General features: G+C 72.2%; 108 protein-coding genes, 3 tRNA genes, 1 other RNA gene, 1 pseudogene and 1 riboswitch (2 of these 114 running past the window's edge). Of the genes and pseudogenes, 40 read left to right on the forward strand and 73 right to left on the reverse strand.

Annotation, left to right across the window (positions count from 1 at the left end):
* The 3 genes from AC0QU1_RS24420 to AC0QU1_RS24430 all read right to left on the reverse strand — a co-directional run.
* Positions 1–227, reverse strand: partial view of a hypothetical protein gene (locus AC0QU1_RS24420; protein WP_483573123.1) — the 5' end (the start) only. 625 nt of this gene lie to the left of the window's left edge; only the first 227 of its 852 coding nucleotides appear in the window; it begins with the start codon at positions 225–227; the stop codon falls past the left edge of the window.
* A 55-nt stretch (positions 228–282) separates the two neighbouring features.
* Positions 283–822 (reverse strand): RNA polymerase sigma factor, encoded by a 540-nt coding sequence (locus AC0QU1_RS24425; protein ID WP_483573125.1) that lies wholly within the window; start codon positions 820–822, stop codon positions 283–285.
* 141 nt (positions 823–963) lie between these two features.
* Positions 964–2,640 carry a glycosyl hydrolase family 18 protein gene (locus tag AC0QU1_RS24430; protein ID WP_483573127.1) on the reverse strand — a complete coding sequence of 559 codons (1,677 nt, stop codon included), beginning with the start codon at positions 2,638–2,640 and terminating at the stop codon, positions 964–966.
* A gap of 450 nt (positions 2,641–3,090) precedes the next feature.
* Here AC0QU1_RS24430 and AC0QU1_RS24435 point away from each other — a divergent pair, with 450 nt between their 5' ends.
* On the forward strand, positions 3,091–5,157 hold the full coding sequence (locus tag AC0QU1_RS24435) for a helix-turn-helix transcriptional regulator (RefSeq protein ID WP_483573129.1): 2,067 nt from the start codon (positions 3,091–3,093) through the stop codon (positions 5,155–5,157).
* A gap of 3 nt (positions 5,158–5,160) precedes the next feature.
* On the opposite strand, the gene dtd is transcribed toward AC0QU1_RS24435, so the two are convergent.
* The 6 genes from dtd to AC0QU1_RS24465 form a co-directional block, all read right to left on the reverse strand.
* Positions 5,161–5,586 carry a D-aminoacyl-tRNA deacylase gene (gene dtd / locus AC0QU1_RS24440; protein WP_483573131.1) on the reverse strand — a complete coding sequence of 142 codons (426 nt, stop codon included), beginning with the start codon at positions 5,584–5,586 and terminating at the stop codon, positions 5,161–5,163.
* On the reverse strand, positions 5,583–6,602 hold the full coding sequence (locus AC0QU1_RS24445; protein WP_483573133.1) for an asparaginase: 1,020 nt from the start codon (positions 6,600–6,602) through the stop codon (positions 5,583–5,585). The genes dtd and AC0QU1_RS24445 overlap by 4 nt, the downstream gene beginning before the upstream one ends.
* A complete protein-coding gene (locus AC0QU1_RS24450) occupies positions 6,599–6,934 on the reverse strand; it encodes a DUF2516 family protein (protein ID WP_483573135.1) in 336 nt (111 codons plus the stop codon). The genes AC0QU1_RS24445 and AC0QU1_RS24450 overlap by 4 nt, the downstream gene beginning before the upstream one ends.
* Positions 6,935–6,997: 63 nt before the next feature.
* Positions 6,998–8,113, reverse strand: coding sequence for an FUSC family protein (locus tag AC0QU1_RS24455; RefSeq protein WP_483573137.1), 1,116 nt, complete (start codon positions 8,111–8,113; stop codon positions 6,998–7,000).
* Positions 8,114–8,174: 61 nt separating this feature from the next.
* Complete coding sequence (gene ygfZ / locus AC0QU1_RS24460) at positions 8,175–9,326, reverse strand: CAF17-like 4Fe-4S cluster assembly/insertion protein YgfZ (RefSeq protein ID WP_483573139.1); 1,152 nt, start codon at positions 9,324–9,326, stop codon at positions 8,175–8,177.
* A gap of 118 nt (positions 9,327–9,444) precedes the next feature.
* The gene (locus tag AC0QU1_RS24465; RefSeq protein ID WP_483573141.1) at positions 9,445–10,068 is read right to left on the reverse strand and encodes a heme-binding beta-barrel domain-containing protein; all 624 of its coding nucleotides are present in this window, start codon (positions 10,066–10,068) and stop codon (positions 9,445–9,447) included.
* A 152-nt stretch (positions 10,069–10,220) separates the two neighbouring features.
* Here AC0QU1_RS24465 and AC0QU1_RS24470 point away from each other — a divergent pair, with 152 nt between their 5' ends.
* Positions 10,221–10,580, forward strand: coding sequence for a DsrE family protein (locus tag AC0QU1_RS24470; protein WP_483573143.1), 360 nt, complete (start codon positions 10,221–10,223; stop codon positions 10,578–10,580).
* 117 nt (positions 10,581–10,697) lie between these two features.
* On the opposite strand, the gene AC0QU1_RS24475 is transcribed toward AC0QU1_RS24470, so the two are convergent.
* The 3 genes from AC0QU1_RS24475 to AC0QU1_RS24485 form a co-directional block, all read right to left on the reverse strand.
* Entirely contained in the window at positions 10,698–11,138 is a 441-nt protein-coding gene (locus tag AC0QU1_RS24475; RefSeq protein WP_483573145.1) for a DUF4395 domain-containing protein, read from the reverse strand.
* On the reverse strand, positions 11,135–11,584 hold the full coding sequence (locus AC0QU1_RS24480; protein WP_483573147.1) for a thioredoxin family protein: 450 nt from the start codon (positions 11,582–11,584) through the stop codon (positions 11,135–11,137). The genes AC0QU1_RS24475 and AC0QU1_RS24480 overlap by 4 nt, the downstream gene beginning before the upstream one ends.
* A 65-nt stretch (positions 11,585–11,649) precedes the next feature.
* The gene (locus AC0QU1_RS24485) at positions 11,650–12,390 is read right to left on the reverse strand and encodes a hypothetical protein (RefSeq protein WP_483573149.1); all 741 of its coding nucleotides are present in this window, start codon (positions 12,388–12,390) and stop codon (positions 11,650–11,652) included.
* A 298-nt stretch (positions 12,391–12,688) separates the two neighbouring features.
* On the opposite strand from AC0QU1_RS24485, the pseudogene AC0QU1_RS24490 reads away from it, so the two are divergent.
* Positions 12,689–13,378: pseudogene (locus AC0QU1_RS24490) on the forward strand (winged helix-turn-helix transcriptional regulator); the annotation flags it as partial.
* Positions 13,379–13,678: 300 nt separating this feature from the next.
* Positions 13,679–14,626, forward strand: coding sequence for an alpha/beta fold hydrolase (locus AC0QU1_RS24495; RefSeq protein WP_483573151.1), 948 nt, complete (start codon positions 13,679–13,681; stop codon positions 14,624–14,626).
* A 105-nt stretch (positions 14,627–14,731) separates the two neighbouring features.
* On the opposite strand, the gene nth is transcribed toward AC0QU1_RS24495, so the two are convergent.
* Complete coding sequence (nth, locus tag AC0QU1_RS24500) at positions 14,732–15,442, reverse strand: endonuclease III (RefSeq protein WP_483576804.1); 711 nt, start codon at positions 15,440–15,442, stop codon at positions 14,732–14,734.
* 326 nt (positions 15,443–15,768) lie between these two features.
* Here nth and AC0QU1_RS24505 point away from each other — a divergent pair, with 326 nt between their 5' ends.
* From AC0QU1_RS24505 to AC0QU1_RS24520, 4 genes are all read left to right on the forward strand, one after another.
* A complete protein-coding gene (locus AC0QU1_RS24505; protein WP_483573153.1) occupies positions 15,769–17,322 on the forward strand; it encodes an MmgE/PrpD family protein in 1,554 nt (517 codons plus the stop codon).
* A complete protein-coding gene (gene prpB / locus AC0QU1_RS24510) occupies positions 17,322–18,227 on the forward strand; it encodes a methylisocitrate lyase (RefSeq protein ID WP_483573155.1) in 906 nt (301 codons plus the stop codon). Before AC0QU1_RS24505 ends, prpB begins: the two co-directional genes overlap by 1 nt.
* A 29-nt stretch (positions 18,228–18,256) precedes the next feature.
* The gene (locus AC0QU1_RS24515) at positions 18,257–19,372 is read left to right on the forward strand and encodes a bifunctional 2-methylcitrate synthase/citrate synthase (RefSeq protein ID WP_483573157.1); all 1,116 of its coding nucleotides are present in this window, start codon (positions 18,257–18,259) and stop codon (positions 19,370–19,372) included.
* A 254-nt stretch (positions 19,373–19,626) separates the two neighbouring features.
* On the forward strand, positions 19,627–20,304 hold the full coding sequence (locus tag AC0QU1_RS24520) for a Crp/Fnr family transcriptional regulator (protein WP_483573159.1): 678 nt from the start codon (positions 19,627–19,629) through the stop codon (positions 20,302–20,304).
* Between the two features lie 112 nt (positions 20,305–20,416).
* Here AC0QU1_RS24520 and AC0QU1_RS24525 read toward each other — a convergent pair whose 3' ends face one another.
* Together AC0QU1_RS24525 and AC0QU1_RS24530 are read right to left on the reverse strand one after the other, a co-directional pair.
* A complete protein-coding gene (locus AC0QU1_RS24525; RefSeq protein WP_483573161.1) occupies positions 20,417–21,355 on the reverse strand; it encodes a metallophosphoesterase in 939 nt (312 codons plus the stop codon).
* A 5-nt stretch (positions 21,356–21,360) separates the two neighbouring features.
* Positions 21,361–23,796 (reverse strand): transglycosylase domain-containing protein, encoded by a 2,436-nt coding sequence (locus AC0QU1_RS24530; protein WP_483573163.1) that lies wholly within the window; start codon positions 23,794–23,796, stop codon positions 21,361–21,363.
* A gap of 109 nt (positions 23,797–23,905) precedes the next feature.
* Between AC0QU1_RS24530 and sp36 the strand changes: the two genes are divergently transcribed.
* From sp36 to AC0QU1_RS24550, 4 genes are all read left to right on the forward strand, one after another.
* Positions 23,906–24,073: a Sp36 family protein gene (sp36, locus tag AC0QU1_RS24535; protein ID WP_020017885.1), complete on the forward strand. Its 168-nt coding sequence runs from the start codon at positions 23,906–23,908 to the stop codon at positions 24,071–24,073.
* Positions 24,070–24,537, forward strand: coding sequence for a RidA family protein (locus AC0QU1_RS24540; RefSeq protein WP_483573165.1), 468 nt, complete (start codon positions 24,070–24,072; stop codon positions 24,535–24,537). The genes sp36 and AC0QU1_RS24540 overlap by 4 nt, the downstream gene beginning before the upstream one ends.
* A 133-nt stretch (positions 24,538–24,670) precedes the next feature.
* Positions 24,671–24,747: transfer RNA gene (locus tag AC0QU1_RS24545), tRNA-Pro, on the forward strand.
* Positions 24,748–24,994: 247 nt separating this feature from the next.
* Positions 24,995–26,230, forward strand: a complete 1,236-nt coding sequence (locus tag AC0QU1_RS24550; protein WP_483573167.1) for an NAD(P)/FAD-dependent oxidoreductase — start codon at positions 24,995–24,997, stop codon at positions 26,228–26,230.
* A gap of 31 nt (positions 26,231–26,261) precedes the next feature.
* On the opposite strand, the gene AC0QU1_RS24555 is transcribed toward AC0QU1_RS24550, so the two are convergent.
* The 12 genes from AC0QU1_RS24555 to AC0QU1_RS24610 form a co-directional block, all read right to left on the reverse strand.
* On the reverse strand, positions 26,262–26,825 hold the full coding sequence (locus AC0QU1_RS24555) for a hypothetical protein (protein ID WP_483573169.1): 564 nt from the start codon (positions 26,823–26,825) through the stop codon (positions 26,262–26,264).
* A gap of 255 nt (positions 26,826–27,080) precedes the next feature.
* Entirely contained in the window at positions 27,081–28,196 is a 1,116-nt protein-coding gene (locus AC0QU1_RS24560; protein ID WP_483573171.1) for a 3-deoxy-7-phosphoheptulonate synthase, read from the reverse strand.
* Between the two features lie 310 nt (positions 28,197–28,506).
* On the reverse strand, positions 28,507–29,238 hold the full coding sequence (locus tag AC0QU1_RS24565; protein ID WP_483573173.1) for a glutamine amidotransferase: 732 nt from the start codon (positions 29,236–29,238) through the stop codon (positions 28,507–28,509).
* Positions 29,239–29,286: 48 nt separating this feature from the next.
* Positions 29,287–30,039, reverse strand: a complete 753-nt coding sequence (locus AC0QU1_RS24570; protein WP_483573175.1) for an ABC transporter permease — start codon at positions 30,037–30,039, stop codon at positions 29,287–29,289.
* Positions 30,036–31,040, reverse strand: a complete 1,005-nt coding sequence (locus tag AC0QU1_RS24575; protein WP_483573177.1) for an ABC transporter ATP-binding protein — start codon at positions 31,038–31,040, stop codon at positions 30,036–30,038. The genes AC0QU1_RS24570 and AC0QU1_RS24575 overlap by 4 nt, the downstream gene beginning before the upstream one ends.
* 55 nt (positions 31,041–31,095) lie before the next feature.
* Positions 31,096–31,848: a hypothetical protein gene (locus tag AC0QU1_RS24580; RefSeq protein ID WP_483573179.1), complete on the reverse strand. Its 753-nt coding sequence runs from the start codon at positions 31,846–31,848 to the stop codon at positions 31,096–31,098.
* The gene (locus tag AC0QU1_RS24585; RefSeq protein WP_483573181.1) at positions 31,845–32,801 is read right to left on the reverse strand and encodes an ATP-binding cassette domain-containing protein; all 957 of its coding nucleotides are present in this window, start codon (positions 32,799–32,801) and stop codon (positions 31,845–31,847) included. The genes AC0QU1_RS24580 and AC0QU1_RS24585 overlap by 4 nt, the downstream gene beginning before the upstream one ends.
* Positions 32,801–33,190 (reverse strand): GntR family transcriptional regulator, encoded by a 390-nt coding sequence (locus AC0QU1_RS24590; RefSeq protein WP_483573183.1) that lies wholly within the window; start codon positions 33,188–33,190, stop codon positions 32,801–32,803. Before AC0QU1_RS24590 ends, AC0QU1_RS24585 begins: the two co-directional genes overlap by 1 nt.
* A gap of 202 nt (positions 33,191–33,392) precedes the next feature.
* Positions 33,393–34,508 carry an aspartate-semialdehyde dehydrogenase gene (locus tag AC0QU1_RS24595; protein ID WP_483573185.1) on the reverse strand — a complete coding sequence of 372 codons (1,116 nt, stop codon included), beginning with the start codon at positions 34,506–34,508 and terminating at the stop codon, positions 33,393–33,395.
* 1 nt (position 34,509) lies between these two features.
* Positions 34,510–35,787 carry an aspartate kinase gene (locus AC0QU1_RS24600; protein WP_483573187.1) on the reverse strand — a complete coding sequence of 426 codons (1,278 nt, stop codon included), beginning with the start codon at positions 35,785–35,787 and terminating at the stop codon, positions 34,510–34,512.
* 143 nt (positions 35,788–35,930) lie between these two features.
* Complete coding sequence (locus AC0QU1_RS24605; RefSeq protein ID WP_483573189.1) at positions 35,931–36,701, reverse strand: TSUP family transporter; 771 nt, start codon at positions 36,699–36,701, stop codon at positions 35,931–35,933.
* Positions 36,702–36,764: 63 nt separating this feature from the next.
* Positions 36,765–37,517, reverse strand: a complete 753-nt coding sequence (locus AC0QU1_RS24610; protein ID WP_483573191.1) for a YqjF family protein — start codon at positions 37,515–37,517, stop codon at positions 36,765–36,767.
* Positions 37,518–37,578: 61 nt separating this feature from the next.
* On the opposite strand from AC0QU1_RS24610, the gene recR reads away from it, so the two are divergent.
* A complete protein-coding gene (gene recR, locus AC0QU1_RS24615) occupies positions 37,579–38,184 on the forward strand; it encodes a recombination mediator RecR (RefSeq protein ID WP_483573192.1) in 606 nt (201 codons plus the stop codon).
* 12 nt (positions 38,185–38,196) lie between these two features.
* Positions 38,197–38,766, forward strand: a complete 570-nt coding sequence (locus AC0QU1_RS24620; RefSeq protein WP_483573193.1) for a DUF5063 domain-containing protein — start codon at positions 38,197–38,199, stop codon at positions 38,764–38,766.
* A 2-nt stretch (positions 38,767–38,768) separates the two neighbouring features.
* Here the strand turns inward: AC0QU1_RS24620 and AC0QU1_RS24625 are convergent, their stop codons facing one another.
* The 3 genes from AC0QU1_RS24625 to AC0QU1_RS24635 form a co-directional block, all read right to left on the reverse strand.
* Positions 38,769–39,917 carry an ABC transporter permease gene (locus AC0QU1_RS24625; RefSeq protein ID WP_483573194.1) on the reverse strand — a complete coding sequence of 383 codons (1,149 nt, stop codon included), beginning with the start codon at positions 39,915–39,917 and terminating at the stop codon, positions 38,769–38,771.
* Positions 39,914–40,834 carry an ABC transporter ATP-binding protein gene (locus AC0QU1_RS24630; RefSeq protein ID WP_483573196.1) on the reverse strand — a complete coding sequence of 307 codons (921 nt, stop codon included), beginning with the start codon at positions 40,832–40,834 and terminating at the stop codon, positions 39,914–39,916. Before AC0QU1_RS24630 ends, AC0QU1_RS24625 begins: the two co-directional genes overlap by 4 nt.
* An 85-nt stretch (positions 40,835–40,919) precedes the next feature.
* On the reverse strand, positions 40,920–42,434 hold the full coding sequence (locus AC0QU1_RS24635) for a serine hydrolase domain-containing protein (protein WP_483573198.1): 1,515 nt from the start codon (positions 42,432–42,434) through the stop codon (positions 40,920–40,922).
* A 103-nt stretch (positions 42,435–42,537) separates the two neighbouring features.
* Between AC0QU1_RS24635 and add the strand changes: the two genes are divergently transcribed.
* Positions 42,538–43,506, forward strand: a complete 969-nt coding sequence (gene add / locus AC0QU1_RS24640; protein ID WP_483573199.1) for an adenosine deaminase — start codon at positions 42,538–42,540, stop codon at positions 43,504–43,506.
* A 25-nt stretch (positions 43,507–43,531) separates the two neighbouring features.
* Here add and AC0QU1_RS24645 read toward each other — a convergent pair whose 3' ends face one another.
* The 3 genes from AC0QU1_RS24645 to AC0QU1_RS24655 are packed head-to-tail and all read right to left on the reverse strand — an operon-like array spanning position 43,532 to position 47,376.
* Positions 43,532–43,951, reverse strand: a complete 420-nt coding sequence (locus AC0QU1_RS24645; RefSeq protein ID WP_483573200.1) for a VOC family protein — start codon at positions 43,949–43,951, stop codon at positions 43,532–43,534.
* Positions 43,952–43,993: 42 nt separating this feature from the next.
* The gene (locus tag AC0QU1_RS24650) at positions 43,994–44,395 is read right to left on the reverse strand and encodes an NUDIX hydrolase (protein ID WP_483573201.1); all 402 of its coding nucleotides are present in this window, start codon (positions 44,393–44,395) and stop codon (positions 43,994–43,996) included.
* On the reverse strand, positions 44,392–47,376 hold the full coding sequence (locus tag AC0QU1_RS24655) for a DNA polymerase III subunit gamma and tau (protein WP_483573203.1): 2,985 nt from the start codon (positions 47,374–47,376) through the stop codon (positions 44,392–44,394). Before AC0QU1_RS24655 ends, AC0QU1_RS24650 begins: the two co-directional genes overlap by 4 nt.
* Before the next feature lie 254 nt (positions 47,377–47,630).
* Between AC0QU1_RS24655 and AC0QU1_RS24660 the strand changes: the two genes are divergently transcribed.
* The gene (locus AC0QU1_RS24660; protein ID WP_483573205.1) at positions 47,631–49,085 is read left to right on the forward strand and encodes an HNH endonuclease; all 1,455 of its coding nucleotides are present in this window, start codon (positions 47,631–47,633) and stop codon (positions 49,083–49,085) included.
* Positions 49,086–49,235: 150 nt separating this feature from the next.
* Here AC0QU1_RS24660 and AC0QU1_RS24665 read toward each other — a convergent pair whose 3' ends face one another.
* From AC0QU1_RS24665 to ffs, 4 genes are all read right to left on the reverse strand, one after another.
* Entirely contained in the window at positions 49,236–49,892 is a 657-nt protein-coding gene (locus AC0QU1_RS24665; RefSeq protein ID WP_483573207.1) for a methionine ABC transporter permease, read from the reverse strand.
* A complete protein-coding gene (locus AC0QU1_RS24670) occupies positions 49,889–50,944 on the reverse strand; it encodes a methionine ABC transporter ATP-binding protein (RefSeq protein WP_483573209.1) in 1,056 nt (351 codons plus the stop codon). Before AC0QU1_RS24670 ends, AC0QU1_RS24665 begins: the two co-directional genes overlap by 4 nt.
* The gene (locus AC0QU1_RS24675; RefSeq protein WP_483573211.1) at positions 50,944–51,831 is read right to left on the reverse strand and encodes a MetQ/NlpA family ABC transporter substrate-binding protein; all 888 of its coding nucleotides are present in this window, start codon (positions 51,829–51,831) and stop codon (positions 50,944–50,946) included. The genes AC0QU1_RS24670 and AC0QU1_RS24675 overlap by 1 nt, the downstream gene beginning before the upstream one ends.
* Before the next feature lie 380 nt (positions 51,832–52,211).
* Positions 52,212–52,308, reverse strand: an RNA gene (gene ffs / locus AC0QU1_RS24680) — signal recognition particle sRNA small type.
* 241 nt (positions 52,309–52,549) lie between these two features.
* On the opposite strand from ffs, the gene AC0QU1_RS24685 reads away from it, so the two are divergent.
* Positions 52,550–52,634, forward strand: a tRNA-Ser gene (locus tag AC0QU1_RS24685).
* A 245-nt stretch (positions 52,635–52,879) separates the two neighbouring features.
* A complete protein-coding gene (locus tag AC0QU1_RS24690) occupies positions 52,880–53,833 on the forward strand; it encodes an endonuclease/exonuclease/phosphatase family protein (RefSeq protein WP_483573212.1) in 954 nt (317 codons plus the stop codon).
* A 109-nt stretch (positions 53,834–53,942) separates the two neighbouring features.
* On the opposite strand, the gene AC0QU1_RS24695 is transcribed toward AC0QU1_RS24690, so the two are convergent.
* The 10 genes from AC0QU1_RS24695 to AC0QU1_RS24740 all read right to left on the reverse strand — a co-directional run bounded on the left by AC0QU1_RS24695 (position 53,943) and on the right by AC0QU1_RS24740 (position 63,432).
* Entirely contained in the window at positions 53,943–54,683 is a 741-nt protein-coding gene (locus AC0QU1_RS24695; RefSeq protein WP_483573213.1) for a YcnI family copper-binding membrane protein, read from the reverse strand.
* Between the two features lie 67 nt (positions 54,684–54,750).
* A complete protein-coding gene (locus tag AC0QU1_RS24700; protein WP_483573214.1) occupies positions 54,751–55,380 on the reverse strand; it encodes a hypothetical protein in 630 nt (209 codons plus the stop codon).
* Between the two features lie 58 nt (positions 55,381–55,438).
* Positions 55,439–56,086 carry a LytR C-terminal domain-containing protein gene (locus tag AC0QU1_RS24705; RefSeq protein ID WP_483573215.1) on the reverse strand — a complete coding sequence of 216 codons (648 nt, stop codon included), beginning with the start codon at positions 56,084–56,086 and terminating at the stop codon, positions 55,439–55,441.
* Positions 56,087–56,105: 19 nt separating this feature from the next.
* Positions 56,106–56,402, reverse strand: a complete 297-nt coding sequence (locus AC0QU1_RS24710) for a type II toxin-antitoxin system VapB family antitoxin (protein WP_108493446.1) — start codon at positions 56,400–56,402, stop codon at positions 56,106–56,108.
* A gap of 230 nt (positions 56,403–56,632) precedes the next feature.
* Positions 56,633–58,288 carry an ABC transporter permease gene (locus AC0QU1_RS24715; protein ID WP_483573217.1) on the reverse strand — a complete coding sequence of 552 codons (1,656 nt, stop codon included), beginning with the start codon at positions 58,286–58,288 and terminating at the stop codon, positions 56,633–56,635.
* Complete coding sequence (locus AC0QU1_RS24720; RefSeq protein ID WP_483573218.1) at positions 58,285–59,274, reverse strand: ABC transporter ATP-binding protein; 990 nt, start codon at positions 59,272–59,274, stop codon at positions 58,285–58,287. The genes AC0QU1_RS24715 and AC0QU1_RS24720 overlap by 4 nt, the downstream gene beginning before the upstream one ends.
* Before the next feature lie 69 nt (positions 59,275–59,343).
* Positions 59,344–60,060 (reverse strand): TetR/AcrR family transcriptional regulator, encoded by a 717-nt coding sequence (locus AC0QU1_RS24725; protein WP_483573220.1) that lies wholly within the window; start codon positions 60,058–60,060, stop codon positions 59,344–59,346.
* A 97-nt stretch (positions 60,061–60,157) separates the two neighbouring features.
* On the reverse strand, positions 60,158–61,420 hold the full coding sequence (locus AC0QU1_RS24730; RefSeq protein ID WP_483573221.1) for a uracil-xanthine permease family protein: 1,263 nt from the start codon (positions 61,418–61,420) through the stop codon (positions 60,158–60,160).
* A 41-nt stretch (positions 61,421–61,461) separates the two neighbouring features.
* The gene (locus AC0QU1_RS24735) at positions 61,462–62,328 is read right to left on the reverse strand and encodes a poly(ethylene terephthalate) hydrolase family protein (RefSeq protein ID WP_483573223.1); all 867 of its coding nucleotides are present in this window, start codon (positions 62,326–62,328) and stop codon (positions 61,462–61,464) included.
* A 174-nt stretch (positions 62,329–62,502) separates the two neighbouring features.
* The gene (locus AC0QU1_RS24740; RefSeq protein ID WP_483573224.1) at positions 62,503–63,432 is read right to left on the reverse strand and encodes an LLM class F420-dependent oxidoreductase; all 930 of its coding nucleotides are present in this window, start codon (positions 63,430–63,432) and stop codon (positions 62,503–62,505) included.
* 24 nt (positions 63,433–63,456) lie between these two features.
* On the opposite strand from AC0QU1_RS24740, the gene AC0QU1_RS24745 reads away from it, so the two are divergent.
* From AC0QU1_RS24745 to AC0QU1_RS24795, 11 genes are all read left to right on the forward strand, one after another.
* Positions 63,457–63,714, forward strand: a complete 258-nt coding sequence (locus tag AC0QU1_RS24745; RefSeq protein WP_483573225.1) for a hypothetical protein — start codon at positions 63,457–63,459, stop codon at positions 63,712–63,714.
* Positions 63,715–63,724: 10 nt separating this feature from the next.
* Positions 63,725–64,474, forward strand: coding sequence for a TetR/AcrR family transcriptional regulator (locus tag AC0QU1_RS24750; RefSeq protein WP_483573227.1), 750 nt, complete (start codon positions 63,725–63,727; stop codon positions 64,472–64,474).
* Between the two features lie 80 nt (positions 64,475–64,554).
* Positions 64,555–64,691, forward strand: a riboswitch (FMN riboswitch).
* 115 nt (positions 64,692–64,806) lie between these two features.
* Positions 64,807–65,490: a nicotinamide riboside transporter PnuC gene (pnuC, locus tag AC0QU1_RS24755; protein ID WP_483573228.1), complete on the forward strand. Its 684-nt coding sequence runs from the start codon at positions 64,807–64,809 to the stop codon at positions 65,488–65,490.
* 89 nt (positions 65,491–65,579) lie between these two features.
* Entirely contained in the window at positions 65,580–66,812 is a 1,233-nt protein-coding gene (locus AC0QU1_RS24760) for an acyl-CoA dehydrogenase family protein (RefSeq protein ID WP_483573230.1), read from the forward strand.
* A 93-nt stretch (positions 66,813–66,905) separates the two neighbouring features.
* Positions 66,906–68,336 (forward strand): sensor histidine kinase, encoded by a 1,431-nt coding sequence (locus AC0QU1_RS24765; RefSeq protein WP_483573232.1) that lies wholly within the window; start codon positions 66,906–66,908, stop codon positions 68,334–68,336.
* Positions 68,324–68,986, forward strand: coding sequence for a response regulator (locus AC0QU1_RS24770; protein ID WP_483573233.1), 663 nt, complete (start codon positions 68,324–68,326; stop codon positions 68,984–68,986). The genes AC0QU1_RS24765 and AC0QU1_RS24770 overlap by 13 nt, the downstream gene beginning before the upstream one ends.
* On the forward strand, positions 68,983–69,909 hold the full coding sequence (locus AC0QU1_RS24775) for a DUF4097 family beta strand repeat-containing protein (RefSeq protein ID WP_483573235.1): 927 nt from the start codon (positions 68,983–68,985) through the stop codon (positions 69,907–69,909). The genes AC0QU1_RS24770 and AC0QU1_RS24775 overlap by 4 nt, the downstream gene beginning before the upstream one ends.
* Positions 69,910–69,985: 76 nt before the next feature.
* Positions 69,986–71,302, forward strand: coding sequence for a glycosyltransferase 87 family protein (locus tag AC0QU1_RS24780; RefSeq protein WP_483573237.1), 1,317 nt, complete (start codon positions 69,986–69,988; stop codon positions 71,300–71,302).
* Positions 71,303–71,462: 160 nt separating this feature from the next.
* Entirely contained in the window at positions 71,463–72,608 is a 1,146-nt protein-coding gene (locus AC0QU1_RS24785) for a glycosyltransferase family 4 protein (protein WP_483573238.1), read from the forward strand.
* 61 nt (positions 72,609–72,669) lie between these two features.
* Positions 72,670–73,896 carry a glycosyltransferase gene (locus AC0QU1_RS24790; protein WP_483616333.1) on the forward strand — a complete coding sequence of 409 codons (1,227 nt, stop codon included), beginning with the start codon at positions 72,670–72,672 and terminating at the stop codon, positions 73,894–73,896.
* A 1-nt stretch (position 73,897) separates the two neighbouring features.
* Complete coding sequence (locus AC0QU1_RS24795) at positions 73,898–75,409, forward strand: GDSL-type esterase/lipase family protein (RefSeq protein WP_483573240.1); 1,512 nt, start codon at positions 73,898–73,900, stop codon at positions 75,407–75,409.
* A 32-nt stretch (positions 75,410–75,441) separates the two neighbouring features.
* On the opposite strand, the gene AC0QU1_RS24800 is transcribed toward AC0QU1_RS24795, so the two are convergent.
* Together AC0QU1_RS24800 and AC0QU1_RS24805 are read right to left on the reverse strand one after the other, a co-directional pair.
* Complete coding sequence (locus AC0QU1_RS24800; protein ID WP_483573241.1) at positions 75,442–76,341, reverse strand: NAD(P)-dependent oxidoreductase; 900 nt, start codon at positions 76,339–76,341, stop codon at positions 75,442–75,444.
* Entirely contained in the window at positions 76,338–77,270 is a 933-nt protein-coding gene (locus AC0QU1_RS24805; RefSeq protein ID WP_483573243.1) for an NAD(P)-dependent oxidoreductase, read from the reverse strand. Before AC0QU1_RS24805 ends, AC0QU1_RS24800 begins: the two co-directional genes overlap by 4 nt.
* A gap of 122 nt (positions 77,271–77,392) precedes the next feature.
* Here AC0QU1_RS24805 and AC0QU1_RS24810 point away from each other — a divergent pair, with 122 nt between their 5' ends.
* Complete coding sequence (locus AC0QU1_RS24810) at positions 77,393–77,773, forward strand: winged helix-turn-helix transcriptional regulator (protein ID WP_483573245.1); 381 nt, start codon at positions 77,393–77,395, stop codon at positions 77,771–77,773.
* Between the two features lie 29 nt (positions 77,774–77,802).
* Here AC0QU1_RS24810 and AC0QU1_RS24815 read toward each other — a convergent pair whose 3' ends face one another.
* The 3 genes from AC0QU1_RS24815 to AC0QU1_RS24825 all read right to left on the reverse strand — a co-directional run bounded on the left by AC0QU1_RS24815 (position 77,803) and on the right by AC0QU1_RS24825 (position 79,630).
* Complete coding sequence (locus AC0QU1_RS24815; protein ID WP_483573247.1) at positions 77,803–78,210, reverse strand: carboxymuconolactone decarboxylase family protein; 408 nt, start codon at positions 78,208–78,210, stop codon at positions 77,803–77,805.
* A gap of 154 nt (positions 78,211–78,364) precedes the next feature.
* Complete coding sequence (locus AC0QU1_RS24820; protein WP_483573248.1) at positions 78,365–78,781, reverse strand: hypothetical protein; 417 nt, start codon at positions 78,779–78,781, stop codon at positions 78,365–78,367.
* A 396-nt stretch (positions 78,782–79,177) separates the two neighbouring features.
* A complete protein-coding gene (locus AC0QU1_RS24825) occupies positions 79,178–79,630 on the reverse strand; it encodes an NUDIX hydrolase (RefSeq protein ID WP_483573250.1) in 453 nt (150 codons plus the stop codon).
* Positions 79,631–79,692: 62 nt separating this feature from the next.
* Between AC0QU1_RS24825 and AC0QU1_RS24830 the strand changes: the two genes are divergently transcribed.
* Positions 79,693–80,088, forward strand: coding sequence for an alpha/beta hydrolase (locus AC0QU1_RS24830; RefSeq protein WP_483573251.1), 396 nt, complete (start codon positions 79,693–79,695; stop codon positions 80,086–80,088).
* A 15-nt stretch (positions 80,089–80,103) separates the two neighbouring features.
* Here the strand turns inward: AC0QU1_RS24830 and AC0QU1_RS24835 are convergent, their stop codons facing one another.
* The 4 genes from AC0QU1_RS24835 to AC0QU1_RS24850 all read right to left on the reverse strand — a co-directional run bounded on the left by AC0QU1_RS24835 (position 80,104) and on the right by AC0QU1_RS24850 (position 82,353).
* A complete protein-coding gene (locus AC0QU1_RS24835; RefSeq protein ID WP_483573252.1) occupies positions 80,104–80,415 on the reverse strand; it encodes a type II toxin-antitoxin system PemK/MazF family toxin in 312 nt (103 codons plus the stop codon).
* On the reverse strand, positions 80,412–80,678 hold the full coding sequence (locus tag AC0QU1_RS24840; protein ID WP_483573254.1) for a hypothetical protein: 267 nt from the start codon (positions 80,676–80,678) through the stop codon (positions 80,412–80,414). The genes AC0QU1_RS24835 and AC0QU1_RS24840 overlap by 4 nt, the downstream gene beginning before the upstream one ends.
* Before the next feature lie 138 nt (positions 80,679–80,816).
* Positions 80,817–80,903, reverse strand: a tRNA-Ser gene (locus AC0QU1_RS24845).
* 247 nt (positions 80,904–81,150) lie between these two features.
* Positions 81,151–82,353 (reverse strand): arabinan endo-1,5-alpha-L-arabinosidase, encoded by a 1,203-nt coding sequence (locus tag AC0QU1_RS24850; RefSeq protein WP_483573256.1) that lies wholly within the window; start codon positions 82,351–82,353, stop codon positions 81,151–81,153.
* Between the two features lie 259 nt (positions 82,354–82,612).
* On the opposite strand from AC0QU1_RS24850, the gene AC0QU1_RS24855 reads away from it, so the two are divergent.
* Entirely contained in the window at positions 82,613–83,569 is a 957-nt protein-coding gene (locus AC0QU1_RS24855; protein ID WP_483573258.1) for a transglutaminase-like domain-containing protein, read from the forward strand.
* Between the two features lie 76 nt (positions 83,570–83,645).
* On the opposite strand, the gene AC0QU1_RS24860 is transcribed toward AC0QU1_RS24855, so the two are convergent.
* Positions 83,646–84,455: an NAD-dependent protein deacetylase gene (locus tag AC0QU1_RS24860; protein WP_483576805.1), complete on the reverse strand. Its 810-nt coding sequence runs from the start codon at positions 84,453–84,455 to the stop codon at positions 83,646–83,648.
* A gap of 175 nt (positions 84,456–84,630) precedes the next feature.
* On the opposite strand from AC0QU1_RS24860, the gene AC0QU1_RS24865 reads away from it, so the two are divergent.
* Both AC0QU1_RS24865 and AC0QU1_RS24870 read left to right on the forward strand, forming a co-directional pair.
* Positions 84,631–85,767: an L-histidine N(alpha)-methyltransferase gene (locus AC0QU1_RS24865; protein WP_483573259.1), complete on the forward strand. Its 1,137-nt coding sequence runs from the start codon at positions 84,631–84,633 to the stop codon at positions 85,765–85,767.
* Positions 85,767–86,402 (forward strand): hypothetical protein, encoded by a 636-nt coding sequence (locus AC0QU1_RS24870; protein ID WP_483573261.1) that lies wholly within the window; start codon positions 85,767–85,769, stop codon positions 86,400–86,402. The genes AC0QU1_RS24865 and AC0QU1_RS24870 overlap by 1 nt, the downstream gene beginning before the upstream one ends.
* A 9-nt stretch (positions 86,403–86,411) precedes the next feature.
* Here AC0QU1_RS24870 and AC0QU1_RS24875 read toward each other — a convergent pair whose 3' ends face one another.
* Positions 86,412–86,846, reverse strand: a complete 435-nt coding sequence (locus AC0QU1_RS24875; protein ID WP_483576806.1) for a nucleoside deaminase — start codon at positions 86,844–86,846, stop codon at positions 86,412–86,414.
* Positions 86,847–86,972: 126 nt separating this feature from the next.
* On the opposite strand from AC0QU1_RS24875, the gene upp reads away from it, so the two are divergent.
* Positions 86,973–87,608 carry a uracil phosphoribosyltransferase gene (gene upp, locus AC0QU1_RS24880; RefSeq protein WP_483573263.1) on the forward strand — a complete coding sequence of 212 codons (636 nt, stop codon included), beginning with the start codon at positions 86,973–86,975 and terminating at the stop codon, positions 87,606–87,608.
* A gap of 68 nt (positions 87,609–87,676) precedes the next feature.
* On the opposite strand, the gene AC0QU1_RS24885 is transcribed toward upp, so the two are convergent.
* The gene (locus tag AC0QU1_RS24885; protein ID WP_483573265.1) at positions 87,677–91,144 is read right to left on the reverse strand and encodes a sigma-70 family RNA polymerase sigma factor; all 3,468 of its coding nucleotides are present in this window, start codon (positions 91,142–91,144) and stop codon (positions 87,677–87,679) included.
* 273 nt (positions 91,145–91,417) lie between these two features.
* Here AC0QU1_RS24885 and AC0QU1_RS24890 point away from each other — a divergent pair, with 273 nt between their 5' ends.
* Positions 91,418–92,185, forward strand: a complete 768-nt coding sequence (locus AC0QU1_RS24890) for a hypothetical protein (protein WP_483573267.1) — start codon at positions 91,418–91,420, stop codon at positions 92,183–92,185.
* Between the two features lie 82 nt (positions 92,186–92,267).
* Here AC0QU1_RS24890 and AC0QU1_RS24895 read toward each other — a convergent pair whose 3' ends face one another.
* The 5 genes from AC0QU1_RS24895 to dnaK all read right to left on the reverse strand — a co-directional run bounded on the left by AC0QU1_RS24895 (position 92,268) and on the right by dnaK (position 96,947).
* On the reverse strand, positions 92,268–92,576 hold the full coding sequence (locus AC0QU1_RS24895) for a DUF1540 domain-containing protein (protein ID WP_483573269.1): 309 nt from the start codon (positions 92,574–92,576) through the stop codon (positions 92,268–92,270).
* Between the two features lie 162 nt (positions 92,577–92,738).
* Positions 92,739–93,191: a heat shock protein transcriptional repressor HspR gene (locus AC0QU1_RS24900; RefSeq protein WP_483573271.1), complete on the reverse strand. Its 453-nt coding sequence runs from the start codon at positions 93,189–93,191 to the stop codon at positions 92,739–92,741.
* Positions 93,192–93,282: 91 nt separating this feature from the next.
* Positions 93,283–94,281: a DnaJ C-terminal domain-containing protein gene (locus AC0QU1_RS24905; protein ID WP_483573273.1), complete on the reverse strand. Its 999-nt coding sequence runs from the start codon at positions 94,279–94,281 to the stop codon at positions 93,283–93,285.
* Positions 94,282–94,356: 75 nt separating this feature from the next.
* On the reverse strand, positions 94,357–95,082 hold the full coding sequence (grpE, locus tag AC0QU1_RS24910; protein WP_483573275.1) for a nucleotide exchange factor GrpE: 726 nt from the start codon (positions 95,080–95,082) through the stop codon (positions 94,357–94,359).
* Positions 95,079–96,947: a molecular chaperone DnaK gene (gene dnaK / locus AC0QU1_RS24915; RefSeq protein ID WP_483573277.1), complete on the reverse strand. Its 1,869-nt coding sequence runs from the start codon at positions 96,945–96,947 to the stop codon at positions 95,079–95,081. The genes grpE and dnaK overlap by 4 nt, the downstream gene beginning before the upstream one ends.
* Positions 96,948–97,155: 208 nt before the next feature.
* Between dnaK and AC0QU1_RS24920 the strand changes: the two genes are divergently transcribed.
* Together AC0QU1_RS24920 and AC0QU1_RS24925 are read left to right on the forward strand one after the other, a co-directional pair.
* The gene (locus AC0QU1_RS24920; protein WP_483573278.1) at positions 97,156–97,698 is read left to right on the forward strand and encodes a GNAT family N-acetyltransferase; all 543 of its coding nucleotides are present in this window, start codon (positions 97,156–97,158) and stop codon (positions 97,696–97,698) included.
* Positions 97,699–97,858: 160 nt separating this feature from the next.
* A complete protein-coding gene (locus tag AC0QU1_RS24925) occupies positions 97,859–98,131 on the forward strand; it encodes a hypothetical protein (RefSeq protein WP_454860451.1) in 273 nt (90 codons plus the stop codon).
* A gap of 1 nt (position 98,132) precedes the next feature.
* Here AC0QU1_RS24925 and AC0QU1_RS24930 read toward each other — a convergent pair whose 3' ends face one another.
* From AC0QU1_RS24930 to AC0QU1_RS24965, 8 genes are all read right to left on the reverse strand, one after another.
* Positions 98,133–99,260, reverse strand: a complete 1,128-nt coding sequence (locus tag AC0QU1_RS24930; protein WP_483573279.1) for a dipeptidase — start codon at positions 99,258–99,260, stop codon at positions 98,133–98,135.
* Between the two features lie 10 nt (positions 99,261–99,270).
* On the reverse strand, positions 99,271–99,666 hold the full coding sequence (locus AC0QU1_RS24935; protein WP_483573280.1) for a hypothetical protein: 396 nt from the start codon (positions 99,664–99,666) through the stop codon (positions 99,271–99,273).
* Positions 99,667–99,775: 109 nt separating this feature from the next.
* Positions 99,776–102,805, reverse strand: coding sequence for a S8 family serine peptidase (locus AC0QU1_RS24940; protein WP_483573282.1), 3,030 nt, complete (start codon positions 102,803–102,805; stop codon positions 99,776–99,778).
* Positions 102,806–102,985: 180 nt separating this feature from the next.
* Complete coding sequence (locus AC0QU1_RS24945; protein ID WP_483573284.1) at positions 102,986–103,342, reverse strand: RNA-binding S4 domain-containing protein; 357 nt, start codon at positions 103,340–103,342, stop codon at positions 102,986–102,988.
* 103 nt (positions 103,343–103,445) lie between these two features.
* Positions 103,446–105,872: a beta-xylosidase/alpha-l-arabinosidase gene (locus AC0QU1_RS24950; protein WP_483573286.1), complete on the reverse strand. Its 2,427-nt coding sequence runs from the start codon at positions 105,870–105,872 to the stop codon at positions 103,446–103,448.
* Positions 105,873–105,921: 49 nt separating this feature from the next.
* Positions 105,922–106,797: a carbohydrate ABC transporter permease gene (locus AC0QU1_RS24955; RefSeq protein ID WP_483573288.1), complete on the reverse strand. Its 876-nt coding sequence runs from the start codon at positions 106,795–106,797 to the stop codon at positions 105,922–105,924.
* Positions 106,797–107,819 carry a carbohydrate ABC transporter permease gene (locus AC0QU1_RS24960; protein ID WP_483573290.1) on the reverse strand — a complete coding sequence of 341 codons (1,023 nt, stop codon included), beginning with the start codon at positions 107,817–107,819 and terminating at the stop codon, positions 106,797–106,799. The genes AC0QU1_RS24955 and AC0QU1_RS24960 overlap by 1 nt, the downstream gene beginning before the upstream one ends.
* Before the next feature lie 8 nt (positions 107,820–107,827).
* Positions 107,828–109,114: an extracellular solute-binding protein gene (locus AC0QU1_RS24965; protein ID WP_483576808.1), complete on the reverse strand. Its 1,287-nt coding sequence runs from the start codon at positions 109,112–109,114 to the stop codon at positions 107,828–107,830.
* A 182-nt stretch (positions 109,115–109,296) separates the two neighbouring features.
* On the opposite strand from AC0QU1_RS24965, the gene AC0QU1_RS24970 reads away from it, so the two are divergent.
* Both AC0QU1_RS24970 and AC0QU1_RS24975 read left to right on the forward strand, forming a co-directional pair.
* Entirely contained in the window at positions 109,297–110,406 is a 1,110-nt protein-coding gene (locus AC0QU1_RS24970) for a LacI family DNA-binding transcriptional regulator (RefSeq protein WP_483573292.1), read from the forward strand.
* Between the two features lie 41 nt (positions 110,407–110,447).
* A complete protein-coding gene (locus tag AC0QU1_RS24975) occupies positions 110,448–111,572 on the forward strand; it encodes a GNAT family N-acetyltransferase (RefSeq protein ID WP_483573294.1) in 1,125 nt (374 codons plus the stop codon).
* Here AC0QU1_RS24975 and AC0QU1_RS24980 read toward each other — a convergent pair whose 3' ends face one another.
* On the reverse strand, positions 111,573–112,379 hold the 3' portion of the coding sequence (locus tag AC0QU1_RS24980) for a glycoside hydrolase family 3 C-terminal domain-containing protein (RefSeq protein ID WP_483573295.1). Its footprint extends 1,788 nt past the window's final position; the window shows 807 of its 2,595 coding nt (coding positions 1,789–2,595); its start codon lies off the right edge, out of view; it ends in the stop codon at positions 111,573–111,575.

The raw sequence follows: 112,379 nt of genomic DNA on the forward strand, positions 1-112,379 counted from the left end.
GGCGTCCGACGCCGGTGCCTACGGGCCGCCAGCTCGTCCGCCTGCCCGGACCCGGCAGGCTCCGCCGGCGCCCGTACCTCCGCGAGCGGCCCCGACCCCGACCCGGCGACCAGCGCGTCGACCTTGGCCCGCAGCACGCTCTCGACCGGGTCGGGCGCACGCTTGGCCGGATCCGCCGCCACCAGGCGGTCGAACGCCGGGTCCCCCTGTCGTTCGTGCTCGTTCATCGCTGTTCCTCCGTACCGTGCCCGGCCGCGCGCCGCACCCACCCTGTACATGTGCTCATGCGTCCACCGCTTGCTCGTTGGCGTCCCACGCCTCGCGGAGCCGGGCGCGCGCCCGGGACAGGGCCGCGTCGGCCCCGCCGCGGGAGACGCCGAGCACCTGGGCGAGGTCTTCGCCCGACAGCCCGTCCCAGGCGACGAGCAGGAGGATGCGCCGGTCCCGCGGGGACAGCCGGGACAGGACCTGGCGCACGGTGTCGTCGGCGGCGGCGAGCGTCGCGGGATCCACGTCGTCCGGCTCGTCGGGGACGGCGGCGACGGGCAGCGCCCGCAGCTTGCGCCGGTGGTTGGCCAGCACGAAGCCGGCGGTGCGGTACATCCAGGGCAGCTCGGCGCCGTCCGGCACGTCGCCGCGCCGGCGCCACGCGGTGGCGAGCACCTCGGCGGCGAGGTCCTCCGCGTCGGAGGCGCGGCCGCCGTCGGGCAGCCGGCGCACGAAGTAGGAGTAGAGCGCGCGCGAGTGTGCGTCGAAGAGCGCGCTGAACCAGGCTTCGTCGTGCGGGGGCCGTTCGTGCGGGGCGCCGGGTCCGTCATCCACTCCCCCACTCTGTCGCGACCCCCCACCCCCTTGCACGCGAAACAGGGTGATCGGCAAAACGTCAGGTGATCGGCATTCGAAGCTGCCGATCACCTGACGTTTTGCCGATCACACGGGCTTTCTCAGCTCACACGGGCCTTCTCAGCAGGGGCCGAGGTCCTGCCAGACGCCCCACTCGCCCGTGGTGCCGGGCGTCTCGCCCTGGGTCCACCACTTGGCGCGCCACTCGTGGCCGCCGTGCGACACCGTGTTGCCGCCCACGTAGACCGCCGAGGCGCTCCACGCGGCCGAGCTGCACGCATCACCCGGCGGGTCCGTGGGCGGGTCGGTCGGGTCCGTGGGCGGGTCGGTCGGGTCGGTGGGGTCCTCGTCGTCCTCCACGGGACCGGGCGTCCCGCTGCCGAGCACACCCTGCAGCGCGCCGGTGAGCTCACCCGACCGGTCACCGGACAGGTCCCACCACATGGCCCCTCCCAGGCCCTGCGACCGGATGTACTGGGCCTTCGCGGTGACGGACTGCGTGTTGTCGTACGACCACCAGTTGTTGCCGTCGTGCCGCCAGGCGGCCCCGAGGTTGGCGTCGTAGTACCCGGTGCCGACGTTCTTGATCACGTCGTAGTCGTTGATACCCGCCTCCCACTGGCCCGAGGCGGGACCGGTGGCGGTGCGCCACGCCGCGGACGACGTCGCGCCGGTCCAGCCGCGGCCGTACATGGCCAGGCCGAGGCCGAGCTGTGCGGGGTCGATCCCGGCGTCCAGGTACGACTGGACGGCGAGGTCCGCGCTGAACTGGCGCGCCGCCTCCCGCGGGTCGGCGGGGTCGTGGTGCAGGTTGCCCTGGTGCCCGGTGAGGTCCGGGTCCCAGGCCCCGTGCAGGTCGTAGCCCTGAACGTTGGCGAAGTCGAGGTACTCGAAGATCTGCGGGTCGTTCCAGCCGCCGTCCTCGATGTCGGCGGGGTTGGCGGGCAGGAACGCCGAGAGCTCGTAGTGCTTGCCGGTCGTCGCGCCGAGCGCGTCGAGCTGCTCCCGGAACTCCGCGAGCAGGAGCTTGAAGTTGCGCGCGTCGTTGACGGGGTCCACGTGGTTGCCCACGTTGCCGTTCGGCGAGCCCGGCCACTCCCAGTCGATGTCGAACCCGTCGAAGACGCCGGCCGCCGCGCCCGCGCCACCGCGGCCGTCGATGACCGGCAGGTTGCCCTTGATGAACATGTTGATGCAGCTCGACACGAACTTCTGGCGCGAGGCGTCCGTGGCGGCGGCGAGGGAGAAGTTCTTGGACCAGGTCCACCCGCCGATCGACATCATGACCTTGAGGTCGGGGTGCTTGGCCTTGAGCTGCTTGAGCTGGTTGAAGGAGCCCGCCAGCGGCTGGTCCCAGGTGTCGGCGGCGCCCGACACCGAGTTGGCCGCCGTGTAGCCCATGCCGTAGTCGGCCCAGGCATCGCCCGCGCCGTCGGACCCGTTGGGGCCCTCGCCCTGCGCCTTGTTGGCCTCGAAGCACTCGAGGTTCTGGTGGTGGATGTTGGCGAACGCGTAGTTGATGTGGGTCAGCTCGTCGGCCACGCCGGACGTGTCGATCTGCTTGACCTGGTAGCCGCGGCCGTACACGCCCCATTGCGTGAAGTAGCCGACGCTACGGAAGCCGTTGATCGCGGAGCTCGCGGCGGCCCCCGCCGGCTCCGTCTCCGCCGCGTTCGCCCTGAGCAGGCTCGCGCCGGCCACGACGGCGGAGGCCGCCACGGCGACCGCGGCCACCCCCGCGAGGATTCGTCGGGTCGTCCTGCCGATGCCTGACGACGGTTGGTACGTCGAGTCCATGTCTTCCCTCTCTGGTCCGGTCAGCCTTGTCCGGTGCCGGTGCTCGCGCCGGGTCACGCTCCGTTAAAAGTAAGGAAACCTGCGTTAACGGGGAATAAGGGAATTCCACACGATGGGACTACGTAGTGGAACCTGGCGGACGGCACGAGGTTGTTTCGGTCTGAAACCTTCACCACCGAAACAACCTCGTGCAGTACCAGATATCTCTTTTGTCGCGGTGGGGCACGATGGCACGTCTGACGTCGTATGGCACCAAAAGTCGTGCCCTCAGGTTGATGCGGGTGAAACCCGAGAAGGTCATACTTGCGAGCACCGTGAACGAATTCGGGAGGCTCGACGATGACCGCGCTGCCCCAGCAAGTCGTTTTTCCGCTCCCCCTCGGTGACCGCACCGTGGCGCCCCACGTCGCGCGCGAGCTCACGCGCCTCGTGGGTGACGAACCTGGCTGTGTGGACCAGACAGCACGGATGCTCGACGAGGAGCATCTGCTCGGGACGGCGATGATGCCGGACCCGCTGCCTGCCGCACGCGCCGTCCGAGAGGCCGTCGGCCCGCTCGGCCTCGACGACGACGCACGCCGCGTGCTGCTCGTCGCCGCCGTCGCCGTGGTGGACCGCACCGAGGTGCTGCTCGCCGCCTCCGGCACAGACATCGACACCCTCATGGCCGGACCGGCCGGGCACCACCTGCACCTGGTGGGCGGCCGGTTCCGGTTCCACCACCCGCGCATCCGCTCCGTCGTGCACGACGACGCGGACCTCGCCGCCCGCACCGCCGCCCACGTCGCGCTGGCCGAGGTGCACCGCAAGGCCGACGAGCCGCTCGTCGCCATGTGGCACACGGCGCTGAGCACGCTCGCGGGCGATCCCCTGCTCGCCGACGGCCTCGTCGAGCTCGCCGAGCAGCACCTCGCACGCGGCGACGTGCACCGCGCGCACGAGGTGGCGCGCGAGGCCGCGAGCCACGGCACCGACACGGTCCGGGCCCGCGCCTTCGCGGTCGCCGGGCGGGCGGCGCTGTGGGCGGGGCACGTGCACGACGCCGTCGTGTACCTCCGCCGCGCCACCAACCCCTCCGGCAGTGGCTCCTCCGCCGCCGGTGCGCCCGATGCCGCCCGCTCGCTCGGCATCGCGCTGTCCCTCCTGGAAGGCCGGCCCGACGCCGTCGTCCCCGAGGACGGCGCGGGACCGGACCGGGCGGCTATCGCCGCGGCCCGCAAGACGATGCGCCTGCTCGACGGGGCGCCCGGCGAGGCGGCCGCCATCCTGTCCGAGGCCGCAGAGCTGGCCCCCGCACGCCCGCTCGGCCGGTGGTTCGACGGTCCGTCGGACGCCATGACCCCGCTCGCGGAGGCGCACCTCCGGGTGGCGCAGTCGTACCTCGCGCTGCGCCTCGGCAAGATCACCGAAGCGGCCTCGGTGCTCGACGACGCCGTCGAGCGTCTGCCCGTCACCCTCGCCTTCGGCGGGCTCGGGATAGCCCTGGCGCGCCGCCTCGACCTGGTCAGGGACGGGCACCTGAGCCGGTCGACGGCGGCGCTCGAGACGGCAGTCCCTGGACAGGTCGCACCGGTGGTGCGCGCCGCGACGCTGGGCGACCGAGCGCAGACCGCCGTGTTCGACGGCCGCTGGGTCGAGGCCGCCACGCTGCTCGGACTGGCGGCCGAGCGGGGCGGCGACGAGCTGCGCCGCCTCTGGCTGCCCACGCCCGACCCGGTGGAGCTGCTGGTGCTCGCGGGCCAGGAGCGCGCCGCCCGCCGCTCGCACGAGCGGCTGCGCCTGCGCGTCCTGCCGTCCGTCGGGTCGGACACGTCGGGCGGCTACCCGGGCGGGCCGGGGTTGTCGGGGGTCGGGCCGGCCGGCACGAGTATCGGCGGCCACGGCTTCTCCGGCGGTCCGGTCCGACGGCGCCGCCTCGACCTGGCGCGCGCCGAGCTCGCCCTCGCCGACGCCTCCGGCGTGAACAAGGCCCGCGAACGGGCCGTCGAGGCGTCGCTGCGCGTGGGCTCCACGTTCGAGCGCGGCCTCACGGAGCTGGTCGCCGCCCGCGCGTTCGCCCGCCTCGGCCTGCCCGGCGACGCCGCAGCGCACCTGCTCGGCGCCCACGAGCTGTTCGAGGAGTCCGGCGCGAAGGCCTGGGAGCACATCGCGGAACAGGCGCTGCGGACGCCGGACTTCGTGCCGGACGCCGGGGGCCGCCCCGACGCCGCCCGAGCCACGGGTGCCGCGGGCCGGCCTCGTCGGGACCCCGCCGGACCGGCCCCGGCGGAGGCCTCGGCCGAGCCGGCAGGCGAGGCGGACGGCGGGCGGCCGGAGCTGTGCGGGGACTGGGTCGACCTGCTCACCGAGCGGGAGCTCGACGTCGCACGGCTCGTGGTGCAGGGCCGGACGAACCGGCAGGTCGCCGCGAACCTCTACGTGTCGGTCCGCACCGTCGAGGTGCACCTGGGGCGGGTGTTCCGCAAGCTCGGGGTGCGCTCCCGGACGGAGCTGGCGGTGCTGGCGCTCAGGGGGTGAGCGTCACGCCTCCAGCAGGATCGTCACCGGCCCGTCGTTGACGAGCTCGACCCGCATGTCGGCGCCGAACCGCCCGGTCTCGACCGTCAGGCCGCGCTCCCGCAGCGCGGCCACGACGGCGTCCACGAGGGGTTCGGCGACCGGCCCGGGCGCCGCCTGGTTCCACGTGGGACGGCGCCCCTTGCGGGCGTCGCCGTACAGCGTGAACTGGCTGACGACGAGCACGGGCGCGCCCACGTCGGCCACCGACCGCTCGTCGTGCAGGATCCGCAGCTCGGCGATCTTGCGGGCGATGGTCTCGACCTGGGCGGGCCCGTCGTCGTGCGTCACGCCGACCAGCGCCAGGATGCCCGGCTTGTCGATGGCGCCCACCACCTCGCCGTCGACCACCACCGACGCGCGGGTGACGCGCTGGAGCACCGCCCTCACCGGCGGCCCTCCGCGTACGCGTCGGCGAAGACGGCCCTGACCTCGCCGACCGGCCTCCCGCCGCCGAGCACCGGCACGCGGCCCAGGCCGTCGAGCCCGCCCGGGTACACGCCGGGCAGCCCCGCCGCGCCGGCGGCACGCAGGGCCGCGGCGAGGATGGCAGGGCGGGGGCGGGCGGAGCCGTCGAGCACCTTGAACGCGAGGGCCGAGCCGTCGGGCAGACCGGCGGCGTAGACGCCCTCGGCGCCGTCCTTCGCGACGAGGCCCGGCACGGCCTGCATCGCGAGCGTGACGTCGCGGCCGGTGCCGCCCACCATCTCGGGGTGCGCGGAGATCGCGCGGGCCACGCGGGCCTCGTGCGAGCGGACGTCGACCGTCGGCGCGGCGGCGATCCGCGAGAACGCGCGCGCCAGGCCGAGCAGCGTCGTGGAGAACAGGGGCGCGCCGCAGCCGTCGACGGTGGTCCGCATGACCACCTCCGCGTCACCCGTCAGGTCGAGGATCGTGCTGCGGATCGTGCGCTGCAGCGGGTGCTCGGCCGAGAGGTAGGTCTGCAGGTCCCAGCCCTGCGCGCGGCAGGTCGCGAGCATCGCCGCGTGCTTGCCCGAGCAGTTCTGCGCGAGCGGCGCCGGGCCCGGCCCGCCGTCGTGCGGCGCGATGTGCCACTCGAGCGCGGCCGGCGGGTACAGCGGCAGGTCGGGCGTGTTGCGCAGCGCGTCGGAGCCCAGGCCCACCGAGCCGAGGATCTGCAGCACACCCTCCAGGTGCATCTGCTCGCCGTTGTGGCTCGCGGCGGCCAGCGCCAGCAGGCGGTCCGGCAGCTCCAGGCCGGCGCGCAGCATCGCCAGGAGCTGCACCGGCTTCAGGGACGACCGCGGCCAGATCGGCGCGGTCGGGTTGCCCGCCTGGACCACCGGCCGGCCGGACGGGTCGAGCACCACGAGGTGTCCCAGGTGCACCGACTCCACGAGGTCGCCGCGGACGACCTCGGCGAGCGGTGCGGCGTCGGCCGTCACCAGCCGCTCTGCGGGCCGCGCGGCTTGTTGCCCGTGCCGTACGGCTGCAGGCGCGGGCGCACGCTGACCCAGTAGATGATCGCGGGGGCCACCGCGATGATGTTCAGGAACGACCCGAACATGAAGCCGCCCTGGAGCCAGCCCTGCGGCAGCCCGAGAAACCCGAGCGCCGCGGCGACACCCAGGATCGCCAGCCATCCCGCCTTGGGCACGCGGCCCTCGGCGCGGTAGCCGCTGTCCGGCCGGCGCGCGGCGTCGACGAGCGCGACCACCTGCACCACGAAGACCACGAGCGCGAGCGCTGCCATGACGATCCACTGCAAGATTCCCACGGCGTGAGCCTACGGCACCCGGGACGCGAGCCCCTGAACGCGGCGAGGGCGGGACCCGCCGGACTACAGCTCGGGCAGCGCGTCGCGGGCCTCGGCCGGGGACGCGCCGGCGGCCTCCAGCGTGTCCACAACGGGCGACCGCAGCAGCATCACCAGCGACTGCACCTGCCAGTCGCCCTCGCCCACGGTCCGGGGGTCCACGCGGGCGGCCACCGTGGTCAGCGCGGCACGTCCGCGGGTTCCGTCGCCCCCTGAGCCGACGTCGGACGCGAGCAGCCGCACGCCCGACGCGAACTCCTCGACCAGTCCGGCCACCGGCTCGACGTCGTGGTCCCCCTCGATGACGGGGAGCACGCGGCGGGCGAGCACGCGCACGGACCGCATGGTCCGGTCGACGAGCACCGCCTGCTCCTCCAGGCGGGCGAGCTCGCCGCGGTGCATCCGCCCCACGGAGATGCGCGCCAGCTCGCGGGCGCCTCGCGCGGCCTCCTGCCACTCGGCCAGCACCGGCTCGGAGGCCCGGCCGCGCACCAGGGCGGCGCCGACGTCGTCCGTGTCGCGTGAGCGCAGGCCGCGGGCGAGCGTCTCCAGGGTCTCGGCGAGCTCTGTCACCGCCCGCTCGGCCAGCGCGCGCGGACGGCGCCGGGTGTCACCAGGGGTGAGAAGCGCGACGAGCAGGGCGACGCCGCCGCCGATCAGGGCGTCGGTCCAGCGTCCGAGCGGCCCGCCGGAGACGGAGGGCAGGCCCACCACGATGATCGCCTGCACACCCGCCTGGGTGACCAGCAGGGCGCCGCGGTCGATGAACCGCGCCGCGACCGCCGAGATGAACAGCACGAGGCTGAGCTGCCACCAGCCCGACCCGATCAGGTGCACGATCAGGTCGCCGATACCGACGCCGACGGCCACCCCCACCGCCATCTCGGACACCTTGCGGACGTCGCGCTGCGCGGTGAACCCGAGGAGCACCCAGGCCGCGATCGCCGCGAAGAAGGGCTGCTCGTGCCCCAGCAGGTACCGGGCCGCGAGGTACGCGACGCCGGCGGCAAGCGAGGCCTGCGCGATCGGGATCAGGCCGGCCCTCGCGCGCGTCCAGCCCTGGCGCAACCGGGTGCGCAGCATGAGCGTGCGCATGGCCTTCCGCCACATCTCGTCGGCCGAGCCGGGCAATGAGGTCACGGAGGCATCTTCGCATCCGCCGCACCTGGCGTGGACGATGGCGTCCGACAAGCCCCCGGGATCAGATCAGGCTGGCCGGACCCCGCAGCCCCGGCGTGAGCGGGCCGTGCGCCTCCGGCCGGTCGACCGACATGCCGTCGCCGGGCACCACGACCTCCTGGGCCGCCGAGACCTCGATGACCTGCCCCGACACCTCGCCGGACACCATCAGCTCGGTGTCCTCGGGGACGTTCCGCTTGAGCACCGCGAGGCCGATCGGCCCCAGCTCGTGGTGACGCGCGATCGAGGTGAGCGTCCCGACCACCTTGCCCTCCCCGCCGTCCGACGCCGGGAGGCGCACCTCCGCGCCGGCCTCCGGGAGCAGGTGCTGCGAACCGTCCAGGTGCAGCATGACCAGCCGGCGCGGCGGGCGGCCGAGGTTGTGCACGCGCGCCACCGTCTCCTGGCCCCGGTAGCAGCCCTTGTTGATGTGGACGGCGGTGCGCAGCCAGTCCAGCTCGTGCGGGATGGTGCGGCCGTCCACCTCGCGCCCGAGCCGCGGGCGCCACGCCTCGACCCGCAGGGCCTCCGTCGCCCACGTGCCCGCGAGCGGCCAGCCCGCGGCCTCGCGGGCGTCGACCTCGGCCACCAGGTCGGCGCGGGGCACCAGGACGAGCCGCCACGGCCGCGCCGCGCCGGGGTGCTCGGTCTCGGGCGGCCCGTAGCGCGTGCCGCCGCCGACCACGTTCGGCCAGGCGTCGTGCCAGGTCACCGGCTCGCCCTCGATGCCGTCGGCGGCCACGGGCTCGCCGATAGCGGCCCACTGCTCCGTGACGTCCGTGATCTCGACGCGGAGCATGAACTTCATCCGGTCGAGCCAGGCGGCCAGCCCGGGCGCCGACTCGCGCTCGGTGACCAGCCAGGTGGCCTCGCCGTCGTCCACCACGCCCGCCGCGTGCTCGATGTGGCCCTGGGGCGACAGGACCAGCAGCTCCGTGCTGGTCCGCGGGGCCAGGTCCTCGAGCTGCTGCGAGGTGATGGAGTGCAGCCAGCTCAGCCGGTCGGGCCCGGCGACCCGGACGATCCCGAGGTGCGACTGGTCGACGACCGCCCCGCCGCGCGACAGCGCGCGCTGCTCGGCCGTCGGGTCACCGTAGTGCCAGGCGACGCCGGCGTCGGGCCCGGCGGCGGCGACCGCGCCGTGCCGGCTCAACAGGGGGCTCTCGTAATCCATGCTCACCTCAGGTGCAGCGTCGTGGGCGGGCGAGGCATTCCCGCCTGCGCTCCGTGTCCACGTTTCGTGTCGGGGCTCCGTGTCGGGGCTCCGTGTCCGAGCGGGCGGTCGCCCGGACCTACTGCCGGTCCAGCTCCGCCGACGCGTACGAGCGCAGCGGCTCGCCGAACGCGGCGAGCTCCTCCACCCACAGCAGGCGGCCCTGGACCAGGCCGTACAGCCGCTTCGAGGCCCGCACCTCGGACGCCGTCGACGTCCGCGCGATGGCGTCGGAGGCCAGGTCGATCCGCCCGTTGCCCGCCGCGCCGATGTAGACGGTGACGCGCCCGGAGGCGTCGGCAACGAGCACCTCGAGCGCGTGCTTGTTGTCCTCCAGGCCGTCGGGGCGGTCCGTGGACACCCGCCAGTAGCCGGTCTCGGTGGACCAGACGGTGCCGGCCTCCGCGACGTCGGCCGGCCCGGCGGTGGCGGGGGTCTCCGCCTCCGACTCGGTCGGGTCCGGCACGGGGGCCGGCCACTCGCCGTCGGCGGGCAGCTTGTCGGGGACGACGTCCTCCAGCACGCGCAGCGTGGACTCGAACCGCAGGTACGGGCCGCCGTCGTGGTCGAAGACCAGCTCCTGGACGAACGTCTTCTTGCCGATGCCGGGGTACTCGATCACACCCTCACCGCGCCACCGGCCCACGAGCCACGCCAGGGGGTAGATCTCGGGCGAGAGGCCCTCAGGGAAGGTGAACGTCATCAGCGCTGGCCGGCGTACAGCTTGTAGACGACGTAGCCGGCGAACCAGGCGACCGCCACCGCTACGGCGACGATGAGGCCGGTGAAGATGAGCTCAAGGGCGTGGATCGACATGGTGCCGATCCTAACCGTCCACGGCTTACAGTCAGCGGCATGCGCCAGCTCGTGATCAAGACCACTGCAGGCCTGGACCGGCCGGAGGCCACCAACCAGGCATTCACCGTCGCCGCTGCGGCGGTCGCGTCCGGAGCCGAGGTCAGCCTCTGGCTCACCGGCGAGTCGGCCTGGTTCGCGCTGCCGGGCCGGGCCGCCGAGCTCGTGCTCGAGCACGCGACGCCCCTGCCCGACCTGCTCGACGTGATCCTGTCCGCCGGGACCGTCACGCTGTGCACCCAGTGCGCGGCGCGGCGCGGCATCACGGAGGACGACGTGCTGCCGGGCGTCCGCATCGCGGGCTCGGCCCTGTTCACCGAGGAGATCTTGCGGGACGGCGCTCAGGCGCTGGTCTACTGAGTCTCTCTGCCGGGCCGGGCGCGCCGCCGGGACGCGTTTTCTCCCTGGGCCGTGCGCCTGTCGGGCCGTGCTCCTGCGTGCTCCTGCGTGCTCCTGCGTGCTCCTGCCCGGCCGCGCTCAGGCCCGGACCAGGCCCGACCGCCGCATCAGCAGGTACAGCTCGCACCCGAGGCACAGGCCGATCACGGCGTTGAGCGCCGCCGCGACGAACGCGACGGCCGCCGCGATGGGCACCGCGAGGAGCACCCCGGAGAACCCGAGGATCACGCCGACGGCGGTGACGAAGAGGCCGACACCCTGCGCGAAGCGCGGCGGACGGCGGTCCTCCAGCTCCGCGGGCGGGCTCAGCCGCGGCCGGACGAACCTCTTGAACAGCATGCCCTGCCACGAGCCCTCGGCGCCGCGCAGCGTGCCGAGCAGGAAGCTCAGCATGATGAACGTCAGCAGCCACAGCCCCGGAGTGCTCGCACCGAGCAGCACGACCGATGCCAGCAGCACCGCCGTGATCCCAGCCCCGACGCGCGGCCCGCGCGGGTCGATCCCCTTGCTCACAGTCATGACTGCCCCTCCCCGTCCACTTCGGCCAGCACCGTCGGGACCCGGCTCAGCGCCTGCCGCGCCTGGGTGTCGGACACCACGCCGCTCATGCGGGCGACCTCGCGCCCGCCGCCGTCGACCACGAGCACTGTCGGCGTCCGCAGCACGCCAAGAGTGCGCACGAGGTCGAGGTGATCGTCCACGAGCACCTCACGGTGCCCGACGCCGGAGCCCGACGCCGTCAGCCCGCCGAGCACCCGCGACGTCGAGCGGCACGCGGCACACACCTCGGCCGAGAACTGCACGAACGTCACCTGCTCCGCGAGGGCGATCCCCGAGGCGGCCCAGTCGATGCCGGCCGACGTCTCCCGGGGTGCGCGCACGGCGCCCTGCCGCGCCGACCACCACACGCCGAGTGCCGCTGTGCCCAGCACGAGCACGACGAGCGCTATCACCTGTCCCAACATTTAGCCCACGATGCCGTGCCCACCTCGTCCAGACAAGTCTTCACCTGCAATAAAGGCCGTTCGTCTCACAGGATGACCATCCGGCCTACGACGAACACGAAGATGCCGCACACCGCGACCGGCAGCGCGCTCGCCGAGAGCCCAGCCAGACGCGCGCGACGCGCCGGCAGCCGCTCCAGCAGCAGGTGCAGCGCGCCCACGACGATGCCGGCCACGAGCCCGCACCAGAGGCCGCTCACGGTGTCGATGTTCGGCAGCAGCGTCCCGGCGGCGCCGCCCACCACCACGGCGGCGACGGCGGAGAGTCCGAGCGCCACCCAGCCGCGCACCGGCAGCGCCGACACCGCGGCGGCCACGGCGAGCGCGACGGCACTCGTCACCACGAGCGCGGCACCGGCGTCGGACCGGGCGGCGGCGATCCAGCCGGCGGTGGCGATGGCCGCGACGACGCCCGCCACGGTGCCCGACACCGACTCGGTGAGCTGGGGCCGCCCGTCGCGGCGCAGCATCTGCGCGATGAAGGCGAGCACCACCGCGCCGGCCAGCACGATCGGCAGGTGCCGCAGCACGGGCTCACCCTGGGTGAAATACGTGGCGGCCGCACCGCCGGCCCCGCAGAGCGCCACGACCACCCGCGTGCTGCCCGGTGCGGGCAGCCGCAGCAGCGAGGGCCAGCCCATCGCGATGAGGACCACCAGGACCACCGCGGCCCCGGCGAGGGGCAGGGGCCGGGGCTGGACGTACGACGCGGCGGCGACGAGGGCCGCGAGCGCAGCGGTCGTCACGGCGCGGGTGGAGACGGACACGAACCAGAGTTTTCCAGAGAGTGTCCGCGTTCCTTGCATCGCAGCGCCTCAGGCGCCATATTCAGGCGCCTCGGCCCGCATGTTCACGGACCGAGCGAGGTGAGCAACACTCGCGTCATGCGAACGTCACGGGTCCTGACCAGCCTGGTGGTACTCAGGAAAAGGGCGTGTAACATGCACGCAACAAGCAACAGGGCAGACTTCCGCAGAGCCAGTTGGACGCGACGGGACGTCTCGTTTCCGCGAGACCCGAGCCAGGGACGGTAGCAGGACGCCGGTTCCGAGAGGAGGTGCGTCAATGGCAGAGCTGTTGATCCTCACGCCCGCCACCGGCGGGTCGGCCGAGGTACTGCCCGCACTGGGACTGCTGTCCCACCGGGTGCGGGTGCTCCCGATGGAGCCCTCGGCGCTCGTTGATGCCCCGGACGCGGACGTCGTCCTGCTGGACGCCCGGCGCGACCTCGTCGCGGCCCGCACCACGTGCCGGCTGCTGCACGCCACCGGCCTCACGGTGCCCCTCGTGCTGATCCTCACCGAGGGCGGCCTCACGGTCGTGACCCACGAGTGGGGGGCCGATGACCTGCTGCTGGAGTCCGCCTCGCCCGCCGAGGTCGAAGCCCGCCTCCGCCTCGTGGTCGAGCGCTCGGCGCGGGGCCCCGCCGAGGAGTCGCAGCAGGAGATCTCGGCCGGCGAGCTCGCGATCGACGCCGGCGGGTACACCGCCCGGCTCCGCGGCCGCCCCATCGACCTCACGTACAAGGAGTTCGAGCTCCTCAAGTACCTGGTGCAGCACCCGGGCCGCGTGTTCACGCGCGCCCAGCTCCTGCAGGAGGTCTGGGGCTACGACTACTACGGGGGCACACGCACCGTCGACGTCCACGTGCGGCGCCTGCGCGCCAAGCTCGGCCCCGAGCACGAGCAGCTCATCGGCACGGTCCGCAACGTCGGCTACCGGTTCGACCCGCCCAAGGAGCAGCGCCCGGCCGACGACGTGTCCGCCCCGGCGGATGTCTCGGCTGCGGGCGTCCCTGCGGCGGGCGTTTCGCCGGGCGGCAGCGCGCCGGGTGACGGCGCGACGAGCGGTCGCCCGTCGAGCGTCGGCTCGACGGGCAGTGGCATGAACCCGAACGGGCCCGCCACCACGACGACGTCGGACGTGCAGCCGACCACCGACCCCAACGCGGGGCCTGCGGGACGACGGGTCGCACAAACCGGACTCTGAGCGTCGCTCGGGCCGGGTAGAACGAGGCGTCGCGCAGACGGCGCAGCGAGCGCGTAGGTTCTACCTGTGACCGCACTCTCGGCCCGACCGACCGTCACCAGCGACTACACGTGCGCCCTCGTCGAGGGACCATGGCGGCACGAGTTCGTCTCGTCGGGCGGCTCACGCTTCCACGTGGCGGTGGCGGGCCCCGAGAGCCGCTCCGCGCCCCTCGTGATCCTGCTGCACGGGTACCCCCAGTTCTGGTGGGCGTGGCGCGCCCAGATCCCCGCCCTTGCCGACGCCGGCTACCGCGTCGCCGCGATGGACGTGCGCGGCGTTGGCGGGTCGGACAAGCCGCCGTCGGGCTACGCGCTGCCGACGCGGGCCGCCGACGTCGCCGGCGTCGTACGGTCCCTGGGGCGCGAACGTGCCGTCGTGGTGGGACATGGCACGGGCGGCACGCTCGCCTGGGCGGTCGCGGCGCTCCACCCCGAGACGGCGACCGCCGTCGCCGTCCTGGCCAGCCCGCACCCGGCCCGGGTGCGCCTGCGCAGCGGGGCCGCCTTCACCACGGCCGCCCTGCGCGAGCTCGCGTACCTCCAGGTACCGACGCTGCCCGAGCGCGCACTCACCCAGGGCGACCTCGTGGACCGCACCCTCGCGCTGGGCGCGGCCTCCCCGCCGCCCGACGACGTCGCCGAGATGTACCGGACCGTCATGCGCATCCCGTTCGCCGCGCACTCCGCCGCGGAGGCCCTGCGCTGGGTGGTCCGGTCGACGCCCCGGGCCGACGGGCGCCGGTTCGGTGCCGCGCTGCGCCGTCCGCTCAGCGTTCCCGCGCTGCAGCTCCAGGGCGGCCGGGACGGCTTCGTACGCGCCGAGCGCGCCGACATCGAGGCCGTCGCCGTCGCCCCCGACCTGCGCTACGAGCTCATCCCGGGGGCCGGCCACTTCCTACCGGAGGAGGCCCCGGACAGGGTGAACGAGATCCTGCTGAACTGGCTGTCCCGCGTGGCGGCCGTGCGCGCGTAAAGCCGTCGCTCGGGCGCGGTCGCTCGGCCGCGGTCGCTCCGGCGCGGTCGCTCGGCCGCGGTTGCTCGGGCATGGTTGCGTGGGCGCGGGCTACTTCGGTGCCGCCTACTTCGGCGCGACGAGGGGCAGGCCCGCCAGGGCCGAACGCTCCGGCGCCGGGCGCACCAGCTTCGCCGCCTTGTCAGGATCCGTCTCGCCCGCCCCGTACGACGGGCACAGGTGCGCGATGCTGCACGCCCCGCACGCCGGGGTACGCGACAGGCACACCCGGCGCCCGTGCCACACGAGGTGGTGGCTGAGCATCGTCCAGTCCTTCTTCGGGAACAGCTCCCCCACCTCGGCCTCGACCTTCACCGGATCCTCCTCCGCGGTGAAGCGGAGCCGGCGCGCCAGCCGTCCGAAGTGCGTGTCCACGGTGATTCCCGGGACGCCGAATGCGTTGCCGAGCACCACGTTCGCCGTCTTGCGGCCGACGCCGGGCAGAGTCACCAGGTCCTTGAGCCGGCCCGGCACCTCGCCGTCGAACCGCTCGACCAGCGCCTTGCCCAGGCCGATCACGGCGCGCGCCTTGGCCCGGAAGAAGCCGAGCGGCCGCAGGATCTCCTCCAGCTCTTCCGGGTTCGCCTCGGCGTACGCCTGGGCGTTCGGGTACATCACGAACAGCTCCGGCGTGGTCTGGTTGACGCGGACGTCGGTGGTCTGCGCGCTGAGCACCGTCGCGATCAGCAGCTCCAGCGGCGTCGTGAAGTCCAGCTCGGCCCTGGCGTCCGGATAGGTCGCCGCGAGCTCACGGTTGATGCGGCGCGCCCGGCGCACGAGGGCGACCCGGCTCTCGGGCGCGTCCTTCTTCTTGGCGGCCTTCTTCGTGGCCGCGGACTTTGACTCGGATCTCGACGCGGATTCTGACTCGGATTCTGACTCGACCCCGGATCCGGACCCGGGGTCACGCTCCCTGGCTGTTGTCACGCCCGCCACACTAACGACCGTCACTGACATCCGGCCGCCGGGCGGGGCGCGGGTGTCAGACCCCGTCGATAGGTTGGCGGCCTGGAAGCAGGGACCGCCGGGTTGAGCCCGTGTACCTAGGACGCGGAGTATGAGAAGGTCGAGGCGCAATTGGAGTGAATCGAGGAAGAGTCACCATGCCGTATACGCACCACCTCCGCGTCTACCCGTCCGCAGAACCGCTGAAGCGCACCGACCAGCTCGCGTGGAAGCTCGCGGAGCTCGCCACCGATCCGGTCGAACCCACCGCAGAGGTCACCGACATGGTGATCAACCGCGTGATCGACAACGCCGCCGTCGCAGCGGCCAGCCTCACGCGCGGGCCCGCCGTCGCCGCCCGCTCGCAGGCCCAGGCGCACCCGTACACACCCGGCGCCACCGTCTTCGGCCTCGCGCCCGGCGCGACGAGCAGCCCCGAGTGGGCGGCGTGGGCCAACGGCGTCGCCGTCCGCGAGCTCGACTTCCACGACACCTTCCTCGCGGCCGAGTACTCCCACCCCGGCGACAACATCCCGCCGGTCCTCGCCGTCGCGCAGCACGCCGGCCGCACGGGCGCCGAGCTGGTCCGAGGCATCGTGACGGGCTACGAGATCCAGGTGGACCTGGTTCGCGCGATCAGCCTGCACAAGCACAAGATCGACCATGTGGCGCACCTCGGCCCGTCCGCGGCGGCCGGCATCGGCACGCTGCTCGGGCTGGACACCGAGACGGTGTTCCAGGCGATCGGCCAGGCCCTGCACACCACCACGGCCACGCGGCAGAGCCGCAAGGGCCAGATCTCCACGTGGAAGGCGCACGCCCCGGCGTTCGCCGGAAAGCAGGCCGTGGAGGCCGTGGACCGTGCAATGCGCGGCCAGACCTCCCCCGAGCCCATCTACGAGGGTGAGGATGGCGTGGTCGCCTGGCTCCTCGACGGCCCCGACGCCGCCTACGACGTCGTGCTGCCGACCGCCGGGGAGCCGCGCACGGGCATCCTCGACACGTACACCAAGGAGCACTCCGCGGAGTACCAGGCGCAGGCGATCATCGACATGGCCCGCGCGCTGGGCAACGAGCACCCGGAGCTGCGCGACCCCGCGAACGTCCAGCGCATCGTGCTGCACACGAGCCACCACACGCACTACGTCATCGGCTCGGGCGCGAACGACCCGCAGAAGTACGACCCGACGGCGTCGCGCGAGACGCTCGACCACTCGGTCCCCTACATCTTCACGGTCGCGCTGCAGGACGCCGGCTGGCACCACGTGGACTCCTACGCCCCGGAGCGGGCCCAGCGCCCCGACACCGTCGAGCTGTGGCGCAAGGTCGCCACGGCCGAGGACCCGGAGTGGACGCGCCGCTACCACTCGACCGACCCGGCGGAGAAGGCATTCGGTGGCCGCGTCGAGATCACCCTCACGGACGGCCGGACGGTGACCCGCGAGATCGCCGTCGCCGACGCCCACCCGCTGGGCGCCCGCCCGTTCGCCCGTGCGAACTACGTCGCCAAGTTCCGCACGCTGGCCGCGGGCGTCCTGACGGACGCCGAGACCGAGCGCTTCCTCGGCCTGGCCGAGCGGCTGCCCGAGCTCACGGCCGAGGAGGTCCGCGAGCTCACGATCGTCGCGGCGCCCGGGGTGCTGGACACGGTCAAGGCCCCGGCCGGGCTCTTCGAGCTCGGCGCCGCAGAGGCCGGACAGGGGCAGGCCTGATGCTCTACTCGCAGCTCACCCCCGCGGCGAAGCGCCGCGCGTTCCGCGAGGCCCTCGCCGGGCCGGACCTCCTGCGGCTCCCGGGAGCGTTCAACCCGCTGAGCGCCGCGCTGATCCAGGACAAGGGGTTCGAGGGCGTCTACGTCTCGGGCGCCGTCCTGTCGGCCGACCTCGGCCTCCCCGACATCGGCCTCACGACCCTCACCGAGGTGGCCGGCCGCGCCGCGCAGATCGCCCGCGTCACCGACCTGCCCGTGCTCGCCGACGCCGACACCGGTTTCGGCGAACCCATGAACGTGGCCCGCACCGTCCAGACCATGGAGGACGCCGGCGTGGCCGGCATCCACATCGAGGACCAGGTCAACCCCAAGCGCTGCGGCCACCTCGACGGCAAGGAGGTGGTCGAGCTGGGCGACGCCGTCCGGCGCATCCGGGCCGCCGTCGACGGCCGCCGGGACCCCGACTTCCTCATCATGGCGCGCACGGACGTGCGCGGCACGGAGCCGGGCGAGCGCGGCCTGAAGCTCGCGATCGACCGCGCCAAGGCCCTGGCCGACGCCGGGGCGGACGCGATCTTCCCCGAGGCCATGCGCGACCTCGCAGAGTTCGAGGCCGTCGCCTCTGCCCTCGACGTGCCGGTCCTGGCCAACATGACCGAGTTCGGCAAGTCCGAGCTCTTCACCACCACCCAGCTGCACGACGCCGGAGCGCAGCTCGTGATCTATCCCGTGACCCTGCTGCGCATCGCGATGGGGGCGGCGGAGCGGGCGCTGGACCAGATCGCGGCGTCGGGCACCCAGGCGGACCTGGTGCCCCAGATGCAGACCCGCGCGCGGCTCTACGAGCTCATCGACTACGCGGCCTACAACCACTTCGACTCGAACGTCTTCACCTACACCCCCTGACTGACAGGGTCTCCACACGAAGGAGTGCCATGACCGAGACCACTGAGATCCGCAAGGGTCTGGCCGGAGTGGTCGCCGACACCTCGGCGATCTCGAAGGTCAACCCCGAGACCAACTCGCTGCTGTACCGGGGCTACCCGGTGCAGGAGCTGGCCGCGAAGAAGACGTTCGAGGAGGTCGCCTACCTGCTGTGGCACGGCGACCTGCCGACGCCGGCGCAGCTCGCGGAGCAGACGGCGACCGAGCGGGTCCACCGCGAGCTGCCGGACAACATCCGCGACGCGATCCTCGAGCTGCCCACCGACTGCCACCCCATGGACGTGTGCCGCACCGCCGTGTCGATCCTGGGCGCGCACGACCCGCAGGCCGAGGACTCGTCGCCCGAGGCGGAGCTCGCCAAGGCGCTGCGGCTGTGGGCGGTCCTGCCCGCCGTCGTCGCGCTGGACCAGCGCCGCCGGCGCGGCCAGGAGCTCGTGCACCCGCGCGAGGACCTCGGCTACTCCGCGAACTTCCTGTGGATGACGTTCGGCGAGGAGAAGGAGCCCGCCGTCGTGCAGGCCTTCGAGGCCTCGATGGTGCTGTACGCGGAGCACTCGTTCAACGCGTCCACGTTCACCGCGCGCGTCATCACCTCGACGCTCGCCGACCTGCACTCGGCCGTCACGGGCGCCATCGGCGCCCTCAAGGGCCCGCTGCACGGCGGCGCGAACGAGGCCGTGCAGGCGACGTTCGAGGAGATCGGCTCGGCCGACAAGGCCGAGGCGTGGCTCGAGGACGCGCTGGCGAACAAGAAGAAGATCATGGGCTTCGGCCACCGGGTCTACAAGAACGGCGACTCCCGGGTGCCGACCATGCGCGCCGTGCTCGGCGACCTCGCCGAGCACTACGGCGACACCGAGGTGATCGCCCTGTACGACACCCTTGAGAACGCCATGGTGAGCCGCAAGAACATCAAGCCGAACCTCGACTACCCGGCCGGCCCGGCGTACCACCTGATCGGGTTCGACACGAACATCTTCACGCCGCTGTTCGTGGCCTCCCGCATCACCGGGTGGACGGCGCACATCATGGAACAGCGCGCCGACAACTCGCTGATCCGCCCGGTGTGCGAGTACGTCGGACCGGAGCAGCGCGAAGTCCCCTGATCGACAGCGGGACTGCGCGATACGTAGGACGCCCGTTCCCCACTCCCAGGTGGCACCCCTAGGATTTATGGACGGGCGTCCTACTACGCCGGGCAAAGCCGATATTCCGCACCATGCGGACGATCCTGTCGGGCCGCACGCCGCGCGGACGCCACGAGAGAGACCGATGACCCGGCAATCTCGTGACATTGAGGCAGACTGAGAGGTGGAAAAGGCTGATGGACGAAAGTCCCCGACACGTGAGGACACCGCTGGTGGACGACGAAGTCGTACTCTCTGCCCCCCTCTTCGCGGACATGGAAGGCGAGGAGACACGCGCGCTCTTCGAGTCCATGGTGCCCGTGGAGCTGGTGCGGGGTGACGTGCTCTTCCGCGAGGGCGAACCGGGCGACCGGCTGTATGTCATCGCGCAGGGCAAGATCAAGCTGGGGCGCCGGTCGAGCGACGGCCGCGAGAACCTGCTGTCGATCCTGGGCCCGGGCGAGATGTTCGGCGAGCTCTCCCTGTTCGACCCGGGCCCCCGCACCGCGTCGGCCTCGTCCGTGTCGGACTCCGTGGTCTACGAGCTGCGGCACGAGTCGCTCGTGAAGTGGATCGCCGACCACCCCGGCGTCGCGACCCAGCTCCTCGGCGCACTCGCGCGCCGGCTGCGCCGCACCAACGAGACGCTGGCGGACCTCGTCTTCTCCGACGTCCCGGGCCGCGTGGCCAAGGCGCTGCTGGACCTGTCCACCCGCTTCGGCGAGCCCAACGACGACGGCATCCGCGTGGCGCACGACCTCACGCAGGAGGAGCTGGCGCAGCTCGTCGGCGCGAGCCGCGAGACGGTGAACAAGGCCCTGGCCGACTTCGCGACCCGCGGTTGGGTCCGCCGCGAGGGCCGCGCCGTCGTGCTGCTGGACATGGACCGCCTGGAGCGCCGGGCGCGCTGAGCTGTAGCAGGCGCGGTGGCGTGTGATCGGTAAAAGGTCAGGTGATCGGCATTCCGAGGTGCCGATCACCTGACCTTTTACCGATCACGCCTACCCGCGCGGCCGCCACTAGCTAGGTAGTGCGCGCCGTCAGCGTCATCAGTGTCGCCTCCGGGCGGCACGCGAAGCGGACCTGCGTGTACGGCGAGGTCCCTGCGCCCGCAGAGACGTGCAGCCAGGTCGAGTCCTCGCCGCCGTCGCGGTCGGGGCGAGGACCAGGCCAGCCGTGCAGGCCGGACGCCCGGCCCCGGTCCAGGTCGCAGTTCGTCACGAGCGCCCCGTAGTACGGCAGGCAGAGCTGCCCGCCGTGCGTGTGGCCCGCGATGATCACGTCCACGCCGTCGTCCTTGAGCTGGTTCAGCACCCGCTGGTACGGCGCGTGCACGACGCCGAGGCGCAGCACCGCGTCCTCCTCGCCAGGCACCCGGCCGGGCTCGGGCATGATGTCGAGCTCCAGGTGCGGATCGTCCATGCCGACCAGCCCGACCGTGCGGCCGTCCCGCAGCTCCACGAGGCCCCGGTGATTGTCCAGGTCCACCCAGCCGGCCTCGGTGAACGCCTTGGCGAGCGACTCCACGGGCAGCGGCACCTTGTCCTCGCGCTCCACCCGCGCGTCCGGGAGGAGGTACCGGGCCGGGTTCTTGAACGTCGGCGCGTAGTAGTCGTTCGAGCCCATCACGAACGCGCCGGGCACGTCCATGAGCTGGCCCAGGACGTCCAGGAGCGGAGCGAGCGCCTTCACGTGCCCGAAGTTGTCGCCCGTGTTGATCACGAGATCGGGTTCGAGCCCGGCGAGCGACCGCACCCAGGCCTGCTTGGTGCGCTGGCTCGGCGTGAGGTGCAGATCCGAGATGTGGAGGATCCGGATCGGCCGCTGCCCGGAAGGCAGCACCGGCACGGTCACCCGCCGCACGCGGAAGAGCTTGGTCTCCAGGTGTGCGTAGGCCAGCCCGGCGACGGCGATGCCCCCGGCGATCCCGAGCGCCTTGCCGACGTTACCCAGCGTTCCCATCCGGATCAGCCGTTCCCGTTCCCGCCGCCGCGGTTGTCGCCGCCGCCACCGAAGTTGCCATCCCCGAAGTTGCCGTCGCCGATCGTGATGCCGCCGTCGGAGTCGCCCTCGCCGTCCCCGCCTTCGGAACCGCCACCACCGCCGGTATCGCCTCCGCCGTTGCCGCCCTCTTCGCCGCCGTTGTCACCGCCCTCGTTGTCGCCGTTGGTCGGCCGCGGCGGGGTCGGGGCCCTGCCGACGAGGTTCGGGTCCGGATCCGGGAAGCTCACCACCGGCAGATCGACGACCGCCTGGTCCATGTAACGGCGCCACGCCGGCGCGGCGATGGTACCGCCGTACATCGGGCCAGCCTTGGCCGACTCGTTGTACCAGCTCATCGACGGCAGATACATGTTCATGTGCGGCACGTTGCCGCTGGCCTCGCCCACCCACACCGACGTGGAGAGGTTGGGGGTGTAACCGGTGAACCAGCTCTGCATCGCCTCGTTGGTGGTACCAGTCTTGCCAGCCACCGGACGTCCGTCCTCGAGCCCCGGGCTGAGTGCCCACGCAGTGCCCCACGGGCTGGTGTCGAAGACCTTGGTCATCGCATAGGCGACGGTGTTGGCGACGTTGGGCTCGAGCGTCTGCTTGCAGTTGGCGGACGGAACCTTCATGTCTTTGCCGTTGCGGTCCTTGACCTCGAGGATCGCCACCGGGTCGCAGTAGGTGCCGCCCGAGGCGAACGTCGCGTACGCCGACGCCTGGTTGAGCGGCGTCGAGGCCTGCGTGCCGAGCGTCATCGACGCGAGCACGTCGATGTCGCGCTGCTGCGGGTTGTCGATGGTCCGGAAGGTCGGCTTGCCGTCGTGCGTCAGACCCGACGTCATCGGCCGGAAGCCGACGTCCCACGCCGTCTTCTGCACGTCGCAGAGGTCGAGCTGCTGCGACATCCGGGCGTAGGTCGTGTTCAGCGACTGGAAGGTGCCCTGGAGCACGCTCACCGTGCCGCCCGTGGACCCCTCGACGTTCGACACGCTCCACGGCTGGTGCGTGAAGGCGTGGACGCAGCCGTCGGCCCGGAAGTCCGTCTCGTAGGCCGAGAAGCCGCCGGCGCTGAGCTGGTCGTTGAGCTGATGCCCGCTGCGCAGCCACTCGGCCAGCACGAACGGCTTGAAGTTCGATCCCACCTGGAACCCTCGCGAGTTCCCGTGCACGTAGTCGGCCGAGTAGTTCTGCGCCGTCGTCCGCGGCGCCGACTCGGCCCGCGCGTCGTACGGAATGTTCTGCGCCATCGCCTTGATCCGCCCGGTGCCCGGCTCGACCGACGTGACGGCGGCCTCGAGGTCGTACGGGTTGTCCGCCGGGACCGCGTCGACGATCGTCTCCTCCGCGGCCTTCTGCATCTTCAGGTCCAGCGTGGTGCGGATCCGCAGACCACCGCGGTACAGGAGGTCGTAACGGTCCTCCCTGGTCTCCCCGAACTCGGGGCTGCCCATGATCTCCTTGATGACGTAGTCGCAGAAGAAGGCAGCACCGGCGGCGGCGTCGCACCCGACCTCGATCGGCTGGACGTCCAGGGTGTCCGACAGCTTGGTCGCCATCGCCTCGTCCCGCTCCGCGGTGGAGATGTAGCCGAGCTGCCACATCTTGCCGATCACCAGGTCGCGACGGACCACGGCGTCGTCGGGGTTGGCCACCGGGTCGAACTGGCTCGGCGCCTTGGTGATCCCAGCGATCGTCGCCGCCTCGACGATCGACAGCTCGCTGGCGGACTTGTTGAAGTAGTGCTGGGACGCCGTCTCCACGCCGTACACGCTCGTGCCGAACTGCGCGATGTTCAGGTAGCCCTGGAGGATCTCGTCCTTGGACATCTCCTTCTCGATGGCGATCGCGAGCTTCGCCTCGCGGAGCTTTCGAGTGAGCGAATCCTCGCGGGCCTCCAGGATGCCGAACGTGTCGCCCTCGCGGTCGGCCTCCTCGATGAGCACGTTCTTCACGTACTGCTGGCTCAGCGTCGACGCACCCTGCGTGTCACCGCCGCCGAAATTGCTGACCGCCGCACGCGTGATGCCCTCAGGGTCCACGCCGCCGTGCGAGTAGAAGCGCTCGTCCTCGATGGCGATCACGGCGTCCTTCATGTGCTGCGACACCTTGTCGAGCGGGACCACGATGCGGTTCTGCGCGTAGAACGTGGCCAGCTTGGTCTTGTTGTCGCTCGCGTAGATCACCGACTGCTCGGACAGCGGGCCCGGAACCAGCTCCGCCGGCACCTCCTCGAAGACCTCGACACCTGTGTCCACGGTGGTGTCGATGCCCGAGGCCAGCGGGATCACCAGCCCAGCGGCGATCACGCCGCCTGCACCCGCGGTCAGCACGAATGCGAGCAGGAGTCCGATGAGCTGAGCCGCAGGAATGGTTCGGGTGATCCGGCGCGGCTCGCGAGGGTTCGCCATGGCCATGGGCCCAAGGTTACGGGGTGACCCTGACAGAGCACGCCGAAACCGGCGCCCCCGGTGTGCAGGTCTCGTGCGCAATCGCCGTCGCCGATCGCGGGCTAGCATCGACGCCATGGCGACCAAGTGGGAGTACGCGACGATCCCCCTCCTCATTCACAACACCAAGGCGATCCTCGACCAGTGGGGCTCGGACGGCTGGGAGCTCGTGCAGGTGGTACCCGGGCCCGACGGCACCGGGCTCGTCGCCTACCTGAAGCGCCCAACGGGCGGTGACGCATGAGCCACGAGCAGCGCCTCGCCGAGCTGGGCATCAAGCTCCCCGAGGTGGCGGCCCCGGTCGCTGCCTACGTGCCGGCCGTGCAGACCGGCCGCTACGTCTACACCTCCGGCCAGCTCCCCTTCAGCGAGGGCGTGCTGCCGGCCACCGGCAAGGTCGGCGAAGGTGAGGGCCTGATCTCTCCCGACGACGCAGCGGGCTACGCCCGCACGTGCGCCCTCAACGCGCTGGCCGCCGTCCGGTCGGTCACCGGATCCCTCGACTCAATCTCCCGCATCGTCAAGGTGGTCGGCTTCGTCGCGAGCGACCCGTCCTTCACCGGCCAGCCGGGCGTGATCAACGGGGCCTCGACGGTGCTCGGTGAGATCTTCGGCGACGCCGGCCTGCACGCCCGGTCCGCCGTCGGCGTGGCCGTCCTTCCACTGGACTCGCCGGTCGAGGTGGAACTCGTCGTCGAGCTGGCCTGACGCCCGCACGCCGGCCCGGGACGGGGCGTGACCGGACCCACTCCGGATTCGGTTTCCGTTCCGGGCCGTGCGTCGGCTATTCTGAGCAGGCTTCCGCGGAAGGGCTTCGCGCCCGGGGCGCGGTGGGCTCCATCGGGGTGTGGCGCAGCTTGGTAGCGCGCTTCGTTCGGGACGAAGAGGTCGCAGGTTCAAATCCTGTCACCCCGACCACGTGAAAAGACCCTCTGACCAGCAGAAACGCTGAGTCGGAGGGTCTTTTCTTGACTAGACCCTGTGCCTAGATGGCTCCATGAGGGACTGGTTGAGGGACAGCGCTTCACCACCAGAACCCGCCAACCCGTAGCCCTCGGCGACGCCTGCGAGGCCAGAACAGCCCCTCCTGGAACGCCCGTCCTGACTCGGCCTTCCCGCCTCAGGTGAAAGACTGGCCGCCTACCCGATAGCCAGGAGGCGTCCTATGAATCCGTTCGTTCTGGTCGGTGGCGGCCTGACGACAGCGCGCGCCGCGGAAGCCCTGCGCAGCGAGGGCTTCGACGGTGAGGTCGTGGTCGTCACCAGCGAACCCCACCACCCCTACGAACGGCCGCCCCTGAGCAAGGACTACCTGCGGGGCGAGGCGGCGCGCGACGCCGTCTTCCCACTGGACGAGGCCTGGTACAGCACACATGCGGTCACCGTTCGCACCAACGAGACGGTGGTCGGGCTCGACCCGGCGGAGCACAGCCTCACCCTGTCCGACGGCGCCACGCTCCCCTTCGCGAAGCTCCTCCTCGCGCCCGGCTCCACGCCGCGGCCGCTGGGGGTCGCCGGGACCGATCTCGCGGGCGTGCACTACCTGCGCACCCTCGACGACTCCGACCGCATCTCCAGCGTGCTGCTCGAAGCGTCTCTCGAAGGAGTCGGCCGGGTCGTGGTGGTCGGTGACGGGTGGATCGGGCTCGAGGTCGCGGCGTCGGCCCGGACCCTCGGCCTGGACGTCACCGTGGTGGGCCGCGGGTCGCACCCGCTGGGGCGCGTGCTCGGGCCCGAGATGGGCGACTTCTACGCGGGGGTGCACGCCGAGCACGGCGTCCGCCTCCTGAGCCGCAGCACCGTCACGCGGCTACGGGGTGCGGACGGCCGGGTCACCGGCGTCGACCTGTCGGACGGCACCCATCTCGGGGCCGACGTCGTGGTGATCGGCGTGGGCGCCGCCCCGAACGTCGGCCTCGCGGAGGTCGCCGGACTCGACCTGCGGCCGGCGGAGCTGGGCGGCGGGATCGTCGTGGACGGAACCCTCGCGACATCGCACCCCGACGTCTTCGCCGCGGGCGACGTGGCGAGCATCCCCTCGCCGCACTACGGGCGGCCGCTGCGGGTGGAGCACTGGGCGACCGCCGAGAACACCGGCGGTCACGCCGGCCGCGCGATGCTCGGCGCCACCGCCACGTACGACAGGCTGCCGTACTTCTACAGCGACCAGTACGACGTCGGCATGGAGTACACCGGCTGGGTCGACGTTCCCGGCGGGTACGACGACGTCGTCGTCTCCGGCGATCCCGGCAAGCGGGAGTTCGTGGCGTTCTGGCTGGTCGAGGGCCAGGTCGCCGCCGGGATGGCCGTGAACGTGTGGGAACAGATGGAACGCGTCGAGGAGCTGATCAGGTCTCGGCGCAAGGTCTCCCGCGAGGAGCTGAGCGGCTTCGTCGGCTGAACGGTGAGACAGGCAGCGTCTGCGGGGGCGCTCAGCCCCGGCAGGCCTCCTCCAGGGCCTTGTCGAGGCGGTCGCTGTCCATCGGACCACCCACATAGAGCGTCCCGTGGTAGGGCACGAAGACCTCGCGCTCGACACCGAGCGAGCGCATCCGCAGGGGTGCGCCATCAAACATGCGCCACCCGTCAGCCATGGGTACATCGCCCTGCGGGTTGACGATCCACATGGTCGCCTCGCGGCGCGGCGGAACGACCACACGGTCGAACGTCTCGCTGGCGTCTGGCGCGCCATGGGCCGGGTCGGCGTCGAACAGATAGTCGTCCCGGAAGTCGTCGGCCATCGCCTCGAACCGGTACACCTCGGGATCCGTGCTGATCACGGTGACCGGCCACTGCGACGGGTTGCGCACCGTCTGCACCGCTACGACGTCCCTGTCCCCGTCGAACAGCATCCAGAAGCCGTTGTCCGGAAGGCAGGCCGGGAGGCTCATACCAGCGCCCGCCCTGGCCGAACCCACCTCCACCGTCGCGCTACGCGCCGCGATCTGCCAGCCGACCACGCCCGCGACCAGCGCGGCGACCACGACGATGCCCACGATCCGGATGACTCTCGTGCCCGCGGCCTCCCGGCCTCCGCCGACTCCACCCCTGCGACGCTGGTCATGTGGGGAAGGCTAGGTTCGGCCCGCGCCGACCGTCCACGAAAGGCCGGGTGAATCAGGCACCTCGCCTAGCTGACGTAACAAGGTCCGCCTCCACCACGCGATCACGCACGGTTCCGGCGCCGAAACCGTGCGTGATCGCGTGGTGGAAGCGGACCTGGCCGAGCCAGATCAGCGCGAGCCGCCAGATCAGCGCGAGCCGCGCCGTTCCCGCACAGCCTTCGCCAGCTCGCGCAGCAGGTCCTCGGTGGTGTCCCAGTCCATGCACTTGTCCGTGACCGACTGGCCGTAGGTGAGCTCCGACAGCGGGCCCGGCTTCTGCGCGCCGGCCACCAGGAAGCTCTCCATCATGAGGCCCGTGATGCCGTGCTCGCCGTCGGCGATGCGGTTGGCGATCTCGTGCACCACACCGGCCTGGCGCACGTGGTCCTTGCCCGAGTTGCCGTGGCTCGCGTCCACGATCACGCCGTTCTCGACGGCGCCGCCCAGCCCGGAGGTGCGCGCCACGCGCAGGGCGGCCGCGACGTCCTCTGCCGAGTAGTTGGGGCCGGAGCGCCCGCCGCGCAGGATCACGTGGCAGTCCGGGTTGCCGGTGGTCTCGACGGCGGCCGCGCGGCCCTCGGCGTCGGCCCCGAAGAAGGTGTGCTCGCTCGCGGCGGTGATGCAGCCGTCCACGGCGACCTGCACGTCGCCGTCAGTCGCGTTCTTGAACCCGACCGGCATGGACAGGCCGGAGGCGAGCTGGCGGTGCACCTGCGACTCGACGTTGCGTGCGCCGATGGCGCCCCAGGTCACGGCGTCCGCGACGTACTGAGGGCTGGTCGGCTCCAGGAACTCGGCGGCGGCGGGCACGCCGGCGTCGAGCACGCCGAGCAGCACCTCGCGGGCCAGCCGCAGGCCGTGCCGCACGTCGTGCGAACCGTCCAGGTGCGGGTCGTTGATGAGGCCCTTCCAGCCCACGGTCGTGCGCGGCTTCTCGAAGTACACCCGCATCACGACGACGAGGTCGTCGGACAGCTCGCGCCGGAGCATGGCGAGCCGTGCGGCGTACTCGAGGGCGGCGGCCGGGTCGTGCACGGAGCACGGGCCGACGATCGTCAGCAGGCGGTCGTCCTCGCCGGTCAGGACGTCGCGCACCTCGCGGCGGGACGTCGTGACGAGGTCGCTGCGGGCCGTGCCGAGCGGCATGGACTCCAGCAGGCTGCGCGGGGCCGGCAGCGGGTCGAGGGCGCGGATGCGCAGGTCGGAGGTGCGGGTACCGAGGTCTGTCGCCTCGGTGCTGGGTTCCGCAGGGGTGATGCTCATCGGAATCGGGGCTCCTGGTCGGCGGGTCGGGGGTTCGAGGAACCGGACGGCCCGCCACCGACTCCTGGTCCGGAGCGGCCCGTCTGGCAAAGACGAAGGGCCTGGACGCGATCGGCGTCCCAGGCCCTGGCTCCGGGTGGAAAGTTGGTCAGGCGCTCGCCCGCCGGGCTCCACCAGGAGCCGACGTAAAGCGCCAATACCAACGGATGTCCACGGCCAGAACGGTAGCCTCAGCCCCGCCCGCTGTCCACCGGTTCCCATGATGCGGTCGGTCACAGCCCACGACCACGGCCGAGCGGCCACGGAGCCGCTACCGCGCGTAACGCTCCACGAACGCCCGCATGATCCGCATCGGCTCGGTGACCGTCACCGCCACGCACCGGTCGCGCACCAGCTCCGCCTCCTCGGGCGGGAAGTAGCCGAAGTCGCGGTAGACGGCGATCCGCTGCTCGATCCCCACGACGTCCAGCTCGGGGTGGAACTGCGTGGCGTACAGGTTCTGCTTGATCCGGAACATCTGCACCGGGCAGTCGGCCGACGAGGCCAGCAGCACCGCGTGGTCGGGCAGCTTGCGCACGGCCTCCTTGTGCCCGACGTACGCCGCGAAGGTCTGCGGCAGACCCGCGAGCAGCGGATCCGCCGCCGCGTCCGGCGTCAGCTCCACGATGACCGGACCCGGCGGCTCCGCGTACGTCCCGTCGATCACCGCGCCCTGGTGCGCGCCCAGGGTGCCGACGCCGTAGCACGCGCCGAGGAACGGGAAGTCACGAGCCACTATCTCGTCGAGCAGCGCGGCGAGCTCCGCCTCGACGCGCCGCTGCGCGGGGCTCTTCCGCTCCGGGAGGTCCGAAGAGTTGAACGGCCCGCCGCCGACGACGACCCCCGAGTAGTCGTCGAGGTTCACCGGCGGCAGCGGGTCGCGTTCGAGGCGTACTCGGTGCAGCTCCCCCGGTCCGAGGCCCCCGTACCGGCGGAACGCCTCGTACTCGCCGTCGGCAGCTATGTCCTCTGCCCGCGTGGCGAGCAGCAGAAACGGCTTCATGACAAGAGCGTAGAAGAGACGGCCCGCCGCGGGAACGGGTACCTGTGATCACTGCCAGCGGAACAGCCGCACCCCGAGCGGGAAGAGCACCACCGTCCATCCCACCAGCACGAGCACCTGCGCCATCGGGAACCCCTCCGTGCCGAACCAGCCGGCGGTCAGCCCCTGGGCGGCCGCGCCGAGCGGCAGGTAGAGGCCGATGTCCTGCATCCAGTCCGGCATGATCGACAGCGGCACCCACACCCCGGAGAACATCAGGGACGGGAAGTAGATCAGCATGCCGATGCCGGACGCCGACGAGGCCTTCTCGGCCCGGGCGGCGACGAGCAGCCCGAGCGAGAACATGGCGGTCGTCGAGAGCACGAGGACCAGCAGCACGACCAGGGGGTCCGCCGCGAACGGCACCCCGAGCACCAGCATGCCGCCCACCACCGCCGCGCCGGCCGACACGATCAGCGCGAGCACGTTGATCACCAGGTGCGCGGAGACCAGGTTCTGCGGCGGCATCGGCGTGGTCGACAGGCGCTTCAGGATGCCCTTCTCCCGGAAGGTCGCGAACTGCACGGGCATGGTGGTCAGCGCGATGGTCCCCACCGCGAGGGCGATGATGGTGGGCAGGTAGCTGGTCACCCCCGGCGCCTCGTTCCAGGGCGGCGGGGCATCGGTCATCGGCTCCGAGAAGGCCGGGATCGCCAGACCGAGGCCGAGCAGCAGCACGCTCGGGAAGATCAGCGCGAAGAACACCGCCGTCGGCTCCCGCAGCCACACCTTGAGCTCGGTCAGGAACAGCTTGGTGCTCATGCCGCCACCTCCTCGTTCTCCTCCGCGCGGTACGCACGGCCGGTGACCTGCACGAACACGTCCTCCAGCGTCCGCTCGACGGTGCGCACGTCGTCCGGCACCACGTCGGCGTCCGCAAGCGCCCGCACGACGGCGAACAGCACCTTGCGCGTACCGGTCACCTCGATCTCGTCCCCGGTCGGGACGACGGCGGCGACGTCGTCGTCCCGGGTCGCGAGGGCGGCGAGCAGCTCGGTGGCGCGGTCACGGGCGCCGTCGTCGGCGAACCGGAGCCGGACGCCGCGCGCGCCCTCGAGCCCCTCGATCAGGGCCGACGGCGTGCCTTCGGCGACCACGCGGCCGCCGTCGATCACGACGAGCCGGTCGCAGAGCCGCTCGGCCTCGTCCATGAAGTGGGTGACCAGCAGGACGGTGACCCCGGAGTCCCGGACGCGCTCGACGAGGCTCCAGGTCGCGCGCCGCGCGGCCGGGTCGAGGCCCGTGGTGAGCTCGTCGAGCACGGCCACCTGCGGCTTGCCCACCAGCGCGAGGGCGATGGACAGCCGCTGCTTCTGCCCGCCGGACAGCTTGGCGAACTGCTGGTCGCGTTGCGCGGTCAGGTCGAGCAGGTCCAGGAGCTCGGCGGAGTCCGCGCGCTGGGTGTAGAACGACCCGAAGACGTCGAGCGCCTCGCGGACGGTGATCTTGTCGTGCAGCGCGGCCTCCTGGAGCTGCACGCCGACGTGCTCGCGGATCGACGCCGGATCGGCCTGCGGGTCGTGCCCCAGGACCCGGACGGTGCCGCCGTCGGCGTGCCGCAGCCCGGCGAGGCACTCGACGGTGGTGGTCTTCCCGGCCCCGTTGGGGCCGAGGATCCCGAAGATCTCGCCGCGCGCGACCTCGAAGGACACGTCGGCGACCGCGGTCTTGGGGGCGGCGGCGCGGCGGGCGCCCGGATAGGTCTTGCGGAGGTGGCTGACCTCGACGACGGGAGAGCCGGGGTCGAGCTGGGGGTGTGCCACGGTGCTTCTCCTTGCTCTGGTACTGGTTCTGGGGAAGGTTTGGGGTCGGTAGCGCTCAGACGAGCAGCGGCCGCAGGGGCATGTCGCGGTAGAAGCGGTCGACGCCGAGGGCCGCCACGGCGACCGCCAGGACGCCGCCGCCGAGGCCGAGGAGGGTCCGCCCGGTACCGGCGTCCGCGAGGGCGTCCCAGCCGAAGATGTACCCGGTGTGCACCGACCAGTCCACGAAAACGACGATCGCTCCGATGGCCAGGAGCCAGAGGCTGCCGCCCCACGCGCCCAGCCGCCCGAAGCCCGCCGGGAGCATCGCGCCGGCCAGGATGTAGGTGGCGATCACGAGTGTCTCCCCCGCGGCGGTGACGGCGAGGCCGCCCTCGGGCACGAGTCCCTGGCCGAACCGCCACTCCCAGCCGAGCGCGCCCCAGACGAGCTGCTCGGCCAGCAGCAGGACGGCCACGGTGAGTCCGTTCGCGAGGCCGACGAGCACCGAGCTGCGGATCAGACCGTCCACGAACGACCGCCGGGTGCCCCCGGCGGCGAGGTGGAGGGGCAGCGTCGCGACGGCGATGATCATGCCCATCGTGAACACGAACCAGCGCGCGGAGCCGATGGTGTACTGCAGGGTGCTGCCGTCGAGGTCGCTGAACCGGCTCTGCAGGACCGCGATCACGATGCTGGCCAGGATGATCGAGACCCAGAACCAGACACCGACGGACAGCATCCCGCGGGTGAAGATCTTCTCGGACGCCCGCACGGACACGCGGCGGGCCTGCCGCCCGCGCTCTTCCAGCTCGGCTGCGGTGCTCATCGCTCGGTCTCCTTCTGTGCGGTGCGGCTGGTGAGATGGACGAAGAGGTCCTGGAGCGGGACGGAGCCGACCGCCACCCGGGTGTCGGCGGCCTCGACCTCCTCGGCCTGGGTGAGGGAGCCCTCGACCGTGACCATGACGGTGGGGCCGAGCTCCTGGCGGTGCAGCACCCGGTGCCCGGACGCGAGCCGGTTGACCACGGCGGCGTTCCCGGTGAGGCTCGTCCCCCTGCCCCGCATGTCCTCGGCCGGCTCGGCGAGGAGCACCCGCCCGCGGTCGACGACCACGACGTGCTCGAAGAGCCGCTCGGTCTCCTCCACGAGGTGGCTGGACAGGATGATCGTGCGCGGGTGGTCCGCGTAGTCCTTGAGCAGCTCGTCGTAGAACGCGTACCGCGTCGGTGCGTCCATCCCGAGGTACACCTCGTCGAAGATGGTCAGCGGGGCCCGCGACGCCAGGCCGATCGTCGCGCCGAGCGCCGACCGCTTGCCGCGCGAGAGGGCCGACGGGGTCTTGGCGGGGTCGACCTCGAACAGGTCGAGCAGCCGCGCCGCGTAGTCCGCGTCCCACTCGGGCCGCACCTGCGCGTAGTGGTCGAGCGTGGCGCTGACCTTCTCCTCCGCCAGGACGTCGCCGCTCTCGCGGATGAGCTGCACGCCGGAGAGGATCGCCGGGTTCTCCCACGGGTCCTGCTCGTGGCCGGCGGGGCCCACCAGGACCGTTCCCGCGCTGGGCCGCCGGAGCCCGGCCAGCAGGCCGAGCATCGTCGTCTTGCCAGCGCCGTTCCGGCCGAGCAGGCCCGTGATGGCGCCGGCCGGGAACGCGCAGCCCGCGCCGTCGAGCGCCACGCCGCCCTTCTCCCGCGAGACCATGCCTTGCTGCGTCATCCGCCACGAGGAGCGGTAGCGCACGGCGACGTCGTCCAGCCGCGCGCCGAACGGGGCGATACTCATCATTTCTCCTTCTTGGCGGCGCCCGCGCCGGAGCGGGGGGTGCGGCCGAGCACGTAGTCGACGATGTCGCCGACGGGGATGTCGAGGATGTCCGCCTGGGTCAGCGCGGGATCGAGCACCTCTTCGAAGTAGCGCTTCCGGTGGTCGGCGAGCAGCCGTTGCCGGGCGCCGGGCGCGACGAACATGCCCAGGCCGCGGCGCTTGTAGAGCACGCCCTCCTCCACGAGCCCGGAGAAGGCCTTGGCCGCCGTCGCCGGGTTGATCCGGAAGGTGGTCGCGAACTGGGTGGTGGACATGACCTGCTCCTCCTCGCCGAGCTCGCCGGAGAGCACCTGGGCGCGGATCCATGTCGCGATCTGCACGTAGATGGGCTCGGGTCCGTCGAACATGCCTCGGTCCTGACTTCGATGGTTCGTTACTTGACTAATGAACCATGGATGCAGGGCCGTGCGCAAGTGGTTTCGAGAAACGCGACAGGGGCGGGCCTGGTCCTTACGCACGTTGACCATGCACTTGCTGCCAGGATGGTGGGGTTCCTGGCAGCAAGTGCATGGTCAACGGTGGGTTGGCGGCTTGGTGGGCCGCCTCCGGTCAGGCTTCTCTTGCCTCCGCCGCCTCCGCGGCGTCCAGGACGGCGAGCTCCGCGAGGTCCGCCGCGATCAGCTCCGCGATCTGGATGGTGTTCAGCGCAGCACCCTTGCGGAGGTTGTCGTTGCTGACGAACATGACCAGGCCCCGGCCGTCCGGCACGGACTGGTCCTGCCGGATGCGGCCCACCAGGGACGGGTCGACGCCGGCCGCCGCGAGCGGGTTCGGGACGTCGGCGAGCTGGACGCCGGGCGCGTCGGCCAGCAGGCTGCGGGCCTCGTCCGGCGTGATGGGCCGCGCGAACTCCGCGTGGATCGACAGCGAGTGCCCGGTGAAGACGGGCACCCGCACGCAGGTGCCGGCGACGGCCAGGTCGGGCAGGCCGAGGATCTTGCGGGACTCGTTGCGGAGCTTCTGCTCCTCGTCGGTCTCGCCCGAGCCGTCGTCGACCAGGTTGCCCGCGAGCGGCAGCACGTTGAACGCGATGGGCGCCGCGTAGACCTTGGGATCGGGCAGGTCGACGGCCCCGCCGTCGTGCACAAGGCCCTCGATCTCCTGGCCGACGGCGGCGCGCACCTGTCCGGCCAGCTCGTCCACCCCGGCCAGGCCGGAGCCGGACACGGCCTGGTACGTCGCCACGCGGAGCCGCTCCAGCCCCGCCGCGCGTGCCAGCGGCGAGAGCACGGGCATCGCGGCCATCGTGGTGCAGTTCGGGTTGGCGATGATGCCCTTGACCGCGTTCGTGATCGCGTCCGGGTTCACCTCGGAGACGACGAGCGGGACCTCCGGGTCACGCCGCCACGCCGACGAGTTGTCGACCACCAGCGCGCCCGCCTCGGCGAACCGCGGCGCGTGCTCGCGCGACGTGCCTGCGCCCGCCGAGAAGAGCGCGATGTCGAGGTCGGCGAGGTCGGCGGTCGGGGCCGCCGCGACGTCCTCCACCGGGACGTCCACCCCCGCGAACGGGAGGGTGGTGCCCGCCGAACGGGCCGAGGCGAAGAACCGGATCGACGCCACGGGGAAGTCCCGCTCGACCAGCAGGCGGCGCATCACGGCCCCCACCTGCCCGGTGGCGCCGACGACGGCGAGGTGCACGCCCTGGTCTGCGATGGTGACCATGTCAGCGCCCCGTTCCCGCGTAGACGACTGCCTCGCCGTCGGACGCGTCGAGCTCGAACGCGGTGTGCACGGCGCGCACCGCGTCGTCCAGCGAGTCGGCGCGGGTGACCACGGAGATCCGGATCTCCGAGGTGGAGATCATCTCGATGTTGATGCCCGCGTCCCGCAGCGCGCCGAACAGCCGCGCCGAGACGCCGGGGTGCGACTTCATGCCGGCGCCCACGAGCGAGAGCTTGCCGATCTGGTCGTCGAACTGCAGCGAGTCGAACGCCAGCTCACCCTGCACGGCGGTGAGGGCGGCCATGGTGGCGGGGCCGTCGCCGTCCGGCAGCGTGAACGAGATGTCGGTGAGGCCCGTGGCCGCCGCCGACACGTTCTGCACGATCATGTCGATGTTGGCGCCCGCGCCGGCGACGACCTCGAAGATGCGCGCGGCCATGCCCGGGACGTCCGGGACGCCGATCACGGTGATCTTGGACTCGGACCGGTCGTGCGCGACGCCGGAGATGATCGGGGCTTCCATGGCGTTCTCCTTCGACTTCTTCTCTGCCGCGACCACGCGCGTGCCGTCGTGGGCGCTGAACGAGCTGCGGACGTGCACCGGCACGCCGTACCGGCGCGCGTACTCCACGCTGCGCAGCGCCAGCACCTTGGCACCGCAGGCCGCGAGCTCCAGCATCTCCTCGTAGGAGACCCGGTCGATCTTGCGGGCCGCCGGGACGATGCGCGGGTCGGCCGTGAACACGCCGTCGACGTCGGTGTAGATCTCGCAGACGTCGGCGTCCAGGCCGGCCGCGAGCGCCACCGCGGTGGTGTCGGAGCCGCCGCGGCCGAGGGTGGTGACGTCGTTGGTGGACTCGGTGACGCCCTGGAAGCCGGCCACGATGGCGACCTGCCCCTTGTTCAGGGTCTCGCGGATGCGGTGCGGCACGACGTCGACGATCCGCGCCCGGCCGTGCACCGCGTCGGTGATGAGGCCCGCCTGCTGGCCCGTGTAGGACTTGGCCTTCACGCCCAGGTTGTTGATGGCCATCGCGAGCAGCGCCATGGAGATGCGCTCGCCGGCGGTGAGGAGGATGTCGAGCTCCCGCTGCGGCGGGAGGGGGGTGATCTGCTGGGCGAGGTCGAGGAGCTCGTCCGTGGTGTCGCCCATGGCGCTCACCACCACGACCACGTCGTTGCCCGCGCGCTTCGCCTCGGCGATCCGCTTGGCGACGCGCTTCACGCTGCGCGCGTCCCCGACCGAGGATCCGCCGTACTTCTGCACGACAAGTGCCATGCTGCCTGCCTTCTGTAGCCGGCCTCCGTCTCTTTCAACGGTCCGCCGGGTGCTTGGGTGTGCGGGTTGATGGTACGACGGCGGGCACGGCGGCGGTTGTGCCGTTCACCGTACGGGACGGCCACCCGGGCCGGACCCGGCGCTCAGGCGAAGACGTCCCAGGCCAGGCGGGCGATCAGCGCCCCGACGACGAGGACGAAGACGACGCGCACGAACTTCGAGCCCTTAGCCACCGCCATCCGCGCGCCGATGTAGGCGCCGACCAGGTTGGCCACGCCGAGCCCGAGCCCGATGGTCCAGATGACGTGGCCGTTCGGGACGAAGAAGATCAGCGCGCCCAGGTTGGTCGCGAAGTTGACGATCTTGGCGATGGCCGACGCCGGGAGGAACGAGTACCCGAGGGCACTCACGAGGCTGATCACCAGGAAAGTGCCGGTGCCCGGGCCGAGCAGCCCGTCGTAGGCGCCGATGAGGAGGCCGATCAGGGCGGCTATCCGCTTGTGCCCGTTGCCGACCCAGCGCAGGTTGTCGTGCTGGCCGACGTTCGGCCTGAGCAGCGTCCAGGCCAGCACGCCGACGAGCACGACGAGGATGATCGGCCTGAAGAGCTCGTCCGGGATGTACGAGGCGCCGATCGCCCCGCCGAACGCGCCGCCCAGGGCTGCGAGCGCCATCCAGCCCGCCGTGCGCAGGTCCGGCTGGACCCGCCGGTAGTACGTGACGGCGCTGACGGAGGTGCCCATGATGCTGCCGAGCTTGTTGGTCGCCAGGGCCTGCACGGGGCTGATCCCGGGGACGAGCAGCAGTGCGGGGAGCTGGATCAGGCCGCCCCCGCCGACGACGGCGTCGACCCACCCGGCGGCGAGGCCGGCGAGCAGGAGCAGGACGATGGTGAGGAGATCGAGTTCGGGCACGGGTGCATTGTGCGGGAATCGCTGCGATTCCCCCGTGGCGTCTCGGTCAGGAGGACGGCATGCTCACATCCGGGCGCCGCGGCGGACGGTGACCGGCGAGCCGTCGGCGATGAAGGCGGAGACCGGTTCGGCGGCGAGGCTCTCGACGAACTGCCTGCCGTAGACCTGCTCGACGTCGCACTCGAGGCCCGGGTCGGTGGCCCGCCAGACGTGCCAGCTCGGGTGCTCGACGCGGTACTCGACCGAGCCGCCGCCCCGCTGCGCGGCGTAGCCCCAGTAGTGCTCGGTGATGAACTGCTCCTGGGAGCCTTCGACGAGCGGCTGCGCGCCGCCCTGGGTGGTCGCCCGGACGTGGTGCCAGGCGCCGGCGTCGCGCCACGAGTACTCGACCAGGCCGCCGGCGGTGACCTCGCCGTCGTGCAGGTCGATCCGGTGCCGCATCGGCCGGGCCACGTACTTCTCGCCGTACGCGACGCGGGCGACGGTGGCCAGGGCCCAGCGGGGCACTATCTCCTTGACGAAGACGACGCCGCGCCGCCAGCCGTCGTCGGCGCGGCGGCGCACGTAGAACCGCAGGTTGATCTCGTCGAAGTCGCGGTGGAACGGGACCGGGACGCCGAGCAGGCGGGTGTCGAGGAACTGGAAGCCGACCACGCTCACGAAGTGCCGGCCGCCCCACGTGTCGAGCTCGACGCCGCGCGGCACGAGGGGCCGCAGGACGGCGGGGTCCGCCTCGTAGTTGAGCATCACCAGGCGGCGCCACTGCGCCGCGAGAAACTTGCCGGTCTGCGCCTCAGGCCCTGTCACGGCTGTCACGCCCGGGAACGTACCAGCCTCGCCGTCCGCATGTCGGTGCCGCCCCGTAGGCTGACCTCTTGTGTACGAAGGCGCGGTCCAAGACCTGATCGACGAGCTCGGCCGGCTGCCCGGCGTCGGGCCCAAGAGCGCGCAGCGCATCGCGTTCCACCTGCTCGCGACGGACGACCAGGAGGTGAAGCGGCTGGTCGACGCGCTCACCGAGGTGAAGCGGCGCGTCCAGTTCTGCGAGCTGTGCGGCAACGTGGCCGAGGCCGAGCGGTGCCGCATCTGCCTCGACCCGCGGCGCAGCGACGAGGTGATCTGCGTCGTGGAGGAGCCCAAGGACGTGGTCGCCATCGAGCGCACCCGGGAGTTCCGGGGCAGGTATCACGTGCTCGGCGGCGCCATCAATCCCATCGAGAACATCGGCCCGGACGACCTGCGCATCAGCGAGCTCCTGGCCCGGCTCGCGGACGGGACGGTCAAGGAGGTCATCCTCGCGACCGACCCGAACGTCGAGGGAGAGGCCACGGCGACCTATCTTTCCCGACTGATGGGCCATCTGGGTATCACCGTCTCGCGACTGGCCTCGGGTCTGCCGGTTGGTGGAGACTTGGAGTACGCGGACGAGGTGACGCTCGGCCGCGCGTTCGAAGGCCGCCGTGTCATAGGCAACGACAAGTAGGTGGGGATCACGATGAGCGAGATCACGCCCGGGTCGGACCTCCGAGAGGTCGCCGACCAGGTGTCCGCACAGGCACGGACGTTCCTGTCGACGGTGACCCAGGTCGCCTCGGGCGGGATGCCGGGGGCCGAGCTCTCCCTGCTCGTCCTCGCGTCGTCCGACCTGCTCGCGGCGGGGGCGCGGCTCGCGGCGATCGTGGACGTGGTGCCCAAGGAGCGCTACGAGCCCGACGCCGGTCCCGACACCGACCTCGACCCGCTGCGCGAGGCCCTGTCCAAGATGTTCGACGGGTTCGACGACTACACCGAGGTGGTCGACCCCGTGCTGGGCGAGGACGTCGGGTCCGCGTCGCTGTCGGGCGACCTCGCGTGCGTCGCCGAGGCGCTGGCCAAGGGCCTGCAGCACTTCGACAGCGGGCACGAGCTCGAGGCCCTGTGGTGGTGGCAGTTCTCCTACTTCTCGCTGTGGGGCGAGCGCGCGGCGTCGGCCCTGCGGGTGCTGCAGGTGCTGCTGGCGCACCTGCGCCTGGACGTGGAGGACGACGTCGCCGCCGAGGCGGAGTACGACGCCCTCCACGCCTGACGTCAGGCGACCCGGGTACCGCGCGGGAGCTCCGCCAGGGGCACCCGGATGCGGTTGACCGCCACGATGACGCCGGCTGCGCCGAGCAGCAGGTCGAACCCGAGGCCCCACGGCCAGACGAGCTGGTCGGAGACCTCGACGGGCGGCACCGGCGACTCGGCCTGCGTGCCGCCGTCCATGGTGTACCCGCTGCACCAGTCCTGCGGCCCGGTGTCGCCGGTCCGGACGTACCGGACGCCGTACTGCAGCAGCGCGAGCAGGTTGCCGTCGTCGGCGAGCACCTCCGGGTCGCCGTTCAGCGGCTGCGCGTCGGCGACCACCACGAACGGGTTCGGCGCGAGCAGCCACCAGGTGCGCTCGCTGTGCCACACGTCGATCTCGTGGGTCTGCCACTCGCACTCGGGCGCCGTCGTCTCCTCCCAGGTGTACCCGGGCTCGACGTCCCACACCCGCACGCTCTCCGTGGTGGTGGTCGCGGGCACGAGCAGGCCGAACAGGATGGGCAGGACGACGGTGAGCCCGCCGACGGCCAGGTAGGTGAGCACCGCCGACCCCGACGTCTTGTTCACCAGGGCCGAGAAGCCCAGCCCGATGGCGCACACGACGCCGAGCACCAGCGCGAGCATGAGCACGGTGGTGAGCAGGGCGAGCCAGTACACGCCGCCGCCGACCAGCGCCCACAGGAGGAACGGGATGCTCGCCACGAGGAACGCGAGCGCCGCCATCCAGGACGCGGCGAGCTTGCCGAACACGATCTCGGCCGGCGTCAGGAGGGTGACCTGCAGCGTGGCGAGCGTGCCGGCGTTCCGGTCGCCGTTGATCGCGCCCGACGACAGGGTCGGCGCCACCAGCAGCCCGAGGAACAGCACGAAGCCGACGACGATGCTGTAGACGGTCCCGCCGAACAGCTCGCCGGAGCTCAGCCGGCCGTTCGCGAGGACGCTGAGCGCGCCCGTCGTGAGCAGCGTGATCAGGCCGACCATCAGGAACCACACGATCAGCGCGGTCTTCCACCGCGTGGAGCGCACCCGCTGGCGCAGCTCCAGCACCGCCACCGTGCGCAGGCCGTGCCAGGACAGCGACCAGGTGCCGCGCCCGCCGGGCGCGCGGTCGGCCGGTGCCGACTCGACGACTTCCACGTCCACGCTCATCGCCGCTCCTCCTCCAGGGCCAGGTAGGCCTGCTCCAGCACGCCGCCCGCCGGCGCGATGCTCGACACGTCGATGCCGGCCTCGACCGCTGACCGCAGCAGCGCGGCCGCCGCAGCGGAGCCGGTCAGCTCGACGAGCACGCCGGGACCGTCGGCCTCCCTGCGGTAGGTCGGGCCGTCCGCGTCGAGCCAGGTCACAAGGGCCTCGACGTCGAGCGCGGTCACGCGCCACTCGCGCGGCCGGTCGGCGTCGGCCACCGACTGCGTGGCGACCGTGCGCCCGCGCGAGATGAACACCGCGTCGTCGGCCATCTCGTCGAGCTCGGTGAGCACGTGCGAGGAGACGAGGACCGTCTTGCCCTCGCCGGCGAGGCGGCGGACCAGCACGCGCAGGTCCACGCGGGAGCGCGGGTCCAGACCGGAGGCGGGCTCGTCGAGGAGCAGGACGTCGGGGTCGTGCACGAGCGCGCGGGCCAGGCCGAGGCGCTGCTTCTGGCCGCGGGACAGGACGTGCGCGGGCTGGTCGGCCAGCTCCGTCAGGTGCACGAGGTCGAGCAGCTCGCTCGCGCGGGCCCGGCCGGCCGCTGCGTCGATCCGGTACGCCGCAGCGACCGTCGTCAGCACCTCGCGCGCCGTGAGGGAGTCCCAGGTGCCGAAGACGTCCGGCATCCAGCCGGTGCGCGAGCGCGCTGCGTAGTTCTGGGTCACCGGGTCCGCCCCGGCGATGCGGATGGCGCCGGCGTCGGGCGTCAGGAGCCCCGCGAGCATGAGCAGGAGGGTCGTCTTACCCGACCCGTTGGGACCGATGAGCGCGGTGACCCGGCCTGGTGCGGCGACCAGGTCGACGTCGGCCACCGCGTGCACCGGCCCGAACGAACGCCGCACGCCCTGCGCGCGGATACCACCGTCTGGTGTCATGCCGGGACAGTAGCGTGCGCCACCGACACGGTCCGTCGGTCCGGGGGATGAAACCGGACGTCCGACCAGGGAATGACGCCGCAGGTCAGCCCCGTCGCACCTTCCCGGTCACGGCCAGCAGCTCACGCTCGCCGAAGGCGACATTCTGGTCGATGGCCACCGCCACCTCCTCGCCCGAGAAGCGCAGCTCCAGGCGCCACTCGAACGGCGTGCCGAGGAACACCATCCGGCCGCGCAGGGTCGAGGCGGAGGTCCAGGCCGCCGCCGTCGCGACGTCGGCCGGGGCACCGAGGAGCGAACAGCTTCCCGGGACCCACTCGTCGTGCCCGAACCGCACGAAGTGGTCGAGGCCGCCGATCGTGAACGCGACCTCGGTGCGGCCGTTCACGTCCCGGCCCAGCGTCAGCGCACGCACGTCGCGCCGGTTCGGCTCGAGCTCGAACGTCACGCCCCGCAGCTCCTCCTCCAGCGGGGACGACGCCGCGCCGGCCGGCGTGCGCAGCGCCGGCGCGAACGGGACGGCGGCGGCCGCCTGGTCTCGTGCAGGTTCCTCGGTGGTGCCCGCATGCTCTCGTGCGGGCTTCTCGGTCGTGCCCGCCTGCTCTCGCGCAAGCTCCTCGACGGCGTCCGGGCCGGCCCAGGCGTCGTCGGGCAGCAGCGAGTCCCACACCGCGTCCAGGACCGACTGCAGGTCGGCCAGCCCCGAGGTGATGGCGAGCACCAGGTCCTTCTCGGGCCAGACGACGATGTACTGCCCGAACGCGCCGTCGGCCCGGTAGGCGCCGTGCCGGCACTGCCAGAACTGGTAGCCGTAGCCCTGAGTCCACTCGGGCCAGTCGCCCGGCCCGGTCGGCACCTGCTTCGCCGTCGCGGCGGCCACCCATTCCGCGGGGACGAGCTGCCGACCCTCCCACGCTCCGCCCTGCAGGCAGAGCTGGCCGAACGCCGCCATCTCCTCTGTGGTGATCGACAGCCCGTAGCCGCCCGTGTCGATGCCGTCCGGATCCTGCTCCCAGGCCGCGTGCGTGATGCCGAGCGGCGCGAACAGGCGCGGCGTCAGGTAGTCGAGCAGGCGCTGCCCCGTCCTACGGTGCAGGATCGCCGACAGCAGGTACGTCGCGCCGGTGTTGTAGACGAAGTGCGTGCCCGGCTCGTGCTCCACGGGCTGCGCCAGGATCGCGCGGGCCCAGCTCGAGCCCGGCAGGGAGATCGTGCGGTCGATACCCTCCATGGTCGAGGCACTGTGGCCCGTCGTCATGGTCAGCAGGTCGCGCACGCGCATGGCGGCCAGGTGCTCGCCCGGGTCGGCGGGGGCCTCGTCCGGCAGCAGGTCGACGACCTTGTCGTCCAGGGCCAGCAGCCCTTCGTGGACCGCGAGGCCGACCGCCGTCGAGGTGAAGCTCTTGCTGACCGAGAACATCGTGTGCGGGCGGTCGGCCGTGTGCGGATGCCACCAGGCCTCGGCGATCACGCTGCCGTGCCGCAGCACCAGCGCGCTGTGCACGTCCTCGAGGCGGTCCAGGCGGTCGACGAGGCGCCGCACCGCGGCGGGATCGACCCCCTCGGCCTGCGGGGTGGAGCGGGGCAGGATCCGCGACATGCTGGAGCACGTCCTTTCGCTCGGAGACGGGACATTTTTCCCCACCCCGGCCGACGCCGACACCAGAGCCCGTGATGCGATACGGCATGCCAGACTCCCTGTCATGCCCCGCGACCTGCGCGCGCTGCCCACGGCCAACCTCCACCTGCACCTGACGGGTTCGATGCGCCCGACGACGGCCGCGGAGCTCGCCGCGCGCTACGGCCTGCCGCCCCTGCCAGCTGTGCTGATCGAGCCCGGCGTCGTGCACGGCTGGGACGCGTTCCAGGCGCGGTACGACACGGCCCGCGCCGCGGTGCGCTCGGCCGACGACATAGCGCGCGTGGTCCGGGAGGCGGTCGAGCAGGACGCCGCCGACGGCGTCGGCTGGACCGAACTGCAGGTGGACCCGACGGCGTACGCGGGGTGGCTCGGGTCGCTGGAGGCCGTGGTGGAGGCGCTGCTCTCCGCCGCTCAGGGCCTGCCGGCGGGGGTGATCCTCGCGGCGAGCTGGGGCGCGAACCCGGAGCACGCCTGGCGCATTGCCGAGCTCGCGGTGAAGTACGCGCCGGAGGGTGTGCTCGGCTTCGGGCTGTCCAACGACGAGCGGCGCGGGCGGGTCGCCGACTTCGTCCCGGCGTTCCGGCTCGTGGCCGATGCCGGGCTGGCGCGTGTGCCGCACGCCGGGTTCTACGCGGGCGCCTGGCACGTCCGCGAGTGCGTCGAGCTGCTAGGCGCCACCCGGATCGGGCACGGGCTGACCGCGCTGCAGGACCCGTCGGTGGTCGCGCTCCTGGCGGAGCGCCAGGTCACGCTGGAGGTGTGCCCGACGTCGTACCCGCCGTTCGGCGTCACGCCGGCGGTGGACGCGCTGCCGGGGCTGCTGGCCGAAGGGGTACCCGTCGCGCTCGCGACCGACGACCCGCTGCTGTTCGGCGTCGGCATGGTGGGGCAGTACGAGCTGGCGCGGCAGGTCTGCTCCGACGACGAGCTCGCTGCGATCGCGGCGACGTCGGTGCGGGCGTCGGCGGCGGCCGACGTCGACAAGGAGCGGATGCTGGCGGGCGTCCGCGCCTGGCTGGACACGGCGTAGCAGAGCTGCTCGCTCTCGCGGCCGGTCAGTCCGCGACCACCTCGACCTCGTAGCCGTCCTCGTTCTCCAGGTAGGCCGCGTAGTGGTCGGGACCGCCCGCGTACGGATGCTTGTCCGGGAAGAGAAGCACCCAGCCGTGCGCGAGCGCCGCTTCGCCGAGCCGGTCCACCTCGTCGCGCGTACCGCCGTGGAACGCGAGGTGATTGAGCCCAGGTGCCAGGCGGTCGTGGGCGTCGGCTGCCAGTGCGGGGCTCTGCTCGACGACGACGTAGGTGCCGTCCAGGATCCAGCTCACTCCAGCGGCCCAGCGCTGATGCTCGGCATAACCGAGCGTGGCGAGCAGCCAGCCCCACGACCGTTCCGCGCGGTCCAGGGACGGGACCCAGATCTCGACGTGGTGCAGGCGACCGCGTGTCGTGGGCCGGTCGGGAGTCCCGGGCGTCACGGGGCCGCCGCCGCGATGACGCGGGTGAGGCTGCTGTGCATCTCAGTGTCCCGCCGCGGCAAGCAGGTCGCGGGACAGCGGCGCGAGGGGGTAAGCCGCAACCGGATCCGAGGGGTCGATCCACACGAGCTCCTCGAGCTCGGCCTGGACCGCGATCTCGGTGCCCGGCCGCAGCCGCACCCGGTAGGCGTGCGCGTCGACGACGTGGTCGGGCTCGTTCGCCGCGGGCGCCGCGAACCGGCCGAGGCTCTCGATGTCGGCAGGGTCGAGGCGCACCCCGACCTCCTCCTCGAACTCCCGCACGAGTGCGGCCAGCGGCTCCTCACCGGGCTCGATCTTGCCGCCCACCTGCATGAACGCCTGGGTACCCCGCTTGCGGACGAGCAGATGCCTGCCGTCGGGGCGCTCCACGACGGCCGCCACGATCCGTAGCGTCGTGATCACGGCTGCTCCACGATCTCGTCGATCACGGTGCCGCCGAGGACCTGCACCACGAGCGATACGCCGACCAGTCCCGTCGACGTGATGTCCGGGTCGTCGGCGGACGGCTCGTCGTAGAGATCGGGCCCGTCGCTCGACGCGGCGGCTCCCGCCGCGGACCCGTTCCGCGGCTCGGTGGAGGCGTTGTTCGCCCGGGCCCGACGCTGAGCCGCCTGCCGCAGGGCCTCCCGCGCACTGCCCGCGCCCGAGACAGGAGCCCTCGCCGAGGGCGGGGCCTGGTCCTCGTAGACGGGCTCGGGCTCCGGCATGTCGTAGTCGGGGGGTGGTTCGGTGGCACTGGCGCCGGACAGCCACGCCTCGTCCGCCGCACTGGCCGCGTTCGACGCACCCGTTGTGCCTGCTGCGGTCGCCGTGCCTGCCGCACCCGCTGTGCCTGCCGCAGTCGCCGTGCTTCCCGCGGTCGACCGGCGGGTAGCGGGCCGGGACTGCTCCGGCCGGCCGGCTTCGGGACCGGCCGGCTCAGGTCGCGACGGTTCCGGGCGGCCGCCCTCGGGGCCAGACGGCTCCGGCCGCGACGACTCGCGGCGGTCGGCAACCGGCTCGGGACGGCCGCCGACCGAGTCGGGACGTCCAGCGACCGGTGCCGGACGTTCGGCAACCGCGACGCCCCCCTGGGCCGCGGAGCCTTCCCAGGTCGCCGACCCGGCCGCCCCGCACGGCGTCGGCCCCGGCGGCCCACCTGAGGCCTGGCCGCCCGCCGCGTTCGCCCGTCCGGCGCCCGCTCCGGCAGTCGAGGCCACCGGAGCCGACGGTGTGGACACCACCGCCCCGCCGCCCAGCGGTGCCACGTCGGGCCAGTCCGGTTCGGGGGCCGCTGCGGGCGCGGGCGCCTCGCGCCGCGGCTCGCCCGACGACGCCGTCGGCCCGGCACCGCCACCAGAGGGACCGCCGCCAGACGGGCCACCGCCGGGCGCGCTGCCACCTCCACCGCCGGGCGACGCGCCGCCGCCGGACGGGCCCTCGTCGAGAGTCGCCTCGACCCGTACCCGGATGCCGAGCGTCTGGTAGACGGCCTCCTCCACGGCACTCGTGTGCCGCGCGTTGGAGAACGTGCGGGCCAGGCCGGGCGCCGCGAAGCCGAGTTTCAGCGTGCGGCCCTCAAGTGAGGCGACCTGCGCGTTCGGACCGACGAGCGACCACGTGACGCGAGCGGCGGCGAGGGCGCCGAGCACCTCGGGCCAGCGGCGTCGGACGGTCTCCGTCGTGACTCCGGCGTCGGCACCCTGCGCCGCGACCGGCGCGGCCGCCTGCTGCGCTGCAGCCTGTGCGGCCGACTCGGGAGCACTTGACGCCGGCTCCGGTGCGGCGAACTCGCGCTCGACCGGTGTCACAGACTCACCCTCGGCAGATGCAGCCGGCTGGCTCTCGGCCGGCGCAGCGGACTCGGCCGGCGCGTTGAGTCCCGACGATGCGCCGGACGAACCGTCGACCGAGACGGCGGACTGGCGCTCGCCCGCCACCGCCTCGGAGTCAGCCGGCCCCGCCATCGCGCCTGACCCCGGAGCGGCGGACGCCACCGGAGCGGACTCCGGACCGCCCGGCCCCGCAGGCGCGGAAGCGGCGGACCTGGATGCGGACGCCTGCGACGCCGCGCCCCCGGGCTGCCCCGGCTCTCCCCGGTTCTTGCGCGCGTCGAGCACCGCCCGCGCGGCGGCGGGCCCGGCAAGGCCGCCCGGCACCGGCTCGGAAGTCGACGCACGGTCGGGCGCCGCCCCGCCACCGTGGTCGGAGGCTGCCGGCGTCCCGGCGGCGACGAACCCGCCCCGTTCGAGCCGGTCGATACGGGCGGCGAGGCCCGCTGCGCCGTCGTCGGCCCCGGGCAGGAGCAGGCGGGCGCACAGGAGCTCCAGGTGGAGGCGCGGCGACGTGGCGCCGGTCATCTCGGTGAGGGCGGCGTTCACGAGGTCCGCCGCGCGCGAAAGCTCCGCCACCCCGAGCCGGCCGGCCTGGGAGCGCATGCGGTCGAGCTGGTCGGCGGGTATGCCGCGCAGCACGGCGTCGGCCGCGTCGCCCGAGACCGCGATGATGATGAGGTCGCGGAGGCGCTCCAGGACGTCCTCGACGAACCGGCGCGGCTCGTGCCCCGTGGCGATGATCTGGTCCACGACCCGGAAGATCGAGCCGCCGTCGCGCGCGGCGAGCGCGTCCACGACGTCGTCCAGGAGGGCCGCGTGGGTGAAGCCGAGCAGGCCGACGGCGAGGTCGTAGTCGACGGTCCCGCCCGTCGCGCCCGCGATGAGCTGGTCCATCACCGAGAGGGAGTCGCGCACCGAGCCGCCGCCGGCCCGGGTGACCAGCGGGAGCACCCCGCCGCCCACCTCGATCCCCTCGGCCGCGCAGAGCTGCTCGAGGTACGGGGACAGCACGTCCGGCGGCACGAGCCGGAACGGGTAGTGGTGGGTGCGCGACCGGATGGTGCCGATCACCTTGTCCGGCTCCGTGGTCGCGAAGATGAACTTGATGTGCGGCGGCGGCTCCTCGACGATCTTCAGCAGTGCGTTGAAGCCCTGCGGCGTCACCATGTGCGCCTCGTCGAGGATGAAGATCTTGTACCGGTCGCGCGCCGGGGCGAAGGTGGCGCGCTCGCGGAGGTCACGCGCGTCGTCGACGCCGTTGTGCGACGCCGCGTCGATCTCCACCACGTCGAGCGAACCGGGGCCGCCGCGTGCGAGCTCGACACAGGAGGCGCACTCGCCGCACGGGGTGTCGATCGGCGACTCGGGCGTGTTCTTCGCGCAGTTCAGCGTCCGCGCGAGGATCCGTGCCGACGTCGTCTTGCCGCAGCCCCGAGGGCCGCTGAAGAGATAGGCGTGATTGACCCGCCCGCTGCGCAGGGCCTGCATGAGGGGGCCCGTGACGTGGTCCTGGCCGATCACCTCGGCGAACGTCTCGGGCCGGTAGCGGCGGTACAGGGCGGTGGTCACGCAAGCAACGATAGACGCCACCACCGACACTGACGATGCAGCCGTCCACAGCCATGGGACGACGGCGCCGATACGCAGTGACCACTGGCCACCCGCGAGGGTCGCAACGCGAGCATGAGCCCGGCCGTGTTTTCCACAGATCTCAGACTCGCCGAGCCAATCGAACAATTGTGCCATATGATGGCGGCATGTTCAGCGACTACGGCTCATAACCAGACCCGGCCTGCGACACGCCGACCGGGCTATTGCGCGCTGTGTCGAGCCTGCCACGCGCTACCGACACTCCCCGTAGCCACCCCGCCCTGGCACTCGGAGACCTGAGCGCGGAGCGGATCGCCGGCCTGCACGCCTGGCTCCTCGCCGCGGCCAAGCCTGCCGACGACGGCGCACGGATCGACACCCTGCGAACCTTGGAGGAGCTCAAGGCAGCCTGTGTGGCGGTGCAGGCGCAGGTGCTCGTCGAGCTGCAGGACGACGCCCTGCGGGCGGCGCGCGAACACGCCGCCGACCCGGCCGGGCATCACGACACAGCGGGTCGGCAGATCCCGGTCACGGTGAGGTCTGCCGAACGTGACGCGACCGCGAGCACGGTCCAGCAAGCCGCCCGGGCGCTGCGCCTCTCACCCCACCGCACCCGGACCCTGCTGGGCGCGGCCCGCGTCTGGCACGAGGAGATGCCGCACACCCTGGCTGCGCTACGGAGCGGTCGGCTGTCCGAGGCACGTGCGCTGCTGCTGGTCAAGGAGACCGCGTGCCTCACCCGGGAGGACCGCGAGCGGATCGACGCGGACCTGTGCGCCGATCCGCGCACCCTGCAGGGTGTCGGCACGCGGCAACTCGTCGGCCTGATCAAGGATCGCGCTAACCAGATCGACCCCGCCGCGCTGGTCAAGCAAGCCGCCAAGGCGGTGACCGAACGCTGCGTGACGATCCGGCCCGCGCCGGACGCCATGGCCTACGTGACCGCGCTGCTACCCATGGCACAGGGAGTACAGGTCTACGCGGCGTTGAAGCTCGCAGCGGAGTCCGCCCGGTACACGGGCGGCGACGAGCGGTCCATCGGCCAGATCATGGCCGACACCCTGGTCGAGCGGGCCACCGGCCAGGAGCGAGCGGCCGACGTGCCGGTCGCCGTGAATCTCGTGGTCTCCGACGCCGCGCTGCTGGCCGGTGGGCACGAGCCCGCCGTCGTCCTGGACGCCACCGGTGCCGGTCACGGCACCGTGCCCGCAGCCGTTGCCCGCAACCTCACCGCGAGCGCGCTCGACCTCGACGCCGCCTGGCTGCGGACCATCTACGCGACTGATCGTGGAAACCTGATCGGCACCACCAGCAGACGACGACTCTTCGCCGACGGACTGGCCGACCTGCTCAGGATCAGAGACCAGGGCATCTGCCGAACGCCCTGGTGCGACGCTCCGATCCGCGAGCTCGACCACGTCAGACCGGCGGCCGACGGCGGCCCGACGAGCCTGGCCAACGGGCAGGGGCTCTGTGTTGCCTGCAATCAGGCCAAGGAAGCCCCCGGCTGGCGCTCGGTCCCGGGAACCGATCCCGGCACCGGCCGGCACGTCGTCACCACGACCACACCGACCGGGCACCGGTACCGTTCGGTCGCGCCGCGACCCCCGCGCCCGATCGAGCGAAGCGCGCCCTGCCGCACCGGCCGCAGCAACACGATCCTCCGACCGGCAAGGCACGTCGCCTGAGCGAGCTAGCTGAGATCCGGCCGACCGGGGTCTCAGCCTCGTCCAGCCACCCGCGCTTGTCCGTCAGCAAGCTCTACGGCGCCCAGCAAAGTCGGGCACGCCCCCGCACCGCCGTCGTGCCTGGGGCCTCACCAAAGGCCCCACCGCACCTCACCGCCGCAGCGCGCGCCTAGCCAGAGTGTTCCCCAGCCACTGCACGGCCTGGACGATCAGCACGATCAGCACCACCACCACGGCGGTGACCGCCCAGTCGTACTGCCGGTAGCCCTGCACGATGGCGAAGTCGCCCAGCCCGCCGGCGCCCAGGTACCCGCCGATCGCGGACATGTCGAGCACGCCGACGAACAGGAACGTGTAGCCGAGGATCAGCGGCGCGAGCGCCTCCGGCACCAGCACGGTCCGCACGATCCGGAAGGGCGAGGCGCCCATGGCCCGGGCTGCCTCGACCACGCCCGGATCGATGGAGACCAGGTTCTGCTCGACGAGCCGCGCGAAGACGAACGTCGCCATGAAGCACATGGCGAACGTGAACGCCTCGATGCCGATGGTCTTGCCGATGACGGCGCGGGTCAGCGGGCCGAGCGCCACCAGGAAGATGATGAACGGCACGGGCCGCACCACGTTGACCGCGAGGTTCAGCACGGCGAACACGACCCGGTTCCCCAGCAGGTTCCCCGGCCGCGTCAGGTACAGCCCGAGCCCGAGCGCCAGCCCGAGGAAGCCGCCCACCAGCAGCGTGATCAGCACCATGTACGCCGTCTGGCCCGCTGCCTCCCAGAGCAGCGGCGTCAGCATGTCCCAGCTCATGCGGCCCTCCCGTGGTCATCCACCCAGGTGACGGCGCGCAGCGCGGCGACGGCGGCCTCCACCGCCACCGGATCACCGACCAGCTCGACGGTCAGCGACCCGTACGGCCGCTCCGCGACCTCCGTGATGCCGCCGAACACGACCGTCCCGTCCACGCCGTGCTCACGCAGCGTGCGCGTGAGCACGGCCGACGAACCGGCCACCTCGTCCACGCCCACCGTCACGATGTGCCCGGTGTGCCGCGTCCGCAGCCGCGCCAGCACCTCGGGAGAGGGCCGGTCGCGCAGCGCGGTCGCGACGAACCGCCGGGTCACGTCGTGCGCGGGCGCGCTGAACACCTGGTAGGCCTCGCCCACCTCGACGACGCGCCCCCGGTCCATCACCGCGACGCGATGACAGATCGAGCGCACCACGTCCATCTCGTGCGTGATCACCACCACCGTGACGCCCAGCTCACGGTTGACGCGCTGCAGCAGGTCGAGCACGCCGCGCGTGGTCTCGGGGTCCAGGGCCGACGTCGCCTCGTCCGCCAGCAGGATGCGGGGGTTCGTGGCGAGCGCCCTGGCGATCCCGACACGCTGCTTCTGCCCGCCGGACAGCGTGGACGGATACACACCCGCCTTGTCCGCCAGACCGACGAACTCCAGCAGCTCAGAAACCCGGGCATCCCGCCTGGCGCGCGGCCAGCCCGCGACCTCCAACGGGTAGGCGACGTTTCCCGCCACCGTCCGGGAGGCGAGCAGGTTGAACTGCTGGAACACCATCCCGATCCCGGCCCGCACCGGGCGCAGGCGAGCCTCGTTCAGGGCGGCGAGCGAGACGCCGTCGACCACCACGTCCCCGCTCGTGGTGCGCTCCAGGGCGTTGATCAGCCGGACCAGGGTGGACTTGCCGGCGCCCGACTGGCCGATGACGCCGAAGATCTCGCCCTCGCGGATGTCGAGGGTGACCTCGTCGACGGCCCGTACCTCGCCGCCGCGTCCGCGGCCCGGGAACACCTTCGAGGCGCCCTCGAACCGCACGATGCTCGCGGCCTCGGTGGCGGCGGGCATCAGGAGGCGTCCTCCTGGATGCCGGCCAGGATCTCCTGGAGCTCGTCGGCGGGGTTGTCCTTGATGACGCCGGTGTCGCCGGAGGCCTCCAGCACGCCCTGCTCGACCTCCGGGGAGTGGTAGATCTCGATGAGCTGCTGGAACACCTCGTTGTCGGCGTCGGCCGCGCGGGCCACCCACACGTTGATGTACGGCTCGGCGGCGGCCGAGTCCGGGTCGTCCGAGAAGATGGCGTCCTCAGCGGTCAGGTCGGCGTCGCCCACGAAGTCGTTGTTGATGATCGAGGCGTCGACGTCCTGCAGGGCGAGCGCCGTCTGCGCCGCGTCGACCGGGGTCACGGTCACGCGGGACTCGTCCTCGACGATGTCGGCGGGCGTGGAGAACGCGCTCCCGCCGTCGCGCAGGGTGACCAGGCCGGCTTCCTGGAGCACGAGCAGGGCACGGGCCTGGTTGGTGTCGTCGTTGGGGATGGCGATCTCGCCGCCGTCGGGGATGTCCTCGACGCTGTCGTGCGACGTCGAGTACAGGCCCAGCGGGTAGACGGCGGTGGCGCCGATCGGCGTGAGGTCCTGCCCGGAGGCGGTGTTGTAACCGGCGAGGAACTGCAGGTGCTGGAACTGGTTCAGGTCCAGGTCGCCGTCGGTCAGGCCCTGGTTGGGGAGCTGGTAGTCGCTGAAGTTCACCAGCTCCACGCTGATGCCCTCCTCCTCGGCCAGGTCGGTGAAGGTGGTCCAGTACTCGTCACCGGAGTTGACGACGCCGATGCGCACCGGGTCGTCGGCGGAGCCGGTGGCGGGCGTGAGCTCCTCGGACCCGCCGCAGGCGGTCAGGGCGAGGGCGGTGGTGACGGCGAGGCCGGTGGACAGGACGGCGGTCAGACGAGACATGGTGAGTCCTCTCGGGGCGCACGGGCGCGGGTGTGCCTGTGCTCAGGATGCGTGGGGCCGGCGCCTGGCGCAGGCCGAGGTGTGACGGCGGCGGGCCACGGCCATCAGCAACGTGGCGAGCTCGCGAGACAGTGCGGGGCGGTCCTCAGCGGACCGTGGGAAGGTGCGGCGCGTTCAGCGCCCGCACATTCGCCCGCCGCGCACGCGGCTGCTACACCTGGCGTCGCGGCAGGTGCGCGACGTCGGGGCGGCGGTCCGGGTGCGGGTCATGCGGACATCGTGCGTCACGGCAGGACCCCGAAGCGAATCCCTTCCGGAGAAATCCCACGATGCGGACGGATTCTGTTCCACATCGTGGAGGATCCGCAGAAACGCGGGAACGAGAGGACCCCCCGCACACCCACCAGAGCTCACTTACCCTTGCTGCCTTCCGGCCCTGGGGGAGTTCGGCGAGATGGTGCCGCACGAGGGGTCTGCTCACAGACTAACCGATCCGAACGCCCCGGCTGAAACCGCGCGACGACCGGACCGGGAACCACAGGGCGGCCGGACCGCGAGCCACACGGCACGCCCGGCCGAACGACCCGCCACCCGCTGTTCGCGACCTCACAGTTCGCCCCCGATTCCGATTCGTTGTCCGAGCAGGGCGTCCGGTATCCTCGTCAGGCCGCGCCAGACTCCGGTCCGTGGTCGCGTGCCGCCCTGGTGCGGAACGCGAGGAGGATTCGCCTAGCGGCCTATGGCGCACGCTTGGAAAGCGTGTTGGGTTCACGCCCTCGGGGGTTCGAATCCCCCATCCTCCGCAGGATGCCAGGGCTCGGGATCGTTGGAATTCCAACGGTTCCGAGCCCTTCGCCATGTCCGGCACGGGGCGTGTGGGCACAGAATGGGCACACTGCGGAGAGCCCGCGTGATTCTGTGCCCGGTTCGCGCCGTCCGCGGGCGCCGGCCTCGCAATTCGCCCATACGTCACACGACGTTCCGGGCACGCTCACCTCTGTCTGGTCGGGTGGACGGGCATCAACCCCCTTGATCTGGAGGAGAGCGCATGTCCACCACCCCCGGCATCTCGCGTCGCACCATGCTCACCGCGGCGGGTGCCGTCGGCGCCGCCGCCCTGGCCGGCACGGCCGCGGCAGGTCCGGCCGCAGCAGCCCCGGCCGCCGCGCAGACGGCGCACGGCGCCCGGCCCGTGATCGGCCCCGCCCGAGGCGAGTGGCTGCACGCCATGAGCTTCAACGTCCGCTACGACCGCGAGGGCCAGACCCAGCCCGGCGAGCCCGACTACTGGCCGGAGCGCGCGCCGCTCACCACCGAGTTCCTGCGGCTCGAGCAGCCCACGATCCTGGGCGTCCAGGAGGTCGAGTTCAACCAGCTCGCCGCCGTCGAGGCCGGGCTCGGCCGCGGCTACAAGATGGTGGGCTTCGGGCGCGACGGCGGAGCCGCCGGCGAGTACTCGGCGATCTTCTACGACGCCCGCCGCCTGACCGTGAAGTGGTGGGACCAGTTCTGGCTGTCCGACACGCCGGACCTCATCAGCTCCGCCACGTGGGGCAACTCCGTGACCCGGATCGTCACCTGGGCCGAGCTGCACGACAGCGTGACCGGCCGCGACTTCCTGCACATCAACTCGCACTTCGACCACCAGTCGGAGAACGCACGCGTGCGCAGCGCCCAGGTGGTGCGCGACCAGATCGCGGCGGCCGGCCTCCCCGTCGTCTTCACCGCCGACTGCAACGCGGCTGCCGAGGCGTCCGCACCGTACGACGTCCTGGTCACCGAGGCCGGCCTGCAGGACACCTGGCTCGCCGCCGACCGGCAGCTCACCCCGTACGTCGGGACGTTCCCCAACTACGGCACGCCCAACCCCACGGGCACCCGGATCGACTGGATCCTCGCCACGGCAGGGATCGACGTGCGCTACGCGGCGATCAACACCTGGACCAAGGACGGCCGCTACCCGAGCGACCACACGCCCGTCCAGGCGCTGCTCAAGCTCTGAGCACCTCCGCGGTAGCGTCCCCGTTCCCGCCGGCGGGAACGGGGACGCCCTTGGCCCGGCGAACCGGTGTCAGGCGGGAACGGGGACGCTCCAGCTCGGCGAACCGGCGTCAGGCACGACGGCGGGTGACCAGCGCCGCCACGATCCCGGCGGCCCCGACCACGATGCCGGCCCCGCCGAGCCAGCGGCCGACCGGGTCGACGGCGGAGGCGTCGGCCGCCGCCGACCCGCCCTCAGCGGCGTCTCCGGAAGCGGAAGCCGCGGTGTCGCCAGAGGCCGCACCGTGGTGCCCCTCCCCCGACTCCGCGGCCGTCGTCGTGAACACGGGTGCGGGAGCCGCCGGCTCCGTACCGTCGTCGGTGGCGAGCTCGTCCCAGTCGACGACCTCGCCGTCGGTGTACGTCTGGTGCGCGGGCAGCACGACGTCGGTGCCCTCCTCGGGCAGCGCGCCGACCCGGATCGCGAACTCCTGGTACTCGTGCGGCGGCACCTCGTGGCCCCGCTGCGCCGTCCAGGTCACGCGGGCGGGCGCCTCGTCGACCGTCGCGCCCTCGACCTCGAACGGCTCGTCGAGCTGCTCCACCTCGACCTCGACGTCCCAGCCGGGCAGGCTGCGCGGCGTGACGCTGAGGAACGGGGTGTCGGTGGGCAGGTCCACCACGAGCTTCTCCGTCGACTCGGTGTCCGACTCGGTCGGCACGCGGAACGTGAGGCTCGCGTAGCTCTCGGCGGCGGTCGTGTCGGGGTTCACGGTGACGTGCGCGTAGGCGGTGGTGGGCAGCAGCACCAGGACGGCGGCTGCGGGGACTGCCACGAGGGCGCGGCGGGTGGGCATGCTGAAGCGAGTCATGTGCTCGGTCCTTCGGGTGTGGAATGAGTAGGAGGGCGTACGGCGACGCACCTCCCGCCCGTTTCCGTCAGGCCGCGAGGTGCATCACCCGGGCCGACGGCGGCGGCCCGCGCACCGGCGCGACATCCACGTCCACGGGGCCCGACGGCGTCTCGACCGTCGCCGACACCAGGACCCGCAGGGCCACGGGGAGCCGCAGCGGCTCCACCGTGAGGGGCCGGGCCAGCCACGACGCGAGCAGCCACACGCCGCGCTCGACGCCGACGAGCAGCCCGACGGTCACGACCGTCGCGAGGGCGTGCCACGCGAGCATCTCCGGACCGATCGCTGCGGCCTCCGCGCCGAGGCACGTCCCGTCCGGCAGCGTGCCGGTGACGGTGACCGGACCGGCCAGGTGCCCGTGCGCCCCGCCGTCGGACAGCATGGACGGCGCGCAGGCGCCGCCGAGGAACGAGAAGGCCTGGTGCAGCGCGTACTGGCCGAGGCCGGCCAGGGCGAGGCCGCCCGGCCAGCGGATCTGCCGCCGCACGGCGACGGTGGTGACCACGAGCAGCAGGGCGCCGAGCAGCGCCATCGCCTCGGCGGGCGGCACGTGGCCGCCCGCCTCGAAGTGCGCGGTCACGGCGAGCGCCAGTACGACCGCCGCCCACAGGAGCGCGCGGCCGAGGCGCACGGCTCCCGAGGACGGCGTCAGCACAGCACAGACCTTAGTCTCGCCGGCTGCCCGGTATGTACCCGCCTACGGGGATGGTTGCCTAACCCTCGTCGGTGCTGCTCGGCATGATCCGCTTCTCCGGATCGATCGACTGCGCCGGCACGCACCCCACGACGTTCCGCAGCGGCTGGTCGGCCGCCACCTCGACGTCGTCGACGTCGAGCGGCGCCTCGTAGTTCTCGCCGATGAGCAGGTCCACGCGCCGCTCGGTGCGGTCGTCGAGCACCAGGCGGATCTCCGGGAACTGCGCGGCGAGCGTGTACGCCTGCACTATCCCGTTCCGGCCGAAGCGGATCTCCGACTCCTGGAGCCGCACGGGCACGTCGCCCGTCGCCACGATGTCGAACCCGCGCTCCTCCAGGACCGTCCGGTGGGCCTTGGCCAGACCGGACTCCCCCGAGGCGTTGAGCAGGCGCACCTGGGTGTCCGAGTACGCCGTCGGGAGGGCGCCGTCGGGCTGCCCGGCCACGGGCGGCACGCACGGCGCCGGGTACGTCTCCTGCTCCGCGCCGCCCACGGTGGTGAACGGCCGGTTGAACGGCGAGCTGATGGCACCCGAGTAGACGGCGAGCGCGAAGATGCCGCAGACCGCCAGGAACGCGATGAGCACGCCGAAGACCACGGCCTGGCGCTCGTGCTCTCGGCGACGGCGCTCCACACGCGCCTGGTCGTACCCGGGGGATGTCACGCGACGAACCTACCTGAGGTCAGCGGATGGTGAGCACGCGAGCGTGCAGCACTGGACGTTGCTGGAGAGCGGCGCGCACCGCCCGGTGCAGGCCGTCCTCGAGGTACAGGGTGCCCTCGTACTCGACGACGTGCGCGAACAGGTCGCCGTAGAACGTGGAGTCCTCGGCGAGGAGCGTGTCGAGGTCGAGCGTGCGCTTCGTGGTGACGAGCTCGTCGAGCCGCACCTGGCGCGGCGGCACGTCGACCCAGTCGCGGGTCCGCGAGCGCCCGTGCTCTGGGTACGGGCGGCCGTCTCCTACGGCCTTGAAGATCATCGGTCCATCCCTCACTGGACTCGGCGGGGCACGATCCGGGAGCGGCGGAGAGAACCAGCCTGCTGAGCACCGGACAGGCTCGGAGGAGCCTACCGGAAGCCGCGCACGGGCGACAGCCGGCCGGCCGCCGGATCGGCGGCCCGGCAACGATCGCTGCCGAGATCGTTGCCGGAACGTCACCGGCCCGCAGCCCGGGCCGGTGACGTCCCCTCCGCTCGGTCCCGGCGGGTTCAGACGCTCGGGATGTCCCGGCGCCGGAACCCCAGGAACGCGAGCGCGAACAGCACGACGGCGACGCCGCCCAGGCCCCACAGATGGGAAGCCTCGACGCCTTCGAGCGCGGGGCTGCCGACCCACCAGAACGGCGAGATCTTGCGCGCCCACTCCGGCAGGTCGAACAGGTCGGCGAACATGCCCACCAGGAAGATGTACCCGATCATCACCCACGCGATGCCCGTCGCCTGCGGCAGCCAGGCGTAGAGTGCCGCCGCGAGTCCCAGGAGCACGGCGAGCGCGGGCAGGTACACGAGACCGAGCTCCAGGTACTCCTCGAACGCGAGCTCGTCGTACCCCGTGGACGCGGCGCCCAGCCACAGGGCGAGCGCGCCGGTGACCTGCACGACCGCGGTCCCGAGGACGGCGACCACGAGGGAGGAGCCGAGCCACCGCCCGCGGGACACGGGCGCGGCCAGGGAGATCTCGGTCCGGCCGGCCTCCTCCTCGCCCTTGACCCGCAGCGTCGCGGCGATCCCGTAGGCCCCCGCGCCGGCCGCGATGTAGAGGCCGAAGATCCCGAGGAACGTCCGGACCATGTCCTCGCCGCTGCCGAGCAGGGCGGCGTACATGGGGTTCCCCTCGACGGCGTCCAGCATGTTGGGCACCTCCCTGATGACGGTGCCCGAGCCGAGCCACATCACCCCCAGGCCGAGCCCTGTCCACATCAGGGCGCCCCGCTGCTGCACCCACGCCAGCGCGGCGGGGCCGGCCAGCGAGGGCGCGGCGTCGGCACGGCCCCTGCGCACGGCGACCAGGCCGGCCCCGAAGTCGCGGCGCGACCCCAGGTACGCGGCCAGGACGATGAGCACAACGATCGCCGCGGCGCACAGGCCGAGCGGCCACCACCGCAGGTCCACGAAGACGCGCGTCTGCTGGACCCAGGCGATCGGCGAGAGCCACGACAGCGCGTTGCCGTGCTCCTCCTGGATGTCGCCGAGGGCCCGCAGCAGGAACGCGGCGCCGAGCACGGCGAGCGAGAGGCCGATGGCGCCCCGCCCGTGCTCGTAGGCCTGCGCCGCGACGAGCGCGACGGCCCCGAAGACGAGCGCTCCGAGCGCTATGGCGAACGTCATCGCGAACGACTGCGCGGCGTCGAAGTCCTGTGCGGCGACCGTCGCGCCGCTGGCGAGGGCGATGACCACGTTCATGATCAGGACGAGGAGCAGCGCGGCGACCGACGGCGCGTGCCGGCCCACCTTGCCGGCGCGCACGAGCTCGGACCTGCTGCTCTCCTCCTCGGACCGGGTGTGGCGCACGATCTGCAGGATGCTCATCACGGCCAGGGTGAGCACGACCCAGAGGATGAACTCGTTCGCCACGGCGGCGCCCGGCGTGTAGTCGTCGAGGCCGTAGCCGGGCCCCGTCATGGAGACCATCGCCGGCGACGAGACCAGCACGGACCGGGCCTCGCTGGCCGCGGGGTCGTCGAGCAGCACGTACTCGCCCAGCCCGCCCGCGTAGAGGAGCGTGACGCCGAGCGTCCACCAGAAGATGCGCATCCGGTCCCGGCGCAGCATGAAGCGCAGCAGGCTCCAGGTCCCGGTGAGCGTCGAGCCGAACGCCGGCCGGGCCAGGGCAGGGGCCGACGGCGTCGCGACGGCCGCGCTCATCGCGCACCCGCCTTCTTGGCGGGCGAGCCGTTCGCCGCCGCCGCGGCCTCCGCGGCCGCCTCATCGGCGTCGAGCACGTCGCCGTAGTGGCGCATGAACAGGTCCTCCAGCGACGGCGGGGTCGCGGTGAGGCTGCGCACGTCGAGCGCGGTGACGGCGGACAGCACCGCGCCGATCTGCGTGTTGTCGGCGTCGAACGTGACGCGCGTTCCGTCGTCGGTCACGGTGCTGACCAGGTCGTGGACGCCGGACAGCGCGGCGACCGCCGCCGGGTCGCCGCCCACCACCGCCGTCACGCTGGTGCGCGTGAGGTGGCGCAGCTCGTCGAGGGTGCCGGACTCGACGTCGGTGCCGTTGCGGATGATCGTGACGGTGTCGCAGACCTTCTCGACCTCCGACAGGATGTGGCTGCTGAGCAGCACGGACCGGCCTGCGGCCTTGGCCTCGCGGATGTACTCGGTGAACACGGCCTCCATGAGGGGGTCGAGGCCGGAGGTGGGCTCGTCGAGCACGTACAGCTCCGCGTCGGTCAGGAAGGCCGCGACCAGGGCGACCTTCTGACGGTTGCCCTTGGAGTAGGTGCGCGCCTTCTTGCGCGGGTCGAGCTCGAAGCGCTCCAGCAGCTCGGCCTTGCGCGCCGCGAGCCGCGCCCGGTCGTGCCGGCCGCTGAGCCGGGCGAGGTAGTCGATGCACTCGCCGCCGGTCAGGTTGGGCCACAGGCTCACGTCGCCGGGCACGTAGGTGATGCGCTTGTGCAGCTCGACGGCGTCGCGCCACACGTCGCCGCCGAACAGGCGCGCGGAGCCGGCGTCCGCCCGCAGCAGGCCGAGCAGGATGCGGATGGTGGTGGACTTGCCGGCCCCGTTGGGGCCGAGGAAGCCCCGGACCTCACCGGGCCGCACGGTCAGGTTCAGGCCGTCGAGGGCCCGCACGCTGCCGAAGGACTTGTCCAGGTCGTGGATCTCGATAGCAGGTGTCGCGGTCATGACAGGTTCGCTCTCTGACGTCGGTATGGGAGACGTAGCAGGGCAGCGCTGTGCGGCCGGCGGTGCCGGTCAGGCTGAGGCGGGCGCTGTCCCGTCCTGCGACGGCGGGTCCGGCACGTACAAGAGGTACTCGTCGAGCATGCGCCGTGACGTGAGAAAGCCCTCGGTGAACAGCTCCAGCATGGGCAGGTAGCTGGTGGCGAGGTAGTTGCGGACGATGGCCACGAGGTCGGCCGGGTCCGACGGCGGGTTGAGGGTCACCTCGAGCAGCAGCGCGCCGAGCGCGGAGAGCGTGAGGTAGCGCGCTCGCGCGACCTCGTCCCGGCTGGGCACGATCACGCCGGCGGCGACGCCGTCCTGGGTGTAGCCCTCGGCGTCGGCGACCATGTGGCCGATGAACTCGCGGGCCAGCGGGCTGCCGTCCTGCATCGACCGCAGGACGTACCCGACGATGGGCGCGTTCTCCTCGGCTCCCGCGAACTTGTGGAAGAAGCTCTGGCCCGCCGCGGCGTCGGCCACGTTCTCGCGCTTGAGCCGGCGGATCTCGGCCAGCAGGTGCGCGTCGCACTCGGCGCGGAGCTTGTCCTTCGAACCGAAGTGGTGCATCACCAGGCCCGCGCTCACCCCGGCGTCGGCGGCGATGGCGCGCACCGGGACGCCGAAGCCGTCCACCGCGAACCTGCGGATCGCGGCGTCGCGGATCCGGGCGCGCGCGGTCAGGTCGGAGACGGCCGGGGGGTTCCCCGCCGGCTCTCCTACCCTGTCCACCCTGTCGGCTGAACGCACGTTCAGTATGCTATCCACGTGTTCAGCCCGGCGTCCAGACGGTTGTCAGACGCACCGGTCACCCCGGGTGGCCGGCACGTCTGACACGGGGAGTGGCTCAGCCCTGCGCGGTGCCGCGCCAGCGGCCGATCGCGCGCATGACGTGGTAGATGACCAGGGCGGCGGCCGTGCCCAGCGCGATGCCGCCGAACTGCAGGTCGCCGGCCGTCCACGTGTAGTCGGCGATGCCGATGACGAGCGGGACCGCCGCGGTCGTCAGGTTCACCGGGTCGGAGAAGTCGACCTTCGCCTGCACCCAGATCCGGGCGCCGAGGATGCCGATCATGCCGTAGAGCATGGTCGTGACGCCGCCGAGCACACCCTCGGGGACGGTGTTGATGAGCGCGCCGAACTTCGGCGAGAGGCTGAGCAGCAGCGCACCGGCCGCCGCCACCCAGTAGGCGGCGGTGGAGTACACGCGGGAGGCAGCCATGACGCCGATGTTCTCCGCGTACGTCGTGGTGCCGGAACCGCCGCCCAGCCCGGCGAGGGTGGTCGCGACGCCGTCGGCCAGGAGCGCGCGGCCGGTGAGCCGGTCGTAGTTGCGGCCCGTCATGGCGGCCACCGACTTCACGTGTCCGACGTTCTCCGCGATGAGTACCAGCACCACCGGGAGGAACAGCCCGAGCACGGCCGGGTCGAACGACGGCGTGGTGAACGTCGGCAGGCCCACCCATGCCGCGCGGCCGACCGCCGTGAGATCCACCTCACCGCGCGCGGCGGCGAACGCGTACCCGACCACCACGCCGAGCAGGATCGCCAGGCGGCCGACGATGCCGCGGAACAGCACCTGGATCAGGATGATCGAGGCGAGGGTCACCACGGCCGTGAGCGGTGCCACCTGGAAGTTGTTCCAGGCCGCCGGCGCCAGGTTGAGGCCGATGAGCGCCACGATCACACCCGTCACGACGGGCGGCATCGCGAGCTGGATCCAGCGCGGCCCCGCGAAGTGCACCACCGTGCCGACGGCCGCGAGCAGCACGCCCGTGACGAGGATGCCGCCGAGCGCCACGGACTGCTCGCCGGTCGCCGTGACCGCCGTGATCGGCGCGATGAACGCGAAGCTCGACCCCAGGTAGCTTGGCAGCCTGTTCCCCGTGATGAGCAGGAAGCCGATGGTGCCGACCGCCGAGAAGAACAGCGTGGTCGCCGGGTCGAACTCCGTGATGACCGGCACCAGGAACGTCGCCCCGAACATCGCGACGACGTGCTGCAGGCCGATCCCGACGGTGCGCGGCCAGCTCAGCCGCTCGTCGGGGGCGACCACCTCGCCGGGGGTGATGTGCGCGCCGTCACCGTGCCGCTTCCAGCCGAGTCGCATCTGCTTGTCCTTGATCTCGCAACGGGTAAGTCGCGCGGATCTTAGTCGCAGGTGTCGCGGTACTCGCTGATCTCGGCGTCCGCGGCCGGCGGCGGGCAGAGGAACTGCTCGTACCGCTCGTCGTCGTCCACGTACCGCTTGAGCCAGGAGATGCTGTACCTGGCGATCGTCGTGTCGGGCACGTTGGGCGCGGAGTGCGTGGCGTCGCGGAGCTCGAGGTAGGCCTTCTCGCCGTCGGCCGGCAGCGACTCGTACATCGGCTCGGCGTGCGTCCGCACCCGGGCGATCGTGTCGTCCTCCGCGCCGATGACCAGCGTCGGCGTGGTGACCTCCGGGAACGTCTTGTCGATGTTCCACGGCGTCAGGGGCACGGCGGCCTGCAGCGCGGGGCGGTCCTTCGCGGCCTCCAGGCTGCCGCCGCCGCCCATCGAGTGACCCATCACGGCCAGCCGCTCGTGGTCGATCCGCGAGGCCACCGCCGTGCCCCGCAGGTAGTCGAGCGCCGCGAGGAGCTGGTCGCCGCGGCGGGCGGGCAAGTCCGCGGTGGAGCGGGTGTCGATGGTGAAGACGACGAAGCCCTGCGAGGCCAGCCGCGGGCCGAGCCAGGCGATGCTGGCCTGCGTGGCCGTGTAGCCGGGGGCGATGGCTACGGCGCCGAAGGTGCCCTCCGACGTGTCGGTCGGGTAGTAGACGGTGCCGCCACCGAAGCCCACGGCGGCGGCCCGGGAGATGACTATTGCTCCGACGTCGAAGAACCCCACGGGCGCCTCGATGCTCTCCTCCGTCGGGTCGGGGCCACGCTGGTAGCCGTCGTCGGCCACGGCGCTGGTCGGGCCGGCGACCAGGGTGGACGCGGCGAGCACGGAGGCGGCCAGAGCGGCGCGGACAGCACGAGAAAAGCTCTGCATGAGGTTCTCCTGAGGTGTGTCGCAACGAGCGGCTGACCCGACCCTAGGAAACATCTCTCCGCTCGGCCCGCCGAACGGGTGATCCGCCCCCGCGACGACGTCGGCGCCGCCGACGACAACGCCGACGGCGGGCGCGGACGACGGCGGCGGCCGCCGCGGGCGCGGATCACATCGTCAGCCGAGCTGCGGCCGCACCTCGCGCGCGATCAGGTCGAGGTGGTCAAGGTCGGCCAGGTCCAGCACCTGCAGGTAGACCCGCTGCACGCCGTCGGCCTCCAGGGCCTTGAGGCGGTCCACCGCCTCGGCGACCGTTCCGGCGATGCCGTGCTCGCGCAGCTCTGCCGGCTCGCGGCCGATCGCCGCGGCGCGCCGGGTGAACTCGGCCTCGTCCTTTCCGACGGCGGTCACGAGCGCCACCGACTGGATCATCGAGTCGGGCGTGCGCCCGGCGTCGGACAACGCCTTCTCGATGACCTTGATGCGCGGGCCGACGGCCGAGATCTGCGGGAAGGACTGGTTGTACTCGTCGGCGTACCGGGCCGCGAGCGCCGGCGTCCTGCGGGGGCCGCCGCCGCCCACGAGCACGGGGATCCGCCGCTGCACGGGCTTGGGCAGGGCCGGCGAGTCGACGAGCCGGTAGTGCTCGCCGGAGAAGGAGAACGTCTCGCCGGCCGGCGTGCTCCACAGCCCGGTGACGACGGCGAGCTGCTCCTCCAGGAGCCCGAACCGCTTGTCGGGGAACGGGATGCCGTAGGCGCTGTGCTCGGCGCCGAACCAGCCGGTGCCGAGGCCGAGCTCGACCCGGCCGCCCGACATCTGGTCCACCTGCGCCACCTGGATGGCGAGGACGCCGGGGTGGCGGAACGTCGCGGAGGACACCAGCGTGCCGAGCCGCACGGTCGACGTCTCACGGGCGAGGCCGGCGAGCGTGACCCAGGAGTCGGTGGGGCCGGGCAGGCCGTCGCTGCTGCCCATGGCGAGGTAGTGGTCGGAGCGGAAGAACGCACTGAACCCGAGTCGTTCGGTCGCCTGGGCGACGGCGAGCTGGTCGTCGTACGTCGCGCCCTGCTGGGGTTCGGTGAAGATGCGCAGGTCGAGAGTCACGCGCAGCACACTACGCTCGACCCCGTGACCGGCATCCGTTGGAGAAGTCTCGCCACCGTCCTCGCGGGCGGGGTGATCTTCCTGGTGTGCATGGTCGGCGTGGTGCTCGGTCACCTGTGGTCCGCCGTGCCCGGCGCGCTCGGCCTCTTGATAGCCGTGCGCGAGGTGCGTTACCTGCGCAGGCTGCGGTCAGGGAAGATCTCGGCCAATCAGGAAAATTCGCATCATGAACGCCATTCGTCATTCAAGGACTCTTCACGTCGCCCGGGGGGCACGCGGTAGCCTGCCTGGCATGACCGCCGTCCGTACCCACACGCACGCGCAGGCAGTCGACGCGGCGGTGGACCTGTTCACCCGGCAGGGGTACGAGGGAACCACCGTCGAGGAGATCGCCGACGCCGCGAAGGTCAGCCGTGCGACGTTCTTCCGCCGGTTCCGCTCGAAGGAGGACGTGGTCTTCGCCGACCACGAGCTGCTGCTCGAGGAGGTGGTGGTCATGCTGGCCGCCACCCGGCCCGACGCCCGCGCCAGCGAGGAGTCGGGGCACGACCTCGGCCGCTCGTGGGACCCCGACGTCGACCCGTACCTCGAGGTGTGCCGCGCGGCGCGCATGGTCTTCGACCACCATGTGGGCCAGCGCGAGACCTCGCTCGCCCGGTACGCGCTACTGCAGCAGGTCCCCGCCCTGCGCGACCGCGAGCTCGTCACCACGCACCGCTACGAGCGGGCGTTCACGCACTACCTGCGCGACACCCTGCCGCCGGAGCGGTCCGCCTCCACGGCGTCCATCGCCTTCGCGGCCTCCGTCGTCGCCGTGCACAACGCGATCCTGCGGCGCTGGCTGCGCACCCCCTCCCTCGACCTGCGGCCCGAGCTCGAGGAGGCGTTCGCCGACCTGCGGCGCGCCGCCGTCCTCGGCGCCGCAGCCAACGCCAAGGCCGACGACGGCGGCACGGCCGCCCGCCGGGTGGTCGTCACCGTCATCGACGGCCTGGCCGGGCCCGACGAGGTGGCCCGGGCCGTCCGGGACGCGCTCGTCTGAGCTGTGGCGGGCGCGACATTCTCGCGGGAATGGCGCCGTGGCATCCTGTGTTCCGCTAGACATCGTGCAGCAGCAGTTGCACACGTGCTCCGGGGTCGGTGAAATTCCGAGCCGGCGGTGATAGTCCGCGACCCGGGTCTCTCCTGCGGGAGAACCCGGCTGACCTGGTGAGATTCCAGGACCGACGGTGAAAGTCCGGATGGGAGGAAGCACGTGCGGCGCGCGCCGGCGACCCTTCGGGGCGGCGGCCGGGCGCCGTCGTCGGCGTCCTTGTGGCGCGCCAGCCCTCACCCCGGAGTCCCGTGTGGGACTTCGAGGAGAGGGAAAGAGACATGGACTGGTTCCGCGCCGCCTACGACGCGACGTTCCTGGTCGGCGACCAGCAGATCTACTGGCGCGAGGTGATCGGCAACCTGTTCGGGCTGGCGTCGGCGCTCGGTGGGCTGCGCCGCAAGGTGTGGGCCTGGCCGGTGGGCATCGTCGGCAACATCGTGCTCTTCACGGTCTTCATGGGCTCGTGGTTCGGCGAGACGACGCGGGCCGACATGCTGGGCCAGGCCGGCCGCCAGATCATGTTCATCGCCGTCTCGGTCTACGGCTGGTACCGCTGGCGGGAGACCCAGCGGCAGGGCGTCGACACCGTCGCGGTGCACCCCCGCTGGGCATCGTGGCGGGCCCGGGTCGGCCTGATCACCGGCATGGTCGCGGGCACGCTGCTCCTCACCCCGCTGTTCCGCGCCCTCGGCTCGTTCGAGCCGGTCTGGGCCGACGCGTGGATCTTCACCGGCTCGGTGCTCGCGACCTACGGCATGGCCAAGGGCTGGGTCGAGTTCTGGCTGATCTGGGTGGCCGTCGACCTCGTGGGCACGCCGCTGCTGTTCTCGGCCGGGTACTGGGCGACCGCCCTCATGTACGTGATCTACGGCGCGTTCACCCTGTTCGGGTTCTTCGCGTGGTGGCGCATCAACCGCCGCGAGACCGGCGACGCAACAGGGCTCGCCACGGCGTCGGCCTGAGCTGGGCGGCGCCGGCACGAGTCTGGGGCGAGCCGGAGATGAGACGTAGTCGCTTGACCTGATATCCGGTACCGGAGCACCATGGAGGCATGACTCAGACTCCCGGGGTAACGGCGCCCGACTACGACGTCACGCAGCCGCTCGACATCGACTTCGCCGGCGCCTTCGCCGACGTCACCGAGGAGGAGCGGGCCTGGCAGCTCGGCGTCCGCCGGTTCGTGCAGGACGAGGTCCTCCCCGTCATCGACGGCTACTGGGAGCGGTACGAGGTCCCGATGGACCTGGTCAAGCGCATGGCCGAGCTGGACTTCCTGCGCGACGGCGTGGACGTGCCCGGCTTCCCGAAGATCTCCAAGATGGCCGAGGGGCTGGCCGCGATGGAGATGTCGCGCGGCGACGGCTCGGTGACCACGATCTGCGGTGTGCAGGGCGGCCTCGCGCTGCGCTCGATCGTGATGCTCGGCTCCGACGAGCAGATCGAGAGGTATGCCGGCCCGATGGCCCGCGGCGAGATCCTGGGCGCGTTCGCGCTGACCGAGCCGACGCACGGCTCCGACTCGGTGGGCCTGGAGACCTCGGCGGTGCGGACCACCCGCGACGGCGTCGAGGGCTACGTGATCAACGGTGAGAAGAAGTGGATCGGCTTCGGCTCGATCGGCGACATCTCGGTGGTGTGGGCCCGGCTGGTCGGCGACGACGGCGACAACCAGGTCCACGGCTTCATCGTGCCCCAGAACGCCCCGGGCTACGACGCGAAGACCATCGAGGGCAAGGTCTCGCTGCGCGCCATCCACCAGGCGCACATCGTGCTGAACGACGTGTTCGTCCCGACCGACAGCCTGCTGCCGAAGTCGCGCTCCTTCAAGGACACCGGCCGCGTCCTGTTCGCCACCCGGCTGGGCGTCGCGTGGGGCGCCGTCGGCCAGGCCATCGCCTGCTACGAGGCCGCCGTGGCCTACTCGAAGCAGCGGGTGCAGTTCGGCCGGCCGCTCGCCGCGAGCCAGATGGTGCAGGAGCGCCTCACCAGGATGCTGTCGATCCTCACGCAGATGCAGCTCCTCGTGAAGCAGATGACCCGGCTCGACGAGGCCGAGCAGCTCACCGGCCCGCAGGCCTCGCTCGCCAAGTACACGTGCACGCGCGGCGCGCGCGAGATCGCCGCCATCGCCCGCGACCTGCTCGGCGGCAACGGCATCCTGCTGGAGAACCGGGTGGCCCGGCACTTCGCCGACATCGAGGCCCTGCACACCTACGAGGGCACCGAGAGCATGCAGGCGCTGATCATCGGCCGCGAGATCACCGGCACCAGCGCGTTCGCGTAACCCCGGTACGGGGGCGGGGTAGGGGCAACCCGACCCCCGTCCCGTGGGGTCGCATCATGTCCCGGGCGGGGGCACCGGCCTAGTGTCGTGCCCATGAGCAGCGATGACGGGCCACACCCCGGCGAGGAGCGCCCCGTCGACGAGCACGTCGCCCCGGCGCTCACCTCGGCCGACGGGTTCTTCCGGGCGCCGTTCCACCCAGCGACCTGGCGCGCCCTCGCCGCGCTCGCCGTCGGGTGGTTCTGGCACCTGACGGCCGGGCAGGTCCTGTGGATCCTCGTCCTGGTGTCGGCGGGCCTGGTCCCGGTGTTCGGCGCCGGGGTGCCGCTGCTCGCCGCGGCGCTGATCGCGGCACGCTGGTTCGGCGCGGCCGAGCGCGCCCGCATCGCCGCCCAGACCGGCGTCTCGATCCCCGCCCCGCGACCGCGTCCGGTGCCCCAGGGCTTCTGGCGCAGGCTGTGGGCGCCGGTCCGCGACGACCGCGCCTGGGCGGCCGCGCTCTACGCCTTCCTCGCCATGCTCGTCAGCACCGTCTTCTTCTCGGCGGCAACGGCCATGGCCGCCGGGGCGGTCGCCGCCGTGGTGTTCGTACCGCTGGGCCGGGGCAGCGCCCTCGCCGCGTGGTCCGGGCTGCCGTGGCCCGCCACCGTGGTCGGCGCGCTCGCCGGCGCCGTCCTGCTCGCCTGGGCCGGAGCCGCCCTCGCGCAGTACGGGTCGTACCTCGTGGTGCGCCTGGCCCGGTCCCTGCTGGGCCCGTCGGCCGCAGAGGTCGCCCGCGCCCGCGCCGCCGCGGCCGAGCAGGAGACCCGCGTCGCCGAGGCGGCCGCGCACACGGCCCGCGAGCGGGCCGCCGTCCTCCACGAGCGGGCGACCGTCCTCACCGAGTCGCGGACGGCGGCCGTCTCCGCCGCCGACACCGAACGCCGCCGCATCGAACGTGACCTGCACGACGGCGCCCAGCAGCGCCTCGTGGCCCTCGGCGTGGAACTGGGCGTGGCCCGCCGGCTGGCCGACAAGGACCCCGAGCACGCCGTGGCCGCGCTGGAGCTCGCGCACCGCGAGATCAAGGAGACCCTCGCCGAGCTGCGCGACCTGGTGCGCGGCATCCACCCTGCCGTCCTGGCCGACCGCGGGCTCGACGCCGCGCTGTCCGCGCTCGCGGGGCGCAGCCCGGTCCCCGTTCGTGTGCGGGTCTCGGGCGACCTCACGCCGGCGGGCTCCGCCGCGCAGGCCGCCGCCTACTTCGTGGTCGCGGAGGCCCTGACCAACGTTGCCAAGCACGCGGGCGCGGACTCCGTGTGGGTGGAGGCGGGCCTGGTGGGCGACGCCTCCGCCCCCGAGACGGCCCCGCTCCGCCTGCGCGTCGTGGTGCGCGACGACGGCAGGGGCGGCGCCGAGCTGTCCCCCGGCAGCGGGCTCGACGGCCTGCGCGGCCGGGTCGCCGCGCTGGACGGCACGTTCGAGCTCGACAGCCCGCCCGGCAAGGGCACCCGCCTGACCGTGGAGGTCCCGTGCGCATCGTGATCGCGGAGGACTCGGTCCTCCTCCTGGACGGTCTCACCCGCCTGCTCACCGCGGAAGGCCACACCGTGACGGGGCACAGCACGGCGGACGACCTGGTCCGTGCGCTCTCCGCGCCCGGCGCCGAGCTGCCCGACCTGCTCGTCACCGACGTCCGCATGCCGCCGTCGCACACCGACGAGGGGCTGCGCGCCGCCGTGCACCTGCGCAGCCTGCACCCCCACCTGCCGATCCTCGTGCTGTCCCAGTACGTGGAGCAGAGCTACGCGAGCGAGCTGTTTGCGCGCGGTGCGCGCGGCCTGGGCTACGTGCTCAAGGACCGTGTGGCCGACGTCGACGAGTTCCTCGACGCCGTGGCCAGGGTGTCCGACGGCGGGACCGTCGTGGACCCGGAGGTCGTCACCCAGATCATCGCCCGCCATCCCGGCTCCGACCTCGACGTCCTGACGTCCCGCGAGCGCGAGGTGCTCGCGCTCATGGCCGAGGGGCGCTCCAACGCCGCCATCGCGGACCGCCTCGTCGTGGGGCTGGCCGCGGTGGAGAAGCACGTCACCAACATCCTGACCAAGCTCGGCCTCCCGCCCGCCGCCGACGACCACCGCCGCGTGCTCGCCGTGCTGCGCTGGCTCGACCAGAACGGAGCACGCCCATGACCCAGCCCTACGTCCAGGACCAGCCATATCCCCCGGACCAGACCGCCTACCCGCCGGACCGGCCGACCGGCGACCCGACCCGCCGCGTCCTCACCACGGTCGGCATCGTCCTCGCCGCCGGCGTGGTCGCGTTCGGCGCGCTGTTCCTCGTCGACCTCGTGATGTACGAGACCGCCACCACCCACCGGTCCTACGACGCCGTCGGCACGGTGGAGCTCGTGGCCGACGGCGACGTGACCGTCGGTGCCGCAGAGGGCGACATCGAGGTGGACGCCATAGCGCACAGCGGCCTGCGGGAGCCCACGTACTCCGCGGACGTCTCGGCGAGCCGGCTCGAGGTGACGCACCGGTGCGAGTGGTTCGCCTTCGGACCCCGCTGCGCGGGCGAGCTCGACGTGACCCTGCCCGCGGGCACCGAGGTGGTGGTGCGCACGTCGAACGGCGACGTCGTCGCGAGCGGGGTGGCCGGCGAGGTGTCCGTGCACACCAACAACGGCACGGTCGAGGCGGCGGGCATCGGCGGCCCGCTGGTCGCGGAGTCCGACAACGGCGACATCGACGTCACGGACTCGGAGGCCGGCGTCGAGGCGTCGACCTCCAACGGCGAGATCTCCGTCGTCGGCGCGGACGGAACCGTCACCGCGGAGACGAGCAACGGCCGCATCACCCTCGACGCCGTGACCGGTGACGCCTCGGCGCACACCAGCAACGGGTCGGTCGAGATCTCGGCGGTGGACGGGGACGTGTACGCGGAGAGCAGCAACGGCCGGATCACCGTGACCGGCGACGGCGAGCCCGTCGCCCTGACGATGGAGACGTCGAACGGCGACGAGATCATCGAGGGCACGACGGACCCGGACGCCGAGCGCACGGTGGAGATCCGCAGCTCGAACGGCGACGTCGCCTACCTCGACGGCAACTGATCCGCCGCCGGCGCAACCGGGTGGTCGGGGCCCGTTATCCGCCGGTTTGCCGACGCCGCTCCCGATCAGTGCAAGGATGTGCCCCGTGCCGAGCCCGTCAGAGCTGTCGACAACGCCCAGGACCGTGGGCAGGGACGTCCTGCTGTCCACGCTTCGTGTCCTCTCCTCGTGGCCGGCCCTCTGGGTCGCGTTCGTGCTGGCTCACGGCTGGATAGTGCTGCAGACCTGGGTGTTCGAGGCGCAGATCCTCGGCGACGTGAACCTGTACGAGTGGTGGGTCCGCACCGGCGCGGAAACCGGGTGGTGGCCCGTCTTCGACTACGCGTGGGTGTATCCGCTCGGCGCCCTTGCGCCCATGGCCCTCCCCGCGCTGTTCACCGGCTCCACGCACGAGTACGACTGGGTGTGGCTGGGCATGGTGACGGCGGCGAACGCCGTCGCCGTCCTGCTGCTCGGCCGGGCGCGGCCGCGCGGGCCGGCCGCCGTCTGGTTCTGGCTCATCTTCCTGGTGGCGCTCGGGCCCATCTGGATCGGCCGCCTCGACGGCCTGCTCGCGCCGATCATCCTCATCGCGCTCCTCGTGGCGGCCCGGCGTCCGGCGCTCGCCATGACACTGGCCACCGTGGGCGCCTGGATCAAGATCGCGCCGGGCGCGGTGGCCATCGCGCTCGCCGCGACGTCGTCGAACCTCAAGAGCTTCGCCCGCAATGTCGTGCTGCCGGGTGCGGCGGTGTCCGCCGTCGTCATCGGCACCGCCTTCGCGGGCGGCGGGCAGAACAACGTGCTCGACGTGTTCGGCGAGCAGGGCGACCGGCAGCTCCAGGTCGAGGCGGTGGCGGCGACGCCGTTCACCCTGGCCCGCCTCTGGGACCCCTCCATCCAGGTGGAGTACGACGACGTCATCTACACCTACGAGGTGCTCGGCGACGGCGCCGACGCCGTGGCGCAGGCGCTCGACGTCGCGCTCCCCGTCGCGGCCCTGCTGATCGGCGCACTCGTCTGGTGGGCGGCCCGGCGCCGGCCCGACCGGGTGGGCGACGTCCTGCTGCTGGGCGCCGCCGCGGAGCTGCTGGCGCTGATCGTCTTCAACAAGGTGGGATCGCCGCAGTTCATCGCGTGGATCGGGCCGCCGGTCGCGGCGGGGATCGCGCTCGGCAGCCGCAGCCAGGGCACGCTCCGCACGTGGTTCCTGCCCGCGGTCGGCACGTTGGCCGTGGCGCGGCTGACCATGGAGATCTACCCGATCCGGTACGGGGAGTTCCTGGGCGGCTGGCCGCTGGCCACGAGTATCGGCGCGCTGCGCAACCTGCTCCTCGTCGCGCTGCTGGTGGGCGCGGTCGCCCGGCTGGTCGAGCTCGTGCGCGCCCGCCGGGTGACGTCCATAGCCGACTGAGGGTCTGCCCAGGGAGTTTCCTCATGCCGGGCCGGCCGCGGCTCCGCTACGGTCAGGAACGTGACATCTCGCGTACCGGTAACCGTCCCGACGCCGCCCGTTCCCCGGCTCGACGCACGGAAGACCTCGTCCGGACATAGACGACCGGCAGGTTCGTAGAGTGCGAGTAGCTATCGTTGCGGAGAGTTTCCTCCCGCAGGTCAACGGGGTCACGAATTCCGTCCTGCGGGTCCTCGAGCATCTGCATGAGCGGGGGGACCAGGCGATGGTCCTCGCGCCCGACGCCGACGCCTCGATCGGTCATGTCCCACCCTTCGTGAGCGGGGCGCCCGTGGTCGAGCTCGGCTCGATCGGCTTTCCCGGCTACCCGGACGTGCGGCTCGTCGTCGGCAAGAAGTGGCGCACCGAGCGCACGCTGGCCACGTTCGCGCCCGACGTCGTCCACCTCGCCTCGCCGTTCATCCTCGGCTGGCGCGGCATCCTCGCAGCGGAGCGGCTGCGCCTGCCGAGCGTCGCCGTCTACCAGACCGAGGTGCCCGGGTACGCGGCGCGCTACGGCCTCGGCCACTTCGAGCCGCTGCTGTGGAAGCGGGTCAAGGACATCCACGAGCGCGCGACGATGACGCTCGCGCCGTCGACCGCGACCATCCAGCAGCTCGAGCAGCGCGGCATCCCCAACCTGCGCCTGTGGGGGCGGGGCGTGGACACGGAGGCGTTCCACCCGCGGTTCCGGGACGAGGCGTGGCGCCGCAAGGTCGGTGCCGGCCGCGAGATCCTCGTGGGCTACGTGGGCCGCCTGGCCGCCGAGAAGCAGGTGGAGGCGCTGCGCGTGGTGCAGAACCTGCCGGGCGTGCGCCTCGTGATCGTCGGCGACGGGCCCGAGCGGGACGCCCTGCGGCAGATCCTCCCCGCGGCGCACTTCACCGGGCTGCTGCGTGGTGCAGAGCTGGCGCGGGCCATGGCGAGCCTCGACGTGTTCGTGCACCCGGGCGAGCTCGAGACCTTCGGCCAGACGCTGCAGGAGGCGCACGCGAGCGGTGTCCCGGTGGTGGCGCCAGCGGCGGGCGGCCCGCTGGACATCGTCAGGCACTCCCACGACGGCTGGTTGTACTCTCCAGGTGACCACGAGGCGCTCCGCGAACGCGTCATCGACCTGGTGGGCGACGAGCGCAAGCGGCGAGCCTTCGGCACCGCGGCGCGTGAGCGCGCCGAGGGCCGGACGTGGCACGACATCTGCTCCGAGCTGATGGAGCACTACGACGACGCGATCCGGGTGCACGCGAAGGCCGGCTCAGCGGAGGTATAACTTGCGAATCGTCCACGTCGCGAACTTCTACGCCCCCCGCTCAGGGGGCATCCGAACTGCGATGCACGCCATCGCCGGGCAGTATTTGTCCCGGGGGCACGAACCCGTGCTCGTCGTGCCAGGCAAGCGGGACGGGGTATCGCTCGTGGACGGAGTCCGGGTGGTCAACCTGGCAGCGCCGCGTGTGCCGTTCTCCGGCGGGTACCGCGCCGTGGTGCAGCCCGGCAAGATGCGCGGCCTGCTGGAGACGCTGGCACCCGACCGCCTCGAGGTGAGCGACCGCACCACCCTCGCCGGCCTGGGCGACTGGGCGAGCGAGGCGGGCGTCCCGTCGCTGATGATGCTGCACGAGCGGGTCGACGGCGTGCTGCGGTCCTGGCTCCCCGGCGGGGCCGAGGGCGGACGCGCGGCCGGGTTCGGTGCCGCGACGACGCCGGCCCTCGCCGACCGCTACAACCTCGCGACGCTGACCCGGTTCGACCGGCTGGTTGCCACCACCCAGTTCGCGGCGGGCGAGGTGGAGCGCCTCGCCGCCCGGTCACGGGGCGTCGCGCTCCCGCCGCTGTACCGGGTGCCGCTGGGGGCAGACCTGGAGCAGTTCCGGCCCGACCGGTACTCGGACGAGGTGCGCGCCGAGTACGCGCCGCCCGGCACCGCGCTGATCGTGCTCGCGAGCCGCCAGTCCGCGGAGAAGCGGCCGGACCTCGCGATCGACGCCGCCGCCCAGCTCGTGCGGGACGGGCGCGCCGTGCGGCTCGTCGTGGCGGGCTCCGGGCCGCTCCTGCCGAAGATGCGGCGCCGGGCGGAGGCCGCCGGCCTGCCGCACCGGTTCCTCTCGTTCATCCCGGACCGCGACCGGCTCGCAACCCTGCTGAGCTGCGCCGACGTCGTCATCGCGCCGGGGCCCATCGAGACGTTCGGGCTCGCCGCGCTGGAGGCGCTGGCGTCCGGGACGCCGGTGGTGTGCAGCTCGTCGAGCGCGCTGCCCGAGATCGTCGGCACGGCGGGCGCCGCGGCCGCACCGGACGCGGCGGCCCTCGCACTGGCACTGCACGAGGTGCTGGACCGCGACGCGCAGGAGCGGCGCAAGGCGGCCCGCGCCCGCGCCGAGCTCTTCCCGTGGAGCGCCACGGGCGACGCGATGCTGGAGCTGCACTCGCGCAGGGCCTTCGACCTGCGGCCCGACCCGGTGGGCCCCGACCTGGCCCGGCTCGACCACGTACCGCCCGCACCGGTGGTCCAGGACCCGACGCCCCCGATCCACGTGGGCACTGTGGGGCGACGGTGAGATGACGGCGCCGGCGGGACGCGAGCGTTGCTTCCGGATGGTCGCCCTCGGCGACTCGATCACGGTGGGGGTCGGCGACACCGTCGGCCTGGACGCCGTGCACGGCGCCGGCTGGGCCGCACACCTGGCCGCGGTGCTCGGTGTCGACGAGTTCACCAACCTCGCCACCAACGGCGCCCGCTCCCACGACGTCGCGGAGACCCAGCTCGACGCGGCGCTCGCCCTGCGGCCGCAGCTCGCGACCGTGCTGGTGGGCGGCAACGACGTGCTCCGCAGCGACTTCGACGCCCGCCTCACGCTCGCTGACCTGCACCACTGCGTCAGCAGGCTGGTCGACGCCGGGACGTCGGTCGTGCTCGTGCGGCTGCCGGTGATCGGCCTCTTCGAGCTCGCCCCGCAGCTGGTGCGGCGGGTGATGCGGCGTCGGGTCGCGGCGATCAACGCGGCGGTCGAGGAGGTCGCGGCGACCATGCGGGCCAGCGAGGCGGAGGCTGGGGACGGTGGGGCTGGTTCGGTCGCTGGTGGGGGGCCGGCGGTGAGATTGTTCTCTGGTGGGTCGGTGGCGGGGTTGGTGCCTGGTGGTGGGCCAGTGCCGAGCTCGGTCCCTGGTGGTGGGCCGGCGCCGAGTTCGGCCCCTAGCACCGGGCCGACGTCGAGTTCGGTCGGTGGCACTGAAATCGGTCCATTAATGGACCGATCTCAAGGCAAGGGACCGACTTCAGCGCCGGACGACGGCAATGGGCCGAACTCGGCGCGCGGGCGGGTCGTCGTCGTCGATGCCGTGCGGGCGATCGCTCCCGCCGGAGCCAAGGCCTGGCACGTCGACCGGGTGCACCCCTCGCCGGCCGGGCACCGGCGGCTGGCGCTGGCCGTCGCGGTGGCGCTGGCGGACATGGATCCGGCGTACGACGTCGTCCACAACTCGGCCGTGCTCTCCCACGAGGCACCCGGTGCGACCTCCGAAGAGGTACCCGCCACGGTCTCCGGCGAGGCAACCGGTGCGACCTCCCAAGAGGCACCCGCCGCGGTCTCCGGCGAGGCGCGCGACGACGTCTACGGACGAGCGGTCGCCGACGGGCGAGCCCCGGCCGGCGACGGGCGAGCCCCGGCCAACGGACTGGCTGCGGCTCGCAATGAACCAGCAACCAACAGGCGAGCCGCGGCTGCCACCGGACCAGCAGCGGCTGACGGACGAGCCCCGGCCAACGGACGAGCTGCCGCTGGCACCGGACCAGCAACAACCAATAGACGAGCCGCAGCCGAGGCCAGGATGGCCGCCCTTGCCGCCCGCCTCCCCGACGCGCCCGACCCGCCGTCGGTGTGGCAGCGAGTGGTCTGGCTGGTGCGGGCCGGGCTCCCATGGTGCGTGCGCAGGGGCCGAGACTTCCTGCCCGGCCTGCTCCGCGCCGTCGTGCACGACCTGCGTTCGGAGCGGGCGTTCAAGCCGGGCGGCATGGTGACCAGCTTCGCCGACTCGGGCTTGGACCCCCGCCGCCGCATCGGCCGAAGCTGACCGGCCGGTACCTGTTCTGGGGGCGCAGGGCGTCAGGCGGACAACGCGGCGTCTCCCGCGCCCCGCGGTCGCATGGCGTCGATGATCCGCGTCCAGTTGTCGCCTCCGTGGCCCTGCTCACGGACCCAGGTGTAGTAGGCCTGGACCGCGGCGGGCAGGCCGCTGTCCACGCCGGCCGCCTCGCTGGCGGCGACGATGTGGTCGGCGGTCGCGCCCATCATCGTCGCCGTGCTCAGGTGGCCGGGGTGCTCACCGGCCTCGATCTGCGCACCGACGTTCTCACCCACGCTCAGCATGTCCGGGATCTCGGCCAGGGTTCGTATCAGCTCGGGTATCCCGCGCGTCGCACCGATCCCGCCGGTCTCCAGCAGCGCGGCGGCGTGCAGGAGCGAGGCGAGCGAGGTGAGGAACACGTCGAGGTGGGCCTGATACATGAGCTGTGCCAGGCCGGGATCCTCGCCCAGGTACTGCGGCGCGCCGATCGTGGCCAGCGGCTCGCGGTGGGCCTCCAGCACCTCGGCCGGGCCGCTGTAGTAGACGTACGCCGCCTCGGTGCCCACCATCGGGGCCGGTGTCATCACACCGCCGGTCAGGAACCGCGCGCCGTGCTCGGCCGCCCAAGCGGCTCCCTCGCGCGTGCGGTCCGGCGAGTCCGAGCTCAGGTTGACGATGGTGCGGCCCGCGAGCGACTCCGTCGCGGGGCCGAGGATGTCGTGCATCGCCTGGTAGTCGGTGAGGCTGAGGATGACGAGCTCGCTCGCCGCGACGGCGTCCGCGGGCGTGGCGGCGAGCTTCGCGCCGGCGGTGACGACGTCGGCGGCGCGGCTCGGCGTCCGGTTCCAGACGGTGACCTGGTGGCCCGCGCGCAGCAGGCTGTGGACCATGGCCTGCCCCATCGGGCCGAGGCCGATCAGGGTGACGGGTGTGCTCATCGGACGGTCTCCTCGTCGGCAGGTCCGGCAGGTGCGGCAAGTGCGGCGCGTTCGGCACGGTCCGCGCGCAGGCTCTCGTAGATGCGGGCGAAGCCCTCGGCCCCGTGCCCGGCGGCGATCTGCCGGCTGATCAGCTCCTGCACCGCTGCGACGGGTGCCGGGTCGACGCCCTGCTCCTCGCTCGCGCGCACGATGTGGCTGAGGTCGGAGAACTCCAGGCTCTGCTGGCCGGCCACGCTGTAGTCGCCGCCGTCGATCACGCGGGCGTCGAGCGCGAAGGCAGCGGTCATCGCGCTCAGGAACGGGGTGGCTCGCGCCGCGAACTCGGTGGCGGTCATGCCTGCGGAACCGGCCATCGCGGCGCCGTGCAGGAACCCGGCGAACATCGTGTACATGCCCGAGAGCATGGCCAGGTCGAAGAGCGAGGCCAGGCCGCTGTCGGCGCCGTCGTAGGTGCTGGTGCCCCAGCGGTCGACCACCGGGCGGACGGCGTCGAACACCTCCCGGGAGCCGCTGTACAGGATCGCGGCCTCCGGGGTGCCGATCATGGGCGGGGTCGCCATGATCGCGCCGTCGAGGTAGCGGACGCCGTACGCGGTGGCCCACGTGGCGAGCTCGCGCGCCTCGTTCGGCGTGGTGGTGGTCAGGTTCACCAGCGCGCTCCCCCGCATCAGGCCGACGACCGGGTCGAGGGTCTCGTGCACGGAGGCGTGGTCGAGCAGGCAGGCGATGACCAGCGGGTGGGCCGTGACGGCGTCCGCGATCGACGACGCCGGCGTGGCGCCCCGGGCGCTCAGGGCGGCGGACCGTCCGGGGCTGCGGTTCCAGACGGTCACGTCGTGTCGGGCGTCGAGCAGGGTGGTGGCGAGGGCGCTGCCCATCGCACCCAGGCCCAGCACCGTCACGCCGGTGCCTTGGGGGTCGGTCATCAAGGATCTCCTCGGTGAGTGGGTACCTGCCCATGCTCGGCGCGGAACGTACGATCGTGGAAGTACCCACTATTTACTGGGGTACTTACTTGTTCGTAAGTACCCCGTCAGGAGAGCACACGATGGCGAAGGCACCCCGCACCGGCCCCTACATCTGCGGCATCGACGCGGCCCTCGACGTCGTCAGCGGCAAGTGGAAGGGCCTGATCCTCTGGGAGCTCGACGAGCACGGCACGCGCCGGTTCGCCGAGCTGCGCCGCGGCCTGCCCGGCGTCAGCGAGAAGATGCTGACCCAGCACCTCCGCGAGCTGGAGGCGGACGGGCTCGTGCGCCGGCAGGTGTACGCGGAGGTGCCGCCCCGCGTCGAGTGCTCCCTCACGGAGCACGGCCGCACGCTGAATGCCGCCCTCGCGCCGCTCGGGGCCTGGGGCGTCGCTCGGATCCGGCGCGAGGGATCAGAGCTGGTCGAGCATCGCGACGCCGCTGCCCTCCCCCGGCCCTGAGGAGATGCGGCGGGGCGCGGCCGTGCCGGTCAGGACAGCGGCATCAGCCCGCGCTCGGTGAAGACCTTCTTCGCGACGCCGACGGCGTTCAGGGCGCGCGGGAACCCGCAGTAGACGGAGCTGTGCAGAAAGACCTCGATGATCTGCTGCGGGGTCAGCCCGACGTTGAGCGACGCGCCGACATGCACCTCGAGCTGCGCCTCGCTGCCGCCGAGCGCGGTGAGTATGCCGAGGGTCACGAGCTGCCGCTGCTGCGGTTCCAGCTCGGGCCGGGAGTAGATGTCCCCGTACCCCCAGGCGACGATCTGGTGCCCGAGCTCGGGGGCGATGTCGGCCAGCGAGTCGATCACGTTGTGGCCGGGGTCGTCGTGAATGGAATCGAGAACCGCCTTGCCGGATGCGAACCGCTCCGCGCGTGACGTCTCGTTCTCGGTCATCGTTTCTCCTTCTGAGCTGCCGACATGGGTGACGGAGGCTCGTTCGACGGGCAGGAGCTGTGCGCCGGTGGGCGCGCTCCCAGTCCAGCCGACGGCGGGTTGGGGGCGCAATACCACCCTGGTGATATATGCGCAGGTCAGGACCTTCGGACGGTCAAGCAGGGTCGGTTGCGGTCAGCACAACCAGAGTCTTGTCGTCATGGCACTTGGCTCGGGGCCATCGACGGCCGTCCGGGTCGGCCTCCTCGGCGTCGTGGATCCGGGCGAGCACAGCGGCCGGACCCTGCGCGGCAGCGTCACGATGGATCGTCGTCCAGGTGGCGCCCGTAGCGTAGCGCTCCAGCTCGACGCCATCGCTCGCCAGCAGCACGCCGACGACGCCGGCGCGGTCCGTCGTACTCGTGAGGCCGTGCCACGCGGCCTCGGGCTCCACGCCCGCGATCCAGAAGCCGCCCGCCGTGTTCCGCCGTCGAGCCTGCTCGGCCTGAAGCTGGATCAGCGCGGCGCGGTGCTCGCCGTCATACCCGTGGCCGGCGGCCAGGCGGTCGCGGTACCGCGTGCGCTCCGCCACGGCGACCTGATCGATGCGCGAGTCCGTGTGAACGGCCTCGGTGCCGTCGGCACCGATCAGGACGGCAACGCTGTCGCCAAGGACGTAGGGTTTCGATGCGCGCTTCGTCCCAGCGGACGACGGCAACGGTGCTGGTGGGCGCGGTCTCGGCGATCAGCCCGTGGGTGTCGCGGACCTCGGCGATGGCCTGTGCCACGGCTTCCGCGATCGGCTGGGCTGGGTCCGTGGTCAGGGCGACGCGGAGAGCTTCGCCGAGTTGCCCGGCGTACCAGCCGGGATCGTGTGAACGGTCACCGGCGACCGAAGTGGCGCCGTCGAGCACGATGGCGAACCCGTCTCCGAGCACGTGGCGGTCCTGGTTGTTGTGGCTGCCGGCGAGGGTTGCGGCGCGGGGGTTCACTGGCTGCCGTCCGGGCGGGACCTCAAGTAGTCCTGCACCACCGGCGCAAAGCCGTGCGGCACGTAGTCGCTGAGCTTGTCGAGAGCGACCCATGCAAGGTCGGTGAGCTCGTCGATGTCCGCGACGTGGGCGGTTCCGGCTTTGACGGTGCACGCCACGTAGCCCATCCGCCGCCCCGTGCTCGGGTGGACGCGCTCCCCCAGCATCTCGACGGCCTCGACGGTGAGCCCAGTCTCTTCAGCCGTTTCTCGCACCGCTGCTTGCTCGAAGGTCTCATCCTGCTCGACGGCGCCGGCCGGGAACTGCCAGGACAGCGAGCCCTCCGAGACGCGGCGCCGGACCAGGACGAGACGCCCGTCCTGAACGACGACCGCCGCGGCGATGGCCGGCTTGGCTTCGCCGACAGCGTCACGGAGGTCGGCGGCAACTCTGGGCTTCGCCTCAGACATGGCTCCAACCCTAGGGGGGCGGGCGTGACCCTAGTCTTGTCTCGTGCAGCCGACGGTTCACCGTGAGCGAGGACCCGGAGCGTTGGGGCATCGTCGGCGGGAGCAGCGGTGGGAACTGCACGTTCACCGCGGCCTGGCACTACCCGGATCGCTTCCGACGGGCAGTGTGTTTCCTGTCGAGCTTCGCCCAGATGCCCGGCGGCAATCCTTACCCGTCCCTCATCCCCACGACGCCGCGCAAGCCCCTGCGGATCCTGCAGGCCGGTCACCGCGACCTGAACTGGAACGCGCCGGAGCGCAACTGGCTGGCGGAGAACCTGCGCGTCGCCGCTGCTCTCGCCGAGGCCGGCTACGACTTCCGGCTTGCGCTCGGCGACGGCGGACACAACCCGAACCACGCCGGTGTGCTGCTGCCGGACGCCCTGCGTTGGCTCTGGCGTCCTGCCAGCTCCGACTGACGCGGTCAGACCCGGCTATACCGGATCGATGAGGGTGTGGATGACGGCGGCGACTGCGCTCGTGTCGTGCCCCGTGGCGTCGTGGCGGGTGACGCGTTCCAGGGAGACGGTGCGAGGTTGCTCGCAGATCGCGTAGGACCCTGGCTCTACTTCGACGCGGGTCGGCCATGGCTTGTCGGTGGAGGTCATGGGGACCACGATCGCCAGGCGCATGGCCCGGTGCTGGCGTGCGTTGGACAGCACGAGGTGGGGTCGGTGCTTCGCCTGTTCGCGACCCACGGTGGGGTCCATGGACAACCAGATGACGTCACCGCGCTGGACGGTCACACGGTGGTCTCCTGGGCCCGGATGATCTGCTCCTCGGCGGCGTACTCACCCTCGGTAGGCCAGGCGCCCTCTTCTCGGGTCTGGGCCTCGTACTCGTCGGGATCGATCGCGTCCATCGCTTCCCAGAACTGGCGGCGCTCGTGCTCCTCGATGAGGGCGGCCACGGTCTCGTCAGCCGTCTTGAGTGGCTTGCCGTTGAACGTGACGCGTCCGAGCCGCTGCCTCGTGGCGCGCGCAATGGTGATGGTCGTTGTCTCGCTCATGAGATCTACAATGACACATTCCATGGCTCCTGGGAACCCGGACGCCAACGACGCTGACCCTGATCACGCGGCTCGTGGTGCTCGCATGACGAAGGCCCCCGAACCCGCACGATTCTGCGGTCGGGGGCCTTCAAGGTGCGGTAGCGGTGGGATTTGAACCCACGGTGGACTTTCACCCACACACGCTTTCGAGGCGTGCTCCTTAGGCCGCTCGGACACGCTACCTTCGCCCACCACATCAGCAGCGGGCCGTAGCAGAATACCCGGTCCGACCCCGGTTCCACGAATCGGTTACCCGACCGTGGCGAGCGTCTCACGTCGCACCCCGCCGTCCGGCAATCGAGCCCGCCGCGGTCGGCCGAAGCCGCAGCACACAGGGCCGGAGCAACGGCCACAGCAGCATCCGGTGCAGCTACCAATGCCCCCTCTCGCTCAGACCTACTTCGCTCGGGTCCTACGTCGCGAGCCCGGATCAGTACACGTACGGCCAGCCCGCCGAGTCGTAGCCGAGCAGGTTGATGCCCAGCCGGGACGCCCCGCTGTCGGTGTAGTAGTGGTAGAAGATCGCGTCGGCGTCGCTGTCGGGCAGCACCGCCTGGTGGCCCGGGCCGTGGATGCTCCCGTGGCCGGCCAGGATCTCGGTGCCGCCGCCTGAGGTCAGGGCGGTCCCCGCGCGGTCGACGTAGGGTCCGGTGACCGACGTCGACCGGCCCACCATCACGCGGTACGTGCTGTTCGCGCCCTGGCAGCAGGTGTCGAACGAGACGAACAGGTAGTAGTACCCGTTCCGGTAGTGGATGGTCGGCGCCTCGATGGCGCCGCCGCCCCGCCCGGCGATGCTCCGGAACGCCGTCCCCGACCGCTTGCCCGTCGCGGGGTCGAGGTCGATCATCTTGATGCCCGACCAGAACGAGCCGAAGCTCAGCCGCCAGCGTCCGGACTGGTCGATGACCAGGTTCGGGTCGATGGCGTTCCAGTTGTCCGACGTGTTGGACTCGATGACCAGGCCCTGGTTGGTCCACGACCCTTGCGCGCCCGTCGTGCTCGTGGCGAGGAAGATACCCGAGTGGTTTGAGCCGAACGTGGAGGCCGAGTAGTAGAGGTAGTAGCGGCCGTTGACGTAGGTGAGGTCCGGCGCCCAGAGATGGTTGCTGCCGTTCGTGTACGCGTGCGTCCACAAGGCGCCGTTCGGGAACACAGCCCCCGCGTCGTTCCACCGGGTGCGGTCCGTCGAGGTCTTCAGGGTGATCCCCTCGCCCGTGTGGGCGAGCAGGTAGGTGCCGCTCGGCGACTTGGCGACCTCCGGGTCGTGCACGCTGACGCTGCCCGTGACGACACCCGGGTTCGGGTAGTCGGCCAGGGCGGCGGGCACCGCCGCCGTGCCCGTCACGGCAGCGCCCGTTGCGGTGTCCAGCGCCGTGAGTTTGCCCGACGACGCCGGGGCGGCCGTCGCGGTCAGGTTGCCCGACGCCGCCGGGGTCACCGCGAGGCCCGCGACGACGAGCAGGGCCACCATCGCCCGCCGGCGCCGGGTCGGCCGGGTGCCGTGAGCGGCGAGAGGACCGCTAGTAGCGGAGGCCCTGCGGGCGCCGCTGGCGCCGCCAGGACCGCCGGCGCCGGAGATCCCGCGGGCGTCAAGAATGCTGCGGATGGATCGTGCTCGGAACTGGTGCATCGTTGCCTCCGTCCGGTACGCGCCGACCGCGAGGGGGCGCCCGGGTTGTGAGCGCTCACATCCCAGGCCGAACCACCGTCGCTCCGGCTTCTACAAGGTTGTAGAACAGTGTGGAGGTGGGCGAATTGGCACGTCAAGGGGCAGGCTGGAGCCGTGCCGCCGCGGCACCCGGCAGGCCTCGGGCCACGGTTCGCCAATGGGCTGTTCGGCGACGCGAATTGCGAGGTAGTGTGCCGACACCGCCGACGGGAGGACACCGATGCCCGCGCCCACGCTCTTCGACTACTCGGACCACAGTCCGTACTCGAACCCCGGAACCCACGCAGGATATTTCAGTGAGCTGAGCACCGACCCGGAAGACCTGCACCGGTTCGTCTGCTCCGCCGTCGTGCACTACCGGGCCGGTGGCCCGCAACTCACCGAGGCGCAGAAGACCGACCCGGACCGGCGCTGGCTGACCTCGATCCTGGACGCCGCGGAGATGCGGGCGCCGCTCGACGGGCCGCGCACGCGGGCGCAGCAGGTGGCGGGCTGCTGCCGCGACCACACCCTCCTCGCGCTCGGCGTGCTGCGCACGCACGGCGTCCCCGCGCGGTCCCGGATCGGCTTCGCCACGTACTTCACGCCGGGCTGGAACGCCGACCACGTGGTCGGCGAGCGCTGGGACGGCGACCGCTGGGTGCGGTTCGACTCGGAGCTCGACCAGAAGGACTTCGACTTCGACGTGCACGACCTGCCCACCGGGCCGGGGTCACCGTTCGTCACGGCCGCCGAGGCGTGGCTCGCGATCCGTGCGGGCACGGCCGACCCGGCGACCTTCGGCGTCGGGCCGGACCTGCCCGACCTGAGCGGCAAGGACTTCGTGCGCTACTACGTGCTGTACGAGGTGGCGCACCGGCACCGCGACGAGCTGCTGCTCTGGGACCTGTGGGGGCCTGAGCTGGGCACGCGGTACGTCCGCGAGGCCGCCGGCGGCCAGGCGGCGGCCTGGGTCCGGGACGCCGGCCTGCCGGGCGCCGACATGTCCGACGCCGAGTTCGACGCCGTCGCCGACGAGCTCGCCTACCTGCTCGTCGCCGCCGACGCCGGGGACGACGAGGCGGCTGACCAGCTCGCGGAGCTCTACCGCGAGGACGTGCGGCTGCACCCGGGCGAGCGCGTGCTGACGCTCTCGCCCACGGGCCACGAGGGCGTGACGGACCTCTCGGCCCACTGAGGACTCGCCCACTGAGGACTCGCAGTCCGCTGGGAGCTCGCGGCCCGCCGTCGGCCCCGAGCTGAGGCCCGAAGGGTCAGAGGCGCCGCGCCAGCTCCTCCAGGACGTCGCTCGTGCCGCCGTCGATCTTCACGGTCGCGTACTTGTCACCCCGGGTGATGCCGCGGTTCACGATCACCACCGGCTTGCCGGCGTCGGCCGCGTGCCGCACGAACCGCAGGCCGCTCATCACCGTCAGCGAGGAGCCGGCGACGAGCAGTGCGTCGGCGGAGTCGACCAGCGCGAACGCCCGCTCCACCCGCTCACGCGGCACGTTCTCGCCGAAGTAGACGATCTCCGGCTTGAGCACGCCCCCGCAGAACTCGCACGGCGCCGGCCGAAAGTGCGCGGTGGACTCGATGACGGCATCGGCGTCGGGCGCTATCTCGATGTCCGCGACGTCGCCGACGGACTCGAGGAAGCCCGGGTTGAGCGCGTCGAGCCGCTCGGCGAGGTGCGCGCGGGAGATCACCCGGCCGCAGGACAGGCAGATCACGCGGTCGTAGCGGCCGTGCAGGTCGATGACGTTCCGGGAGCCGGCGTCCTCGTGCAGCAGGTCCACGTTCTGGGTGATGATCCCCGCGAGGATGCTGCGCTCCTCGAGCCGGACGAGCGCGCGGTGCCCCCGGTTCGGCTCGGTGCGGTGCACGTGCTTCCAGCCCACGTGGTTGCGGGCCCAGTAGTGCCTGCGGAACTCCTCGTCCCCCACGAACTGCTGGTAGGTCATCGGGCTGCGCGGCGGGGAGTCGGGGCCGCGGTAGTCGGGGATGCCGGAGTCGGTCGAGATCCCGGCGCCCGTGAGCGCGGTGATCCGCTGGTTGGTGAGCACGGCGACGGCGTCGTCCACGGTGGTGCGGGCGACCTCGACGGGTTCGGGCTGCCAGGTGGTGGGTCGAGCTTGAGGGAACACCCTACGAGGGTATGCCGCGAGCAGCCCGCCGTCGCCGGTGTGTGTTCCGTTTCGCACTGCGGCGCATCCCGCTAACCTGGGGTTTCTTTGGACCGGAGCGTGAGGGGACGGCGTGGGCGACTCGGCTATCTCAAGGATCGACAGCACCCTGGCGCGCGACGACTTCGGCTGGTCCGTGACGCTGGTCGGCGAGGACCAGTCGGACAAGCTCGCGACCCTCGCCCAGTACCTCGACGACGGCCACTCGACCTCCGGCGACGGCAAGCGCGTCCCGTCCGGGTACGCCTACTGGGGCATCGGCCCCACGATCGCCTGGTCCAACGCCTCGAACGACCCGACCTACATGGTGATCAAGGTCGGCACCGAGATGTTCCGCAGGCAGTGGCGCAGCATCTCCCCGCTGGTCACGGACGAGTGCGTGCACCTGGTCAGCCTCGGCGTCGGGACCGGCGCCAAGGACGGGATGTTCCTGGAGACGATGCGGCAGGCCCACCCGTCGATGCTCTACATCCCCGTCGACATGAGCGCAGAGATGCTCCGGACCGGCTCCCGCACCGCGGTCCGGGAGGCGCACTTTCCGCTGGACCGCTCCCTGGGCCTGCAGATCGACCTCTCCCTCGACGGCAACCTCGAGGAGCTCAAGCAGTTCCTCGACCGCCTCGTGGGCGACGAGTCGATCCTCTACTCGCTCGTCGGCAACACGGTGGCCAACTTCGACGACGACGGCGAGTTCCTCAACGGCATCGCGCGGGTGCTCCGCCCGCAGGACCGGATGCTCGTCGAGTTCGCCACCACGGAGCACCTGACCGACGAGGCCGTGCGCGCCGCGGAGGCCGAGTACCGCCAGACCCGCGGGTTCGTGGAGTTCGTCGCGAGCGCCGTCCGCTACAACACCGACCTCAAGATCGACCTCGAGCAGATCCGGTTCGCCGGGTCGGTCGAGGACGAGAGCATCCTCCTGAAGGTCTACTGGCAGAACGTGAGCAGCGAGACCATCCGGATGCTCATCCCGGGCAGCCGCCCGATCGAGCTCAAGCCGCAGGACACCATCCGGCTGTACACGACCCGCAAGTACACGACCGAGCGGATCGACCGGCTCGTCTCCGACGCCGGCCTGCGGACCACCCACGTGCAGCGCGAACGCTTCCGGCACACGCAGCGGCCCAGCCCGTTCGGCCTCGAGCTGCGCCTCATGGCGCACGACGACAACGTGCGCACCCCGCTGCCCGCGTTCGACGTGTGGAAGTGATGCGCGCACGGCTGCGCCGGCTGCGGCGACGGATCGCGGCGGCGTGGTCCAACCGCCGCTGGGCCCGACGGCGGCGCGTCGCCGTCGCCGTGGTCACCTACACCCTCCTGGCCGTCGCGTTCGTGCTCGGCATCCTGTGGATCCTCGGCATCGGTCCGGAGTGGGAGCCCTGGGTCAACTCCCTGACGCTGCTCGCGGGTGTCACCGGGCTCGTCGTGGAGCGCCAGAACGCCGAGACGGAGCGCCGCTCGGAGCTGGTCGCCTCGGTGATCGGCGAGCTGCAGCAGAACCGCGCCATCGTCGACGGCCGCCTCGCCGGGCTGCGAACCGGGGGCGAGCGCGCCCTCTCGGTCAGCCCGCGGCTGGCGCTGTCGGCGGTCGACGCCGCGCTCGCCTCCGGCGTCCTGAGCCGGGCACCCGACAGTGCCCTGGTGGAGAAGCTGCACCGCTGGCGGGAGCGGGTCCAGGGGTACAACTGGCGCCGGGACCTCACGGAGTTCGAGCTCATGCTCATGAAGTACCAGGACGGCGAGGGCGTGGGGGCCTCGATGTCGAGCCTGGCGAACGAGCGGCTCTACCTGCTGCGCCTGCGCACGCTGCTGGACCAGCTCCACTCGACGCTGCCGGAGGTCTAGCGGCGTGATTCAACCCCGCCGGGCCTCGAAGAACTCCCGAAGCAGGGCCCCGCACTCGTCCTCGCGAACACCGCCGAGCACCTCGACCTCGTGCAGCGCACGCTGGTCGCGCACCAGGTCCCACACCGAACCCGTGGCCCCGGCCTTCGGGTCCCACGCGCCGAGCACCAGCCGCCGCACCCGCGCCTGCACGAGCGCGCCCGCGCACATCGGGCACGGTTCCAGGGTCACCACGAGCGTGCAGCCGGACAGCCGCCACTCGCCGCGCGCGGCGGCGGCGGCCCGCATCGCGAGCACCTCGGCATGGGCGGTCGGGTCACCCGTCGCCTCCCGCTCGTTGTGGCCGACGCCGATCGGCCGCCCGGCCTCGTCGAGCACCAGGGCGCCGACCGGCACGTCGCCGGTGTCGAGGGCACGCCGGGCCTCGTCGAGCGCGGCCCGCATCCAGGCCTCCCAGTACGCACGGCGTTCGGCGGCGCTCATGCTCGTTGTGTCGGACACACAGGTCACCCTAGTGATCCGTGTGTCCGACAACCTGGTGAGCGGTGGTCGGCGGGTAGCGTTGGCTCCATGCGCCTTCATGTCGTCGATCACCCCCTGGTCGCCCACAAGCTGACCATCCTGCGGGACGAGACCACGGACTCCCCCACCTTCCGGCTGCTCGTCGACGAGCTCGTCACGCTGCTGGCCTACGAGGCCACCCGCGAGATGGCGACCGAGCCGCACGAGGTGACGACGCCGATCACCACGATGACGGGCACCCGCCTCGCGTCGCCGCCGCCGCTCGTCGTGCCGATCCTGCGCGCGGGCCTCGGCATGCTGGACGGCATGAGCCGCCTGCTGCCGACCGCCGAGGTCGGGTTCCTCGGCCTCGTCCGCGACGAGGAGACATTCAAGGCCGTCACGTACGCGAACCGCCTGCCCGACGACCTCACCGGCCGGCACGTGTTCCTCATCGACCCCATGCTCGCCACGGGCGGCACGCTGGTCGCCGCCATCGACTACGTGCTGGAGCGCGGCGCCCGCGAGGTGACGGCGGTCTGCCTGCTGGCAGCCCCTGAGGGCATCCAGGTGCTCGAGGAGCACGTGGGCGACCGCGCGAACCTGTCCGTCGTGGTCGCGGCCGTGGACGAGCGGCTCAACGAGAAGGCGTACATCGTGCCCGGCCTGGGCGATGCCGGGGACCGGCTGTACGGGGTCGTCTGATCCGGTGCGCTGAGTCCGGACGACGGTGCTGTCGTCTGACCCGGCCGCCCCGCTACCGACGGCCGGCGCTACGCCTGGGTGTTCGGGTCGTCCGGGTCGTCGCAGGACTCCTCGGGCCGCTGCCACGGCAGCAGCCAGGAGGCGAACGTCGACGCCACCGACGGCTCCGGCGTCGGCTCGCACTCCTGCCCCTCGTCCTCCTCGACCCCGCAGATCTCCTTGGCGACCGGGAACGAGGCCTCCACGGTGTCCGCGCGGCCTTCCAGCACGCGCGTCAGCTGCACAGTGACCTCGCCCGCGGGGCTGGCCGGGAACGGACGCGTGAGCACGAGCGTGGTCGTGCCGGCCCCGACCGTCTGCCCCGGGCCCTTCTCGCCGGTGCTCGTGTAGATCAGCGCGCCGGTCCAGTCCCGGCCGGTCCGGTTCTCGACGGCCGCGGTGAGCTGCACGGTGTTGTCGACGCACGTGGCCGCCGTGGTCACCGAGACTTGCTCCTCGGGCCAGGTGAGCTGGGCGCAGGACTCGAACCGCACGTCCAGCACCGCCAGCTCCTTGTCAGCCGCCGTCAGGGCCACGGTGTCGGTGCCCCAGACCACCGGGAACTGGATCAGCGCGGACTCCCCGGCCGGGACAGTCCTCGTCACACCGCCCACGTGGAACTTGACGGGCAGAGTCGAGGCCGTGTTGTCCGCCATCACCCCGAACGTCTGCACCGAGTGGTCCTGCTCGGCGTCGAACACGCAGTCCGCCGACATCGTCGTGGGACCCTTCGCCGGCTGGATCACCGCGGCGTTGTAGGACGCGGTCGGGTTGGCGTCCGGCACGATCTCGCGGTCGGGCAGATCGTCGTCGACGGGGTCCACCCCATCCCGCGAGAGGTGGAAGGTGGCGTTGCCGGCGGGCACCTGCGTGCGGTTCGTGTCCACCGTGAAGTCCGCGGAACCACCGGCCGCCACCACGCGGCTCACGGACTTGAGGGTGCCGTCACCCATCGGCACGGACATCATGGCGGTCAGCGACTCGTCCGTCTGGTTGGTGAGCGTGCCCTCGATCGCGACCGTGCCGCCCATGTTGAAGGTTCGCGCGCTCGTGGCGGTGGTCCACGACGGCCTGTAGCAGCCCATCCGCCCGTGCTCGCCTGCGGGGACGCGCGTCTCGTATTCGCGGCCGTCCACGTCGGTGGCCAGGACGAAGACCGCCTGTCCCGCAGGCACGCGCAGGCCGTCGTTGACCATGAGCGTGGTGGACTGGCCGGGCAGGAGGTCGCCGGACGACGCCCGGCCCCCCGCCGCCTCGAGCCCGACGCGCACCGTGCGCTGGGTCGTGTTGGTGTAGGTGCCGGTCACGGCGGCGTCGGCCTTGTTGACGCCACCCTCGGCGAGACACTCCGCCGCGACGCTGCCCACGCCGGCGTCGGCGTTGGCCCAGGCCGACGTCGCGACCAGCGTGGCGTAGGCCGGGTACGCGGATCCTTCGAGGACCGGGCGCACGCTCGCGGTGCCGAGCACAGCGGCCTCGGCCGACGACGGCGCGGCCGTGGTGATGCTGAGCGGCACGTCGACCGTGCCGCCCGGGTCGAGCTGCACGGCCGCCGCATCCGTCCCGGCGTGCGGGGTGCAGAGCCAGACGTTCAGCACCTCGCCCGGCGCGCAGGACAGGGCGGGCTGGGTGGAGGCGGGCGTGACGCCGTCGGGCAGGCTCACCGCGACGGACCAGGTGCCGGCCGCCACCGCGCGGTCGCCCGTGCTGACGACGCGGACCGGCAGCGACGCGCTGCCGGGGCTGGAGAGCGAGACGTCCTCGGTCTGCGCGGACAGCTCGGGGCCGAACGGCGCGACGGTGCGGGCGGGCAGGTCGGCGGCGAAGCGCTCGACGCCGTCGGCCCAGAGCTCCGCGCCGACCGGGTAGTCGCCGCCGGAGTTGGCCTGCACCGGCACCACTACCTCGTGCTTCGCCCCCGGCGCCAGCTCGCCGAGCGAGCAGATCAGGACGTTCTCCCGCTCGGTCGGCGTGCACTCGGCGGGCCCGACGGCGGGCATCGAACCCGTCGAGGCCGAGGTGCTGGGCGACGAGCTCGGCTCGGCCTGCGTCTCGCCGTCCGACGCGGTGTCGGAGGTGTCGGCGCCCGTGCTCGTGCCCTCGGTTGCGGCCTCGTTCGTGCCGGAGGCGGAGGCCGACGACGACGGCGTGGCCCCAGGGGTCGGCGTCGGCGTGGTGCCGTCGTCTGCACCCTCCGTGCTCGACGCCAGACGGTTCGACACCAGGCGGCCGCCGACTCCCGTGCCGAAGGGCCCGTCCTGCTCCGCGACGGTGAGCCCGTTCGGGAGCGTGATCTCGAGCTGGGTACCCGTGGCCCCGGTCGTGCCGGTGTTCTCCACCGTGAGCGACAGATCCTGGGCCTGCCGGGGCAGCAGCGGCTGCGAGGCGTCGGTGTAGTCGACGACGAGGTACGTCTTCCCGCTGGGCTCGACGTCGGTCGGCAGGACCGGCTCGTCCTGGATCTCCTCGGTGGTGGCGCCCGGCGGCAGCTCGCGGCCCTCGCTCGTGGCGATCACCGTGTCGGTCGGCAGGCCGGGGCCGTCGGTCGGCCCGGCGATCTGCAGCGCCGCGACCACGCCGACCGCCGCGACGGCGATCGCGCCCGCGGCCATGCTGCCGCCCGTCGCGGCGGCGGCCGCTGAGGCGAAGGCACCAGCGGTCGCCGAGACCGCCGACGACATCGCCCCGGAGAACGTTCCGGTCGACGCGGCCCCGACCCCCACCGTCGGCGCACCGCCGACGGCGGCGCCGGCGCCGGCCTTGGCGGCGACGGCCAGGCCGCCGATCGGCGCACCGGCGCCCACCAGGGCCAGCCCGCCCGCGCCGAGCACCAGCGGGGCGATCACGGTCTTCATGCCGTGCGCGACGTCGTGGAGCTCCAGCACCAGGGCGCTGCACGTGCCGCAGGTGGCGAGGTGGCTGTCGATCTTCGCGGTCTCGCGCTTGGACAGGCTGTCGCGCACGTACCCGCCCAGCAGCGGGTTCACGGTCCGGCACGTGTCCGACGGCGCGTGGGTCAGGTGCTGCTGGAGGTATCCGGCCCGCAGCGCCTCCTTGGCCCGGTAGAGCAGCGCGGAGACGCCGTTCGGGCTGAGGCCCAGCACGGGCGCGACCTGGGCCGGCTTCAGGTCGTCGACCAGCACGTACCAGAGGACCTCGCGCCAGCGCTCCGGGAGGTTGAAGTAGGCCTTGGAGACCACGCTCTGCTCGAAGCCGGCCAGCGCCGGGTCCTCCTGGGAGGCGACCCGGCCCAGCACCGACTCGATCTCGTCGTCCGTACTGGGACGCGTGCGCGCGGCGCCGCGCGACACGTCGAACGACCGGTGGCGGACCATCGTGTACAGGTAGGTGCGGAACCCGGCGTCCGGCCCGGCCCCGCGGCGGAGCATCTCGAACAGCTTGCTGAAGGCGTCGCCGACCACGTCGTCGGCGTCGGCCGGCGAGACGTACTGCCGGGCGAGCGCCCGCGCCGCCCCGGCATGGCGCTCGTAGAGCACGCCAAAAGCGTCGCGGTCACCCGACCTGACCTGCAAGATCAGTTCCGCGTCGCTGGGGGTTCCCCCTGTGCTGCTCTCGACTTGCCTCACGTCTACCCGACTCTCGCGGTCGTCACGTCGGCCCCGGCCTGTCGCCGTCCTGCCCAAGACTATAGAGGCACGCCGCGGATTCAGGGGGTGGAAAATAAACATTCCGGGGTGAGGTTCGGGTGAAGTGCGGTACATCACCGCCGAAGGTGCGTCATGATGAGTGCCCGTGAGGGTCCTTTCATCATGAGCGAGTCACAGCAGGAGGTGCAGGTGCGTGTGCACGACCTGCGCGAGCGGTGGCGCGCTACGAGTCTGGCCTCGGTATGGATCCGGCCGAACGACTGGGAGCACCCGGCCGTAGAGGCACTGGCCGAGGCGCTGGCGGAAGGGCGGGGTGTCATCGCACCCGCTGAGCGACTGGGAGCGGCCCGGGCCAGCGTCGGCGCCGGCATCACCGAGGCGCTGGACGACGTCGCGTGCCTCTACGCCGCGTTCGGGCGCCCCACGGACGTCGGCGCGCTGCGCGCCGCCGCGATCGGCTGGGTCGGGGAGCGCGAGCGCGTGCCCTACCAGGTGGCCACGCGCGACCCCTCCACCGGCCTGCCCACCGGCGAGTACCTGGGCGAGCGGCTACGCGAGACCTACGGCACGGCGCAGCGCACCGGCACCGCCGCCGGTACCTCGCACTGCCTGCTCGTGCTCGACGTCGGCCTCGACAGCCTCGACACGTGGCAGCGCCTAGCGCGCTCCGCGGCCATCGGGCGCACCCTGCACCAGGTGTTCGGCGAGGGCCATCCCATGGCGGCCGTCGGCGACGGCACGTTCGTGGTGCTGTGCGAGCGCGGTCCGTCGACCGCGGAGCTCGGCCAGTCGCTGCGCCGCGTCGTCGAGCGCAACGCCGAGGTGCTCGGGCTCACCACAGAGGTGCGCCGCCCCACCCGCGTCTGGGTGGAGCGGCTGCCGAGTACGCACGCCGACGCGCTGCTGCTGCTGGACCACCTGGCCCGCTGAACAGCCCTGTGCCGCGCGGAGGACCGGTCCCGCGCGGCGCTTCCTTCCCGGAAAGGCCGCAGGATTCAGGGCGCCCGGAGGCTCAGCGCTCCTGGAAGGTGAGGCAGTCCGCGTGCCCGGGGTCCTCGGGACCGGAGCCCACCCGGATCGACGGGGCCCGGCATTCCAGATTCTCGTTGTGGATGCACTCGCCGCGCTGGCACGCGCCGACGTGCGCGATGACCTTCTCCAGGCCGCCCTTGGTGCCGAGCGGGATGAACGTGGCGCAGGAGGCGTCGCCCGTGTGCCCCGCGATGGTGACGGCGCCCGCGTGGCAGCCGTGGTCGTGGTTGTAGCCGCAGCCGTCGATCGAACACTCGACGACCTCCGGCATCTCCATCAGCGTGCTCATGGGTCTCTCCTCGCTCGCGCGTTCCTGGTCCGGAATAGCCCAAGCCTATTCCGGAATTGCAGAACGCGTAGACCAAGGAATGCCTTACCTACATTCTCTCGCATCTTCTCGATTAACGAAAGAATTGCATTTCGGAAATTGCCCGGTGGCCCGCGAGGATGCTCAGTCCTCGCGACGCGGCGCGGGCCGCCAGAGCACTACAGCACCCCCGCCGACGCTGCGGTGCTCCAGGTCCACCCGCACGGCGGCGCTCCGGACCCGCTGACCGCGCTGCACCACCACGACATCGCCGGCGGACGGGCCCGCCGCGAACACGCGGCTCTCCTCCTGGACCCGCATGAGCAGGTCACCGAGGCGCTCCTCCAGCACGGAGACGTGCGCCTCCAGGTCGAGGATGCGCTTGATGCCCGCCAGGTTGATGCCCTCGCCCTGCGCGAGCTGCTGCACCTGCAGCAGGCGCGCCACGTCCCTGCGCGAGTAGCGGCGGCCACGGCCGCGCGTGCGCCGGGGCACGACCAGCCCCAGGCGGTCGTACTGCCGCAGCGTCTGCGGGTGCATACCCGCGAGCTCGGCGGCCTTGGAGACGGTGAGCACGGGTGCGTCGTCGTCGACCATGTGCGCCCTCCCTGTCTCTCGTGCTCTCTTCGCGTCCGGGCAGGTTAGCGGACGGCGGTGCGGCGGGGCAGGTGCCCCACCGCACCGGGCGTCATTCCGCCGCCCGTTCGGCCAGCCCCGCGCGCACGTCCTCGCCGTCGCTCTCCGCGGCGAACGTCTCGAGCGCCTGCCTGGCCTTCTTGCTGAGCTTCTGCGGCACGGCCACCTGCACGGTCACGAGCAGGTCGCCGGTCGCGGTGGCGGTCCGCGCGCCGCGGCCCTTGACCCGCAGCGCCCGGCCCGACGGCGTCCCCGCCGGCACCTTCAGGCGCACGGTCGCGCCGTCGAGGGTCGGTACCTCCAGAGTGGTGCCGAGGGTCGCCTCCGTGAACGTGACGGGCACGCTCATCCGGAGGTCGACGCCGTCGAGGGTCCAGACCGGGTGGGGCGCCACGTGCACGGTGACGACCAGGTCGCCCGCCGGGCCGCCGTTGACGCCGGGCCTGCCCTTGCCGCGCAGGCGGATCTTCTTCCCGTCGTTGATGCCAGGAGGGATCCGGGCCGTGATGGTGCGGCCGTTGACCTCCAGGTCCGCCGTCGTACCCTCCACCGCCGCCCGGAAGGGCAGGGTGACCTGCGCGACGACGTCGGCGCCGGCGCTCGGTGCCGTGAACCCGGTCGGGCCGGCCGAACCGTACCCGGCGCTGCCGAACATGGAGCCGAGGATGTCCTCGAAGCCCGCGCCGCCGCTCTGCGGGTAGCGGACCCGTGGTCCGCCGCCCCGGCGGGAACCCTGGCCGCCGAACATGGCACCCATGATGTCCTCGAACCCGCCGGCTCCCGCGCCGCCCGGACCGGCGGAGAACCGGGCGCCACCCGCCATGGCGCGCACGGCGTCGTACTGGCGGCGCTGCTCCGGGTCGGACAGCACCGCGTACGCCTCGCCGATCTCCTTGAACTTGGACTCGGCGGCCGCGTTCCCCTGGTTCTGGTCGGGGTGGTACTGGCGCGCGAGCTTGCGGTAGGCCTTCTTGATGGCCGCGTCGTCGGCGTCCTTCGGAACGCCCAGCACGGCGTAGAAGTCCTTCTCCATCCAGTCCTGACCGGTCATGGCACCTCCTTCCGCACTGTGCCCTCGACGGCAGGGCCCGCCCGGGTGGGGCGGACCCGGCCATCGAGAACGCGACTACTCCGGTCCGACGACGCCCACACGGGCGGCCCGGACCACCTTCTCGCCGATCTTGTACCCGGGCTCCACCACGAGGTTCACCGTGGTGGCCGTCGCGTCGGCGTCGGCCGAGTGCATGAGCGCCTCGTGCAGCGTCGGGTCGAACTCCTCCCCGACCTTGCCGAACCGCTCGACACCGAACTTCTGCAGGCTCTGGTCGAGCTTCTCCGCGATCGCCGCCATGGGGCCGCTCAGCTCGCCGTGCTGCTTCGCGCGCTCGACGTCGTCGAGCACGGGCAGCAGCGCCGCCAGCACGTCCTGCACACCCCGGTCCCGCGCGGCCTCCTGGTCGCGCAGCGCCCGGTTGCGGTAGTTCGTGAAGCTGGCCCGCTCGCGCTGCAGCGCGTCCAGGTGCTCCGCGGCCTCGGCCTTCGCCTTGAGGACCTCCGCGGCCTCCGCCGCGTCACCGGAGGGCTCGAAGTCGAGGCCTTCGAGCGGGTCGCCGGAGGCGTCCTGCGGTGCGGGGGTCTCGGCGGGCTCGCCCTCGGAAGCCTCGGGCGCCCCGGGAGAAGGCTGGTCCGCGGGCGCGGGCTCCTCCGCCGAGGCAGGCTCCTCCGCCGGCGCGGGCTCCGTGGGCCGGCTCCGCTCGCCGGAGTTGTTCACCCGGCGCTTGTCCGTGAACTGGAAGGGGTGCTCCCCCGAGCCCTCCGGCTCGGGGGAACCCTGCTGGTTCTCTTCGGTCACTTGCGCTCGTCCTCGTCGTCCACGATCTCGGCGTCGACGACGTCCTCGTCCCGAGCGGACTGCGCGTTCGCCGTCTGCTGGCCGCCCGCGGCCGGCTGCTCCGCGGACTGCTGCTCGGCCGAGTACAGTGCCTCGCCGATCTTCTGGGAGGACGCACCGAGCTTCTCGTACGAGGCCTTCACGGCGTCGGCGTCCTCGCCCTCCAGGGCGGCCTTCACCGCGGCGATGTCCGCCTCGACCTCGGTGACGACCTCGGCCGGGAGCTTGTCGCGGTTGTCCGCGATCTGCTTCTCCATGGAGTACGCGAAGGCCTCGGCCTGGTTGCGGGTGTCCGCCTCCTCGCGCCGCTTCTTGTCCTCCTCCGCGTGCGCCTCGGCGTCCTTGACCATGCGGTCGATGTCCTCCTTGGGGAGGGCCGAGCCGCCGGTGATCTTCATCGACTGCTCCATGCCCGTGCCGCGGTCCTTGGCGGACACGTGCACGATGCCGTTGGCGTCGATGTCGAACGTGACCTCGATCTGCGGCACGCCGCGCGGGGCCGGCGCGATACCGGTGAGCTCGAAGACACCCAGCGGCTTGTTGTCGCGCGTGAACTCGCGCTCGCCCTGGAACACCTGGATCGCCACCGACGGCTGGTTGTCGTCGGCCGTGGAGAAGACCTCGCTGCGCTTGGTCGGGATGGCCGTGTTGCGCTCGATGAGCTTGGTCATCACGCCGCCCTTGGTCTCGATGCCGAGGGACAGCGGGGTGACGTCGATCAGCAGCACGTCCTTGCGGTCACCGGAGATGACGCCGGCCTGCAGCACGGCGCCGACGGCGACGACCTCGTCCGGGTTCACGCCCTTGTTGGGCTCGCGGCCGCCGGTGAGCTCCTTGACCACCTCGGTCACGGCGGGCATGCGGGTGGAGCCGCCCACGAGCACGACGTGGTCGATGTCCGACACCGAGATGCCCGCGTCGCGGATCACCGCGTGGAACGGCGCCTTGGTGCGGTCGATGAGGTCCTGCGTCATCTGCTGGAACTGAGCGCGTGTGAGCTTCTCGTCCAGGTGGATGGGGCCGTTCTCGCTCATCGACAGGTACTGCATCGAGATGTTGGTGCTCGTCGCGGACGAGAGCTCCTTCTTGGCCTGCTCGGCCGCCTCGCGAAGACGCTGCAGGGCGATCTTGTCCTTCGACAGGTCCACGCCCGAGGAGTTCTTCACCTGCTTGATCAGGTGCTCCACGATGCGCTGGTCCCAGTCGTCACCACCAAGGCGGTTGTCGCCGGAGGTCGCGCGCACCTGGATGGTCGAGAAGTCGTCCTCGTCCTTGCCCACCTCGAGCAGGGACACGTCGAACGTGCCGCCACCGAGGTCGAAGACCAGGATGAGCTCGTCCTCCTTGCCCTTGTCCAGGCCGTAGGCGAGCGCGGCAGCGGTGGGCTCGTTGACGATGCGCTTGACGTCGAGGCCGGCGATCTGGCCGGCGTCCTTGGTCGCCTGGCGCTCTGCGTCGTTGAAGTACGCGGGGACCGTGATCACGGCCTCGGTGACGGGCTCGCCCAGGTACTCCTCGGCGTCGCGCTTGAGCTTGCCCAGGATGCGGGCGGAGATCTCCTGCGGCGTGTACTTCTTGCCGTCGATGTCCTGGGTCCAGTCGGTGCCCATGTGGCGCTTGACCGAGGAGATGGTGCGGTCCACGTTGGTGACCGCCTGACGCTTGGCGACCTCACCCACCAGGACCTCGCCGGTCTTGGAGAACGCGACCACCGACGGGGTGGTCCGCGAGCCCTCCGCGTTGGCGATGACGGTGGGCTCGCCACCCTCGAGGACTGCGACCACCGAGTTGGTGGTGCCGAGGTCGATACCTACTGCGCGTGCCATGTTGGCTGCCTTCCTTCGACAGATTGAGTCTGCTGCACTCAACTTAAGCCTGGGGCGGTCGGGAAGCAAACCGACGGGCGCGAAGTTGAGTCTGCCTCACTCAACCCCGGGAGAGGCCGGAAAGTTCCCGGCGGGCCGCACGCCGCTGTCGGACCGCCCTGAGCAGGGCGGACGCCCTGCCCGAACCACGCGGGACTAGGGTGGCGACATGCCCTTCGCGACCCCCCTCACGGCCGACGTCACGCTGCGCGAGCTGACCAAGGACGACGCGGCGGCCCTCGCCCAGGCCTATGTCCGCAACCGCGAGCACCTGGCCCCGTGGGACCCCGAGCGGCCCGAGGAGTTCTACACCGAGGAGTGGCACAGGGAGCGCCTGTGGGCGCAGGTCATGGAGAACTCGACCGGCCGCGCCCTGTACACGGTGCTGGAGTCGGACGGCGAGATCGTCGGCCGGCTCAACCTCACCGACATCGTGCACGGCGCCTTCGAGAACGGGCACCTCGGCTACTGGCTCGACGCGCGGTTCACCGGGCGGGGCCTGATGACCAAGGCCATCGAGGCGCTGGCGGCCCACGCGCGGGACGTGCTGGGGCTGCACCGCCTGCAGGCCGCGACGCTGCCGCACAACGAGGCGTCGCAGGCGGTGCTGACCCGGATCGGCTTCGAGCGGATCGGCTTCGCGCCCAGCTACCTCAAGATCGCCGGGGAGTGGCAGGACCACGTCATGTTTCAGCTCATCCTGCACGGCTGACCCTACTTCGCGCCTGTCAACAGGCGCGATGCCCTGACCTGCGGTACACAAGGGTGCACGACCGAGGCCACGGGGGTGGGGCGTCGGACGAGTACCTCGCGGGCCTGCCCGCGGGGGCCTGATGCCCGGGGACCCGGGCCCCGACCGGGGGGAGACCACCATGGCAAGCATCCACGGGAGCTCGTTGTCGATCGCGCTCCTGACAGCTCTGCTCGATCCCGAAGAAGACGGCCTCAGATCACCTCACGTCCAGGAGCTGCTGCAGGAAGCGCTCGAGACGCGGGAGGACGCGCGCGACGTGATCGTCGCGCTGCTCGCCTCGTCCGGCTCGATGCTGCGGCAGATCAGCTACCACAACGAGCAGGAGCCGCTCGAGTCCCTGCAGAAGGTGGCCCTGGGCTTCCAGCGCAAGGTGGTTCAGCTGCCCGGCTGAGTCACCGCGCCGCCACCGACTCGGCGTCCCGCAGCACGCGCAGCACGTTCCCGCTGGTCAGCTTGCCCAGGTCGGCGTCGGACCAGCCGATGTCCGCGAGCGCCGCGAGCAGGCGGGGATAGCCCGTCACGTCCTCCAGCCCTTCGGGCAGCGTCGGCGTGCCGTCGTAGTCCCCGCCGAGGCCCACGTGGTCGATGCCTGCCACCTCGCGGACGTGCTCGACGTGCGCGACGACGTCGGACAGCGTGGTGCGCGGCTGCGGGTGCGCGGCCTGCCACCGTTCGACGAACGGCTCGAACGCGCCGATGTCGGTGCTCCTGATGCCCTCGGCCACTGCGGCCCGGGCACCCTCGGCGCGCCACTCGGCGACGGCGGGCGAGACGAACTGCGGCACGAACGTGACCATGCAGACGCCGCCGTTGGCCGCGAGGGTGCCCAGGACGTCGTCCGGCACGTTGCGCGGGACGTCGCAGACGGCGCGGGCGCTGGAGTGGCTGAAGATCACCGGGGCCTGCGTGACGCGCAGGGCGTGGCGCATGGTGCCGGCGGAGGTGTGCGAGAGGTCCACGAGCATGCCGAGGCGGTTCATCTCGCGCACCACGTCCTCGCCGAACGGGGAGAGGCCGCCCAGCACCTCCTCGTCGGTGCCGGAGTCGGCCCACGGGACGTTGTCGTTGTGGGTGAGCGTCATGTAGCGCACGCCCAGTGCGTAGAGCATGCGGAGCACGGCCAGGGACTCGTCGATGGAGTGGCCGCCTTCCGCGCCCATGAGTGAGGCGATCCGCCCCTGGGACCACGCCCGCTCGACGTCGGCGGCGGTCAGGGCGAGCTGGAGCGCGTCGGGGTAGCGCTCGACCAGCCGGTGCACGCAGTCGATCTGTTCGAGCGTGGCCGTGACGGCGCCGCCGCCCTGGAGCCGGCTGGGCACGTACACCGACCAGAACTGGGCCCCGACGCCGCCCTCGCGCAACCGCGGCAGGTCGGTGTGGGTGGTGGTGAGGCGCTGGGCGATGTCGACGGCGTCGAGGTCGTAGGACGACTGCTCGCGCAGCTCCCACGGGAGGTCGTTGTGGCCGTCCCAGACGGGGTGCTTCTTGAGGAGTGCGGCGATGCGGTCGGGCGTGTTCATGCGGGCGACGCTATCGCGCCGTCCGGATCCTGCTCAGCCGCTCGCGGACCTCGTAGATCGTGAGCGTCTCGCCCGCGAACCGGACGAGCCGGGACGTCCGGGCGTCGACGTACTCCAGGTCGCCGGACTCGCTGGCGACCGTGGTGTACCCGGCCCGCGCCTCCTTCGCCTGTCGCGCGGCGGCCGAGCTGTCGAGCACTCCCCCAGCGGCCACCCCGACGACGGCTACCGCGCAGGGCAGGAGCCCCCACACCCAGAGCTTCGGGTCGACGGCGAGCAGGACGCCGGCCGCGACGGCGGCGGCCATCCCGACCACCGTGCAGACGAGCGACTGCCGCGACAGGGTGGCCTCGGACCGGCCGGGGAGCTGCCCGCGCCGGATGTCCGGGTGCCATTCGCCGGTCACAGCGCCTCCAGGTCCGGACGTCATCGGGATGGACTGCGGCGGTCCCGCCGCGCAGGCCCCATGGTGACAGGACCGGCGCGGCGGGACCGCCGCGGAGAGGTGGGTGGTGTCAGCCCACGCGCCGCCAGATGCAGTTGGCGGTCTCGAAGCCCTTCGCGCTCGACGGCAGCGTGATGGTCTTCGGTTCGGGCGCGGTGCCGGACGTCACCAGGTTGGCGCCGCCCGCCAGGCCGGTGAACTCATCACCGATGATCGCGTAGTAGCAGCTCCCGCCGTCGTCGTCCGCGGGGCCGGTCGTCACGTAGGTACCGCGCTGGAGCTGGTCGCCGAGCATGTACACGCCGTTGGCCGCCGTGCGCAGCTTCGCCTCGCCCATGCCCGAGTAGTACTTGGTCCAGGAACCGCAGTTGTCGGACCAGAAGTAGTAGTCGGTGGACTTGACGGTGGCGATCCGCTGGCCGTAGCCGAAGTCCCGCCCCAGGATTTTCGTCTCGGTCCCGCGCTCCCAGCTGCAGTACCGCGATCCGGCAGCGGCCACGTACGTGCCGGCAGGCACGCTCTTGGCGCCCACGAGGTATCCGCCGTTCGCTGGGATCGCCGTGGCCGGCTTGCCGACGGCGGCCGTGGGGCTGCTGGTGCGCGAGACGATGGCGTACCCGGACTTGCGGGCGGTCACGGTCGCCACGATCGTCTTGCCGTAGTCGCTGCCCTTGAGCCGGTAGGTCTTGCCGGTCGCGCCGCTGATCGCGACGCCGGAGGCGTACCAGCGGTACGACAGCGAGGCCGACGGGCTCCACGTCCCCGCCTGCGCGGTGAGCAGGGAGCCGACCCGCGGGGTGCCACTGATCGTGGGGTGCGGCATCCTCTCGAACGCCTTGCCGACCGTGTAGCCCATCGACTCGACCGACTTGGCGGTGATCCCGGGACGCTCGCCCTTCACGGTGACGGTGAGCACGCGGCCCGCGTACGACGACGGGATCCGGTAGGTGGAACCGGTAGCACCGCTGATCACCCGGCCGTCGACCTTCCAGGTGTACGTGGTGGTGCTGCGGGCGGGGACCCACTGGGGCACGGCCGCCGTGACCGTCTGGCCCGGCGCCGGAGTGCCGGTGATCCGGGGGTACCGGGCGTCGAACGTCCCGTAGCCCACGGTCACGGGGCCGCTGGTGCGGGACTCGGAGGTGTAGCCGGCGCGCGTGCCCGTGAGGGTGACGGTGAGCTGCTTGCCGCGGTGCACGCTCGTGGGCACGAAGGTGAAGCCGGTGGCACCGGAGATCGGGGTACCGTCCGCGTACCACTGGTAGGTGAAGGTCGTGCCGGAGGTCCAGTTGCCGGACCTCGCCTGGAGCGTGGTGCCGACGCGCGCCGCCGGACTGATGGTCGGCTCGCTCGACTGCAGGTTACCGACCTCGATCGGCTCGGTCGGCTCGCTGGTCACGGCCGTCGGGATGTAGCCGTCGGCCGAGCCGACGGCGGTCACGGTGAGGCGAGCGCCGGCGTCCGCCGGCTGCAGGACGTAGGTGGCGCGGTTGGCGCCCGAGATCATCTTGCCGTCACGACGCCACTGGTAGGTGAAGGTGGCGACCGGGTCCCAGACCGGCAGCGGCTCGACGATCGCGACGCCGTCCACCTGGAAGATGCCCGCGACCTCCGGCGCCGGCGTGCTGGTGAACCGCTGCCCCTGCGCCACCCGGTACGCCGAGAGCACGTCGAGCTTGCCCTCGCCCCATACGTTGTTGTCGTCGGCGGTGCCACCGCACGACGTGTCGTTGACGTCCCGCGCGGAGCCGTCCAGGATCGCGCGCGTCGCCGGCACGTTGCCGAGCAGCTCCGGCACGGCGTCCCACAGGAGGGCGACGGCGCCCGCGACGTGCGGCGCGGCCATCGATGTGCCGGACCACTGCTCGTAGCCGCCGCCGGGCACCGCAGACCGCACCGTGCTGCCGGGCGCGGCGATGTCGGGCTTCACGGTGCCGCTCTGACCAGGGCCGCGCGAGGAGTAGGGCGCGATCGTGCCCGACGGCGTGAACGCGCCCACCGAGTAGGACGCCTGGCGCGAACCGGGGCTGCCCGACGACTCGCAGCCGAACTCGCCGTCGTTCCCGTTGGACCAGGTGCTGAACATGCCCGCCGCCTCCCAGGCGGCGATGACGTCCTCCATGAACGGGTCGGTCGAGAAGGACAGGCCCCACGAGTTGTTCACGACGTGCGGGCGCTGGGCAGGGTCGGGATCCGTGCCGTCGCGTCGGGTCGGCGCCAGGAGCCACTGGCCGGACGCGACCAGCGCGGCGTCGGCGCACGTGTCCGCGCAGCCGTTCGTCGCGATCCACTGCGCCCCTGGGGCCACGCCGATGTTCATCTCGCCGTCGTCCGTGCCCACCATGGTGCCCATGGTGTGGGTGCCGTGCCCGTCGTCGTCGCGCGGGCCGGCCGCGCCGGTCCCCGCCGCGTCGAACCAGTTGTAGTTGCTGCCCGACGTCGCGCCACGGTACTGCGCGGACAGCGCCGGGTGCGTGCGGCTCACGCCCGTGTCCAGCCCCGCCACGACGATGCCCTCACCCGTGAACCCAAGATTCCACATGCCGTCGGCGCGGATGGCCTCGATGCCGTACGTGGAGCTCGCCGCCGCGTTCGGCACGGCGCCCTCGGTCGTCTCCGGCTCCTCCAGCGCGTGCCGCGTGGTCGGTCGCACCTCCAGCACCTGGGCGTCCGCCGCGAGGTCCGTGGCCAGGTCGAGCGACCCGTCCTCGACCAGGATCGCGTTGGTGGCCCAGTACGAGGTGTACTCCGTCCCCGACTCCTCCAGGGCGGCGATCGCCTGCTCCTGCGAGGCCTCGGCCGCCGCGCGCAGCGTCTCGTACACGTACTCGCCGCGCTCGGACCAGCTCGTGATCCCGCCCGCCGCCGACAGGTCCGTCTCGCCGGCGAACCGCAGCCAGAAGTCGGTGTCGCCCTGGGCATTGAAGGCCCGCGCGGCGGCGGGGGTGATCTTGTCCGCCGGGTCGACGGCGCGGCGCAGCGCGGCCGTCGCCGGGCCATCAGACCGGACGGCGCCGGGCGGGGTGTTGGGGGCGGCGTCCGGCGCGGCGGTGGCCGTGCCGGGTACCGCGAGGAGCGCCAGGGCCGTGGCGGAGGCCACCGTCCTGACACGACGAAGGGTGCGACGATGCATGGTTTCTCCAGACTGGCGGCCCTCGTGAACGGGGCCATGCCGAGGCCTGCCTGAGCAGGGGTTCGCCGCGACGCTAGCGTGTGCCACCAGCCCGAATACCTGAAATGTACAGAATTCACCCGGGTGATTACGGGCCGGCCGACGGCGTCAGCGCCGCCCGCGCAGCCGGTCGATCTCGCGCCGCTCCCGCTTGGTGGGCCGCCCCGTCCCGCGGTCGCGCAGCCCCACGGCCTCCCGCTCGACCCGCGTGGGCAGGGCGGGGCTGTGGTCCACGTACGCCGTGGCGGCGATCGGGGCGCCCACCCGCTTGGGCAGCAGCTCGACCACCTCGACGACCCGGTCGCGCAGCGGGTCACGCCACGTCACCCGGTCGCCCACGGCGACGGACGACGACGCCTTGGCGACCTTGCCGTTGATGCGGACCCTGCCGCTGCGGCACAGCTCCGCCGCGACCGACCTGCTCTTGGTCAGCCGCACCGCCCACAGCCAGACGTCGATGCGCATCGGCCCATCCTCGCACCACGGCGCCTGCGGCCCCAGAAAACGGACGACACGACCTGGGAGCCGCGCCCAATGGGTCAGGGCGCGGCTCCCAGGCGGGTCCGGGTCAGTCGGCGGAGACCTTGACCCACCGCTCGTCCGTTGTGGTCACCTCGTGCACCTCGCCCGTGACCGTCACGACCTCGCGGGCCGCCGGCGGACCGACCGCCACGACGGCATGCGGCTCGTCCAGGTCGGCGATGCCCTCCGCCACGACCCTGATAACGCTGTCACCGGCGTGCGCGCCGACCCACACCTCGACGTCGCCGGGCTCGACGACCCGCACCATCCGGCGGTCGGTGAACGCGAACCGCGTGGTCGGCACGTCGAAGGCGACGGTCACCGACTCCCCCGGCGCCAGCGTGACCCGGTGGTAGCCGAGGAGCTGCGCGGTGGGCCGCGCCACCGAGCCAACGACGTCGTGCCCGTAGAGCTGCACGACGTCGGACCCGGCCACCCCGCCCGTGTTCGTCACCCGCACGACGGCGCCGAAGGTGCCGCCCGCCTCGACCGACGGGTCGACGGCGACCAGCTCCCGCGCGAACGTCGTGTACGACAGGCCGAACCCGAAGGCGCGCACCGGCGTCGAGTCGGTGGACGTCACCTCCGACGCGCCGCCGAGGATCGGGTGCAGGTAGGAGTAGGGCTGCGCGCCCGCCGACCGCGGGAGCGACACGGGCAGGCGCCCGGACGGGTTCACGCGGCCCGAGATGACGCCGGCCAGCGCCGTGCCGCCCTCCTCGCCCGGGAAGAACGCCTGGAGCACCGCCCCGGGCTTGCGCACGCCGTCCGATCCGACGGCCGGGTCGAGCGCCCAGCCGATCGCGTACGGGCGGCCGGTGAGCAGCACCATCACGACGGGCTTGCCCACGGCGAGCACCGCCTCGACGAGCTCCCGCTGCACGCCGGGCAGGTCGAGCGACTCGCTGTCGTTGCCCTCGCCCACGGTGCCCCGGCCGAACAGCCCGGCCTGGTCGCCCACCACGACGACCGCGACGTCGGCGGCCCGGGCCGCTTCGACCGCCTCGGCGAAGCCGGACGTGTCGTCGCCCTCGACCTCGCACCCCCGCGCGAACGTGAGCTCGGGCGCGGGCAGGCCCGCGCGGCCGAACTCGCCGGTCAGCGCCTCGGCGACGGACGGGATCTCGAACCCGGTCGGCACCTCCGGGTGGTGCGCGAGCACGTGGTTCGCGAACGAGTAGCAGCCCATCAGCGCCTCGGGCCGGTCGGCGTTCGGCCCGATCACGGCGACCCGCGCCGGCTTGTCGTGCCACGAGCCGAGCGGCAGCACGCCGTCGTTGGAGAGCAGCACCACCGACTCCTCGGCGAGGCGCCGGGCGACGTCGCGGTGCGCGGGCGAGTCCAGGTCGACGACGGCGGGCGGCGCGTCCTCGTACACGCCGGGCTCCAGGAGGCCCAGCTCTTCCTTCTGCGCCAGCGCGCGCAGCACGGCCCGGTCAACGAGCTCGACGGGCACGGTGCCGTCCGTGACGAGCGCAGCGAGCGGTTCGAGGTACGCGTCACCGGACGGCAGCTCGACGTCGACCCCCGCCTCCAGGGCCGCCGCGGCGGCGGCGCCCCGGTCGGCGGCGATCGCGTGCATGACGTTCAGGAAGGCGACGCCGAAGTAGTCGGCGACCACGACGCCGTCGAACCCCCACGTCTCGCGGAGCAGGTCCGTGAGGTACTCGGCCGACGAGTGCATCGGCACGCCGTCGACGTCGTTGTACGAGGCCATGACGGAGCGCACCCCGCCGTCGAGCACCGCCATCTCGAAGGGTGGCAGGTAGACGTCGGCGATCTCGCGCGGCCCCGCGCTCACCGGGGCGTGGTTGCGCCCGGACTTGGACCCGGAGTAGGCCACGAAGTGCTTGAGCGTGGCGTGCACGCCGGCCCCCTGCAGCCCGCGGACGTACGCGGTGCCGACGGTGCCGACCACGTACGGGTCCTCGGCGATGCACTCGTCGACGCGCCCCCACCGGGGGTCGCGGACGACGTCGAGCACCGGCGCGAGCCCCTGGTGGATCCCCAGCTCCCGCATCGACTCCCCGATGAGCCGGCCCATCTCCTCGACCAGCTCCGGGTCGAACGACGCACCCCACGCGAGCGGCGTCGGGAAGGTCGCCGCCTGCCAGGCCGCCAGGCCCGTGAGGCACTCCTCGTGGACCAGCGCGGGGATGCCGAGGCGCGTCTCGCGCTTCAGCCTCCGCTGCTCTTCCCAGAGCCACGCCGCACGCCCGGCCGGGTCCACCGGACGCGTGCCGTACACCCGCGTGTAGTGCCCCAGGCCGTGCCTGGTGATCTCCGGGAGCGCGCCGGTGCCCTGCCCGGCGGCCATCTCGCCCTGCATGGGTGCCACGACGTTGCCGCCCTGGTCCAGCCAGTACCCGACAAGCTGTGCCAGCTTCTCCTCGAGGGTCATCTGTGCGTGCAGCTCACGCACCCGCTCCGACACCTCGGGCATCGCCCGAAGCGCCACCGGCAGCTCCGTCATCGATTTCCTTTCCCAGCCTGCTTGTATGGCACTGCGTGAAACATGGCCCTCAGCCCTTGACGGCTCCGGTGAGGCCGCCGACGATACGGCGCTCGAACAACGAGAAGAAGATCAGCGCCGGGATCATCGACAGCGAGGTGAACGCAAGGACCCGCGCCGTGTCGACCGAGTACTGGGAGGCGAACGCCTGGACACCCAGCGGCAGCGTGTACGACATCTCGTCGTTCAGGATGAACAGCGGCAGCATGTACGAGTTCCACGACGCGACGAACGCGAGGATGCCGACCGTGATGACGCCGGGCAGCGACAGCGGCACGACCATCCGGAAGAAGAACCCGAGCCGGCCCGCGCCGTCGATGGCGGCGGCCTCCTCGATCTCCTTCGGGATGGCCCGCAGGAACGGCACCAGGATGATGATCGTGGTCGGGAGCGCGAACGCGATCTGCGGCAGGACGATGCCCCCGAGCGTGTTCACCAGGCCGAGGTCGCGGATCAGGATGTACAGCGGGGTGATCGCCACCGTCATGGGGAACATCAGACCCGCGGCGAACAGCGAGTACATCGCCCCGTTGAGGCGGAAGTCGTACCGCGCGAGCACGAAGCTCACCATGAGCCCGAGCGCCACCACGCCGACGGTGGTGAGGATGCCCGCGATCGCGGAGTTGCCGACCTGGCGCCAGAACACCTCGCTCGCGAGCACGCCGAGGTAGTTGTCGACCACCCACGGGCTCGGCAGGCCGGACGGGTCGGCGGTGATCTGCGCGTTCGTCCGGAACCCGCCCACGATGATGTACAGCACGGGGGCTATGCAGACCCCGACGAAGAGGAAGGCGACGACGTAGGTCATCGGGCTTCCCCAGGCGATCCGCGGCGTCCGGCGGAGCTGGCGTCCGGCGGTCGACGGGGCTTCGAGCAGCGTCGCCATCAGTTCTTCCCTTCCGTGAGCGCACCCGCGGTGTCCCGGCGCAGCACGTAGCGCTGGTAGACCAGCGCGATGACGAGCGAGATCAGGAACAGCACGACGGCCACCGCGTTGCCGTAGCCGTAGTTCCCGGCCAGCCGCCCGTTCAGGACCATGTAGGTGGCCATCGTCGAGGTACCTGCCGTCGCGGAGACGTACTGGCCCCAGATGATGTAGACGAGGTCGAAGAGCTGCAGCGAGCCGATGATCGACAGGAACGCCCAGATGCGGATCGTCGGCCCGAGCAGCGGCAGCGTGATGCGGCGCTGGATCTGCCAGTACGAGGCGCCGTCGATCGCCGCGGCCTCGAAGAGCTCCTCTGGGATGCTCTGCAGGCCGGCCAGGAACAGGATCACGGCGAAGCCGATGTACTTCCAGCTGATGATGATCATCAGCGACCACAGGGCGATCGAGGGGTCGGACAGCCAGTCGACGGCGAGGAAGCCGAGGCCCATCTTCTCGAGCAGGTCGTTGACCGCGCCGGCGCTCTGGAGCATGAGGCTCCAGCCCGTGCCGACGATCACCTCCGAGATCACGTACGGCACGAAGATCAGGACCCGGATGATCGACCGCCCGCGGATGTTCTGGTTCAGCAGGAGCGCGAGCACCACGGCCGCAGGCCCCTGAAGCACGAGGGAGAGCACGACGATGAACCCGTTGTGCAGGAGTGCCTCGTGGAAGGCGGTGTCACGGAAGATCGTGAGGTAGTTCTCCAGACCGACGAACTCCGTCGGCGGTCCGAAGCCCTTCCACTTGAAGAACCCGTAGTACGCGGCGAGCACCACGGGAAGGATGACGAACGCGACGAACACGACGATGGCGGGACCCGAGAGCAGCGTGATCTCGAAGGTCTTGCGCCAGTCGGTCCTGCGGCCCCGCCGCGGCCGGCGGTCCGGGGACGGCGTCTGCACGCCGCCCCCGGCCGCCGGAGGACCCTCAGGCGAGGTCGTCACGGTTGCTGAGTTCTCGCCCAGGGAGTGAGTCATCTGAGCCGTTACTCCATCGCGGCCGCGGCGTTGACGGCGTCCACGATGCTCTGCGGGTCACCGTTGCCCGCCAGCATGTCGACGACGCCGCCGTTGAGCGCGTTGCCCACGTTCTGGCCGTACAGGGTGTCCAGCCAGACCGACACGTACGGGGCCTCGTTGTAGGCCTCGAGGACGGACTGCAGCGCGGGGTCGGTCACCACGCCCTGCGCCTCCTTGCTCGCGGGCAGGGTCACGAACGCCTCTGCGTACGCCTCCTGGTGCTCCTTCTGCATGAAGAAGTTCAGGAACTCTGCGCACTCCGGCGGTGCCTCGACGTAGCAGGAGTAGCCGTCGACGCCGCCCATGAACGCGGCCGGGTCACCCTCGCCGCCGTCGGTGGCGGGGAACGGGAACCAGCCGAGGTCGGCCAGCGGCTGCTGGTCCGGGGTCAGCGAGGCGATCACGCCCGGGTCCCACGCACCCATGAGCTCCATGGCGGCCTTGTGGTTCGCGATGAGACCGGCGGAGGAGCCTGCGCCCTGCTGCGCCGAGGTCGTGAGGTAGCCCTCGTTGAACGGCTCGGTCTCGGCGAGCGCCTGCAGGTCCTCGCCGGCGCGCAGCCAGCACTCGTCGTCGAAGCTGCGGGACTCGGCGGCCGCCTCCAGCGTCTCCTGCGAGCACTCGCGCAGCGCGAAGAAGTAGAACCAGTGCGCGGCCGGCCAGGCGTCCTTGGCGCCGAGCGCGATCGGGGCGATGTCGTTGGCCTTGAGCTCCGACACCACGTCGTTGAGCTCGCCGATGGTGGTGGGCGTCTCCGTGATGCCGGCCTCCTCGAAGAGGTCCTGGCTGTAGTAGATGCCGCCGGGCAGCACCGAGGTCGGCATCCCGTAGATCGCGCCGTCCACGGTGAAGGCGCTGAAGCCTGCCTCGCCGACGGCGGTCATCGTGGCGTCGTCGATCGTGTCGGTGAGGTCCATGACCTGGCCGGCCTCGACGACGTCGGCCAGCTTGCCGCCGCCGCGCGCCATGAAGATGTCGGGCGCGTCGCCCGAGTTCAGGGCGGTCTGCAGCTTGCCGTCCATGTCCTCGTTCTGGATGGACTGGACCTCGATGGTCACGCCCGGGTTGGCCTCCTCGAAGGCCGCGACCGTGTCCTCCCAGTACGCCTTGCCCGGGCCGGTGGTCGAGTTGTGCCAGAAGGTCATGGTGACGTCGCCGTCACCGCCTCCTTCGCTGCCGCCCGAACAGCCCGCGGCCAGCAAGGCAACGGTGGCACCCAGGGCAACTGCGCCCGCGGCCCGCGTCTTCCTCATCATTGTGGAACCCCTTGTAGGTCATCATCGACGGTCGGCAGGAGCCTGCCGGAACGGACCACGGGTCCGTCACTCAGGAGCGTGACAGGACGGTCATGGTCAAGTCAAACGGTTTCGATATCGATTTCGAAACGGATCGGCTCACCAGACACATGACGTTGCCCCGATGTACTGTCTCTTCCGTGCAGAGTGGGACAGCCTCGCCCGGATCCGCCGCCGGACCGGGCGACAGCGTGGCGAACGGTGCGGCGACGCCGCCGCCGTCCGCCATGCCGGAGCGCGCGAGCGGCCGCGCCACCATCACCGACGTCGCTCGGGTCGCCGGCGTGTCCGTCGCGACCGTGTCCAAGGTGGTCAACGGCCGGTACGGCGTGGCACCGGCCACCGCGGAGCGCGTGCTCGGCGTGGTCGAGGACCTCGGGTACGAGTCGTCCCTCGTCGCGCGCAGCCTGCGCCGCAGGCAGACCAACGTGATCGGCGTGCTCGTGGCCGAGTTCGAGCCGTTCAGCACGGAGCTGCTCAAGGGCATCTCCGCCGCCGTCCGCGACACGGGCTACGAGCTGCTCGCCTACTGCGGCGACGCGGGCCGCGCGGACCACGTGGGCTGGGAGCGCCGCTCCCTGTCCCGCCTCGCCGGCACGCTGATCGACGGCGTCGTCATCGTCACGCCAACGCTCGCCCTCCCGGTGCACGAGGGCGTCCCGATCGTCGCCATCGACCCGCACACCGGGCCGACGGGCCCGGCCACCGTGGACTCCGACAACCTCGGCGGCGCACGCGCCGCCACGGAGCACCTGATCGGCCTGGGCCACACGCGGATCGGCTACCTGGGCGGACGCGCCGACCTCGAGTCGGCCCGCCTGCGCGAGCTGGGCTTCTTCGAGGCGATGCGGGCGGCGGGCCTCACCCCGGACCCGAGCCTGGTGCTGGAAGGCGGCTACCGCCCGGACCGCTCCGACCGCCCCACGCACGACCTCCTGGAGCGCCCCGACCGGCCGACGGCGGTCTTCGCCGCGAACGACCTCTCCGCCATCCACGTCCTCCAGGTGGCCCAGGAGCTGGGCCTGCGCGTCCCGGAGGACCTCTCGGTCATCGGGTTCGACAACATCCCGGAGGCCGCCGCGTCGACACCGCCGCTGACCACCATCGCGCAGTCCCTGCACGAGATGGGCGCTGAGGCGCTCCGGATGGTCATGGCGATGCTCGAGTCCGGCCCCTCGGCCGGCCGGCACACCCGCCTGCCCACCCGCCTGGTGGAGCGCGCGAGCACGGCTCCCCCGCCCGCCGCGTAAATTGCCTCGCCGCCCGACGGCGGTGGGGGCACCCTGGTGACATGACCTCCCCCACCGGCCACGCGCCGTGGCACCTCCTGGACGTGGCGCCCGTGCCGTCGGCCGACCACCCCGACGCCTGGGCCTACCACGGTATGGTCGCCGTCGAGCGGGCCGTCGAGATCGCGAACCTCGGGCACGACGACCTGGCCCGCACGGCGCGGCAGCTCGTCAGCGGGATGCTGCACCAGGAGTACGCGGACAAGCGGCGGCTCGCCGCGGTCCTCGACCGGCCGGACGGCGCCGCGCCGACCGCCGACGACGTCGTCGGGTTCGGGTTCCTGTCGATGCCCCTGAAGCAGAACACGCACACCGCCGACCTCTACGTGGGCGTCCACCCCGACCACCGGCGGCGCGGCATCGCCACCGCCCTCGCCGAGCGGCTGGAGCAGGTGGCCGCCGACGCCCGCCGGACCACCTTCTTCGGCTGGTCGCTGTCCCCGCGCGAGGCGGCGGAGGGCGAGGACGCGCTCGTGCCCGCCACCGGCGTCGGCCGGCTGCCCGCCGACCGCGCGAGCCTCCGGTTCGCGCTCGCCCGCGGGTACACGATCGAGCAGGTCGAGCGCATGTCGCGGCTCGACCTGCCGGTGGACCCCGGCAAGCTGGCCGAGTTCGAGGCCGAGGCGCGCGCGAAGGCCGGTGCCGACTACCGGGCGCACACCTGGGAGGGCATCCCCGAGGACTGGTACGCGGGGTACGCCCAGCTCATGACCCGGATGTCCACGGACGTGCCGCAGGGCGAGCTCGACTTCGGCGAGGAGACGTGGGACGTCGACCGGGTGCGGGCCTACCTCCAGGACCGGGCCGACAGCGGCCAGCGGCTGCTGACCACCCTCGTTGAACACGTCCCGTCGGGTGAGGTCGCCGGCGGCACCTCGTTCATGCTGCAGGACGGCAAGCCGTCGTTCGTGTTCCAGGAGGAGACGATCGCGCTCAAGTCCCACCGGGGGCACCGGCTCGGGATGCTCGCCAAGGCCGTGAACCTGCGCGAGCTCACCGCCCGGTACCCGCAGACCGAGCGGGTGCACACGTTCAACGCCGAGGAGAACGCGCACATGCTCGGGATCAACGTGGCGCTCGGCTTCCGCCCGTCGGGTGCCGAGGCCGCGCTCCAGAAGCGCCGCTGACTATCTCCTGCGCAGGCGGCCGGCCAGGCCGAGGACCTTACCGGCCGCCCGCGTGACGAGGCCGCCCGTGCCGTTCGCGATGTCGAGGAGCTGCCGCACCTGCTTGTGCGTGACGCCGGACCCGGGCTGGTAGGGGAGCCGCCCCAGCGGCATGGCCGTTGTCATGACCATGACGTCGTCGCTCAGGCCGGCCGCCCGCAGCATGCCCGCGACGGTCGACCCGATGACGGGGTGCGCCATCGCCTCGCCGAGCGAGCTCTCGGGGGTGAGCGGCGCGACGACGTCGTCGCCCGCCACCTCTGCCTCCGCGGTACGGCGGATGTCGCGGCTCGACGCGCCCACCTCGACGCGGTACGTCCCGCCCTCCACCAGCCACCGGTTGGCGCGGACGTCCCAGTACGCGAGGTCGTCGCGCGCCACCGCCAGCTCCACCTCGCGGGACTCCCCCGGCGCCAGGTCGACGACGGCGAACGCGGCCAGGGCGCGCGGTGCCCGGGGGACCGCGGAGCCGGGCAGGGAGACGTAGCACTGCACCACCTCGCGCCCGGCGACCCCGCCGGTGTTGGTGACGGTCACGCGGGCGGTGAGGGCGGCGCCGTCGGACGGGGTGCCGGCCTGGTGTGTCGCGCCGGCCGGGCGAGCCGTGGTGGCCGGACGTCGCGCCGTGCGCGGGGCCGGCGATATCTCCAGGTCCGAGTACGCGAACGTCGTGTACGAGAGGCCGTGGCCGAAGGGGAACTGGACGGCCAGGTCGCGCGCGTCGTACCAGCGGTAGCCCACGAAGATGCCCTCGCCGTACGTGACGTG

This window comes from Promicromonospora noduliphila, assembly GCF_056951025.1.

Excerpts from the sequence above, each read along its gene's own strand:
- AC0QU1_RS24480 (WP_483573147.1), bottom strand. The coding sequence starts at position 11,584 with ATGTTGGGACAGGTGATAGCGCTCGTCGTGCTCGTGCTGGGCACAGCG.
- AC0QU1_RS24855 (WP_483573258.1), top strand. The coding sequence starts at position 82,613 with ATGCCCGCGCCCACGCTCTTCGACTACTCGGACCACAGTCCGTACTCG.
- AC0QU1_RS24590 (WP_483573183.1), bottom strand. The coding sequence starts at position 33,190 with ATGTTCGACGGACCCGAGCCCATCTACGTGCAGATCGCGACATGGATC.
- AC0QU1_RS24670 (WP_483573209.1), bottom strand. The coding sequence starts at position 50,944 with ATGCCCGCCGCCACCGAGGCCGCGAGCATCGTGCGGTTCGAGGGCGCC.
- AC0QU1_RS24470 (WP_483573143.1), top strand. The coding sequence starts at position 10,221 with ATGCGCCAGCTCGTGATCAAGACCACTGCAGGCCTGGACCGGCCGGAG.
- AC0QU1_RS24750 (WP_483573227.1), top strand. The coding sequence starts at position 63,725 with ATGACCGCCGTCCGTACCCACACGCACGCGCAGGCAGTCGACGCGGCG.
- dnaK (WP_483573277.1), bottom strand. The coding sequence starts at position 96,947 with ATGGCACGCGCAGTAGGTATCGACCTCGGCACCACCAACTCGGTGGTC.
- AC0QU1_RS24465 (WP_483573141.1), bottom strand. The coding sequence starts at position 10,068 with ATGACGTTCACCTTCCCTGAGGGCCTCTCGCCCGAGATCTACCCCCTG.
- AC0QU1_RS24775 (WP_483573235.1), top strand. The coding sequence starts at position 68,983 with ATGACCCAGCCCTACGTCCAGGACCAGCCATATCCCCCGGACCAGACC.
- AC0QU1_RS24800 (WP_483573241.1), bottom strand. The coding sequence starts at position 76,341 with ATGAGCACACCCGTCACCCTGATCGGCCTCGGCCCGATGGGGCAGGCC.
- AC0QU1_RS24595 (WP_483573185.1), bottom strand. The coding sequence starts at position 34,508 with ATGGTCACCATCGCAGACCAGGGCGTGCACCTCGCCGTCGTCGGCGCC.
- AC0QU1_RS24570 (WP_483573175.1), bottom strand. The coding sequence starts at position 30,039 with ATGAGCACCAAGCTGTTCCTGACCGAGCTCAAGGTGTGGCTGCGGGAG.
- AC0QU1_RS24665 (WP_483573207.1), bottom strand. The coding sequence starts at position 49,892 with ATGAGCTGGGACATGCTGACGCCGCTGCTCTGGGAGGCAGCGGGCCAG.
- AC0QU1_RS24430 (WP_483573127.1), bottom strand. The coding sequence starts at position 2,640 with ATGGACTCGACGTACCAACCGTCGTCAGGCATCGGCAGGACGACCCGA.
- AC0QU1_RS24625 (WP_483573194.1), bottom strand. The coding sequence starts at position 39,917 with ATGAGCGTGGACGTGGAAGTCGTCGAGTCGGCACCGGCCGACCGCGCG.
- AC0QU1_RS24565 (WP_483573173.1), bottom strand. The coding sequence starts at position 29,238 with ATGAAGCCGTTTCTGCTGCTCGCCACGCGGGCAGAGGACATAGCTGCC.
- AC0QU1_RS24720 (WP_483573218.1), bottom strand. The coding sequence starts at position 59,274 with ATGACCGCGACACCTGCTATCGAGATCCACGACCTGGACAAGTCCTTC.
- AC0QU1_RS24690 (WP_483573212.1), top strand. The coding sequence starts at position 52,880 with ATGTCCACCACCCCCGGCATCTCGCGTCGCACCATGCTCACCGCGGCG.
- add (WP_483573199.1), top strand. The coding sequence starts at position 42,538 with ATGCCCCGCGACCTGCGCGCGCTGCCCACGGCCAACCTCCACCTGCAC.
- AC0QU1_RS24550 (WP_483573167.1), top strand. The coding sequence starts at position 24,995 with ATGAATCCGTTCGTTCTGGTCGGTGGCGGCCTGACGACAGCGCGCGCC.
- AC0QU1_RS24675 (WP_483573211.1), bottom strand. The coding sequence starts at position 51,831 with ATGTCTCGTCTGACCGCCGTCCTGTCCACCGGCCTCGCCGTCACCACC.
- AC0QU1_RS24805 (WP_483573243.1), bottom strand. The coding sequence starts at position 77,270 with ATGACCGACCCCCAAGGCACCGGCGTGACGGTGCTGGGCCTGGGTGCG.
- upp (WP_483573263.1), top strand. The coding sequence starts at position 86,973 with ATGCGCCTTCATGTCGTCGATCACCCCCTGGTCGCCCACAAGCTGACC.
- AC0QU1_RS24710 (WP_108493446.1), bottom strand. The coding sequence starts at position 56,402 with ATGATCTTCAAGGCCGTAGGAGACGGCCGCCCGTACCCAGAGCACGGG.
- AC0QU1_RS24895 (WP_483573269.1), bottom strand. The coding sequence starts at position 92,576 with ATGAGCACGCTGATGGAGATGCCGGAGGTCGTCGAGTGTTCGATCGAC.
- AC0QU1_RS24530 (WP_483573163.1), bottom strand. The coding sequence starts at position 23,796 with ATGGCCATGGCGAACCCTCGCGAGCCGCGCCGGATCACCCGAACCATT.
- AC0QU1_RS24945 (WP_483573284.1), bottom strand. The coding sequence starts at position 103,342 with ATGCGCATCGACGTCTGGCTGTGGGCGGTGCGGCTGACCAAGAGCAGG.
- AC0QU1_RS24525 (WP_483573161.1), bottom strand. The coding sequence starts at position 21,355 with ATGGGAACGCTGGGTAACGTCGGCAAGGCGCTCGGGATCGCCGGGGGC.
- AC0QU1_RS24975 (WP_483573294.1), top strand. The coding sequence starts at position 110,448 with ATGACCTCCCCCACCGGCCACGCGCCGTGGCACCTCCTGGACGTGGCG.
- AC0QU1_RS24815 (WP_483573247.1), bottom strand. The coding sequence starts at position 78,210 with ATGACCGAGAACGAGACGTCACGCGCGGAGCGGTTCGCATCCGGCAAG.
- AC0QU1_RS24585 (WP_483573181.1), bottom strand. The coding sequence starts at position 32,801 with ATGAGTATCGCCCCGTTCGGCGCGCGGCTGGACGACGTCGCCGTGCGC.
- AC0QU1_RS24965 (WP_483576808.1), bottom strand. The coding sequence starts at position 109,114 with ATGAGGAAGACGCGGGCCGCGGGCGCAGTTGCCCTGGGTGCCACCGTT.
- AC0QU1_RS24715 (WP_483573217.1), bottom strand. The coding sequence starts at position 58,288 with ATGAGCGCGGCCGTCGCGACGCCGTCGGCCCCTGCCCTGGCCCGGCCG.
- AC0QU1_RS24960 (WP_483573290.1), bottom strand. The coding sequence starts at position 107,819 with ATGACTCACTCCCTGGGCGAGAACTCAGCAACCGTGACGACCTCGCCT.
- AC0QU1_RS24600 (WP_483573187.1), bottom strand. The coding sequence starts at position 35,787 with ATGGCACTTGTCGTGCAGAAGTACGGCGGATCCTCGGTCGGGGACGCG.
- AC0QU1_RS24850 (WP_483573256.1), bottom strand. The coding sequence starts at position 82,353 with ATGCACCAGTTCCGAGCACGATCCATCCGCAGCATTCTTGACGCCCGC.
- AC0QU1_RS24540 (WP_483573165.1), top strand. The coding sequence starts at position 24,070 with ATGAGCCACGAGCAGCGCCTCGCCGAGCTGGGCATCAAGCTCCCCGAG.
- AC0QU1_RS24505 (WP_483573153.1), top strand. The coding sequence starts at position 15,769 with ATGCCGTATACGCACCACCTCCGCGTCTACCCGTCCGCAGAACCGCTG.
- AC0QU1_RS24875 (WP_483576806.1), bottom strand. The coding sequence starts at position 86,846 with ATGCGGGCCGCGCTCGACGAGGCCCGGCGTGCCCTCGACACCGGCGAC.
- AC0QU1_RS24475 (WP_483573145.1), bottom strand. The coding sequence starts at position 11,138 with ATGACTGTGAGCAAGGGGATCGACCCGCGCGGGCCGCGCGTCGGGGCT.
- AC0QU1_RS24790 (WP_483616333.1), top strand. The coding sequence starts at position 72,670 with ATGCACGCCATCGCCGGGCAGTATTTGTCCCGGGGGCACGAACCCGTG.
- ygfZ (WP_483573139.1), bottom strand. The coding sequence starts at position 9,326 with ATGGATTACGAGAGCCCCCTGTTGAGCCGGCACGGCGCGGTCGCCGCC.
- sp36 (WP_020017885.1), top strand. The coding sequence starts at position 23,906 with ATGGCGACCAAGTGGGAGTACGCGACGATCCCCCTCCTCATTCACAAC.
- AC0QU1_RS24950 (WP_483573286.1), bottom strand. The coding sequence starts at position 105,872 with ATGACGGAGCTGCCGGTGGCGCTTCGGGCGATGCCCGAGGTGTCGGAG.
- AC0QU1_RS24730 (WP_483573221.1), bottom strand. The coding sequence starts at position 61,420 with ATGCGACTCGGCTGGAAGCGGCACGGTGACGGCGCGCACATCACCCCC.
- AC0QU1_RS24760 (WP_483573230.1), top strand. The coding sequence starts at position 65,580 with ATGACTCAGACTCCCGGGGTAACGGCGCCCGACTACGACGTCACGCAG.
- AC0QU1_RS24840 (WP_483573254.1), bottom strand. The coding sequence starts at position 80,678 with ATGAGCGAGACAACGACCATCACCATTGCGCGCGCCACGAGGCAGCGG.
- AC0QU1_RS24925 (WP_454860451.1), top strand. The coding sequence starts at position 97,859 with ATGGCAAGCATCCACGGGAGCTCGTTGTCGATCGCGCTCCTGACAGCT.
- AC0QU1_RS24560 (WP_483573171.1), bottom strand. The coding sequence starts at position 28,196 with ATGAGCATCACCCCTGCGGAACCCAGCACCGAGGCGACAGACCTCGGT.
- AC0QU1_RS24695 (WP_483573213.1), bottom strand. The coding sequence starts at position 54,683 with ATGACTCGCTTCAGCATGCCCACCCGCCGCGCCCTCGTGGCAGTCCCC.
- AC0QU1_RS24870 (WP_483573261.1), top strand. The coding sequence starts at position 85,767 with ATGCGCGCACGGCTGCGCCGGCTGCGGCGACGGATCGCGGCGGCGTGG.
- AC0QU1_RS24810 (WP_483573245.1), top strand. The coding sequence starts at position 77,393 with ATGGCGAAGGCACCCCGCACCGGCCCCTACATCTGCGGCATCGACGCG.
- AC0QU1_RS24900 (WP_483573271.1), bottom strand. The coding sequence starts at position 93,191 with ATGGTCGACGACGACGCACCCGTGCTCACCGTCTCCAAGGCCGCCGAG.
- AC0QU1_RS24905 (WP_483573273.1), bottom strand. The coding sequence starts at position 94,281 with ATGACCGGTCAGGACTGGATGGAGAAGGACTTCTACGCCGTGCTGGGC.
- AC0QU1_RS24635 (WP_483573198.1), bottom strand. The coding sequence starts at position 42,434 with ATGTCGCGGATCCTGCCCCGCTCCACCCCGCAGGCCGAGGGGGTCGAT.
- pnuC (WP_483573228.1), top strand. The coding sequence starts at position 64,807 with ATGGACTGGTTCCGCGCCGCCTACGACGCGACGTTCCTGGTCGGCGAC.
- prpB (WP_483573155.1), top strand. The coding sequence starts at position 17,322 with ATGCTCTACTCGCAGCTCACCCCCGCGGCGAAGCGCCGCGCGTTCCGC.
- AC0QU1_RS24955 (WP_483573288.1), bottom strand. The coding sequence starts at position 106,797 with ATGGCGACGCTGCTCGAAGCCCCGTCGACCGCCGGACGCCAGCTCCGC.
- AC0QU1_RS24930 (WP_483573279.1), bottom strand. The coding sequence starts at position 99,260 with ATGAACACGCCCGACCGCATCGCCGCACTCCTCAAGAAGCACCCCGTC.
- AC0QU1_RS24765 (WP_483573232.1), top strand. The coding sequence starts at position 66,906 with ATGAGCAGCGATGACGGGCCACACCCCGGCGAGGAGCGCCCCGTCGAC.
- AC0QU1_RS24515 (WP_483573157.1), top strand. The coding sequence starts at position 18,257 with ATGACCGAGACCACTGAGATCCGCAAGGGTCTGGCCGGAGTGGTCGCC.
- AC0QU1_RS24825 (WP_483573250.1), bottom strand. The coding sequence starts at position 79,630 with ATGTCTGAGGCGAAGCCCAGAGTTGCCGCCGACCTCCGTGACGCTGTC.
- AC0QU1_RS24780 (WP_483573237.1), top strand. The coding sequence starts at position 69,986 with ATGTGCCCCGTGCCGAGCCCGTCAGAGCTGTCGACAACGCCCAGGACC.
- AC0QU1_RS24890 (WP_483573267.1), top strand. The coding sequence starts at position 91,418 with ATGAGCGAGTCACAGCAGGAGGTGCAGGTGCGTGTGCACGACCTGCGC.
- AC0QU1_RS24920 (WP_483573278.1), top strand. The coding sequence starts at position 97,156 with ATGCCCTTCGCGACCCCCCTCACGGCCGACGTCACGCTGCGCGAGCTG.
- AC0QU1_RS24620 (WP_483573193.1), top strand. The coding sequence starts at position 38,197 with ATGAGCGAGATCACGCCCGGGTCGGACCTCCGAGAGGTCGCCGACCAG.
- AC0QU1_RS24580 (WP_483573179.1), bottom strand. The coding sequence starts at position 31,848 with ATGAGCACCGCAGCCGAGCTGGAAGAGCGCGGGCGGCAGGCCCGCCGC.
- AC0QU1_RS24795 (WP_483573240.1), top strand. The coding sequence starts at position 73,898 with ATGACGGCGCCGGCGGGACGCGAGCGTTGCTTCCGGATGGTCGCCCTC.
- AC0QU1_RS24630 (WP_483573196.1), bottom strand. The coding sequence starts at position 40,834 with ATGACACCAGACGGTGGTATCCGCGCGCAGGGCGTGCGGCGTTCGTTC.
- AC0QU1_RS24735 (WP_483573223.1), bottom strand. The coding sequence starts at position 62,328 with ATGCAGAGCTTTTCTCGTGCTGTCCGCGCCGCTCTGGCCGCCTCCGTG.